This window comes from Providencia hangzhouensis (assembly GCF_029193595.2).
Lineage (GTDB): Bacteria > Pseudomonadota > Gammaproteobacteria > Enterobacterales > Enterobacteriaceae > Providencia > Providencia hangzhouensis.
The window spans coordinates 3,575,631-3,690,973 of the sequence record NZ_CP135052.1; the positions used below are offsets into that span (position 1 = coordinate 3,575,631).

General features: G+C 41.4%; 113 protein-coding genes and 1 tRNA gene (2 of these 114 cut by a window edge). 49 read left to right on the forward strand and 65 right to left on the reverse strand.

Going from position 1 to position 115,343, the window contains the following annotated elements:
- From PZ638_RS16245 to PZ638_RS16260, 4 genes are all read right to left on the reverse strand, one after another.
- Positions 1 to 225 carry the 5' portion of a type II toxin-antitoxin system HicB family antitoxin gene (locus PZ638_RS16245; protein WP_004257748.1) on the reverse strand. The gene continues 129 nt to the left of window position 1, outside the view, so the window shows 225 of its 354 coding nt (coding positions 1-225); the start codon lies at positions 223 to 225; its stop codon lies beyond the left edge, outside the window.
- Between the two features lie 170 nt (positions 226 to 395).
- Positions 396 to 1,823, reverse strand: coding sequence for a bifunctional D-glycero-beta-D-manno-heptose-7-phosphate kinase/D-glycero-beta-D-manno-heptose 1-phosphate adenylyltransferase HldE (gene hldE, locus PZ638_RS16250; RefSeq protein ID WP_096864068.1), 1,428 nt, complete (start codon positions 1,821 to 1,823; stop codon positions 396 to 398).
- A 92-nt stretch (positions 1,824 to 1,915) separates the two neighbouring features.
- Entirely contained in the window at positions 1,916 to 4,762 is a 2,847-nt protein-coding gene (gene glnE, locus PZ638_RS16255; RefSeq protein ID WP_272674631.1) for a bifunctional [glutamate--ammonia ligase]-adenylyl-L-tyrosine phosphorylase/[glutamate--ammonia-ligase] adenylyltransferase, read from the reverse strand.
- Positions 4,763 to 4,774: 12 nt separating this feature from the next.
- Complete coding sequence (locus tag PZ638_RS16260) at positions 4,775 to 5,737, reverse strand: CYTH domain-containing protein (RefSeq protein ID WP_096864067.1); 963 nt, start codon at positions 5,735 to 5,737, stop codon at positions 4,775 to 4,777.
- Positions 5,738 to 6,017: 280 nt separating this feature from the next.
- Between PZ638_RS16260 and PZ638_RS16265 the strand changes: the two genes are divergently transcribed.
- Together PZ638_RS16265 and PZ638_RS16270 are read left to right on the forward strand one after the other, a co-directional pair.
- Positions 6,018 to 6,632 carry a TIGR04211 family SH3 domain-containing protein gene (locus tag PZ638_RS16265; RefSeq protein ID WP_272674629.1) on the forward strand — a complete coding sequence of 205 codons (615 nt, stop codon included), beginning with the start codon at positions 6,018 to 6,020 and terminating at the stop codon, positions 6,630 to 6,632.
- Between the two features lie 14 nt (positions 6,633 to 6,646).
- A complete protein-coding gene (locus tag PZ638_RS16270) occupies positions 6,647 to 7,876 on the forward strand; it encodes a multifunctional CCA addition/repair protein (protein WP_096864066.1) in 1,230 nt (409 codons plus the stop codon).
- Between the two features lie 39 nt (positions 7,877 to 7,915).
- Here the strand turns inward: PZ638_RS16270 and folB are convergent, their stop codons facing one another.
- Positions 7,916 to 8,275, reverse strand: a complete 360-nt coding sequence (gene folB / locus PZ638_RS16275; protein WP_004257772.1) for a bifunctional dihydroneopterin aldolase/7,8-dihydroneopterin epimerase — start codon at positions 8,273 to 8,275, stop codon at positions 7,916 to 7,918.
- A gap of 108 nt (positions 8,276 to 8,383) precedes the next feature.
- Here folB and plsY point away from each other — a divergent pair, with 108 nt between their 5' ends.
- Positions 8,384 to 9,040, forward strand: coding sequence for a glycerol-3-phosphate 1-O-acyltransferase PlsY (plsY, locus tag PZ638_RS16280; protein WP_004257775.1), 657 nt, complete (start codon positions 8,384 to 8,386; stop codon positions 9,038 to 9,040).
- Positions 9,041 to 9,322: 282 nt separating this feature from the next.
- Positions 9,323 to 10,855, forward strand: coding sequence for a methyl-accepting chemotaxis protein (locus tag PZ638_RS16285; RefSeq protein ID WP_094961092.1), 1,533 nt, complete (start codon positions 9,323 to 9,325; stop codon positions 10,853 to 10,855).
- A gap of 70 nt (positions 10,856 to 10,925) precedes the next feature.
- On the opposite strand, the gene tsaD is transcribed toward PZ638_RS16285, so the two are convergent.
- On the reverse strand, positions 10,926 to 11,945 hold the full coding sequence (gene tsaD, locus PZ638_RS16290; protein ID WP_094961091.1) for a tRNA (adenosine(37)-N6)-threonylcarbamoyltransferase complex transferase subunit TsaD: 1,020 nt from the start codon (positions 11,943 to 11,945) through the stop codon (positions 10,926 to 10,928).
- A gap of 330 nt (positions 11,946 to 12,275) precedes the next feature.
- Here tsaD and rpsU point away from each other — a divergent pair, with 330 nt between their 5' ends.
- The 3 genes from rpsU (at position 12,276) to rpoD (ending at position 16,448) form a co-directional block, all read left to right on the forward strand.
- Positions 12,276 to 12,491, forward strand: a complete 216-nt coding sequence (gene rpsU, locus PZ638_RS16295) for a 30S ribosomal protein S21 (RefSeq protein WP_001144069.1) — start codon at positions 12,276 to 12,278, stop codon at positions 12,489 to 12,491.
- Between the two features lie 170 nt (positions 12,492 to 12,661).
- Complete coding sequence (gene dnaG, locus PZ638_RS16300; RefSeq protein ID WP_110591259.1) at positions 12,662 to 14,407, forward strand: DNA primase; 1,746 nt, start codon at positions 12,662 to 12,664, stop codon at positions 14,405 to 14,407.
- A 187-nt stretch (positions 14,408 to 14,594) separates the two neighbouring features.
- Complete coding sequence (gene rpoD, locus PZ638_RS16305; protein WP_004257799.1) at positions 14,595 to 16,448, forward strand: RNA polymerase sigma factor RpoD; 1,854 nt, start codon at positions 14,595 to 14,597, stop codon at positions 16,446 to 16,448.
- Positions 16,449 to 16,518: 70 nt separating this feature from the next.
- On the opposite strand, the gene PZ638_RS16310 is transcribed toward rpoD, so the two are convergent.
- Positions 16,519 to 16,911 (reverse strand): hypothetical protein, encoded by a 393-nt coding sequence (locus PZ638_RS16310; protein ID WP_110591258.1) that lies wholly within the window; start codon positions 16,909 to 16,911, stop codon positions 16,519 to 16,521.
- Positions 16,912 to 18,243 carry an MFS transporter gene (locus PZ638_RS16315; protein WP_180312109.1) on the reverse strand — a complete coding sequence of 444 codons (1,332 nt, stop codon included), beginning with the start codon at positions 18,241 to 18,243 and terminating at the stop codon, positions 16,912 to 16,914.
- A gap of 99 nt (positions 18,244 to 18,342) precedes the next feature.
- Here PZ638_RS16315 and PZ638_RS16320 point away from each other — a divergent pair, with 99 nt between their 5' ends.
- A complete protein-coding gene (locus tag PZ638_RS16320) occupies positions 18,343 to 19,242 on the forward strand; it encodes a LysR family transcriptional regulator (protein WP_206277508.1) in 900 nt (299 codons plus the stop codon).
- 112 nt (positions 19,243 to 19,354) lie between these two features.
- On the opposite strand, the gene PZ638_RS16325 is transcribed toward PZ638_RS16320, so the two are convergent.
- From PZ638_RS16325 to PZ638_RS16385, 13 genes are all read right to left on the reverse strand, one after another.
- Positions 19,355 to 19,654, reverse strand: a complete 300-nt coding sequence (locus PZ638_RS16325) for an HdeA/HdeB family chaperone (protein WP_036958008.1) — start codon at positions 19,652 to 19,654, stop codon at positions 19,355 to 19,357.
- Positions 19,655 to 19,886: 232 nt separating this feature from the next.
- The gene (locus PZ638_RS16330; RefSeq protein WP_112307502.1) at positions 19,887 to 21,182 is read right to left on the reverse strand and encodes an MFS transporter; all 1,296 of its coding nucleotides are present in this window, start codon (positions 21,180 to 21,182) and stop codon (positions 19,887 to 19,889) included.
- Positions 21,183 to 21,275: 93 nt separating this feature from the next.
- Complete coding sequence (locus tag PZ638_RS16335; protein ID WP_094961087.1) at positions 21,276 to 21,737, reverse strand: RidA family protein; 462 nt, start codon at positions 21,735 to 21,737, stop codon at positions 21,276 to 21,278.
- 9 nt (positions 21,738 to 21,746) lie between these two features.
- On the reverse strand, positions 21,747 to 22,907 hold the full coding sequence (locus PZ638_RS16340; protein WP_004257824.1) for a M20 family metallopeptidase: 1,161 nt from the start codon (positions 22,905 to 22,907) through the stop codon (positions 21,747 to 21,749).
- A 15-nt stretch (positions 22,908 to 22,922) separates the two neighbouring features.
- The gene (locus PZ638_RS16345; protein ID WP_144139858.1) at positions 22,923 to 23,990 is read right to left on the reverse strand and encodes an alanine racemase; all 1,068 of its coding nucleotides are present in this window, start codon (positions 23,988 to 23,990) and stop codon (positions 22,923 to 22,925) included.
- An 11-nt stretch (positions 23,991 to 24,001) separates the two neighbouring features.
- The gene (locus PZ638_RS16350; RefSeq protein WP_004257829.1) at positions 24,002 to 24,661 is read right to left on the reverse strand and encodes a helix-turn-helix transcriptional regulator; all 660 of its coding nucleotides are present in this window, start codon (positions 24,659 to 24,661) and stop codon (positions 24,002 to 24,004) included.
- Between the two features lie 284 nt (positions 24,662 to 24,945).
- Entirely contained in the window at positions 24,946 to 26,046 is a 1,101-nt protein-coding gene (locus PZ638_RS16355; RefSeq protein WP_004257836.1) for an ABC transporter substrate-binding protein, read from the reverse strand.
- An 83-nt stretch (positions 26,047 to 26,129) separates the two neighbouring features.
- On the reverse strand, positions 26,130 to 28,331 hold the full coding sequence (locus PZ638_RS16360; protein WP_094961082.1) for a TonB-dependent siderophore receptor: 2,202 nt from the start codon (positions 28,329 to 28,331) through the stop codon (positions 26,130 to 26,132).
- Between the two features lie 214 nt (positions 28,332 to 28,545).
- Positions 28,546 to 29,316, reverse strand: a complete 771-nt coding sequence (locus PZ638_RS16365) for a class I SAM-dependent methyltransferase (RefSeq protein WP_136134338.1) — start codon at positions 29,314 to 29,316, stop codon at positions 28,546 to 28,548.
- Between the two features lie 13 nt (positions 29,317 to 29,329).
- On the reverse strand, positions 29,330 to 29,680 hold the full coding sequence (locus PZ638_RS16370; RefSeq protein WP_004257847.1) for a cupin domain-containing protein: 351 nt from the start codon (positions 29,678 to 29,680) through the stop codon (positions 29,330 to 29,332).
- A gap of 36 nt (positions 29,681 to 29,716) precedes the next feature.
- On the reverse strand, positions 29,717 to 30,457 hold the full coding sequence (locus PZ638_RS16375; protein ID WP_206277478.1) for an ABC transporter ATP-binding protein: 741 nt from the start codon (positions 30,455 to 30,457) through the stop codon (positions 29,717 to 29,719).
- Positions 30,454 to 31,473 (reverse strand): FecCD family ABC transporter permease, encoded by a 1,020-nt coding sequence (locus tag PZ638_RS16380; protein WP_004257854.1) that lies wholly within the window; start codon positions 31,471 to 31,473, stop codon positions 30,454 to 30,456. Before PZ638_RS16380 ends, PZ638_RS16375 begins: the two co-directional genes overlap by 4 nt.
- Positions 31,466 to 32,554 (reverse strand): ABC transporter substrate-binding protein, encoded by a 1,089-nt coding sequence (locus tag PZ638_RS16385; protein ID WP_094961081.1) that lies wholly within the window; start codon positions 32,552 to 32,554, stop codon positions 31,466 to 31,468. The genes PZ638_RS16380 and PZ638_RS16385 overlap by 8 nt, the downstream gene beginning before the upstream one ends.
- Before the next feature lie 95 nt (positions 32,555 to 32,649).
- On the opposite strand from PZ638_RS16385, the gene PZ638_RS16390 reads away from it, so the two are divergent.
- Positions 32,650 to 33,366 (forward strand): Crp/Fnr family transcriptional regulator, encoded by a 717-nt coding sequence (locus PZ638_RS16390; RefSeq protein WP_004257865.1) that lies wholly within the window; start codon positions 32,650 to 32,652, stop codon positions 33,364 to 33,366.
- Positions 33,367 to 33,405: 39 nt separating this feature from the next.
- Here the strand turns inward: PZ638_RS16390 and PZ638_RS16395 are convergent, their stop codons facing one another.
- The 10 genes from PZ638_RS16395 to PZ638_RS16440 all read right to left on the reverse strand — a co-directional run bounded on the left by PZ638_RS16395 (position 33,406) and on the right by PZ638_RS16440 (position 43,708).
- A complete protein-coding gene (locus PZ638_RS16395) occupies positions 33,406 to 35,463 on the reverse strand; it encodes a TonB-dependent receptor family protein (protein WP_144139864.1) in 2,058 nt (685 codons plus the stop codon).
- Between the two features lie 169 nt (positions 35,464 to 35,632).
- Positions 35,633 to 36,364, reverse strand: coding sequence for a PP2C family serine/threonine-protein phosphatase (locus PZ638_RS16400; RefSeq protein WP_072503036.1), 732 nt, complete (start codon positions 36,362 to 36,364; stop codon positions 35,633 to 35,635).
- Positions 36,349 to 37,044, reverse strand: a complete 696-nt coding sequence (locus PZ638_RS16405; RefSeq protein WP_241098212.1) for a hypothetical protein — start codon at positions 37,042 to 37,044, stop codon at positions 36,349 to 36,351. The genes PZ638_RS16400 and PZ638_RS16405 overlap by 16 nt, the downstream gene beginning before the upstream one ends.
- Positions 37,041 to 37,781, reverse strand: a complete 741-nt coding sequence (locus PZ638_RS16410) for a hypothetical protein (protein ID WP_206277477.1) — start codon at positions 37,779 to 37,781, stop codon at positions 37,041 to 37,043. The genes PZ638_RS16405 and PZ638_RS16410 overlap by 4 nt, the downstream gene beginning before the upstream one ends.
- An 84-nt stretch (positions 37,782 to 37,865) precedes the next feature.
- Positions 37,866 to 38,462: an ATP-binding cassette domain-containing protein gene (locus tag PZ638_RS16415; protein WP_162493684.1), complete on the reverse strand. Its 597-nt coding sequence runs from the start codon at positions 38,460 to 38,462 to the stop codon at positions 37,866 to 37,868.
- 14 nt (positions 38,463 to 38,476) lie between these two features.
- The gene (locus PZ638_RS16420; RefSeq protein WP_004257884.1) at positions 38,477 to 39,253 is read right to left on the reverse strand and encodes an ATP-binding cassette domain-containing protein; all 777 of its coding nucleotides are present in this window, start codon (positions 39,251 to 39,253) and stop codon (positions 38,477 to 38,479) included.
- A complete protein-coding gene (locus tag PZ638_RS16425) occupies positions 39,247 to 40,059 on the reverse strand; it encodes an ABC transporter permease (RefSeq protein WP_004257889.1) in 813 nt (270 codons plus the stop codon). The genes PZ638_RS16420 and PZ638_RS16425 overlap by 7 nt, the downstream gene beginning before the upstream one ends.
- Positions 40,056 to 41,024: an ABC transporter permease gene (locus PZ638_RS16430; RefSeq protein ID WP_072503031.1), complete on the reverse strand. Its 969-nt coding sequence runs from the start codon at positions 41,022 to 41,024 to the stop codon at positions 40,056 to 40,058. The genes PZ638_RS16425 and PZ638_RS16430 overlap by 4 nt, the downstream gene beginning before the upstream one ends.
- Complete coding sequence (locus PZ638_RS16435; RefSeq protein ID WP_241098213.1) at positions 41,024 to 42,577, reverse strand: ABC transporter substrate-binding protein; 1,554 nt, start codon at positions 42,575 to 42,577, stop codon at positions 41,024 to 41,026. Before PZ638_RS16435 ends, PZ638_RS16430 begins: the two co-directional genes overlap by 1 nt.
- A 240-nt stretch (positions 42,578 to 42,817) precedes the next feature.
- A complete protein-coding gene (locus tag PZ638_RS16440; protein ID WP_004257901.1) occupies positions 42,818 to 43,708 on the reverse strand; it encodes an AraC family transcriptional regulator in 891 nt (296 codons plus the stop codon).
- A 414-nt stretch (positions 43,709 to 44,122) separates the two neighbouring features.
- Between PZ638_RS16440 and PZ638_RS16445 the strand changes: the two genes are divergently transcribed.
- Genes PZ638_RS16445 through ureG form a run of 7 tightly spaced genes read left to right on the forward strand, consistent with a single transcriptional unit; the run spans position 44,123 to position 49,134 of the window.
- The gene (locus PZ638_RS16445; RefSeq protein ID WP_144139872.1) at positions 44,123 to 44,959 is read left to right on the forward strand and encodes an urease accessory protein UreD; all 837 of its coding nucleotides are present in this window, start codon (positions 44,123 to 44,125) and stop codon (positions 44,957 to 44,959) included.
- 20 nt (positions 44,960 to 44,979) lie between these two features.
- Positions 44,980 to 45,282, forward strand: coding sequence for an urease subunit gamma (locus PZ638_RS16450; protein ID WP_136135464.1), 303 nt, complete (start codon positions 44,980 to 44,982; stop codon positions 45,280 to 45,282).
- An 8-nt stretch (positions 45,283 to 45,290) separates the two neighbouring features.
- Positions 45,291 to 45,614, forward strand: a complete 324-nt coding sequence (locus PZ638_RS16455; RefSeq protein ID WP_004257906.1) for an urease subunit beta — start codon at positions 45,291 to 45,293, stop codon at positions 45,612 to 45,614.
- A gap of 2 nt (positions 45,615 to 45,616) precedes the next feature.
- Positions 45,617 to 47,320 (forward strand): urease subunit alpha, encoded by a 1,704-nt coding sequence (ureC, locus tag PZ638_RS16460; protein WP_072503028.1) that lies wholly within the window; start codon positions 45,617 to 45,619, stop codon positions 47,318 to 47,320.
- A 23-nt stretch (positions 47,321 to 47,343) separates the two neighbouring features.
- Positions 47,344 to 47,820, forward strand: a complete 477-nt coding sequence (ureE, locus tag PZ638_RS16465; RefSeq protein ID WP_094961070.1) for an urease accessory protein UreE — start codon at positions 47,344 to 47,346, stop codon at positions 47,818 to 47,820.
- Between the two features lie 21 nt (positions 47,821 to 47,841).
- The gene (locus PZ638_RS16470) at positions 47,842 to 48,507 is read left to right on the forward strand and encodes an urease accessory protein UreF (RefSeq protein ID WP_094961069.1); all 666 of its coding nucleotides are present in this window, start codon (positions 47,842 to 47,844) and stop codon (positions 48,505 to 48,507) included.
- A 9-nt stretch (positions 48,508 to 48,516) separates the two neighbouring features.
- A complete protein-coding gene (gene ureG, locus PZ638_RS16475) occupies positions 48,517 to 49,134 on the forward strand; it encodes an urease accessory protein UreG (RefSeq protein WP_004257918.1) in 618 nt (205 codons plus the stop codon).
- Positions 49,135 to 49,178: 44 nt separating this feature from the next.
- Here the strand turns inward: ureG and hypE are convergent, their stop codons facing one another.
- The 12 genes from hypE to hypF form a co-directional block, all read right to left on the reverse strand.
- Positions 49,179 to 50,204 carry a hydrogenase expression/formation protein HypE gene (gene hypE, locus PZ638_RS16480; protein WP_094961068.1) on the reverse strand — a complete coding sequence of 342 codons (1,026 nt, stop codon included), beginning with the start codon at positions 50,202 to 50,204 and terminating at the stop codon, positions 49,179 to 49,181.
- Positions 50,205 to 51,317 carry a hydrogenase formation protein HypD gene (gene hypD, locus PZ638_RS16485; protein WP_094961067.1) on the reverse strand — a complete coding sequence of 371 codons (1,113 nt, stop codon included), beginning with the start codon at positions 51,315 to 51,317 and terminating at the stop codon, positions 50,205 to 50,207.
- Entirely contained in the window at positions 51,301 to 51,597 is a 297-nt protein-coding gene (gene hybG, locus PZ638_RS16490; RefSeq protein WP_004257928.1) for a hydrogenase maturation factor HybG, read from the reverse strand. The genes hypD and hybG overlap by 17 nt, the downstream gene beginning before the upstream one ends.
- Entirely contained in the window at positions 51,588 to 52,622 is a 1,035-nt protein-coding gene (gene hypB / locus PZ638_RS16495) for a hydrogenase nickel incorporation protein HypB (RefSeq protein ID WP_094961066.1), read from the reverse strand. Before hypB ends, hybG begins: the two co-directional genes overlap by 10 nt.
- Before the next feature lie 90 nt (positions 52,623 to 52,712).
- Positions 52,713 to 53,054 (reverse strand): hydrogenase maturation nickel metallochaperone HypA, encoded by a 342-nt coding sequence (gene hypA / locus PZ638_RS16500; RefSeq protein ID WP_004257935.1) that lies wholly within the window; start codon positions 53,052 to 53,054, stop codon positions 52,713 to 52,715.
- A complete protein-coding gene (gene hybE, locus PZ638_RS16505) occupies positions 53,047 to 53,538 on the reverse strand; it encodes a hydrogenase-2 assembly chaperone (protein WP_144139878.1) in 492 nt (163 codons plus the stop codon). Before hybE ends, hypA begins: the two co-directional genes overlap by 8 nt.
- Entirely contained in the window at positions 53,528 to 54,025 is a 498-nt protein-coding gene (locus tag PZ638_RS16510; protein ID WP_004257940.1) for a HyaD/HybD family hydrogenase maturation endopeptidase, read from the reverse strand. The genes hybE and PZ638_RS16510 overlap by 11 nt, the downstream gene beginning before the upstream one ends.
- A complete protein-coding gene (hybC, locus tag PZ638_RS16515) occupies positions 54,025 to 55,728 on the reverse strand; it encodes a hydrogenase 2 large subunit (RefSeq protein WP_004257943.1) in 1,704 nt (567 codons plus the stop codon). The genes PZ638_RS16510 and hybC overlap by 1 nt, the downstream gene beginning before the upstream one ends.
- Positions 55,725 to 56,912 (reverse strand): Ni/Fe-hydrogenase cytochrome b subunit, encoded by a 1,188-nt coding sequence (gene hybB, locus PZ638_RS16520; RefSeq protein ID WP_004257947.1) that lies wholly within the window; start codon positions 56,910 to 56,912, stop codon positions 55,725 to 55,727. Before hybB ends, hybC begins: the two co-directional genes overlap by 4 nt.
- Positions 56,896 to 57,882, reverse strand: coding sequence for a hydrogenase 2 operon protein HybA (hybA, locus tag PZ638_RS16525; RefSeq protein ID WP_094961065.1), 987 nt, complete (start codon positions 57,880 to 57,882; stop codon positions 56,896 to 56,898). The genes hybB and hybA overlap by 17 nt, the downstream gene beginning before the upstream one ends.
- A gap of 2 nt (positions 57,883 to 57,884) precedes the next feature.
- On the reverse strand, positions 57,885 to 59,003 hold the full coding sequence (gene hybO, locus PZ638_RS16530; protein WP_004257951.1) for a hydrogenase 2 small subunit: 1,119 nt from the start codon (positions 59,001 to 59,003) through the stop codon (positions 57,885 to 57,887).
- Between the two features lie 608 nt (positions 59,004 to 59,611).
- Positions 59,612 to 61,888, reverse strand: a complete 2,277-nt coding sequence (gene hypF, locus PZ638_RS16535) for a carbamoyltransferase HypF (protein WP_206277979.1) — start codon at positions 61,886 to 61,888, stop codon at positions 59,612 to 59,614.
- 487 nt (positions 61,889 to 62,375) lie between these two features.
- Between hypF and PZ638_RS16540 the strand changes: the two genes are divergently transcribed.
- The 15 genes from PZ638_RS16540 (at position 62,376) to PZ638_RS16610 (ending at position 76,660) form a co-directional block, all read left to right on the forward strand.
- Complete coding sequence (locus PZ638_RS16540; protein ID WP_110591240.1) at positions 62,376 to 63,305, forward strand: MBL fold metallo-hydrolase; 930 nt, start codon at positions 62,376 to 62,378, stop codon at positions 63,303 to 63,305.
- A gap of 353 nt (positions 63,306 to 63,658) precedes the next feature.
- Positions 63,659 to 63,973 carry a nitrite reductase small subunit NirD gene (nirD, locus tag PZ638_RS16545; protein ID WP_094961062.1) on the forward strand — a complete coding sequence of 105 codons (315 nt, stop codon included), beginning with the start codon at positions 63,659 to 63,661 and terminating at the stop codon, positions 63,971 to 63,973.
- A gap of 2 nt (positions 63,974 to 63,975) precedes the next feature.
- On the forward strand, positions 63,976 to 64,284 hold the full coding sequence (locus PZ638_RS16550) for a recombinase-like helix-turn-helix domain-containing protein (RefSeq protein WP_004257971.1): 309 nt from the start codon (positions 63,976 to 63,978) through the stop codon (positions 64,282 to 64,284).
- Between the two features lie 57 nt (positions 64,285 to 64,341).
- The gene (locus PZ638_RS16555; protein WP_094961061.1) at positions 64,342 to 65,382 is read left to right on the forward strand and encodes an aromatic ring-hydroxylating oxygenase subunit alpha; all 1,041 of its coding nucleotides are present in this window, start codon (positions 64,342 to 64,344) and stop codon (positions 65,380 to 65,382) included.
- Positions 65,375 to 66,130: an SDR family oxidoreductase gene (locus PZ638_RS16560; RefSeq protein WP_004257977.1), complete on the forward strand. Its 756-nt coding sequence runs from the start codon at positions 65,375 to 65,377 to the stop codon at positions 66,128 to 66,130. Before PZ638_RS16555 ends, PZ638_RS16560 begins: the two co-directional genes overlap by 8 nt.
- Positions 66,131 to 66,163: 33 nt before the next feature.
- Positions 66,164 to 66,940 carry an IclR family transcriptional regulator gene (locus tag PZ638_RS16565; protein ID WP_004257979.1) on the forward strand — a complete coding sequence of 259 codons (777 nt, stop codon included), beginning with the start codon at positions 66,164 to 66,166 and terminating at the stop codon, positions 66,938 to 66,940.
- A gap of 109 nt (positions 66,941 to 67,049) precedes the next feature.
- A complete protein-coding gene (locus tag PZ638_RS16570; protein WP_112307770.1) occupies positions 67,050 to 67,967 on the forward strand; it encodes a VOC family protein in 918 nt (305 codons plus the stop codon).
- A 4-nt stretch (positions 67,968 to 67,971) separates the two neighbouring features.
- A complete protein-coding gene (locus PZ638_RS16575) occupies positions 67,972 to 69,189 on the forward strand; it encodes an NAD(P)/FAD-dependent oxidoreductase (protein ID WP_112307769.1) in 1,218 nt (405 codons plus the stop codon).
- Between the two features lie 21 nt (positions 69,190 to 69,210).
- Positions 69,211 to 70,491, forward strand: coding sequence for an MFS transporter (locus tag PZ638_RS16580; protein WP_112307768.1), 1,281 nt, complete (start codon positions 69,211 to 69,213; stop codon positions 70,489 to 70,491).
- 25 nt (positions 70,492 to 70,516) lie between these two features.
- The gene (locus PZ638_RS16585) at positions 70,517 to 71,029 is read left to right on the forward strand and encodes a cupin domain-containing protein (protein WP_004257990.1); all 513 of its coding nucleotides are present in this window, start codon (positions 70,517 to 70,519) and stop codon (positions 71,027 to 71,029) included.
- Between the two features lie 15 nt (positions 71,030 to 71,044).
- Positions 71,045 to 71,884, forward strand: coding sequence for an alpha/beta fold hydrolase (locus PZ638_RS16590; protein ID WP_272674648.1), 840 nt, complete (start codon positions 71,045 to 71,047; stop codon positions 71,882 to 71,884).
- 10 nt (positions 71,885 to 71,894) lie between these two features.
- On the forward strand, positions 71,895 to 72,689 hold the full coding sequence (locus tag PZ638_RS16595; protein WP_004257995.1) for an SDR family oxidoreductase: 795 nt from the start codon (positions 71,895 to 71,897) through the stop codon (positions 72,687 to 72,689).
- A gap of 11 nt (positions 72,690 to 72,700) precedes the next feature.
- Complete coding sequence (locus PZ638_RS16600; protein ID WP_112307766.1) at positions 72,701 to 73,492, forward strand: aspartate dehydrogenase; 792 nt, start codon at positions 72,701 to 72,703, stop codon at positions 73,490 to 73,492.
- 13 nt (positions 73,493 to 73,505) lie between these two features.
- Complete coding sequence (locus tag PZ638_RS16605; RefSeq protein WP_112307765.1) at positions 73,506 to 74,975, forward strand: aldehyde dehydrogenase; 1,470 nt, start codon at positions 73,506 to 73,508, stop codon at positions 74,973 to 74,975.
- A 41-nt stretch (positions 74,976 to 75,016) separates the two neighbouring features.
- A complete protein-coding gene (locus PZ638_RS16610) occupies positions 75,017 to 76,660 on the forward strand; it encodes a thiamine pyrophosphate-binding protein (protein ID WP_164455985.1) in 1,644 nt (547 codons plus the stop codon).
- A 65-nt stretch (positions 76,661 to 76,725) separates the two neighbouring features.
- Here the strand turns inward: PZ638_RS16610 and PZ638_RS16615 are convergent, their stop codons facing one another.
- The 18 genes from PZ638_RS16615 to PZ638_RS16700 all read right to left on the reverse strand — a co-directional run bounded on the left by PZ638_RS16615 (position 76,726) and on the right by PZ638_RS16700 (position 94,085).
- On the reverse strand, positions 76,726 to 77,220 hold the full coding sequence (locus tag PZ638_RS16615) for a nucleoside deaminase (RefSeq protein WP_050763755.1): 495 nt from the start codon (positions 77,218 to 77,220) through the stop codon (positions 76,726 to 76,728).
- A 215-nt stretch (positions 77,221 to 77,435) separates the two neighbouring features.
- Positions 77,436 to 78,488: a fimbrial protein gene (locus tag PZ638_RS16620; protein WP_094961051.1), complete on the reverse strand. Its 1,053-nt coding sequence runs from the start codon at positions 78,486 to 78,488 to the stop codon at positions 77,436 to 77,438.
- 8 nt (positions 78,489 to 78,496) lie between these two features.
- Positions 78,497 to 79,129 carry a fimbrial biogenesis chaperone gene (locus tag PZ638_RS16625; protein WP_242439583.1) on the reverse strand — a complete coding sequence of 211 codons (633 nt, stop codon included), beginning with the start codon at positions 79,127 to 79,129 and terminating at the stop codon, positions 78,497 to 78,499.
- Between the two features lie 10 nt (positions 79,130 to 79,139).
- Positions 79,140 to 79,658 carry a fimbrial protein gene (locus tag PZ638_RS16630; protein ID WP_094961049.1) on the reverse strand — a complete coding sequence of 173 codons (519 nt, stop codon included), beginning with the start codon at positions 79,656 to 79,658 and terminating at the stop codon, positions 79,140 to 79,142.
- Positions 79,651 to 80,178 carry a fimbrial protein gene (locus PZ638_RS16635; protein WP_036958016.1) on the reverse strand — a complete coding sequence of 176 codons (528 nt, stop codon included), beginning with the start codon at positions 80,176 to 80,178 and terminating at the stop codon, positions 79,651 to 79,653. Before PZ638_RS16635 ends, PZ638_RS16630 begins: the two co-directional genes overlap by 8 nt.
- A 13-nt stretch (positions 80,179 to 80,191) precedes the next feature.
- The gene (locus PZ638_RS16640) at positions 80,192 to 82,675 is read right to left on the reverse strand and encodes a fimbria/pilus outer membrane usher protein (RefSeq protein WP_172412222.1); all 2,484 of its coding nucleotides are present in this window, start codon (positions 82,673 to 82,675) and stop codon (positions 80,192 to 80,194) included.
- A gap of 16 nt (positions 82,676 to 82,691) precedes the next feature.
- Positions 82,692 to 83,378 carry a fimbrial biogenesis chaperone gene (locus PZ638_RS16645; RefSeq protein ID WP_164455991.1) on the reverse strand — a complete coding sequence of 229 codons (687 nt, stop codon included), beginning with the start codon at positions 83,376 to 83,378 and terminating at the stop codon, positions 82,692 to 82,694.
- A 54-nt stretch (positions 83,379 to 83,432) separates the two neighbouring features.
- The gene (locus PZ638_RS16650; protein ID WP_004258027.1) at positions 83,433 to 83,993 is read right to left on the reverse strand and encodes a fimbrial protein; all 561 of its coding nucleotides are present in this window, start codon (positions 83,991 to 83,993) and stop codon (positions 83,433 to 83,435) included.
- Between the two features lie 105 nt (positions 83,994 to 84,098).
- Positions 84,099 to 84,353, reverse strand: a complete 255-nt coding sequence (locus tag PZ638_RS16655) for a helix-turn-helix domain-containing protein (RefSeq protein WP_004258030.1) — start codon at positions 84,351 to 84,353, stop codon at positions 84,099 to 84,101.
- Positions 84,354 to 85,750: 1,397 nt separating this feature from the next.
- Positions 85,751 to 85,960, reverse strand: coding sequence for a hypothetical protein (locus PZ638_RS16660; protein WP_094961046.1), 210 nt, complete (start codon positions 85,958 to 85,960; stop codon positions 85,751 to 85,753).
- Between the two features lie 210 nt (positions 85,961 to 86,170).
- Entirely contained in the window at positions 86,171 to 86,440 is a 270-nt protein-coding gene (locus tag PZ638_RS16665) for a PAAR domain-containing protein (RefSeq protein WP_094961045.1), read from the reverse strand.
- A 184-nt stretch (positions 86,441 to 86,624) separates the two neighbouring features.
- Positions 86,625 to 87,062, reverse strand: coding sequence for an SMI1/KNR4 family protein (locus PZ638_RS16670; protein ID WP_094961044.1), 438 nt, complete (start codon positions 87,060 to 87,062; stop codon positions 86,625 to 86,627).
- A 12-nt stretch (positions 87,063 to 87,074) separates the two neighbouring features.
- Positions 87,075 to 88,997 (reverse strand): HNH endonuclease, encoded by a 1,923-nt coding sequence (locus PZ638_RS16675; RefSeq protein ID WP_164455993.1) that lies wholly within the window; start codon positions 88,995 to 88,997, stop codon positions 87,075 to 87,077.
- Entirely contained in the window at positions 88,994 to 89,800 is an 807-nt protein-coding gene (locus PZ638_RS16680; RefSeq protein ID WP_164455506.1) for a DUF4123 domain-containing protein, read from the reverse strand. Before PZ638_RS16680 ends, PZ638_RS16675 begins: the two co-directional genes overlap by 4 nt.
- Positions 89,797 to 91,926, reverse strand: coding sequence for a type VI secretion system Vgr family protein (locus tag PZ638_RS16685; protein ID WP_164455995.1), 2,130 nt, complete (start codon positions 91,924 to 91,926; stop codon positions 89,797 to 89,799). The genes PZ638_RS16680 and PZ638_RS16685 overlap by 4 nt, the downstream gene beginning before the upstream one ends.
- A 69-nt stretch (positions 91,927 to 91,995) precedes the next feature.
- Positions 91,996 to 92,514 (reverse strand): Hcp family type VI secretion system effector, encoded by a 519-nt coding sequence (locus PZ638_RS16690; RefSeq protein WP_004246976.1) that lies wholly within the window; start codon positions 92,512 to 92,514, stop codon positions 91,996 to 91,998.
- A gap of 848 nt (positions 92,515 to 93,362) precedes the next feature.
- Positions 93,363 to 93,857, reverse strand: coding sequence for an IS200/IS605 family transposase (gene tnpA / locus PZ638_RS16695; protein ID WP_180312677.1), 495 nt, complete (start codon positions 93,855 to 93,857; stop codon positions 93,363 to 93,365).
- Between the two features lie 151 nt (positions 93,858 to 94,008).
- Positions 94,009 to 94,085: transfer RNA gene (locus tag PZ638_RS16700), tRNA-Ile, on the reverse strand.
- Positions 94,086 to 94,444: 359 nt separating this feature from the next.
- Between PZ638_RS16700 and PZ638_RS16705 the strand changes: the two genes are divergently transcribed.
- Positions 94,445 to 95,518 carry an NAD(P)H-dependent amine dehydrogenase family protein gene (locus tag PZ638_RS16705; RefSeq protein WP_272674650.1) on the forward strand — a complete coding sequence of 358 codons (1,074 nt, stop codon included), beginning with the start codon at positions 94,445 to 94,447 and terminating at the stop codon, positions 95,516 to 95,518.
- 45 nt (positions 95,519 to 95,563) lie between these two features.
- Here PZ638_RS16705 and PZ638_RS16710 read toward each other — a convergent pair whose 3' ends face one another.
- Entirely contained in the window at positions 95,564 to 96,139 is a 576-nt protein-coding gene (locus PZ638_RS16710) for a GNAT family N-acetyltransferase (protein ID WP_226617075.1), read from the reverse strand.
- 245 nt (positions 96,140 to 96,384) lie between these two features.
- Between PZ638_RS16710 and PZ638_RS16715 the strand changes: the two genes are divergently transcribed.
- The 3 genes from PZ638_RS16715 to PZ638_RS16725 all read left to right on the forward strand — a co-directional run bounded on the left by PZ638_RS16715 (position 96,385) and on the right by PZ638_RS16725 (position 100,025).
- On the forward strand, positions 96,385 to 98,406 hold the full coding sequence (locus tag PZ638_RS16715) for an NADPH-dependent 2,4-dienoyl-CoA reductase (RefSeq protein ID WP_094961530.1): 2,022 nt from the start codon (positions 96,385 to 96,387) through the stop codon (positions 98,404 to 98,406).
- 151 nt (positions 98,407 to 98,557) lie between these two features.
- Positions 98,558 to 99,475, forward strand: coding sequence for a GTP cyclohydrolase FolE2 (folE2, locus tag PZ638_RS16720; RefSeq protein WP_094961529.1), 918 nt, complete (start codon positions 98,558 to 98,560; stop codon positions 99,473 to 99,475).
- Entirely contained in the window at positions 99,465 to 100,025 is a 561-nt protein-coding gene (locus tag PZ638_RS16725; RefSeq protein WP_004258097.1) for an LbetaH domain-containing protein, read from the forward strand. Before folE2 ends, PZ638_RS16725 begins: the two co-directional genes overlap by 11 nt.
- 75 nt (positions 100,026 to 100,100) lie before the next feature.
- On the opposite strand, the gene sstT is transcribed toward PZ638_RS16725, so the two are convergent.
- Entirely contained in the window at positions 100,101 to 101,354 is a 1,254-nt protein-coding gene (gene sstT / locus PZ638_RS16730; RefSeq protein ID WP_181489394.1) for a serine/threonine transporter SstT, read from the reverse strand.
- A 263-nt stretch (positions 101,355 to 101,617) separates the two neighbouring features.
- Positions 101,618 to 102,577, reverse strand: coding sequence for a TerC family protein (locus tag PZ638_RS16735; protein ID WP_004258103.1), 960 nt, complete (start codon positions 102,575 to 102,577; stop codon positions 101,618 to 101,620).
- Between the two features lie 614 nt (positions 102,578 to 103,191).
- On the opposite strand from PZ638_RS16735, the gene PZ638_RS16740 reads away from it, so the two are divergent.
- The 5 genes from PZ638_RS16740 to PZ638_RS16760 all read left to right on the forward strand — a co-directional run bounded on the left by PZ638_RS16740 (position 103,192) and on the right by PZ638_RS16760 (position 105,735).
- Positions 103,192 to 103,860 (forward strand): DedA family protein, encoded by a 669-nt coding sequence (locus tag PZ638_RS16740; RefSeq protein ID WP_004258110.1) that lies wholly within the window; start codon positions 103,192 to 103,194, stop codon positions 103,858 to 103,860.
- Between the two features lie 236 nt (positions 103,861 to 104,096).
- A complete protein-coding gene (locus PZ638_RS16745) occupies positions 104,097 to 104,402 on the forward strand; it encodes an ElaB/YgaM/YqjD family protein (RefSeq protein WP_004258145.1) in 306 nt (101 codons plus the stop codon).
- Between the two features lie 6 nt (positions 104,403 to 104,408).
- Complete coding sequence (locus tag PZ638_RS16750; protein ID WP_004258148.1) at positions 104,409 to 104,816, forward strand: phage holin family protein; 408 nt, start codon at positions 104,409 to 104,411, stop codon at positions 104,814 to 104,816.
- On the forward strand, positions 104,803 to 105,102 hold the full coding sequence (locus PZ638_RS16755) for a YqjK-like family protein (RefSeq protein ID WP_004258151.1): 300 nt from the start codon (positions 104,803 to 104,805) through the stop codon (positions 105,100 to 105,102). Before PZ638_RS16750 ends, PZ638_RS16755 begins: the two co-directional genes overlap by 14 nt.
- A 237-nt stretch (positions 105,103 to 105,339) precedes the next feature.
- Complete coding sequence (locus tag PZ638_RS16760) at positions 105,340 to 105,735, forward strand: DoxX family protein (protein WP_004258158.1); 396 nt, start codon at positions 105,340 to 105,342, stop codon at positions 105,733 to 105,735.
- 399 nt (positions 105,736 to 106,134) lie between these two features.
- On the opposite strand, the gene PZ638_RS16765 is transcribed toward PZ638_RS16760, so the two are convergent.
- On the reverse strand, positions 106,135 to 107,028 hold the full coding sequence (locus tag PZ638_RS16765) for a LysR family transcriptional regulator (RefSeq protein WP_004258161.1): 894 nt from the start codon (positions 107,026 to 107,028) through the stop codon (positions 106,135 to 106,137).
- Between the two features lie 123 nt (positions 107,029 to 107,151).
- On the opposite strand from PZ638_RS16765, the gene PZ638_RS16770 reads away from it, so the two are divergent.
- The 9 genes from PZ638_RS16770 to PZ638_RS16810 form a co-directional block, all read left to right on the forward strand.
- On the forward strand, positions 107,152 to 107,859 hold the full coding sequence (locus tag PZ638_RS16770; RefSeq protein WP_094961527.1) for a pirin family protein: 708 nt from the start codon (positions 107,152 to 107,154) through the stop codon (positions 107,857 to 107,859).
- A gap of 135 nt (positions 107,860 to 107,994) precedes the next feature.
- Positions 107,995 to 109,965 (forward strand): BglG family transcription antiterminator, encoded by a 1,971-nt coding sequence (locus PZ638_RS16775; protein WP_004258168.1) that lies wholly within the window; start codon positions 107,995 to 107,997, stop codon positions 109,963 to 109,965.
- Between the two features lie 482 nt (positions 109,966 to 110,447).
- Positions 110,448 to 110,786, forward strand: coding sequence for a transcriptional antiterminator (locus PZ638_RS16780; RefSeq protein WP_004258172.1), 339 nt, complete (start codon positions 110,448 to 110,450; stop codon positions 110,784 to 110,786).
- Positions 110,787 to 110,818: 32 nt separating this feature from the next.
- Entirely contained in the window at positions 110,819 to 111,184 is a 366-nt protein-coding gene (locus tag PZ638_RS16785; protein WP_004258177.1) for an SFCGS family glycine-rich protein, read from the forward strand.
- Positions 111,184 to 111,480, forward strand: coding sequence for a DUF4312 family protein (locus tag PZ638_RS16790; RefSeq protein WP_004258180.1), 297 nt, complete (start codon positions 111,184 to 111,186; stop codon positions 111,478 to 111,480). The genes PZ638_RS16785 and PZ638_RS16790 overlap by 1 nt, the downstream gene beginning before the upstream one ends.
- A gap of 26 nt (positions 111,481 to 111,506) precedes the next feature.
- The gene (locus tag PZ638_RS16795) at positions 111,507 to 112,298 is read left to right on the forward strand and encodes a DUF4311 domain-containing protein (RefSeq protein WP_004258184.1); all 792 of its coding nucleotides are present in this window, start codon (positions 111,507 to 111,509) and stop codon (positions 112,296 to 112,298) included.
- Between the two features lie 2 nt (positions 112,299 to 112,300).
- Positions 112,301 to 112,951, forward strand: a complete 651-nt coding sequence (locus tag PZ638_RS16800) for a DUF4310 family protein (protein ID WP_004258187.1) — start codon at positions 112,301 to 112,303, stop codon at positions 112,949 to 112,951.
- 407 nt (positions 112,952 to 113,358) lie between these two features.
- Positions 113,359 to 114,498 (forward strand): amidohydrolase/deacetylase family metallohydrolase, encoded by a 1,140-nt coding sequence (locus tag PZ638_RS16805; RefSeq protein WP_112307577.1) that lies wholly within the window; start codon positions 113,359 to 113,361, stop codon positions 114,496 to 114,498.
- Positions 114,482 to 115,343, forward strand: partial view of a DgaE family pyridoxal phosphate-dependent ammonia lyase gene (locus PZ638_RS16810; protein WP_180312125.1) — the 5' portion only. It continues 251 nt past the right edge of the window; 862 of the gene's 1,113 nt are visible here — the first part of the coding sequence; it begins with the start codon at positions 114,482 to 114,484; its stop codon lies off the right edge, out of view. Before PZ638_RS16805 ends, PZ638_RS16810 begins: the two co-directional genes overlap by 17 nt.

Genomic DNA, 115,343 nt, shown 5'->3' on the forward strand with positions numbered 1-115,343 from the left:
CGTTTCTTGTTCTTTGAACGGGTTAATCCCTTCTTCTTGGCAGCCTTCGATGTATTCTGCTAAAGAAATTCGCGCTTCTTTTTTTAACCCTTCAATGCTATCAGAAACAAAATCACAGTAACCACTTACATCTAAAAACTTACCACGAAACGCTTTAATTTCAGCTTCATAGATAACAGATGCAGGATGGCCGTCTATCGTCATCACATTACTGCTTTTAATCATATTCCACCCCTATCGTATTTTCCATGACGTCATATTGTGATATCAAAATCTAAAGCAAAAAAAATATGACGTCAACATTTGACGCCATATTGATTTTAAATAAATAAAAACCTCACGGCGTTTTTACATACCCACGTGAGGTTATTAACTTGCTAATTAATAATGATAAATTAACTGGTTTTCATGATATTTTTGATGATATTGGTTGTAGAAATACCATCTTCAAAGTTAAGTACTTTAACTTCGCCTCCCGCGGCCCATACCTCCGCACTGCCCGCGATCTCTTCAGGGCGGTAATCCCCCCCTTTAACTAAGATATCAGGCAAAACTTCTGCGATTAGACGCTGTGGAGTGTCCTCTTCAAAAGCCACGACCCAATCTACTGCCCCTAAAGCCCCTAGAACGGTCATACGCTGTTCTAATGGGTTAACTGGACGTGTTTCACCTTTTAAGCGGCGTGTCGAAGCATCGCTATTTACAGCCACAATTAGGCGGTCACCCAATTTACGCGCGTTAGCTAAATAAGACACATGCCCAGCATGGAGAATATCAAAACAGCCATTAGTCATCACCACACGTTCACCGCGCAGTCTTGCATTCTCAACCGCTTGTTTTAATTCACTTTCAGTCATAACACCAAAACCAGTGTCAGCACGGCCACGAATAGCGTTTTCTAATTCAATAGGCGAAACTGTTGAAGTCCCTAATTTGCCCACCACCACACCTGCCGCGGCATTAGCTAGTGCGCAGGCTTCATGTAATGGGCGGCCAGATGCAATAGAGGCAGCGAGAACCCCAATAACCGTATCCCCTGCCCCCGTCACGTCAAACACTTCTTGTGCTTGAGTCGGTAAATGCAATGGGGCTTCATCACGGCGAATTAAGCTCATACCTTGTTCTGAGCGCGTAATTAGCAGCGCTTTAAGCTCCAATGACTGAAGCAGCTTCATGCCTTTTTCTTCAACGTCTTGGTTGTTTTTACATGGCCCAACAATCGCTTCAAACTCAGACATATTTGGCGTCAATAAAGTTGCCCCACGGTAACGTTCGAAATTGTTTCCTTTCGGGTCAATCAAGACTGGAACATTGGCCTTGTTGGCGAGCGCTATCATCTTCTCAACATGAGTTAACGCCCCTTTTGCATAGTCAGACAGTACTAGTGCGCCAATGTGTGGCAGTGCTTGTTCTATGCGCTCCAGTACAGGGGCAACATCCACGTTTTCAAAACCTTCTTCAAAATCGAGGCGAATAAGTTGCTGATTACGTGAAAGTACGCGTAATTTAGTAATGGTTGGATGGGTGGGGATAGCCACAAAATCACAACGAACCTGTACGGCATTTAAATTTTTAGTGAGTGCTTTTGCCGCGTCATCAATTCCAGTTAACCCCACAAGGCGTGAATTTGCACCCAATGACGCAATATTCATCGCGACGTTAGCCGCACCACCGGGACGCTCTTCGACCATTGTGACTTTAACAACCGGGACAGGGGCTTCTGGCGAGATACGGTTTGCAGGACCATGCCAATAACGGTCTAACATAACATCACCAACCACCAGCACACCGGCTTGTTTATAATCCGGAAGAGTTACTTTCATCCTGCACTCCAGTCTTAAAAAGGAAATCTGATAATAATTAGCAACAATACTAGCATATTGCGCTGTTTAGCTAAATAAAATGCGTTTGTTCTTTATTCTTCAAGCCATTTTTGCCAACTTGCTAAAACTTGTTCACGTTGCTGAGAAAATTGGCTTATCTCTACACGGCTTGGTAGTGATTGTAATGCTAAGTGATGGAGCTCATTACGCATTGTGACATACGCTAGAGTTAAAGCATTCGCTTCATCTTCTGGCATAAAACCATACTGCGCCATCAACTCGAAAATACGCACATTATCAGACCAACGTGTTAGCGCATTATTTTCTGCGGCAAAACGCAAAACTAAGTATTGTGCGATAAATTCAATATCAGTAATCCCACCAGGATCCGCTTTTAAGTCGAATTCATTGACTTGATGACTTCCTAGGTGCTGATGCATTTTCAACCGCATATCACGCACTTGCTGTTGCAAAGTTTTAGGGTCTCTTGGCATACACAGAGTTTCGTGGCGAGTCTGTATAAATTGCCGTTGTAAATCCTCATCACCAAACACCATTCGAGCTCGAATTAACGCTTGATGTTCCCATGTCCAAGCATCATTTTTTTGGTAATCATCAAATGATTGTATGGTACTGACCAACATTCCTGATTCACCAGAAGGCCTGAGTCGCGCATCAACTTCATACAACACACCAGAAGGGGTTCGAGTACTAAACAAATGGATAATACGCTGAGCAACACGCAAGTAAAATTGGCGAGCGTCAATGGAACGTTCACCATTGGTGACCACATCTAAAGGGCAATCGAAGAGAAAAACAAGGTCTAAGTCAGAGCCATAGCCCAGTTCCCAGCCACCTAGCTTTCCATAACCTAATACCGCAAACCCATATTGTTTTTTGTCACTTTGCTCTAGATGCGCTGGCTCACCATAGCGTTTTACCATTTTTTGCCACGCTTGGTGTACCACCGCATCAATAATTGCTTCCGCAAGGTAAGTCAGATGATCACTGACTTTCATTACCGGCAAAACACCTGAAATATCTTCAGCAGCGATACGCAATAATTGAGCTTGTTTGAATTGACGTAATGCTTCAAGTTGTTGTTCTTCGTCATCTTCTGGAACGCGCATTAAATATTGGCGCAGCTCATCACGATATGCCGTTAGCGGTAAGGGTTGGTATAACGATTGAGGGTCGAGTAACTCATCAAGTAACAATGGGTGGCGAGCTAATTGTTCCGCTATCATAGGTGAAGCCGCACATAAACGAATAACGTGCGTCAAAACCTCATCAAATTCAAGCATTAACTCTAGGTAAGTAGTGCGGCTAACAATGCTCAGTAACAGTGGTGTGATGCGCTCAATGACTTGCCCTGCATCATCACGCTCACCGACTTTAGCCAATAATTTAGGCATTAATTCATCAAGAACATCTCGCCCCCGAGGACCAATGGTGCGTTTATTGAGATCATGACGGAACATCACTATACCGTGAATGATACGTTGTGCAATCTCTTCACTTTTAGACGGCAAATAGCTGGCTAATTCTTCTTTTGATAATTCACTTTGCCATAATGTGATATAAATTTCATCGAATACATCAATGTTCTCAGAGTCATCCTCCTGGCCTATTTGCTCGGTGAATATTTGATGCACAGCAGCCATTTTCTGACTCAAAACCTGATAAAATGCAGGCCAATCAGCAAAGCCCATCCCCCACGCTAAACGCGCCTGATTTAAAGCCTCTTCGGGGAGTGTTTGTGTCTGTTGGTCATCAATACATTGCAGTAAATTTTCGACTCTACGCAAGAAAAGGTAGCCATCTTGCAGAATATTAACCTGATCTTCGGTTAACAATGCGAGTTCACGGATCCCTTGTAACGTTGAAAATAAAGATTGCGACTGTAAAACAGGTTCTCGTCCCCCTCGAATGAGTTGGAAAACCTGTGAAACAAATTCAACTTCGCGGATCCCTCCAGCGCCTAATTTGATGTTATTGACCAAACCACGACGCCGAACCTCTCGCTCAATCATATTTTTCATATTGCGTAAGGATTGGATCACGCTAAAGTCGATATAGCGACGATAAACGAAAGGACGCAAAAGCTTTCGCAAACACTCCTCATAATGGAGGCTATCAGCGCCCATAATACGGGCTTTAACCATCGCGTAGCGTTCCCAGTCTCGCCCTTGTTCTTGGTAATAATCCTCAAGCGCAGAAAAGCTAAAAACCAGCGGGCCGCTATCTCCAAATGGCCGTAAACGCATATCTACCCGATAGACAAAACCATACTCCGTCACTTGATCGAGTACGCGGATCAATTTTTGTCCTAAACGCGTAAAAAATTGTGCGTTATCTAACTCTTTTCGGCCACCTTGGGTCACCCCATTTTCTGGATAAGCAAAAATCAGGTCAATATCAGAAGAAAAATTGAGCTCTCGGCCCCCTAATTTTCCCATCCCTAAAACCAACAGCGGCTGCGGTTTTCCTTCTGCATTACAAGGTGTTCCCCATGACTGACGATATTCTTGATACAACCAGTCTCGCGCTGCAACAACCAAGGTTTCCGCCAATATACTGAGCTGATACATCGTTTCTTTTTGCGTGCTTATTTCTAGCACTTGCATCCATGCGCAGCGCACTAACATATGATGACGAAATGAGCGCAACACTCGCATCAAGTGGTCTTCGTCGCTAACAGATGACAAATCTTGAGCTAACCATGATGCATAACTTTTCCATTCATCGGCTTGTGGTGGTCGAGAGCGAATTTCAAGTAAAAACCGCGGATGTGCTAATACTTGCTTTAACACAAAATCACTGAATGCAAGCACTTGAATTTCTTGTTCATTTAACGGTAATAATTCATTCGTTTGTTCCGCTAACTGGCTTAAAACGCGTTCACCTTGGCTTTGTAATAACTCAGGAAAAGCATGCATATTATCAATACCTTAATGGGCTTCTTGATAGGTTAAAGCACTTAACCACTGGATAAAGGCTAATTTACACTTTAACCACTGGCTGCTATAGCAAAAATCCTCAGCACTAATTGCTTCATCGGCAATATCTGAACGTAATTGTTCCAGTGGAGTGTCATGAATAAAGTGAGGTACAGAATTTTGGTAATGCACTAAAAATGCCTGAACAAAACGTAAAAACTCACTGAAGCCTTGGCGTGCATTGCTGCCATTTGCTAACCAGTAGTCTTCATGCTGCTGGCAAAGTAATTGCATATGCGTTAATGATTTTTCGAGGGGGTACTCTTCATAGTCAAACACCGAATTTGGAGGAGTTAATGGCGCTTTTGTCGGCGATAACAATGAATAACCACGTGCAGCTTTGCTAAGTGATGACAAATGTAAGCCGTCGATATCTGCAAATTTCTTCGCTAAATTGAGTACATCAGCAATAAAGCCTTTTTTTAGTTCTAGTTCAAACTCTTGAATAGGCAAATCCTTTGCGCCAGAGGAAATTTCACCTTGGTCAAAAACCACTTCTATTTCGCTATCTTCAAAAGTCACTAACCACTTTTCACGGGTAAAATTGGTGCTAAAGAGGATATTTAATTCAGACTGAAGCTGTGAAACATCAGTGCCTTCAGGCCAAATTTCAGCCGGTAATGCGGCTAAATCAAGCTCAGGTGAATCAATGTCAACATTATATTCAGGCCGTTGGTGTAAGCCGCCTATCGCCTGCCCAGCCGTTTTCATTGTCATTTCATAACGACCATCACAACCGCGGATACGTAAGCCCATATCCCACTGACGTAACTGCTTATTTGCCGTATCAAAGTAGATATTGGTTAACTTCGTCGGCTCACTGTATTGGTGAGACAATGTCGATAGACACTGTCGTACAGCCTCTATTGCGGAACTCTTAGCGGCAAGTTTGAGTTCAACCTCTACGTGGCTCATACATATCCTTATTTAATTATTTCACTTCACTCATATTACCCCAATCAAGCTAAGCTGAGAAAAGAAACTGTATGATAAACAAAAATTCTACCTGTCATATTTCTTTCAGTGAGTTATATTGAAATTAAAGTAAAAATAAGGGTAATTTAGACAGTTAGGATAGTTCTCATTCTCCTTTAGACTGTAGAGACATCTGCGTTTAGGATTTGCACCCTCGCGTTTTACTCATTAGTATTCAATTAATATAAAACTCATTCACCATCAAAAGACTGTAAATACCATGCGAAAAATTCCATTATTATTAATTTCAATCATGGGGCTAGGCCTTTCCTTAAATTCACATGCAGCAGAAAAACGTTATGTGTCAGATGATTTATCCACATACGTTCATAGTGGACCTGGCACAAAATATCGTATTGTAGGTACGCTCAATGCCGGGGAAGCGGTTGAACTGCTTTCCACAGATAACAAATTTGCACAAGTTCGCGATGAAAAAGGTAGAACGGTCTGGTTACCTGTTAACCAACTCAGCAATACTCCAAGCATGAAAACGCGCATTCCAGAACTTGAAGCTGAGAATCAAAAGCTACGTCAACAACTCGACAATATCGACAGTACGTGGAATACACGAACTGCAGATATGCAGCAAAAAGTGGCTGATAATGACAATATCGTCAGCCAGCTAAAAGCCGAAAATGAAAAATTAAAAAATGAGTTGATCAAATCCGGTAAAAAGCTAGAGATTGCAGAGGTCAACTTAGATGATCGCCGTCGCGAATTAATCTTACAATGGTTTATGTATGGCGGTGGTGTTGCCGGTGTTGGCTTAATTTTAGGTTTGATTTTACCGCACATTATTCCGCGTCGTAAAAAACGTAATGATGGTTGGATGTAATTGAGGCCATTCAAATGAAAGTCTATCTCGTGGGTGGCGCAGTGCGTGACCAACTTCTTGGACTACCTATTTCAGATAGAGACTACGTGGTGGTTGGTACAACCCCCGAGGCAATGCTATCTCAAGGTTTTCAACAAGTAGGAAAGGATTTTCCGGTTTTCTTGCACCCAAAGACCCATGAAGAATACGCTTTAGCCCGAACAGAGCGTAAAATTGGTGCGGGCTATACTGGTTTTAGCTGCTATAGCGCACCTGATGTGACCATTGAAGATGATTTGCTACGTCGCGATCTGACAATTAACGCGATAGCACAAAGTGAATCAGGTGAAATTGTTGACCCATACCAAGGCGTGAAAGACCTCAAGAGCCGTGTTTTACGCCATGTTTCTGATGCATTTTCTGAAGACCCTTTACGGGTCTTGCGGGTTGCTCGTTTTGCTGCTCGCTACTTTGAGCATGGTTTTACTATCGCACCAGAAACATTAACCTTGATGCAAACAATGGCCGCTACAGGGGAATTATCTCACCTCACCGCTGAGCGCGTTTGGACGGAAACAGAAAAAGCGCTGAAATCAAATTCCCCACAGGTGTATTTTGATGTTTTACGCCAATGTGGTGCTTTAGCTGTACTTTTTCCTGAAGTTGATGCGTTATTTGGTGTTCCTGCCCCTGAAAAATGGCACCCTGAAATTGATACGGGTATCCACACTCTAATGGTAATGAAAGTGATTGCCGAGCTATCTAATAATGTGGATATTCGCTTTGCTGCCTTATGCCATGATTTAGGTAAAGCGCTGACACCGCCTGATATTTGGCCGAGTCATCCAAACCACGGTGAGGCAGGTATTCCATTAATAGAAACTCTCTGCGCAAGATTAAAAGTACCCACTACGGCTCGTGACTTAGCCCGTCTAGCGGCACGCTATCATGATAAAATTCATGTTATCAATAAATTACCTGCTAATGAGCTAATTGCGATTTTTGATGGGCTTGATAGCTGGCGTAAACCAGAACGTATTGAACAACTGAGTTTAATCAGTGAAGCGGATGCAAGAGGCCGGTTAGGGCTCGAACAGCAAACGTACCCACAAGGGATATATTTCAAGCAGGCTTTTACTATCGCACAAGCGGTTGATGTCAAACCTATCGTTGAACAGGGATTTAAAGGCCCTGAAATTCGCCAAGAACTTACAAAACAACGCATTGAAGCGGTAACAGATTGGCAGCAGCAACAAATCATCTAACGACCATAAAACTGGCGGCTAAACACCGCCAGTCATCATTTAAGCGGTTTTCATGCCTCTTTCTATAATAACCCCAACCTGCTTGGCTCGCGCCACGGCTCCCGGCTTAGCCACCTTAATACGAACCCATGGGCTAGCAAACTGTGTCATCAATAACTGTGCAACTTCTTCAGCAACACGTTCTACTAACCCAAACTTGTTATTCCCTACATGAGCTAGGATAGCCTGACTAACTTTGGCATAATCTAGGCAATATTCTACATTATCGCTCATAGACGCGCGTTTGTTATCCCATCCCATTTCGATATCGAGCACGAGTTTCTGTTCAATATCTTGTTCCCAGTCATATACACCAATCGTGGTGATGACTGATAATTGCTCAATAAATACGATATCCATCACGTCATTTTCTCATTTATGTACTGAATTGATACCACTTCAGCAAAAATATGCGTATTATCCAAGACTGAAGTGAATTTATGGCCTTAACCGTTTTTGGAGTTAGCTATGAGTGCAACCGCGCTTGGCATGATAATCTTCGCCTATCTTTGTGGCTCAGTTTCGAGTGCGATACTGATCTGCCGTTTGGCGAGACTACCCGACCCCCGTCAACACGGCTCTGGTAACCCTGGTGCAACTAACGTATTACGTGTAGGCGGTAAAGCAGCCGCTGCCGGAGTACTCATTTGTGACGTATTAAAAGGGATGATACCAGTTTGGCTTGCTTATTATTTAAATGTGCAGCCATTCTATCTTGGCTTTGTTGCAATTGCAGCCTGTCTTGGGCATATATATCCCATTTTCTTTCGTTTCAAAGGCGGAAAAGGGGTAGCAACCGCATTTGGTTCAATTGCTGCTATTGGTTGGGATCTTTCTGGTTTAGTCGCAGGGACATGGTTACTTACGGTATTGCTTAGTGGTTACTCATCACTCGGCGCGATTGTCAGCGCCTTACTTGCCCCCTTCTATGTTTGGTGGTTTAAACCTGAATTTACCTTCCCTGTCGCCATGCTGTCTTGTTTAGTGTTAGTTCGCCATCACGGTAATATACAACGCCTTTGGCGCGGTCAAGAAAGCCGTATTTGGCAAAAACTAAAAAACAAAAAGCAAAAAACCAATAAAGAAATAGCCCAAGAAACCAAAGAACAAGAACTAGATGACTAATCGTTAATATCGTTAATATGATTTTTCCTAAGAAGAGCTGATTTCAGCTCTTTTTTTATGCTATTTGCCTTGTTTAAAATTTCCAAAAACTCCCCCAATAACAACCGTTCGATATCTCTCCTTAAAACTGTACTGATAGCAATTTGTGCTACGTTACATTTTTGCCATAACCAGCGCACACTTTTAAAAAAAAGTTAAATAATTGCAAATTTATTACTAAGGAATATTTAAAAGCTGTCGACTATATAAAAGGAAAATTAAACAATAATAATGGTATTTATAATGAGCAGAACCCCTTATATCACTCAAAACGAATATGTATTAGATGAAAATATCACCTTGATGACAACCAGCGATTTGCAAGGAAATATTGTCCACGCTAATGATTTCTTTGTACAGGTTAGTGGTTATGAATTAGATGAGTTATTAACACGTCCACACAATATTATCCGCCATCCGGATATGCCCAAGGAAGCTTTTGCCGACATGTGGGCAACACTTAAAAAAGGAGAACCTTGGACTGGTATTGTGAAAAATCGTCGCAAAAATGGCGACCATTACTGGGTTCGAGCCAATATCATTCCAATGGAACGAAAAGGGGCTATTACAGGCTATATGTCTATTCGGACACGCGCAACACGTGAAGAAATTGCTACGGTAGAACCCATCTATGACGCAATGAATGAAAATAAAAGCCAACGAAAAATTTTTAAGGGAATTGTGCTTTCTAAAAAAATGCCATTTCACTTTTCAACATATTCAACGCGTTCGCGTATCCGGCTAATCATGAGTTTGTTATTTATTCTTTGGCTCATCATGGCAAGCTTCATTCCCCAGCCAATCGCACCTCTTATGATGATGAGTGCCTGTACATTTATCACGTTACTGATCGGTAATGTGGTATTTGAAAAAATGCTAGCAGCGCCATTGGAAGACATCACCAAACAAGCACTTGGTATTGCACGAGGAAATCGACATAGCGTTAACCATATGCAGCGCACAGATGAAATTGGCTTAGTATTACGTTCTATTGGGCAACTGGGGTTAATCTGCCGCTGGTTAATCAAAGATGTCTCCGAACAAGTTGATAACGTTCGCAAAGGCAGTGAATCTTTGGTTTCTGACTGTCATGAATTAGAAACACATACTCAGAGAACCGTCGGATACATGCAACAAACCGTTGCGACAATGAACCAAATGTCCGTTTCTGTAAAAATGAATGCCGATAATACTATTCAAGTTGATCAACTTTCCAATACCACCAGCGAAACCGCAGTCAGTGGGGGCGCAATGATGGAAGCTGTTGTTGATACCATGAATGAAATTGTCAGTAGTACCAGCAAAATCAATTCCATCACTGATGTGATTAAAGACATCGCATTTCAAACTAATATACTCGCGTTAAATGCGGCGGTAGAAGCCGCGCGTGCAGGTGAACAAGGGAAAGGCTTTGCTGTGGTTGCCAATGAGGTCCGTAGCCTTGCAAGCCGCAGTGCAAGCGCAGTGAATGATATTCGCGAATTAATTAATGATTGTGAAAAGAAAGTCAATTCAGGAAAAAATCAAGTCCATACGGCAGGAGATACCATGAAGGAAATTGTTGACCAAATACAAAACGTCACTCAATTGATCACCCATATTAGCCAAGCGACCTCTGAACAAGCGGCTGGTATCGCCGACATTACCCAAGCAGTCAGTGAGCTCGAAACCATCACACAACAAAGTACATTACTGGTAGAGCAAAGCACAGAGACATCAACGATGGTAAAAGCACGCTCAAGCCGACTTGAAGATGCTGTTGTTGTTTTACATTAATATCTAATTGAATAGCAAAAGGGCTGTCATCCAGCCCTTTTTACAAAAAATATGAATTCATTAACAATGATTATTTTTCTAAGGGTGGTAATTCAGCCAAAGGCCAGCGCGGGCGAACTGTTACACCAAGCCCTGCCGTTGTTCCACCTTTAAGACGAATAAGCCCCGCTAACGCAATCATCGCACCGTTATCTGTACAAAACTCAGGGCGCGCATAAAAAACTTCACCACCGCGCTGTTTGAGAACGTCTTCCATTTTAGCTCTGAGAGCTCGATTAGCACTAACGCCGCCGGCCATCACCAAGCGTTTAAAACCAGTTTGCTCCAATGCACGTTTGCATTTAATCGCAAGCGTATCTACCACCGCATCTTCAAAGGCTCTCGCAATATCTGCACGGGTTTGGTCGTCATCCGCATTTTCACGAATAGTATTGGCTGCAAAGGTTTTTAACCCTGAGAAGCTGAAATCCAGCCCTGGTCTGTCGGTCATTGGACGAGGAAAAACAAAACGACCTGCTGTGCCTTGCTCTGCCATTCGAGATAACACAGGGCCTCCAGGGTAGTCTAAGCCTAATAATTTAGCTGTCTTATCAAACGCTTCACCTGCCGCGTCATCGATGGACTCGCCAAGTAGCTCATACTCACCAATTCCCGTCACACTGATAAGCTGGGTATGCCCACCTGAAACCAGTAACGCAACAAAAGGGAATTCAGGGCTTTTCTCTTCTAACATCGGTGCCAATAAATGGCCTTCCATATGGTGAACGGCCACGGCAGGAACATTCCATGCAAAAGCTAATGAACGCCCAACAGTTGCACCAACCATTAAAGCCCCCACCAAACCAGGGCCCGCAGTGTAAGCTACAGCGTCGATGTCTTCACTGGTTAAATTGGCTTCTTTCAACGCCGCTTGAATTAACGGCACTGTTTTACGAATATGATCACGTGAAGCCAATTCAGGCACGACACCACCATAGTCTGCATGAACTTTAATTTGGCTGTATAATTGATTGGCTAATAAGCCACGCTCATCATCATAGATTGCGATACCAGTTTCATCGCAAGAGGTTTCGATACCTAAAACACGCATTGCACTACCCTTGTTTATTGCATAACCGCAAGTCTATCACTATTTTCGTTCAATCGCGTAATTAATGTTGTCAAAAGGCTGACTTTCCTGACTGTATAGTCTATAATCAGTCCCCTGTAATAAAAAATTTCGTGTGGCTAATTCTCATTATTATCTGGTTTTGTTTGCTTTTTCATCAAATGAACTGCTAATCAGGTAATCTTGTGTGATTCAATTTTATACGGCACTTTACAAACCCGTACTCATTGAAGTAAAATTCCGCACCATTTTAAATGAAGGCTGGTGAATCAGTACCAGCAACAAACCGATTTCTATTGAGGTGAGAGGCACATGCCGGTAATTAAAGTACGTGAAAACGAGCCATTCGACGTTGCACTGCGTCGTTTCAAACGTTCCTGTGAAAAAGCAGGTGTTTTAGCTGAAGTTCGTCGTCGTGAATTCTATGAAAAACCAACGACTGAACGTAAACGCGCTAAAGCATCAGCTGTAAAGCGTCACGCTAAGAAACTGGCTCGCGAAAACGCACGCCGTACTCGTCTGTACTAATTGTTTGCGGTGAAAGCCGCATTCATTGCAGACGATAGCTAATACAAAACTTTAGTTTCTCTCGTAGTCACTCAGTTTTTGTAGTAGTAAATAGCTAAGCAGTTAAAGGCCGTGCTTTCCACAAGGAAGCGCGGCTTATTATCGTTCATCAACAGGCGAAAAAGAGGCTTATGGCTGGACGAATTCCGCGTTCATTTATCAATGACTTGTTAGCAAGAACCGACATCATTGATTTAGTCGATGCAAAAGTCCCGTTAAAAAAACAGGGTAAAAACCATCACGCTTGTTGTCCGTTCCATAATGAAAAAACGCCTTCTTTTACTGTAAATGGTGAAAGGCAATTTTATTACTGTTTTGGTTGTGGTGCGCATGGCAATGCCATCGATTTTTTGATGAATTATGACAAACTCGATTTTGTCGAAGCTATCGAAGAATTATCTGCACTACACGGCCTTGATGTCCCATATGAAAAAGGAACGGGTTCAAGCCAAATAGAACTTCATCAACGGCAAAATTTATATCAGTTGATGGAAAAAATTAATCAATTTTACTGTGCTGCCTTAAGTCATCCTTCTGCTAATAAAGCGAAAGATTATTTAAGCCAACGTGGTTTAAGCACTGAAATTATAGAGCATTTTTCGATTGGCTTCGCCCCTGCGGGCTGGGACAACTTGCTCAAAAAGTTTGCTGTAAACCCAGAAAGTCGCAAACAGCTTGATGATGCTGGCATGTTAGTGACAAATGATAATGGCCGAGTCTATGACCGCTTTAGAGAGCGTGTCATGTTCCCAATTCGGGATAGGCGCGGTCGTGTGATTGCCTTCGGTGGACGCGTATTAGGAGATGCTCTTCCTAAATACTTGAACTCCCCTGAAACCGATATTTTCCATAAAGGTCGCCAGTTATTTGGCCTTTATGAAGCAACACAAAACAGTAATGAATTATCAAAATTACTGGTAGTTGAAGGTTATATGGACGTTGTTGCACTTGCTCAGTACGATATCCGCTATGCGGTTGCTTCACTGGGTACATCAACAACCTCAGAACATATTCAGTTACTTTATCGTTCAACAGATACGGTTATTTGTTGCTATGATGGTGACCGCGCTGGCCGAGAAGCGGCATGGCGAGCACTTGAAACAGCCCTACCTTATCTGACGGACGGCCGTCAATTGCGTTTTATGTTTTTACCAGACGGCGAAGACCCTGATTCATTAGTACGTAAAGAAGGCAAAGACGCTTTTGAGCAACGCATGAAGGATGCTCAAACCCTTTCTGCTTTTTTATTTGATTCACTTGTGCCACAGGTAGATTTAAAAACGCAAGAAGGGAAAGCAAAATTTAGTAAACTGGCTATCCCTTTGATTAAGCAAATACCTGGTGAAACGCTGCGCCTTTATATGGCACAAGAGCTAGGAAATTTTATTGGTATACCGGATATTTCTCAAGTTCTTGCTATGATTGATAGAGAGAGCACAGAACAAGTTAACTATCAGGCTCCCAAATTAAAACCAACCACAATGCGAATACTTATCGCGCTGTTGGTACAGAATCCGAACTTTTCGGAGCTTGTTCCCTCATTAGAGGGAATTGCCCATATTCAAATGCCGGGGCTTTCTCTATTTCAGGAATTGGTCGATGTCTGCCGTTCCACCCCCGGAATGTCAACTGGGCAGTTGCTAGAGCGTTATCGTGATAATAAATTTGCGAAACAGCTTGAAAAACTGGCAACGTGGAACGATATAGAAATAGAGGAGATAGCGGAAAATACTTTTATAGATGCCTTAAACCATCTATTTAATAGCGCACTCGACGAACGTTTCGACTATTTGATAGCAAAAGAACGAACTGAAGGGCTGACCCCAGAAGAGCGCGAAGAAGTCCGCTTAATCACTCTTTCCAGAGTGAAAACATAATCTAACCCAAAACAGAATTAATATTTTAAACGGCTTAAGTGCCGATAAACACAAGGCAAATGCCTGTAAAATGCTACGAAAATAAAGGGCGTAGCGAATAATAAATATTCCCTTTGTATGTTCTTGTTGGCCGAATGTTTCGCCGACCGACACCAATCTAAATACTCAGAAGTGTGGATACCGTCTTATGGAGCAAAACCCGCAGTCGCAGCTTAAGCTACTCGTAACCAAGGGTAAAGAGCAAGGTTACTTAACCTATGCTGAGGTCAACGACCATCTGCCGGAAGATATCGTCGATTCAGATCAAATCGAAGATATCATTCAGATGATTAATGACATGGGCATCCAGGTCATGGAAGAAGCACCTGATGCCGATGATTTAATTTTGGCTGAAAATACTTCCGATACTGATGAAGATGCAGCAGAAGCCGCTGCACAAGTGCTGTCCAGTGTTGAAAGTGAAATCGGCCGTACAACCGATCCTGTTCGCATGTATATGCGTGAAATGGGAACCGTCGAGCTTCTCACTCGAGAAGGCGAAATCGACATTGCAAAACGTATCGAGGATGGTATTAATCAGGTTCAGTGCTCTGTTGCTGAATATCCTGAGGCTATCACTTATCTTCTTGAGCAATATGACCGTGTTGAAGCAGGAGAAAGCCGTTTATCTGATTTAATTACTGGCTTTGTTGACCCTAACGCGGAAGAAGATCTTGCACCAACAGCGACTCACGTTGGCTCTGAATTACCACAAGAAGAGCTTGATAAAGACGATGACGAAGACGAAGAAGATGAAGACGGTGATGACAGCGATAGCGATGACGATAACAGCATCGATCCTGAATTAGCACGTCAAAAATTCTCTGATCTTCGTGAGCAATATGAAAAAACGCGTCAACATATTAAACAATATGGCCGTAGTGATGCAAAAACGGCTGCCGCTATTGAGCAGCTTTCCGAAGTATTTAAAGAATTCCGTTTAGTTCCTAAGCAATTTGACTATCTGGTCAATAACATGCGTGAAATGATGGACAGAGTTCGCTTACAAGAGCGTACCATCATGAAACTATGTGTTGAGCAGTGCAAGATGCCGAAGAAAAACTTCATTACTTTATTCAGTGGTAATGAGACCAGTGAAACTTGGTTAACTGCTGCAAAAGCAATGAACAAGCCTTGGTCAGAAAAACTACTTGAAGTTGAAGAAGAAATTCTGCGTTGCCTACAAAGACTGCGTCAAATTGAAGAAGAAACGGGTCTGACTATCGAACAAGTTAAAGATATCAACCGTCGTATGTCTATCGGTGAAGCGAAAGCACGCCGTGCGAAGAAAGAGATGGTTGAAGCAAACTTACGTCTGGTAATTTCTATCGCTAAGAAATACACCAACCGTGGCTTGCAGTTCCTTGACCTGATTCAAGAAGGTAACATCGGTCTGATGAAAGCCGTTGATAAGTTTGAATATCGCCGTGGTTATAAGTTCTCAACTTATGCAACTTGGTGGATCCGTCAAGCTATCACGCGTTCAATTGCAGACCAAGCACGTACTATTCGTATCCCGGTTCACATGATTGAAACTATCAACAAACTGAACCGTATCTCTCGCCAAATGCTGCAAGAAATGGGCCGTGAGCCATCGCCAGAAGAACTGGCAGAACGCATGCTAATGCCGGAAGATAAAATTCGTAAAGTACTGAAGATTGCTAAAGAACCTATCTCTATGGAAACCCCTATCGGTGATGATGAAGATTCACATTTAGGTGATTTTATTGAAGATACAACTTTAGAGCTGCCTTTAGACTCAGCAACGTCAGAAAGCTTACGCTCTGCAACTCACGAAGTGTTAGCAGGCTTAACCGCCCGTGAAGCAAAAGTGCTACGCATGCGTTTTGGTATCGACATGAATACTGACCACACCCTTGAGGAAGTTGGTAAACAGTTTGATGTTACCCGTGAGCGTATCCGTCAGATCGAAGCGAAAGCGTTACGTAAATTACGTCACCCAAGCCGCTCAGAAGTTCTGCGCAGCTTCCTTGACGAATAATTGATTTATTTATATCTAAAAACACCTGCTCCGGCAGGTGTTTTTTTATGGTCACTAAAACCATGGAAAGCTACACTACCGGTGTTTCATGCAAATAAACCCAAACACACTTTTCGGGTTCGACCCTGATACATGCAGTCGAAATTCTTAACGACTCAATACCATTTATTTGCTGTTTTTCTTGATACTGAACCCAGCAATAGCCATTGTCTTCGCGCAATGGAATCAGATTAATACACTCTGTAGAAAATGATGTTCTAGCCCCTACATTCTGACTAAATAACTGAGTCACTGCATTTAATCCAATACAATGGCCTTGTGTGGTAACCATTTTGAAGTTGTCATCGAAGCTGGCTAATAACGGCGCCAAACTTTTATTACCACGACGCCCTGTAAAAATATCCTCAATAAGAATATGTAAATCCACCACGCTTTGCTGCGCTCTTTCCATTGTTTCACTCATTTATTTTTCCTTGATCACTGAAATTAATGAAAGTAACCCGAGTATTGATGCAATAAGAAACGTAAGTTGATAACGTAATAAATCACTCGAGAAAGTCATTAAGCTAAATATAGAAATAAATACGACTGCACCAACACTAAATGCGACTTGTCGATTAATATTCCATAACACGCTACCTTGAAGTAAATCTTTGTCTTTGAAATCCATCAACGAGCTAATTTGTGCAGTATTGGCGCTCAACCCTCCACCCATCCCCATCAATAAATAAGCAATTATCAATAAACTGAGCTGGCTGGAAGATGAGACCCAATAAAGCAGAAAAATACCAAGGCTATGTAATGTAATACCAATAATAAATAATCGTTTTTTTCCTATCTGTAAGTAAAGACGTCCACCAGTTAACATTGATATTACCGCCCCCAATGCATATAGCACCATAAATAGCCCGGTTTTTGCTGCACTGAACCCCATGTTCTCTTGTAGATTAAAAATATTGAGTAAATTAACTCCCGTAAAAATACCGGGAACAGCATAGTAAACAATAAAAGCATTACGCAGATTGCTATTTTTCAATAACTGAAAATTTAAAATAGGTTCTCGACATTTTTGGGCATATTTAAGGTAAACAATAAATACGAATACAGAAGTAAAAAAGCTCGCCAAAGCCAATAGTAAATTGTGATAATCATTATAAAAAGAAAATGATAATAATAGGCTTAACAAACTTAAACTCACCATTATTAGCCCCAAAATATCTGGCTTTTCTCTTATTTTTTTCCCATCATTTTTTATCCATATCCAAGCGAGTACTGCCGTTAGTAATGAGAAAGGTAAATTAGAATAAAAGACCCAATGCCAAGACAAAGAATCAATAATTAGGCCGCCAATTGTAGGTGAAAATGCGGGAGCAATTAACGCGACTGTCATAATCAATGTTGATATACGCTGACGATCATTATTTGGAAATAATGCAAAAACTAACGCCTGACCTACCGGAATTAATAACCCTCCCGCAGCCCCTTGGATAAAGCGCCAAAAAATTAAGCTATATATTGAATCACTGCTTCCACTGAGCCAAGCTGCAATAGAAAAAAGTAGCATGGAATAACACAGTAATTTTTGGTTACCTAACCTACCTGCTAACCATAAGCTGATTGGCATCACCAGAACTAAACCTAAAATATAGGCATTGGCAACCCAAGCCACTTGAGATTGGCTTGCTGAAAATGATGCAGCAATGTCAGGCAATGCTATCGCTGACATAAAAATATTAATACAATCAATAAAGAAACCGAGTAAAAATACTGTGGCAATTTTGTATCGATAAGTCATGGGCTTCCTCCGGTGGCAAAGAATAGGTTTAAGTACTTTCTTTGTCGATACAAGGGAGGTAACATGATTGTTTAATAAAAAAGAACAATCTTTATCATTATGCAAAGAAACCTTAAAAAGATTATCAGTTTTCTACAGGTTGTTGATTCGGGTTCATTCACTAAAGCCGCAGATATTTTAGGGCTAAGTCGCTCTATGGTTAGTGTCGATATCAAACAATTAGAAGGTCAGCTTAATGTAAGCTTGCTAACACGAAACACGCGAAATATTGCATTAACAGAGGTAGGAAAACATTTTTATGACGACTTTAAACGTATTCAAAATCAAATAAATGAAGCATTCGAAAAAAGCCAAAATTTAGGAACGAATATTGCTGGTTTGCTACGTTTTTCATCAACGAGTGAATTTGGCCAACGTTTTATTTTGCCGCTACTCCCTGAATTTTGCCGCCTTTATCCTAAGTTAAGGTTACAATATTCATTTAACTCATCATTAGATGACCTGATCACAGAAAAACTCGATTTATCTATTCGATTAGGTAATTTAAAAAATTCATCTCTTAAAATGAAAAAACTGGGTGAATATGAGATTTACTTAGTCTCCACTCCTGAATTTCTAAAAAAATACCCAATCAAACAACTCACTGATTTAGCAAATGTCCCATGGATTAACCATGCGCTATTAAACTGGCAAGATCCTCAATATTTTTTACAGAATTCAAAAAATGAAAAATATTACTTACCTTTAATTAAAAGCCAATATGAGTCTAATTCTGCGGCCGTTATTCACCATATGGTGCTAGCCTCTTTAGGTATTGCTATCTGCCCTGCTTGGATGGTTGACGACGACTTGCAGCATGAGCGTTTAGTTCATGTGTTACCCGAATACCGTTTACCGAAACAAAATATTCAATTACTTTATCCAAATACTTTTGTTTTACCGGCTAAGACACGTGCATTTATCGATTTTTTAGTCGATAAATTAGCTGTAAATAAATAAAGATATATCGATTCAATGTTTCTAAAGTGTAGTTTCTAATCTACCACAGTATAAAAACTCATTTTTCTCATTGTTAATGGCTATTATGCCCTCCATGGCATAATAGTTAGCATTATTTCTTAGATGCTAAATAATCTTGCAGAGTGCCTTCCGGTTTTTTCTTACAAAACTCAACAATCTGAGGGACCTCAGCAACACTTTGCTCTGTTAGCGCAACATAATCTCCACCTTTAAATTGCGTTTCTTGGTTTGTTACCCATAACGCAACAGGTGCCCAGCTTTGAGGATCTAAATTAATAAATTGCTGGCAAGTCATATTCTCAGGTGTAACCGTATTTTTGTCAGCTGCCATTGAGTTAAATGAAATTGTAGATACAGCAAATAATACACTAGATATAATAACCTTTCTCATTTTAAACTCCTTTGGAAAATTAAAAACATATAATCATGTGGCTGGTTATTATTAGCATATTATTTATGAGAATTACATATTCCAATTTTGATGATTAAATTTATACTGAATTAAAAAATCGAATAACAGACAATAAAAACAATCAATTACAAACAATGACCTAATTAGAGCATCAATATAAGATTTGTTTTTTATAGAAAAGCCACTTATAAAAAGTGGCCATAAAATTTAACTATACTACTTTTACTTCCATCTCTGCAGGGTCTTTAATTGGTTCATTAACAAAGAAGAAATAAACCAATGATGCAAGGAATGCGACCGTTGCACAAACAACAAGGGCTAAGGTAAATGAATGTGTTTGGTCAATAATAATACCGGTAATAATCGGAGCAAATGACCCTCCAATAAAACCACCGAAATTTTGAATACCACTCACTGAGGTAATTAAACGAGAAGGCACTGAAACTAAAATCAATCCCCAAGCAGAAGTCCCTGCAAAGTGAATAGAAAACAAGGCCATACTAATACAAGCAACAGCTGAAAATGTGCTGTCAGTATAAGCAGCAGGTAGTGTAAATATGGCAGCAAATAATAAGCCTAAGCAAATCATCCATTTACGGCTTTTCATTTTGTCAGCACCACGTTTCACCACATAGTCTGCAACAACACCATTTACGAGCATTCCAAGCGCACCAAATAAAAAGGGTATTGCGGCAACCCAGCCAGTTTTTTCTAGACTTAAACCTCTGGAGTTTTCAAGATAAGCGGGCAACCATGTTAGATATAGCCAAACCATATAACCCACACCATTAAACCCAATAATCATTCCCCATAAAGAACGTTGTTTAAATAATGATGCCCATTCTTTGAAAGAAACTTTATTCGTTGAAGATGGTGGAGCTCCGTCATTTAAATAGTTTAATTCATCATCTGTTAATTCTAATTGTTCACGATTACGATAGAAAATAAACCAAAGTATAGACAGAATAATCCCACTAATACCGATAATAATAAACATTGTACGCCAGCCAAAAGCTAACATTAATGCAATGAGCAAAGGTGGAGCCAGCGCTTGAGCTAACGTAGAGGACATATTAACAATCCCCATAGGTAACCCTCGTTCACGAATATTATACCAATCATTAACGACTTTAACGCCTGTAGGTAAATGTGGGGCTTCACCAATACCTAAAATAACTCGCGCAATAATTAAATGGGTAAATGAAGATAATAGCCCTGTAACCGTTTGTGCTAACGACCATAAGAACAAACCAAAGCCATAAATCTTTTTAACTCCAAAGCGCTCCATTACCATACCTATAGGTAATTGGCATAACGCATAACCAAATGAAAATACTGATAACAGTAATCCCATTTGGGTTGCACTAAATCCTAATTCTTTACTTATTGTAGAGTTAGCAATAGAGAGTGATGCTCTATCTAAAAAGTTAATGATACCTGCTATCAACAAAAATGTAAGCGCAATAAGCTGCCAGCGCTTTAGTCTTTTACTCGCATGTAGTGACATAATTAAGTACCTTTAAGACGTAACAGGACCCTGCGGAATAATATTTACTCCGCAGATTTATTTTATTAATAATCTTTAGTTGTTATCTATTATTTACGACTTTAGCTTTAATATTAATTCTATTTCCACTGGCGTATCAAAAGGCAATGTATTCGTACCTATTGCTGAACGTGCATGCTTACCTTTATCACCGAGTATTTCAATTAAAAAATCTGAAGCTCCATTCATGACTTGTGGCTGGTTTTTAAAATCATCAGTGCTTTGTACAAAGCCCAATAATTTTATACATTCATCAATTTTATCTAAATCTCCTAAATAGGCTTTTAACGAGGAAAATATATTAACAATACACTGTTTTGCTGCTTCTTGGCCTTGCTCGACTGTTAATTCTTTACCTAATGTACCACTATAAATTAATACTCCATCTTTTTGACAATCATGGCCTGATGTATAAAGTAAATCACCATACTGCTTAATAGATACATATGAAAACTTTGGTGCCTCTGGTGTGGCAAGTTTAATTCCTTTTTCTTCTAATTTCTTCTCAATATTCATTCAATTTTCCTATTTATTCAGCAATGTATTTGCCATGTCATAATAAATTTCAGCCGCAAGATATAACTCTTTTATTTCAACAAACTCATCTTTAACATGAGCTTGAGCTAGTCCCCCAGGCCCCATAATAAGTGTAGGGATCTGGCTGGTAACCGAGAAAAAAGGCGCCTCACATGTCGCTTCAAATATTTCAGGTAGCGCTGTTTTTTCTGTGAAACGGCTCACTGTATCTAATGCAACTTTAGTTAATTCGTGATCCGCTGGGATATCTGAAGCGGGAATAAATAAGTAATTGTCTAAGTGATAATCTATCTCTTCACCTTTATTATATTGCGCGATAGCTTGATGTAATCTCGCTTCTATTTCTTGTTTTTCTTCCCCTGGAACGAGTCTTCTATCTATTTCAATATCACAATGCTGAGGAACAATATTCGGAGCTGTGCCACCATTAATAGTGGTTATAATCATTGAAGCACTACCTAATAGTGGATGACTAATTTCCTCAACAGAAGCGCGATGTTGTTCTATAGCAGGTAGTATTTTAGACATCTTAGAAATTGCACTATCAGGATAACGAGTTTTTGCTGCATGGCCTGCAGTGCCTTTAGTACTTAAATTATAGCGGCTAACGCCTTTATGTGCGATGCATACACCAAGAGAAGTTGGCTCACCAATAATGGCATAATCTGCAGAAATTCCATCTTTAATATAATGCAGCATGCCAAGATTAATTCTCTCCTCATCCACATTAAATACTAAAGTTAAATTACCTGAAAATGTATCTTGATTACGTTTTAATAATGTTGCCGTATACATCATTGCAGCAACACCAGATTTCATATCTGCAGCCCCTCTCCCAAAAACCTTTCCATCTTTAATCACAGGGTCGAATGGCTCGGTACTCCAACCACAGCCACAAGGCACAACATCTATATGACCGTTAAATAATAAATGTTTACCTTTTCCTGAACCTTTTAAATGTGCAATAACATTTGGACGACCAGGAGCTACCTCTTGCATTTCAACATCAATATTTTCTTGTTTAAAATAATGATATATAAATTCAGCAACTTGTTGTTCTTCCCCTGGCGGGTTTTCGGATTTATGCCGAATTAAGGCACAAAGAAGCTCTAGCAACTCATGTTGTTGCTGTTCATTTAATTTATACATTTTATTCTCCGATATTTAATATCGTGCGTCTGGTGTAATAATATGGCCTATTTCATTATTATTTAATGCATATATTTTGTTTGTTAAATTAGGAATGACACAACTGTGATTCGGTATAATATTTAATACATCACCAATATTTAATTTAATTTGTTTTGGGTCATAGCGAAGATAGCCATGTTCTTCATTTAATTTAACTAGTTTTATATTTGGGTCTTCCACTATATAACCAAAGCCTGGTTCTGCAGATTGGTCAGAAGTTAATGTTTTTGTCCCTGCATCTACTGTTGCATACCCCTCAATAGGAATACTCACAACAGTTGTTCTTATTGTTAAAGCGCAATCTTCAGGCGTATAAATACCACCATAGATAGCATTCATATCTCCAAAAATAAAGTTCCCAGCCCGTGACTCTGTAATCCCTTTTAATTCATCAGCATAGAATGAAGATAGTGTTGACCCGCCAGATGTCCGAGGCGCTGTAATACCCAATTTTTCTAACCGTTCTTGGCAAGATAATAAAAGATCTGCTTCTGCTTTTGCCGCTTTACGTATTTCAGGCTCGGTTCGGTATTGGTATATTGTTCCTGCATAAGTAAATACACCAATAATTTTCAAATTAGGTAATTTTTGTATTGCCAGTGCAAATGGCTCTAAGTCATCTAATTGAATACCTTCCCGGTGAGCACCATAATCAACAGCAATATAGACCTCAATAATTTGGTTTTCTTGCTTTGCTGCTGCTGATAATTGTTCAGCTCCTTGTAGGCTATCAATAATCGTTCTTAATTTTATTTTTTTAGCTAACTCAATAAATTGCTGACATTTTTGTTCACCAATCATTGGGTAAGCAAGCAGAATATGATCAATTCCGCCTTTCGCCATAACCGTCGCTTCTTGCAATGTGGCACATGTAATTCCTTTTGCACCACAGGCGATCTCAAATTTCGCTAATTCTACTGATTTATGTGTTTTTATATGCGGCCAGTGTTCAATACCTTGCTGTGTTAGCTTGCCTGTCATGCCTCTGACATTTTTTTCAAGTTGCTGTAAGTCTAAAGCAACGTAAGGCGTTATTGGCATAAAAACCTCTCTTATTCTTCATTATTGTCTTCCCCTTTTAATTCCGCTAAATAGGTATAAAGGGTATATTTGGAAATATTTAAAAACTCACAGATTTTCTCACCTGCTTTTTTGATTAAGAAAGCACCTCTATCATCAAAGAATTTAATTGCATCCATTTTTTCTTTTTTACCCATATTGATGACAGGGACTTTGATAACCTGCATGCATTCTTGAATAAGGTGATCTAAAATTTCATTGACGTCCGTGACAAAAACTTCCTTAACCGTATCTTGCTCAATACTATTACGTTGTGTAATACCTTGAATGGCTTTTTCTGCGGCAATAAATTCTGAGATATCTTGATTAATACAAAGCGCCCCAGAAACTTTGCCAGTTTCATCACGTAAATAAATTGAAGTTGAACGCAACATTTTCCCATCTTTGGTTTGGGTAAAATAATTGTATTTGTCGCCATCAACATCTGTCCCACGCAGTACCTCAAGCCCTAAATTACTACTTGGGTCTCCCACCTTTCGTTTCGTAACATGGCCATTAATAATTGCAACAATACTACTTTCTAACCCTTTGCTATGGTCATGTAATACCACTTCACAATTGTCGCCAAATTGGCCCGCAATTCCTTTCATAACTGCCAATAACATTTCAAAGTTGTCTTGAATAATTTTCATCTTCTACCAAACTTATTTTAAGCCTAACTAAATATTAGTTAGATAATAATGGAGACTCAATCAAGATTTGAGCAATTTGTGATCTATCTCTTGATTCTAGCTAACAAATTTTTAGTTGCCATGACTAACATAGCAATACTCCCAGTTTATAAAAAAACTGGGAGATATGATAGAACAAAGGGTTTCAGAGAGTTTATTGATAAATGGGAAGCTATGCAGAGACAAATTAGCGACCTAACTTTTTGTTAGTTTCTATTACCAACAAAAAGTTAGCAGCCCTATTTTTATAAACTCACCCAAAACACGCCAGTTTCTCGGATCTCTGTAAATTGATTTTGGAATTCGACTAAGTTTTGTTCTGGATTTAATGCGCTAAATCGTTCTGGATGCATAAATTTAGCCATAGCTTCAATGGCAAATATATTCATCGGATTGTTGTAAAAATTATGGTAAATCGCCATAACGCGCTTTTCTTTAACTGCCGTTAATGATGAGATCCCTTGTCTATCCATTAATACTGATAACTGCTTCTGCACGTTAGCTTTATTTGCATTATATCCTAAGCTTACTGCGAGCGAACGACGATTAAAGTTGTGCCAATCGGCGCCTGTCAGTAAATAATATTCTGGGTTTAATGTAATAATATTCTCAATGGAACTTTCAGCCCCTTTTGCAGGAAAGCTATCTGCAACTAGATTATTTCCACCTGCCAGGGCCGCTAAAGAACCGTAACCTGAACGACCATAAAGTTGACAACAATTATCGCTAAATAACCCTGCATTCGCTTCAATCAAAACAGTTGGAAATGGCTGAGCTAATTGGCTTTCAATCGCATCTAATTTTTCTTGATACAGTTTCGCAAACTGTTCAGCTCTTTCTTGTGTTCCTAATAATTTCCCTAATAATAAAATACTTTTCGGCGTGTTTTTCGCGATATCCATTCGAAAATCAATAAAAATAACTTGAATACCGGCGGCTTCAAGTTGCGGTAAAATTTGGCTATCACGCATCGCACCATAATTAGCCTTATGCATAATTACCACATCAGGCATTAATTCGATCAATTTTTCAACTTGAAGACCCGCTTCACGAGTTTTCTTTAAGGTTGGAATTTTGTCTAATTCAGGCAACACACTGAAATAAGCTTGTTTTAAATCTGGCGCGTACTGCGTAAGCGAATCACTCCAACCCGCAATACGAGATATCCCACTTTTACCCGCAGCAATATCCACTGGCAAAATATCACGACTATCCACCAAAAATAATTTTTCAACGGGAAGATTAACTGTGACTTCACGACCTTGTAAGTCGGTAATCACCGTTGGCGTTTTTGCCTGCCCCCAAAAGCTTAGTAAGCACAATAATCCTGTGAGAAATAATTTCATGGAAAATCTTTTACCTTAAATTTAAATAGGTTGGTATGAATAAAGCCACTGTACAGTGGCTTATCATTAGTTAAAATATCAAATTAGAAAGTCACACTGTAATTAAGGGCAAAAGTTCGGCCACGGCCTTTATAATCGTACAGGTTTGCAGCGCCATATTTAGGGCTATATAAGCTTTGTGCCCGCTGTCCCCAAATTGTGGAGTAATTTTTATCCAGCAGGTTTTCGACAGCAAAGCTAACTTTACCCACTGGTAGCATATAACTTCCTAATAAATCAACGGTATTATAACCATCGAGTTTCTTACCAGCCGCATCCGTTAAATTGAACGTTTGCTGGCTTTGTAAGCGTAGCGCCCAGTCATTCGGCTCCCAACCAATATAGGCATTCACTTTTGATGGGCTCGCGAAATCAACGCTCCATTTTTCCCAACTACCATCCACTTTAGTTTCTGATTTTTGTAGATTGAAGTTACTTCCAACACTCCAATCTGAGTCAGCAAAGAAGTAATCCACCGCACCTTCTACCCCATAGATACGGCGTTTATCGGTTTTCATATAGATGGTCATGTCATCTTTATTAATGCCATAGCTTCTATCAGACAAAGAATAATAGGTAGCAACTTGTGTGCGTAAGTTTTCCCCTGTGTAACGCCATCCTAACTCGAAAGAGTTAACCTTAATTCCTTTTACCTTGGTATCATTAATGTTAACACTTTTATTGAGATGATAGTGGCCATTGGCATCTGGGGTCTTCGCATAATCACCTGTTCCGTAATACTTAGCAATATCAGGAATTTCAAAGCCTTGAGAGAAATTAAACCATGTTTGTTGCTCTTCGGTTAAGTTAACCAGCAGCCCTGCGTTAAACAGTAAGTTGTTGTAATCCGTTTTCCCACCCGGTACTGCATCTGCTGATTTACCTTTTCCGTTAGCAATCGCTTCTTGCTGTGCATAACCAATAAAATCATCGACTTTATTTTCTGTGTACTGATAACGTACACCACCGCTTAACGTGAACATTGGCGTAATGTCATAACTACTTTGTAAAAATGTCGCCATATTCGTCGTGGTATAGCTTGGATAGCGGCCAATTTGGAAAGCTTTAGTTAAGTCCATTCCCCCGGATTCTTTCGCTTTATCTAAATCAAAAAACATTTGGTTCGCACGAAATTGCTCATGCTCTGCATCCACACCATAAGTTAACGTTAATTCATCGATAGGTTGGCTATTGAACGTCAGCTTAGTTCCATAAAAATTGGTTTTTTGATCCGATGAGCTGATACTTGTAACATCTTTGCCTGTAAGGGTTGGGAAAGGATAAAACTTTTGTGATTCATCACGATAATAAACTTGTGCAACAAAATCCTGCCCAAATACATCTGCATTTGAATATTGTAAATTGAGCAAATTACGCTCAGTTCCCGGCAAACGGTCAGAACTTAATTTGCTGCTGTTATAAGCTTCACCTTGCCCTTTAACCGCGGAAAAATTTTTTCCTAAATAGAGGCCGTGTTTACCATCAGACTCACTTTTATAATGCTGATAAACAGCTTGAACCTGTTGTTTTTCATCGATTTTGATAGTACCTGACGCCATCACATCCAAACGATCAGAAAATTGCAGCCCTGTTTGGGTATTATCAATATTAATCGCATTACCTTTGCCATCATACCAACCGCCATAGCGTTGATAAGCAACAGAAACACGTCCGTGAGCGTTCTCATTACCACCACTTACTGCTGCAGCAATATTTTCATCGTGATCTTTACCACTGTTAAAGCCTGTTTTTCCACCTAATTGCAGGGAAACTTGTTTTTCTTCTTGGCCTTTTTTCGTCACAATATTAATCAAGCCACCACTGCTACCACCACCGTACATCGCCGTTGCGCCTGAAATAACTTCGATATGATTAATATTAAAAGGATCGATAGAATCTAATTGGCGACTATCACTACGAGAAGAGTTAAGGCGTACTCCATCCACCATCACAATCATTGAACGGCCACGCATATTCATGCCATAGTTTGTCCGCCCTTGGCCACTGACACTCATTCCTGGAATAAGCTGCGCTAAAATATCTTTTAATTCTTTTCCACCTTCAGCTTGCTGCTCAATTTCAGCATTATCAATCACCCATGTGGTTTGTGCCATTTCTGAAACGGTTTTATAACCACGTGTAGCAGATACGGTTATGGACTCTTCTTTTTTATCGGCGCCAAATACGGAGGGGGAAATAAAAGGGAGAAAGCAAGGAGAGATAATAAAAAAATGCTTTATTTTCATTAAATTAAACCTTTACATTATTAGAATTGCTGTTATTGAATCTAAAAAATAAATCACAATGCATAACTAAATTACTGTTTATTATTTTATCAAATAATTATTATCAACAGTAACTAAGAATCAAGATAAATATAAGAATTATTATTATTAACAACAGATAATGAAAGGTTATTCAGTACTAGTCACGCATCCTTGCGCAAGATCTTCCTATTAATTACTTCACGCTAACGACTGCAATATAATTCAACTTTCCACGATTTTGCCGAAAATGACGGAACATACGCAAAAATTGGGGACGATTTTCTTTCTTCAATGCATTACGGATAATCTTTAGGGCACCCAAAATACCTTCATCGTAAATCAACCCTTTTGGTGATAGCAACGTCATTGGCCCAGTGTGAGATAACACTTGCTGGAAGCCCGCTTGTTGAAATAATTCTATCCATTGCGCTTCAGGTAATGGCTGTGCTTTAACATTAATCGCTTGCTGCATTTGGGAAACCACACTTTGAACAGCTTGGGCATCCTTAAATGCAATATCATGGGTTAATAAACAGCCACTCGGTTTTAGTACTCGATAATACTCCTGCAATAGCTTCGCTTTCGCTTTATCGCCGTACATGGTTAGCATGGCTTCATTAATAACCACATCAAAACTGTTGTCCTCAAACGGTAGTTTTGATGCATCCGCCATTTGGATTGTCACTAAATCTGTTAGCCCTTTATTCGCAACATTCTTTTGTGCTTGTACGAGCGCCTGCTTGTCCATATCAATACCCGTAATATGACAATGGAATTGGGAGGCAATTTCAATGGCAGTGGTTCCCATATTACACGCGACTTCAAGAACTTGGCTGTTCTTGTGTAACCCTGATTGGCTAAGTAACCATTCGGTTGCTTCTTTTCCCCCTGGGCGTAAACGTTTTTTCCCCAAGCGTGCTAGAAATTTGTGCCCTGCTTCGTGGGCGGTAAATGATTGGTCCATTTTCACCTCCAAGTTAATGTGTACAAGCCGTTTCAGGCTCACGTAACATAACTAACAGCATTTTTGCGGGCTCAAGCGCATCTACCGCATGAGGAATATTAGCAGGCATTCTGACAACTTCCCCCGGTTTAGCCATTACTGGCTTTCCTTCGATGGTAAGTTGTAAGCTCCCTTCAACAACCATCACAATCGCATCAAAAGGGGCGCTGTGTTCAGACAGCGCTTGGCCTTTATCAAAAGCAAATAAGGTGATATTTCCCCCGCCATTTTTCGCTAATACGCGGCTTGCAATACCTTGTTCAGTATAATTAATTAACTGATTGATAATCAGCGCTTCTGAAGGTGTTATTGTGTTATTGCTCATCGTTTAATATTCCTTAATTCAATCGTTTTCATTCAGTTATCTAAATAGCGGAATGACCCCTTGGGTCTGCCGGCCTTGATAATCCATTGGCGTAATTGCGACGGGTAATTGGTACAGTTGTGTCAGGTTTTCTTCCGTTAAAATTTGTTCAGTTTCACCAAATAAACAACCGCTGCCGTTAAATAACAACAGTGAATAATCAGCGATATGCAGCGCATGCTGTGGATAATGACTCGTGAATAAGATAGTCATTCCGCGATGTATGGCTAAGTCACGTAAGACGCTGAGCACACTGTCTTGGTTGGCAAGGTCCAATGCGGATGTCGGTTCGTCAAGAATCAGAATTTCTGGTTCGCTGGCTAATGCCCTCGCAATCATGACCATTTGTTTTTCCCCTCCACTGAGGCAGTTAAAGGGTTGGTCAGCAAATTTGCTTATGCCTAAGTACGCTAAACACTGCTCTACAATTTGGTTATCTTTTTCATTGGGTGAGGCATACCAAGGTAAATGACGAATACGCCCGAGACTCACCATAGTGCGAACAGAGTAATGAAACAGTGAACCACTAAGCTGTGGAACATAAGCAACGGGGGCATTTAGGGAAATATTGCCTGTTGATCCTTTTTGTACGCCGAGTAGTAGTTTTAATAAAGTTGTTTTTCCGCGGCCATTTGGCCCTAAAATCGCGCCAATACTGCCCTTTGGTTGCCGAAAACTAACATTCGTAAATAATTGGCGTTGGGCTATTTTGAAATTAAGGTGTTCAACTTGGATCATAAATCGGCCACCTTTTTATTCAATGTGTGGATCAGTAGTGCAAAAATAGGGGCACCGATCAGTGCGGTGATCACACTTAATGGAATTTCTGCATTCGTCATACTGCGTGCAAAGGTGTCGACAGCTACCATATAAATCCCACCAATGACCGCACTGGCAGGCAGTAATATCCGGTGATCATGCCCTACCATTAGCCGAGCAATATGTGGAACAATCAGCCCTACCCAGCCGATGGTACCGGATACCGCCACTGTCGCACTGGTGATCAAGGTTACGCTGAGTAACACAGCCCAGCGGGTTCTATTAATTTTCATCCCTAAAGCTTGTGCATTTTCTTCCCCAAGGGACAGCACATTGATACGAAAACGCAACGCAAAAATGACCAAGACACAGACCAGCACAACCGGAAAAACAATATTGAGTTTGAGGTAAGACGCACTGGCAAAGCTGCCCATAAGCCAAAAAACAATGGTTTGTAACGTGTTATTTGGGTCTGCAAAATAGGTAATTAACGAAATTAATGCAGCAAAAAAAGCATTAATAATCACCCCCGCAAGGATTAACATTAATAGCTGGCTGCCTTGGCGATTCAAACCCAATAAGAAAACCAGCACGATAGCTAGCAACCCACCGATGAAAGCCAATGAAATGGTGACCAACAAAGAAGAAAATAATAAAATAGCTAGCGCGCCACCCAATGCAGCCCCTGATGAAACACCAATAATTTGCGGCCCAACTAATGGGTTGCGGAAAATACCTTGCAAAGCAGCCCCCGCAACCGCCAGCCCAGCCCCTGCCGTTCCTGCTATCAGAACACGCGGTAAGCGCACATTCAGCACCACATTTTGTTCCGTTCGGCTATAGTTCCCCATCATTTCATTACCAAAAATAGTGTCATAGAGAATATGCCAAACCGCGGAAAACGAAACTGGGTAACGCCCACAGCTTAGGGCCAAAACAAAAGTCAACAATAAGCAAATGGCAAAAACGAACCAAAGATATTGGGGCTTACGCATGCGGTTCCCCCATTAAAGAAAGGTAGTGTTGGCTACTTTTGTTCATCTCTATTTGCAAAATTCCGTCAATTTGCTCATCTGACACGTCATAGCCATAAAGTTGCTGATATCTAAGGCGAATTTCCTCACGCAATGGCACTTTCATCGTTTCTGGGTGAAAAATCATCGATAACCATTGCCAGTACAGTGGTGTTTCTTGGTTTGGTGCATCCCAGATAAAACCACCAATAGGGAGCTTATACACACGCTGGTTTTTCACGGCGGTGACTTCACTTAGCATAGGGTTGCGGTAAACATCAGCTGGCGATAACCCTTCTTCGAAATTACCTAATAGAATAATGTCAGGGTCCCAAACCAGAATTTGCTCAATATTGAGGGTTCTTGGCCCAGTGAGGTCACGGTTTAAGCTCACCCCACCCGCCAGTGCAAAATCTGCATTGTTGTGTGATGTTGAGCCAAATGTTTGAATACTCTGGTTAAAATGGGATAAATACAGGACTCGGGGCTGCTGCGCTTCTGGTATTTCAGCGGTAGTTGCTGAGAGTGTATCGACAACTTCTTGGCGCCACTGGATCATCTTCTGTGCTTTATCATTGTGGCCAAGTGTTTGTCCCATTAGGCGAACCCACTCTTGCGTATAGCGTTCTTGCCCATAATCTAACGTAGCAACAGTCAGCCCTGCATCACGCATAGGGGAAATAATATCATCCCCTCGATGACCCCATTGCCACACTAAATCGGGCTCCACATTAAGTAATGCTTCAATGTTTGGCGTAAAATTGTTACCCACCACATTTGAATTCACTTGTAGAACAGGAGAAAACATTTGGCTTAGCATGCCATCTCGCGCAGCAACCTTTGCAAAAGGATGCATTCCGACTAATTTTTCACTGCTTTCATCCATGCCAACTAACATCGAAGCGGCAGGGATTGGGATCACGACAATACGTTTTGCAGGGGCTGATAAATGAATTTTATCACCTGACATATCTGTGAAATCAACAGCTTGTGATGCATATACATTGGCTATTCCACCAAAAGTTAGAAAAACGGCGGCGAGTCTAAAAGCATTGTTTATCATAGGGTTATTCAGCTCTCTGCTAACATCTCAATTGATAATGTGTATGATTATCATTTATACTTAAGCCATTCTAAGACGGCGTAAGAGGATGACCTATGACATTTGTCAAAAACGTTTTCCCCCATGCACAATCACTCAATGCCCTTAAATCGTGCTTACTGTTTAATGGGGTAGAAGATGAGAAACTGGCATTACTGCTGGAAAATTGTGGCCATATTCGCTTTAAAAGTGGTGAAATTCTGAACCATGAAGGGGAACCATTTAAGCATTGCCCCTTGATGATCAGCGGGCAAATGGAAGTGTATCGCCACACCTATTTGGGTGAAGAAAAAATTTTTGGTTTGTTTTGTACGGGGGAAATTGTTGCCATCGCAGCCGTTTTTATGCCTCACAACCGTTATCCCATGAGTTTACGGGCAAAAACCGACGGTGAAGCTTTGCTACTTGATAAACGCGATATTTTACGACTATGCCATGCCTGCCCGCAAATTATGGAGAAACTGCTAAGGCGTTTTAGTAGCAAACTATATGAGAACATTAACCATATCGACTGGCTAACTTCGAGTTCTGCTGAACAACGGCTAGCGGCCTATATTCTCGATTTAAAGCATAAGCAACTGACTTCAAATATTGTTTTGCCTTTATCTCGGGGCCAGCTCGCGGCTAAATTAGGCATACGTTACGAAACACTCAGTCGGTTAGTTTCTGGGTGGCGGCAAAAAGGGTTTATTGATATCGAGAAAGACACTGTGCATATCCATAATGAAAACTACTTAACGAAATTATCTATTTCTGCACAGCGCCCATTTTAAGAATAACGCATTAACGAGTATTAATGCGTTTATTCATTATTAGAAGTTATAGGTTACACCACCATTCACATTAAAGCCCATACCGGGGAACAAGGTGCTATCTTTTGCTGTGACGGTCTGATTAGCAACTGATGTTGTCGCATAACGTTCATCCGTTAAATTATCCATCGATAAATACACAGACCACTGCTCTGTTGGTTTATAGCTACCTTTAAGCCCTAATACGGCGTAATGTTTACGTTTTTGAATATCAAGATTGTTTTGGTGATCAACAGCCATATCCGTTGGCGCCCAATGAATGTTTGGCCCGAAGCTCCAATCCCCAATTTCATATAACACCTCGGCAGCGACAATATTGCGAGGAATACCTGCGATATAGTTGCCGTTATACTCTCCCCCCATAAAACGGAAATCATTATAAGTCCATGAAACTCGGTAATTGATATCCCCCGGCCCTGCGCCAACACGTCCTGTCAGCCCAGCTTCTAAGCCTTGATGACGGGTTTTCGCGGCATAATTAAACACGCCAACAACCGTCCCTGCACTGTCATAAGTGGTAATATACTCATCTTTAATTTGACTGCGGTACAGCGCAAGGTTCCATTTCAACCCATCAGTGACATCCCCTTCTCCACCAATTTCATAAGTAATGGCTTTTTGTGGTGAGAGTTTCGTCAGTTTTCCATTGCTAGAGTTAATAATTTCCCAAAATGTTGCAGGTTCTTCACTCGCACTGATATTAGCAAAGTAGCGCTGGCTTTCCGTTGGGCGCCAAATAACCCCCGCTTTTGGTGTCCAAAATGTCCAACTTTGGTCTAACGACAAATGACTTTGCCGTTTTTCTACGTCACGGCGTGCATGCGTACCTTTGACATCTAAGTTAACTGTCACTGTTGGTGTAATATGTAAGTCTACCCCCACACTGCCATAGAGGTTTTCAGCTCGGCCATCATATTTGCCTATTCTTGTTTTGTCTGCCGGTGTCCCTTTACGGTTTTGCATTAATTCAGTCTGCAAGGTCATTTGGTCCCATGCAAGTGCCGTACGGTATGTCACGGGTTCAGTTTCAATATTATAGGTGAATTGTAGCCCTTCACTGTGGCTGCGGCTAAAACGGTAGTAAGCGGGAGTAGTAAAATTATCATGAGTACGAATGTGCCAAACTCCAGCGCCAATCGCTTGGTTATCCACTTGCCAGTCTGAGCGGTTAGCCACTCGGAATTGCTCAACATTACGGTGTGGGTCACGTAGCCACACCATCGGGTACACATCTGTAGGGTTATTATTGAGTACCTCTTCAGAAACAGGCCCCGCAACGTCAAAGCGCAAATCTGTCCAACTCAACCAAGTTCGGTTTTCAAAGTTATTAGTCACATAACCAAAGTTGCTGCGTAACGTTTTACGTTGAGAAGCAGAGTGTTTGCGATAGCCATCAAAATGGTCATAAGTGAAATTAACACGACCATCAAATACCCCATCGTCAGAAACGCCACCAAATGCCGTTTGTAACCCTTCGCGACCATGGGAGCCGTACTCATAACGTAGGCGGCCTTGCTCGTTTCGACCCGTGTAAGAGAGCACATCCAATTCACCTCCCAAACTATTACTTTGTGGGTTAAGGCTATTTGCGCCGCGGCGTACACTCACCATCCGCGCATCACGCATTTCTAAGGTGCTGATGTGAAAACTGCCGTCAGCATCCGTCGCGGGTAAGCCATCTTGGAGCAGCAATACACCACGAGCAAGCGGTGCGCTTTGTACTCCAGACCCACGAATATTCAAACGCGGCTGATCAATACCACCAAAGAAATTTTGAATCACAAGCCCAGGCTGATAATCAAGAGCATCTTGTAAGGTCGCAAGGCGAGTCTCTTTTTCGATAACAACTAAATTTGTTCCGCCAGCCACTTTTTCAAGCTTGCCTTTTTCTTGCTGTTCACTCGGTGACAAACGGCTTTGACTTGTTGAAGACGTGACGATCAGTTTGTCCGATGTCATTGCTGGTGCAGCGAACCCAATTGGTGTCGCCAAAGTTCCTATACCTAAAGTGAGTGCAATACAATGCGCCAATTGGTGCCGTTTTAAACGATAAGACATATATTCACCCCAATAACAGTAATGGTTATCATTTTCATTTAAGGGGTTTAAAATAGAGGATGGGTTTAGATATCCCTATGACATTTGTCAAAAATGCCTAGAGTGAACTTCGTTTTCAGGCTAATCACACATGTAATTAGCCAAGTGGCACTTTAAGTTACTGTGGGTATCAAAGTATCAATAGCCCATTTTGATTACATGGCAATTTATCATCACGATCCCACGTTAAAACCAATACAGATAAGTCATCTTGAACTGAAAATTCACTTCCTTCAATAATGGCTTGTTGCTTTTCATTATCACATTCAGCCCAAAAACCATCTGTTGCAATAATTAGCCGACAATCCACCTCAGTGACTTCTTTATAATCAAGTAAAAATGCTTTTTGTAAATTAAAACATCGAGTGACTATTTTTCTATTTTCATCCTTCAACATACTTTGTACAAAAGGTTCGCCGAGTGGATTAGCACCAGTATGAACATTAGTAAGCCAATTTATCGATTTATCTTTTTTCCAGTTACCTAAACGAATATCTCCCGTATGAAAACAAAAAACAGATTCCCCCGAATTAAAAGTTCCAATAACTAATAAGCTCGCCTTCCCAATTTTATATTTAGCTTTAGTTCCTTTAAATCCAAGCTGTAAAATATGATCAACGATATTTTCAGTTAAGTGGCTCTGCTCTATTGAATTTAATTCTTGAATAACTATCTCAAAGAAGAATTTAGCCATTTCAGTAGTAGCTGGAGATGACGTTGAAACGTCAAAAGCAATCACCAAATTAAAATTACCTCGGTCAATTAACGCATATAAATCTTTATTTTGTTTTCTATCAGCACCCATTTGAGTTGCAAATAACCATGAGAGCTCTTTAGCTGTTCGCGTTAATGTTTGATGCATTGGGTTAATCTTTCAAAAATAATATCTTCTCGTGAACGAACTCCTTGGCTAGTGCTCTGTACTGCCATTTCAAAATCATATTCATGAATCAATAAAGCTAAATTATTTGAAATATATTCTTTTAATGCTGTATTTGACTGAGAGATCTCTTCAACAATACTTTCTCTTCCATCGAAAATATTTAAAATATCTTCAATATCTCGACTACTTAATAAATCACCATTCCCTCTACCTAGATACGCCTCTAATTTTGTGGCAATAAAATATTCAGGCCGAATTAAATTTATAGTGACATTCTGAGTTAATTGATATTGGCATGCCATTTCTACAGCTTCTTTGTACCAGCGATTACTAAAACCTAATACATTTTGGTCTACAGGCATAAAGTCAACTTTGAATTCACCAATTAACATTCGGCAGATAACATCATCAAAAGGATCTTCCCTGAACCCTCGTTCTCTCAACTTTTCTTGTAATTGGCTCCACTTAGCATAACCAACTATATCGACCACCAAGTCAACATCATCAGTATATCTAATTTGCTCTTTGGTATATTCATCAGTGACTAACAAGCCTGTAGTACAACCGCCAACAAAAACAACTTGAGCTAATAGCTCTTCACCTAATGCATCTGCAACCACCAGTAACATACTTTTTTGTAAGTTAACCTTCTCGCTCATTTAACTTCCTCAAAAATGATTTTTAGTTTTTCTAAGGATAGATTGTGCTCTCTCGGTCTGCCAATCCTAACCGCATCAACTAAAGCTAACATTGCATACAGCCTACTATCTAATTGAACTGCACGAATAATATTAGAATGTAATGGCTCAATAGCAAATCCTTTTGTCTTTCCTCTTGGATCTGGCCATACAAGAGGAAATTCTCCTGATGTCATTAGTTTTCCTTTTAATACAGGAGCTGCTATTGACGTTGCAATCCCCCTCGTCAGCTCACCTTCCTTTGCAGGAAAAACATACTTGATTCCAAAAGCAATAAAATCAAATAAAGCCTTAGTATTCACCTTGGGAATCGCTAATCTTCTATCTGGCTTCGCTAGACCAACATCGTACATACGATTTAAGCCTAAACTGATTTGTGACTTACTAATTCCTGTCAAAAACTCAAGATTTCTGACAGAAAAACGGCTTTTAATCGCGCTTTCCTCATTATAACTAGGCTTTAGCCCTTTTTCTGTCCATTCATCCTCATCCTCTACGACGACTAAAACATCATCATCAACATAAGCTAAAGAAAAATCCGCGGATGACTCTCCCGAAGCATCCTGCCTCTCAAACATATCCCCCCAATCAACTTTACTTTCATATAAATGAAAAGTATCACTATCGAAATTCTGACGATTCAAATCGATATGCATCGAAATTATTTTTAAAAGAATCAGTATATCTTGACTTTTCATATTCTAAATTCCGCCTCGTCTCACGTCCTAGGACACGGGACAATTATTAATAAAAAAATATTTTTGTCAATACACGAACTTCATCTAGGTTTTGCTAACTCCCCAAATACGGCTACACACTTTCTCTAATAACGCTTTGTTATGGCTAAAAATAACCATTGCGAGTGGTCGCTCTTCGGATAATTTCACTAACAACTGCCAAATTTCTTTTTGCAAATTGGCGTCTAACTGTGCGGTGATTTCATCGGCAATTAAAATTTTCGTTCGCGGGTCAAGGGCTCGCAGTAACGCAATACGAGCAAGTTCACCACCCGATAACTCACTGGGAAGCCTTTCAAGCCAAGCAGGTTTAATCGAAAAGCGCTCTAACCAATGGGTTTCTGGCTGCCAAGCATCAAATAAACTCGCCCCCACCTTGCGATAGGGGTTAAAGCTTTTTTCGGGATGTTGGGGGACTAATTGAATTGGGCAATAACCTTGTTGAGGTAACGGTTGCCCTTCAAACAAAATGGTTCCTTGGGATGCCTTTTGCCACTGAGCTAATACTCGGCCCAACGTGGTTTTCCCAAAACCACTGGGCGCAGATATCCCAAGACGTTCACCGCTAGTCAGTGATAAGCTAAAGCCATCCCACAGCCGCTGCCCACCTTGTTCAATGCATAAATTATTTACTTGTAAAATAGGTTCAGTGATACTCATTTACTTGCCATAAATTGATGTTCCGGTAACGCATTCCACAACGATTGCAGCCATTTTCCACCGCCGCCTTGTTGTAGCTTTTGGCTGCTTAACACTTCTTCCAACGCTCCGTTACGCAATAAGGCAATACGGTCAGCAAAACGCACAGCCATGGATAAATCATGGGTGACCCATAAAACACCTCGGCCATCGTGGCAAAGCGATTTAATGTTTTCGAGCAGTTGTGTAGCATGGTCATCATCCAGCCATGATGAAATTTCATCCGCTAAAATATATTGCGCGCAAGAGAGTGTCGCACTGCTGGCGAGTACCCGCTTTGCCATTCCACCGGATAACTGGTTTGGGTAGCTATCCACTAGTGAGCTTTGCAAATTATATTGCTGTAAGTGCCGCGCAACATCGTGCATTTTAATATGCTGCCCACTTAACACTGCGGCACGTTCTAATTGTGGGCCGATACGAATTAATGGATTAAGTGCGCTAACCCCTTGAGGTATATAGCATAATACATTACCACGGTGCTGCGCTTTGTTTTGTTCGGTCAGTTTTTTACCATTAAGGTGAATACCGCCACGACAGCGCATATTATGGGGAAGTAACCCCAAAACACTCTGTAATAACAAGCTCTTGCCTTCCCCGCTCCCACCCACCAGTGCAACCATCTCACCGGGCCGAATATCCAATGAAATCCCTTGTAGTAACGGAGCCCAACGCTTGCGCCCTAACCAACGAAATTGCGCGACATCCACGGTGAGATTATCAAGACTCAACATACGGCCCCCTTCAACCAAAGCTGCTGCAAGGCTTTAGCAAATTGGTCAAATAATAACACTAGCCCAACTAAGGCAATGCCTGGGAAAACCACCAGCCACCAAGCTCCTGTGCTGAGATAACGCAATGCATCGGACAATAAAATACCCAGTGAGGGCTCATGGGGCGATAAACCAAAGCCTAAGAAACTTAACGCCGCACTGTGTAAAACCGCATGGGGAAACATTAACAACGTTCCTACCATCCATTGAGGCAAAATCATCGGTAAATAGTGATAACGCCAGCGGTAAAACGCACTGTTACCAATACGTTGAGATAACATAATATAATCTGACTGGCTAACTCGTTGTAACTCCGAACGTAAAATTAAGGCTAATTTTGGCCAATGCGTCAGTGCAACGGCCCAAATCACCCCCATTTTTCCGCCACCCAGCGTAAAACAAATCAATACCAGTAATAAAAGATGTGGCAATGCCAACATGGCATCAATAACGCCACGCACTACATAGTCCATCACTTTGCTTATTGAAGATAAACCGGCCATGACAAGTGCAATAAAACCACTGGTAACCGCTGCCATAAGGCCGATTTGCAAGCTAGTTGCCACACCTTGAAAGGTTCTGGCAAATAAATCACGCCCTAAATTATCTGTACCAAATAGATGCGCCCACGAAGGTGGCAAACGCCTATCGAGTAAATTCATTTCAATATCATTGAGGGAGAGACCAAACGCATAGATACTGACAACAACCAGCAAAAGCAACGAAAAAGCTAACTTAAATAAAGCGCGATTAGGGTTATATGTCATGACGCTCTCATCACTCCCTTATTCACTTTTTTTAGTAGGCTGTCAGCTACCGTATTGCTAAAAAATATTATCGCGGCACATAACATGACAATCCCCATCAATAACGGAATATCTCCACGCAACCCTGCATCAATCGTCGCCTGACCTAAGCCTGGATAGGCAAATACTTTTTCTGCTAATAATGCCCCACTTAGTAATTCACCAATAGAAGCAAACTGTAAACAAATTGCCGGGGTAATAGCATGTTTTAGTACATGAAACCCAATCATCGACCAACCATTATCCCCTTGAGCCTGTGCGTAATGAATAAATTCACTGCTCATCACTTCAACAACTTTGGCACGTGTATGCAATGCGATATTACCCACGCCTAACATACCCAACGCAATGACAGGTAAAACTAGGTGATGAAGTTTCTGTGAAAATGTTGCCGTTTGCTCATCCAAGCCTATCGGCCAAGCACAGCATATCGGAGCCCACTGTAATGTCACCGCAAACAAAGACAACAACAGCAAACCTACCCAAAAAACAGGAATTGAAGCCAGTAAATAGCATAATGTTGAGATGAGTTTGTCTGGCCAGCGGTTTAAATAACGCCCAGCCACTAAACCCAACGCAAAACCAACAACTCCAGAGAACAGCCAAGAACTAATAAGTAGAGCTAAAGAAGGCGCAAGGCGGTCAGCAATCACTTGAATTACTGGGGTGTTATAGAGCATGGAATAACCAAAATCCCCCTGTAACACTTGTGAAAACCAACGCCAGAACTGTACCCATAATGGCTGATCAAGCCCCCATCGCGCGGCAATTAGCGCATATTGCTCAGGGGGAACATGCAGTAAGTCATTGCCAATATAGGCTTTTATTGGGTCGATAGGCGAGTAACTCAGCAGGATAAAAATTCCCGCTGCCGTTACGGTTAATAAACAAATAAATCGCAATAAAAGCCCGAGTGCGGTTCGCATTACTGACAGGTCCACGCCCATTCATCGACATTATTTAATACTGACCAAGAACCATGAATTTCAGGGGCACTAGTCCCTAAATCAACACAATTATTCAGTAAATAAATATGTTGCAGGTTCATCAACCAAGCCCATGGGGCATCGCCTTTAATACCAACACCCGTGTTACCATTCCAATCCACTTGTTGCCATAATGGAATCGCTGCGTCTTGGTCAGCTTGTGCTAACGCTTTTTCGATTAGTTCATCAACTGCCGCATTTTTATAATAACCGGGGTTATAAAAACCAACACCAGCTGCTTTGCTGCTGTAATTATGGACAATTTCCATCGGGTCTAAGCTTCCCCAACCAAACAATGTTGGGTTAGCATGCATCTGTAGCTCAACGGTTTCCCAACTTCCCGATTTTAAATCCATTTCGATACCAATCGGTTTTAAGCTTGAACGGATTGCCTGAGCAAGGTCACGACGTGTGGTATCACCACTGGCATACCATAATGTCAGTTTCGCCACTTTACCATTTTTCTCACGTAGACCTTCTTTATTCAGCTTCCACCCTGCCTCTTCTAAAATAGATTTGGCTTTCTCAAGGTCACCATCTTTAAAAGCGGAGTCTGGGTTATTCCATGGCAGCCCTGCGACGCCAGTATAAGCCGGTATGGCAAAGCCTTCCAATACGGATTCTGCCAATAGTTTACGGTCAAGTGCATAGTTAATCGCTTTACGAACAGCAACATCAGAAGTGATGTCGTTACCGATAGGGTTACCTTGAGCATCTTTCTCACCCGCGGGTGGAATCGGGAAAGAGATACCGCGGTTTTCCACGCTATAGCGCTCAACCAATTTCATGTTTTTCTCATCATTAACATTCGCTGCTACTGCGGCAGGGATACGAACGATTTCCAGTTGATTGCTTTGTGCCGCAGCAAAGGCCGCATCTTCATCAAGGAAGACAAAGACCATTTTACCAAAGTCATTTTTTGGCCCTGCATAATACGGATTTTGCTCGACAATCAATTGCTGCCCCGGCTGGAATGCGACTAAGCGATAAGGGCCTGCGCCAATCGGGTTATGTGCATAGGTTTTCGCATCATATTTATCTGCACAAACAATCCCTAGCGAACCTAGTACATTAACAAAGGTACTTTGTGGGGAAGATAACGTGATCTTCACGGTTAGCGGGTCAACTTCTTCTGCTTTGGCAAAGTTGCCCATGTCCACCTTACCGCCACTTGCCGCGGCATTGTTATAAGTAAAAACCACATCTTTGGCGGTCAATGGTGAGCCATCGGAAAATTTTAAGCCTTTTTTCAGCTTAAGTGTCCACTGTTTACCATCGGCATTATGTTGATAACTTTCAAGCATATAGCTATGCCATGAGAGGTCAGCCTTTTGTTTCAATAATGGGCTATGCAACAGTAGATAGCTGCCATGGCTCCACCCAAGCATAGGGTCAAATCCTTCAGTGGGCTCTGAACCAATAGCTAAACGTAAGGTTTGTGATTGAGTAGGTTCCACGGCTTGAGCTTGCAGTGTGAGCCCCATCAGGCACATTGCTGCAACGATATTTTTAATCATACATCCCTCTATAGATAGGTTTTATTTTTTATTTCAAACCACCAATGCCGTTATTTTCATTGGTGTCGCTATCGGTGAGATATTCGCTATGTGTAGAGTAACCAATATGAGTTATATTAAATTTAATGCCCTGATTGCTAGGCGCTACATCAATAGAACAGCGAATTTATTAGAGAAACCGTCAAAATTAAGTCGTTATTTGACCTATCTTAACAACTACTCATCAATTTCTTTGTCAAATTCAATTGGGTTAGATCGCAAGGACAAATTAGTAATAAAATTAGGGTCGTTCGACTGCCTTGATTGCAACCGAAACTGAGAAGGCGTCATATTATATTTTCGCTTAAAGACATCACAAAAATAAGCATTGCTACCAAAACCGCAGCGATGACTAATTTGAAAAACAGAATAATTCGAAAACGTTAAATAATTCAATGCCATCCCCATGCGAACATCTAACAATAATTGGCGAAAAGACACCCCTTCGCGGTTCAAATGGCGGCGCAACGTTGAAGGGGTCGTAAATAACGCTTTCGCAACATCGTCTAAATGCCATTTTTTTTGCGGTTCTTGGGTTATCAAATGGGTGATCGCTTGGTTTTTCGGTTCATCGTAATTGAAACGAAAAAGATTCAGAATATCGATACCTTCTTGATATATCGCCATTAAAATAAAATATAGGCTCTGTTTCATTAACAATGCTTCTTGGGATGCACTCTGTTTTTTTAATGGTAAGCATTGTTTTAGCAAACTAAAGTTATCTCTCACAGTTTCTGGGGGAGAAATATGGTAGATGGGTTGGTGGCTAGTCAGAGGCGCACCGGACTTCATCAATGTTTTCAGTAATAAAAATACCGCTTGTAATTCTTCTGCTGACATCGACAGCGTGTGCAACTCAAGCGGCTGCTTCACGGTATTACACACAATATTGCAGGAAACTTGGCTGTATTTAGGAATAATTAAGGTGACATCGCTTTCAATTTCAATGGATTGGCCATTGATCACGATATTTCCTTTCGCGCCAGTTAGCATGGCTATCATCGCGCTTTCAATATAAAACGCTTTTAACACCATCTGGCTTTCTGAAAGAAAGAATTTATATTCCATAATCTCTATAAACTGCTGTTAATGTCAGAATGACTTCCCAAGAAAAGGGATTGTTGAATAGATATAAAGTAATGAAACAAAACATATCAGCTCTATATCAGTGCGGCTGAGAATATAGTCCGGTTGCGTTGAAATCGCAATATAGATATACGCTCATTTTTTACTGTTATTTTGATGGTTGTTATATTTTCTAAATAAAATGCTGTTTAATTGAAAGGCAATTTTCGATATAAGGTGTAGAATCGCGCGGCATACACATGCAGCCTACGACACTGCATAATAATAATGATTTTTGGCGTTCATTCACATCCTACCCTACTTGCATTAGCTTTTACATCACAAATACCCAATTTTGGCTGGGGTATAGCTAAACATGTTCGCGTATTTTTAGTTGACTGAGTTGCAGGAGAAAGTATGTCTGATTTTTCAGGATCAGGCTGGTTAGCTGAAATCTTCTTACGATATGAACTAAAACGTGGCGTCACCCGCTTAACGGATAAACAACATATCGGCCCTTTAATGGTTCAGCGGCCATTCTACCCCGAGCAAGGAATTGCACACACCTATTTACTTCATCCACCCGGTGGCGTTGTCGGGGGGGATAAACTCCTTATTAATATTGATGTTCAACCACACGCCCATGCGTTATTGACCACACCCGGCGCGACAAAATTTTATCGCAGTGCGGGCGGTGTTGCGCGACAAGTACAAACATTAACTGTTGCGCCCAATGGGTTCTTAGAATGGCTACCTCAAGAAAATATTTTTTTCCCTGAGGCTCAAGTTCGCTTAGAAACCCACGTTCGAATCGCTAGTTCATCAAAATTTGTCGGCTGGGAAATCCAATGTTTAGGGCGCCCAGTATTAAACGAACAATTCGACAACGGTGATATTCGGGGCCGCTTTCAGTTTTATATTGATGACAAACTCACCTTGGCGGAATCCATATTTATCGAAGGTTCGCAAAAACAATCAGCCGTCATGCGTGAATTTCCTATGGTCGGCTCCTTGTATATCTACCCCGCCAGCGATGAGTTAAAAGCTGAACTTCACGAGAGTTTGGCCGTGTTTTTCTCTACGGAAGTGAGACCGCTTGAATATGGGCTAACTGATGTAGACGGCATTTTAGTATTACGGTTATTAGGTTCTCAAACCGAGCCGATGATGGCTTGCTTTGCCCATATTTGGCAGGCAACAAGACAATATTGGTTAGGTTATTGCCCAGAACCACCGCGTATTTGGGCAACTTAAACGTTTTTTAGGAGCAAAAAATGGAATTAACCCCAAGAGAAAAAGATAAATTATTGCTTTTTACAGCAGGCCTCGTTGCTGAAAGGCGTTTAGCCCGTGGGCTAAAGCTCAATTACCCTGAAGCCGTCGCGCTGATCAGTTGTTCGATTATGGAAGGCGCACGTGATGGTAAAACTGTCGCCCAATTAATGAGCGAAGGCCGAACCCTGTTAACCGCAGAGCAGGTAATGGAAGGCGTGCCAGAAATGATCAAAGACATCCAAGTGGAATGTACATTTCCTGATGGCACAAAACTGGTTTCTATTCACGACCCGATTGTATAGGTAACAAAATGATCCCCGGTGAAATTAAAGTCAACCACGCTTTGGGTGATATCGAACTAAATGCAGGCCGAGAAACCCAAACGATACAAGTTGCCAACCATGGTGACCGCCCGATTCAAATTGGCTCTCACTATCATTTTTATGAAGTCAACGACGCCCTAAAATTTGAACGCGAAAATACACTCGGTTTTCGTTTGAATATCCCTGCGGGCATGGCAGTACGTTTTGAACCAGGACAAAGCCGCACAGTTGAACTCGTGGCTTTTAGCGGCAAGCGAGAAATATATGGTTTCCATGGCAAAGTCATGGGTAAATTAGAGAGTGAGAATTAATAATGAAAACAATCTCTCGTCAAGCGTATGCAGATATGTTTGGTCCAACAACAGGTGACCGTTTACGCTTAGCTGATACAGAATTATTTCTAGAGATCGAAAAAGATTTCACCACGTATGGTGAAGAGGTCAAATTTGGTGGCGGTAAAGTTATTCGTGACGGCATGGGCCAAAGCCAAGTCACCAGTGACCTGTGTGTCGATGTGCTAATCACCAACGCCATTATTTTAGACCATTGGGGCATTGTTAAAGCGGATATCGGGATCAAAAATGGCCGTATTGCGGGGATTGGTAAAGCAGGTAACCCTGATGTTCAACCCAATGTCGATATCGTTATCGGCCCCGGTACCGAAGTGGTTGCAGGCGAAGGTAAAATTATCACCGCGGGTGGCGTTGATACCCACATCCATTTTATTTGCCCACAGCAAGCAGAAGAAGGTCTTGTTTCCGGTGTTACCACCTTTATAGGCGGTGGAACTGGCCCTGTGGCTGGCACTAATGCCACTACCGTCACCCCCGGTATTTGGAATATGTACCGCATGTTAGAAGCTGTTGATGAACTGCCTATCAACGTCGGGCTATTTGGTAAAGGCTGCGTCAGTAGGCCCGAAGCGATTCGCGAACAAATTGAAGCGGGTGCCATTGGCTTAAAAATTCACGAGGACTGGGGCGCTACCCCAATGGCTATTCACAACTGTTTGAATGTGGCTGATGAAATGGATGTGCAAGTGGCTATCCATTCAGATACGTTAAATGAAGGCGGTTTTTATGAAGAAACCGTGAAGGCCATTGCAGGACGAGTGATCCACGTATTCCATACAGAAGGTGCTGGCGGTGGCCATGCCCCTGACGTCATCAAATCCGTCGGAGAACCGAATATTCTGCCTGCATCGACCAACCCAACGATGCCATACACCATCAATACCGTTGATGAGCACTTGGATATGTTAATGGTTTGCCACCATCTCGACCCATCAATTCCTGAAGATGTGGCTTTTGCGGAATCTCGTATTCGCCGTGAAACCATTGCTGCGGAAGATATTTTGCACGATATGGGCGCAATTTCTGTGATGTCTTCAGACTCACAAGCCATGGGTCGCGTTGGTGAAGTTATCACTCGCACTTGGCAGTGCGCCCATAAAATGAAATTACAGCGCGGAACTTTAGAAGGTGACACACCAGAAAGCGATAATAACCGTATCAAACGTTATGTGGCGAAATACACCATTAACCCCGCTATCGCTCACGGTATCGCCCATGAAGTCGGTTCGATAGAAATAGGCAAGTTAGCTGATATCGTATTATGGGACCCTGCATTTTTTGGCATCAAACCCGCCCTAATTATGAAAGGGGGAATGGTCGCCTATGCGCCAATGGGAGATATTAACGCCGCAATCCCAACACCACAGCCTGTACATTACCGCCCGATGTTTGGAGCGTTAGGTAAAGCGAAATACCATACCTCAATGATTTTTATGTCAAAAGCAGGTATTGAAGCAGGTGTTCCTGAAAAATTAGGCTTACAGAGCCAAATAGGCCGAGTTGAAGGCTGCCGAAATATTAGCAAAGCCTCTATGGTGCACAACAGTTATGTGCCACATATCGAACTTGACCCGCAAACTTATATCGTCAAAGCCGATGGTATCCCACTGGTATGCGAACCTGCGACTGAGTTACCGATGGCACAACGTTACTTTTTATTCTGACCCCTAATTAAAAGAGCCAGAAAATGAAAAAATTTATTAAAGTGGTTGCCCCAAAACCCCATTCACCAAGCGCATTAACCCTGTGCTTAACCATGGATGAGCGCACCAAAAGCCGTTTAAAAGTTACCTTAAGTGATGGGCAAGAAGCGGGGCTATTTTTGCCGCGTGGAACCATCCTGAAAGAAGGCGACGTTTTATCCACTGAAGACGGTGAGTTAGTCACAATCGAAGCCGCGAAAGAGCAAGTTTCTACCGTTTACAGCGATGACGCTCTGTTGCTCGCCCGCGTTTGCTATCACTTAGGCAACCGCCATGTTCCTTTGCAAATTGAAGCGGGTTGGTGCCGTTATTTTCATGACCATGTGTTAGATGATATGGCGCGTGGGTTAGGTGCTACGGTTAGTGTCGGTTTAGAAAAATACCAACCGGAACCGGGGGCTTATGGCGGCTCATCCAGTGGTCATAACCACCATCACGGCCACGATGATCACCATCACTAATCAGGTTCAGGGAGTGTGCCTATGTTAGCAGATCTGCGCTTATACCAGTTAGTTAGTCCTTCTTTACCTGTTGGCTCGTTTACCTATTCACAAGGCTTAGAATGGGCGATTGAAAGAGGTTGGGTAACAACACCAGATACCCTTGCAGGCTGGCTAACCGCACAAATGACGCATGCCATTGCAACATTAGAGCTTCCCGTTTTACGGCAAATTCAGACTTCCCTTTCCCTTGGTGATATTGAAGCGGTGAAATATTGGTGTGAATTTATGATTGCCAGCCGTGAAACCAAAGAACTACGCCAAGAAGAGCGACAACGAGGAATTGCTTTTGCACGGTTGCTGCCTCAACTAGGCATTGAACTGGATGCTAACCTGCAAACCTGCGTGAAACAAACCCAGCTAATGGCCTTCGCCCTCGCCGCGGTAAATTGGCAAATTGACGTTGAAAAATTGTGCACCGCGTATGCATGGGGTTGGCTAGAAAACACGGTGATGTCAGGTGTTAAGCTTATCCCTTTAGGGCAAAGCGCGGGGCAAAATATTTTATTTACCCTTGCTGAGCGCATACCCGAGGTGGTTGCGCAATCGGCAATCTGGCCAATAGACGATATTGGTAGTTTTACACCTGCACAAATTATTGCCAGTAGTCGGCATGAAACCCAATACACACGACTTTTTCGTTCATGAGAAAATGCTATGCAAGAATATAATCAACCCTTAAGAATTGGTGTCGGTGGGCCGGTCGGCTCAGGAAAAACCGCATTATTAGAAGTGTTATGCAAAGCCATGCGCGACACTTACCAAATTGCCGTTGTCACCAATGATATTTACACCCAAGAAGATGCCAAAATTTTAACCCGTGCCGAAGCACTAGATGCAGACCGCATTATTGGTGTTGAAACTGGCGGCTGCCCTCATACCGCTATTCGTGAAGATGCATCAATGAATTTAGCGGCAGTTGAAGAGTTAGCCATCCGCCATAAAAATCTTGATATCGTATTTGTGGAAAGCGGCGGCGATAACCTCAGCGCGACGTTTAGCCCAGAGCTGGCAGACTTAACCATTTATGTTATTGATGTTGCTGAAGGCGAAAAAATTCCACGTAAAGGTGGGCCAGGGATCACCCATTCCGATTTACTGGTGATAAACAAAATTGACCTTGCTCCGTATGTCGGCGCTTCATTAGAAGTGATGGAAGCCGATACCGCAAGAATGCGACCAGTAAAGCCCTATGTGTTTACTAACTTAAAGAAAAAAGTCGGCTTAGAGACCATTATCGAATTTATCATCGATAAAGGCATGTTAAGACGTTAATAAATTTGGACGCCCTATAGGTTTTATCTATAGGGCGTTTTCAATTAACAAATACGGGGTAAAGGCTCGCTGTGAGGCAAATCTAATAACCTTGATGTACCGAAGATCCCAACTAATTTGACTTGTTTTTGCTCAGTCACACAGCCAATCGTGGCTGCATCTTTCCCTAATGGGTGTTGGTGTAGTGCAGCAAGCACTGCATTTTCCGCTTCAGGTTTCACCACAATCACTAGTTTACCTTCATTGGCAAAGTTTAACGGCTCTAAACCCAATAGCTCGCACACGCCCCTAACTGCAGAAGAAACTGGTAAATCCCCCTCATTTACGGCAATTCCATAACCACTGGCTTGGGCAAATTCATGTAAGATTGCCGTTACGCCACCACGAGTTGCGTCTCGTAATGCCCGAATGCCGTCAATTTCACGCAGCGGAGCTATCAATGGCGTTAATACCGCACAATCACTGCAAAGCTCCGCTTCTAACCCGAGTTGTTCGCGCAGGTTTAAGATAGTCGCGCCGTGATCACCCAACGTACCGCTAACAATCACTTTATCCCCCGCTTGAATATGCTGAGCTCCCCACTGGATATTGGACGGGATCACGCCAATACCTGCCGTATTGATAAAGATTTTATCTGCAGCCCCGCGCTGCACTACCTTGGTATCGCCTGTCACAATATCCACACCGGCCGCTTTTGCCGTTGCCGCCATAGATTCGACAATGACCTGCAATTCAGTCAGGGAAAAACCTTCTTCCAAGATAAAACCGCAAGAAAGGTATTTTGGGGTAGCCCCACTAACTGCAACGTCATTCACTGTGCCGCAAACGGCTATTTTACCAATATTGCCTCCCGGGAAAAAAATCGGGTCGATGACATAGCTATCGGTACTGAATGCCAAACGGTCACCCAATGCTGTCATTTCGGACAATGCTAGCCGAGCTTGGTCTTCTCGCTCATTCAACGCTGGGTTTGCAAACGCCTGCAAAAACAACTGTTCAATCAATTGCTGCATCGCCTGCCCACCACTTCCGTGGGCCATCGTCACCACATTGTTAGCATCACGACTCATTTATGCCTCCCGACGATATTGGTAATAAGCTGCACAGGCACCTTCAGAAGAAACCATTAATGCGCCAAAAGCCGTTTGTGGCGTACAACGGCGCCCAAACAACATACATTCGTTCGGTTTACAGCGCCCTGTTAACACCTCACCGCAACGTGCTTGCGGGTCATCCGCCACTTTATGGGGTTGTACCTGAAAACGCTTCTCAGCATCAAAAAATTGGTAAGCTTGAGTTAATTGAACCCCTGAACCTGCAATTTCCCCCAACCCGCGCCATTCACTGGCTTGTTTAAGTTCAAAAACTTCCTCTAACGCTTTAAGTGCCAACAGGTTACCTTCATCGGCCACAACGCGTTTATATTGGTTTTCTACCTCACAACGACCATCAGCGATTTGGTCAACTAGCATGGCTAACGACTGCAAAATATCTAAGGGTTCGAACCCTGTGACCACCAAGGGTTTATGGAAGTCTTCGCTAATAAACTGGTAGGGATGCGCCCCGATTACCATACTCACGTGTCCTGGTGCTAAAAAGCCGTCAATACGGACATCCGGTTGCTCAAGTAAGCTGCGCAAGGTGGGAATAATCGTAATGTGTTGGCAAAATACACTAAAGTTTGTCAACTGGCGGTGCTTTGCTTGCTGCAAGGTGATTGCCGTGCTTGGCATAGTGGTTTCAAAGCCTAAGCCAAAGAAAACCACTTGGCGATGGGGATGCTGCTCTGCCAATGCCAAAGCATCTAGCGGTGAATAAACGATACGGACATCCGCCCCATTACGTTTAGCGTCAAGTAAAGAGCCCCTTTCCCCCGGAACGCGCATTGCATCGCCATAAGTACAAAAGATAACCTCAGGGTGCTGTGCAATTTCAATACAACTATCAATTCGTCCCATTGGCAAAACGCACACAGGGCAACCGGGCCCATGAACAAATTCAATGTCAGTGGGTAATAACTGGTCAATACCAAATTTAAAAATCGCGTGGGTGTGGCCACCACAGACTTCCATGAGTTGTAATGGGCGTCGTTTCGCTTGGGGTATTTCATTCACCCGTTGATGAATATGCGCCAACAGCGCTTTTGCAAGAACAGGGTCGCGAAATTCATCGACGTACTGCATCTGCCGCTCCTGCATTTAAACCACTAAAATCGCTGACCTCGTGGTCTAGCTGGCTCATCGCGGTTAACGCATCCAAGGTAGATTGCGCTTCTTCTTCATTGATGATACTCATGGCAAACCCGACGTGTACCAATACCCATTGGCCTAATAAATCGGCGGTTTCCCCTTCACAAATGAGGCCAATATTCACATCGCGTTTTACACCACAAACATCCACTTGAGCGAGTTGGTGAATGTCTTCACCAACTGCCACTATTTTGCCCGGAATGCCTAAGCACATAGCTGTGTCTCCAACCATGCCAGCCATGCATCCATCCCTTCGCCGCGTGTCGCAGAAACTTGGATAACTTGGATATTGGGGTTCACTTGCTTAGCATTGGCGATACAAGCATCAACATCAAAATTCAGGTATGGCAGTAAGTCGATTTTGTTCAATAACATGATATCTGCTGCCGCAAACATATGTGGATATTTGAGAGGTTTATCTTCCCCTTCCGTGACTGACAGTACCGCTACTTTATGGCGTTCCCCTAAGTCAAAACTGGCAGGGCACACGAGATTCCCGACATTTTCAATAAATAACAAACTGTTATCGGCTAACTCTAAACGTGCTGTTGCATCGTGGACCATTTGTGCATCTAAGTGACAGCCTTTTCCTGTGTTCACTTGAATCGCAGGCACACCCGTTTCGCGGATCCGTTGTGCATCATTAGTGGTTTGTTGGTCACCTTCAATCACTGCGCAATTAATTCTGTCACGCAGTCTTAACAACGTTTCTGTCAACAAGGTGGTTTTTCCTGAACCGGGGCTAGAAACGAGGTTTAGCGCTAAAATATTCTTCTGGCAAAAATCCTTACGGTTATGTTCCGCCAGATGGTTATTTTTATCTAACACATCCATCTCAATTTGTAGCATGCGTTTTTGGCTAATCCCCGGTGCATGGGTACCTGCTTCACCGTGGCCATAATCAAGGTCATGGTGTTCCCCAGCTGGTTTAAAACTTGCCTCAGCCGTTTGATAAATATGTTTATGTTTATGCTTATGTTTGTGTTTATGCTTTTTAGACTTGCTTTCAGCAGGTGCGGGTTCATATTGGTGATAATGGTTGTGGACATCACCTTGATGATAATAATGGTGATGAATGATCACCGTTTGCCCATTAGGTTCATGATCATGGTGATGGTCGTGATCATGATTGTTGTGACCTTGGTGGTGATCATGGCCGTGATGGTGGTCATGGTGATGATCGTGGTCATCCCCCTCAATTTTGCGCTCTCCCGACGCACATCCACAAGTACTACACATAAGTTTCACTCCCAACCGCTAAATTGTTAAATTAGATTAATACATAGTCCATTGAGTCTAGTTGATACACCTCAAGCTCAGCTCAAAAAGCTACTCCACTTCCAACTCTTTGATGCGCAAACTATCCCCACTTTCCACTTTCAGGTTCAACCCCTGACAGCATGGACAAACCGATTGGTGGCTGTCTATTTCCACTATTTCACTGCAATCCCAACACCATGCTTGTGCAGGCTGGTAAATAATGTGGAGCTGGCAGCCTTCTGCAACCGTACCTCGGCAAACGACATCAAAACTGAAGCGAAACGCACTCTCTTCAACACAAGAGAGTGCGCCGATTTCAAGCCAAACACCGGTGACTCGGTTAACTGCATTTTTTTTCGCCTGCTGTTCAATAATTTCTATCGTACTTTGGCATAACGAAACCTCATGCATCCTGCCCCCTTAAGTGGCGGGCAAACAATGCTCTACGTTCAGGTGCTTGAGGAATATTCGGGTCACTAACTGGGAGCGATAACAATATTCGCTGGCAATCATCCGTTAGGTGAATACCTTGTTCTGGTGTCAGTTTTTTTTCTAATGGCGACATTAATGAGCAAGCAAAATATTGAGTTAAGCCGTCTAATTCACCTACGGTATAAGTCATTTCACCATAGGGGAGGATTAACCCAACCTTGTCACCGACCACGCGGCGAGGCCAATATTGCTCAGGCCCCGGTAGAATAATCGCGCTGAGCATCCATGGCGTAATCACCGCACCCACCCATTGCCCTTCAAACAGGACAAACTCACTGGCGTGCACAGGCATCGTTGGATGCAAAAATGACAAATCATGCATCGATTGTTCAGCAACGCGCGTAAATGCGGCCTCAACCTGAGGCCGAGGGTTAGTTTCATAACCTAATATGTCATCCGGCATGCAAACTCTCTTCTTTCGCTATGATTTCCAAGCCTTCGCTTCGCAAAACCTCAATAACCTTTTGTAAAGCTGGCTCTAAAGCGGCCAGCCCTGTTGCCGTCAAACCGATATGCGGCTCGAGGGATTCAGGCACAACGCCAACTAATGTTAGCCGCTGTGGGAATTCATCGGTTAAATGCAAAGCGGATAGCACATCTGATAAACCGAGTTGATGTGGGGAAATTTTACGTGTAAACAGCGCAGGGACTTCGTCATCACGCAAGACTAAAATCGAGCCAGCCTTCTGGCTCGATAACACAACATCGGCAATGATCAAATGGTCTCTATCTGCCATTGGGCCAATTAACTCCATTCCAGCAGTTCCACCATCAAGCACTTCTACGCATTCAGGTAGGTGATAGCGCTGTTCTAAAGCCTCAACGATGCGTACCCCAATCCCTTCATCGCTCAACAGTATATTGCCAACACCTAAGACTAAAATACGCATTACAGCACCTTAACCTTAGTGACTTCGCCACCTTCAGGGTCAACAATGTGCACTGCACAAGACATACAAGGGTCAAATGAGTGAATGGTCCGCACCACTTCAAGGGGTTTAGATGGGTCAGCGACAGGAGTTCCTACCAATGCTTGCTCATAAGGGCCTGGCTCATCATTGAAATTACGTGGGCCTGAATTCCAAGTAGAAGGCACTACCGCTTGGTAATTTTCAATTTTACCGTCTTTGATCACGACCCAGTGAGATAATAAACCTCGAGGTACTTCACCAAAACCGACACCTTTAATGGTGGCATTTTCTGGGAATACGGGTTTTACAAAGGTGGTGTGATCCCCTTTTGCGATGTTGTCCACCAGCGCTTGCCATTGAATTGACAAGGTTTCATTCAATACACAACAACGAACACTACGTCCGATAATCCGCCCCAATGTGGAATGCAGTTGGTCCACACTAATATTGTTACCTGTCAGTGTTTGATACAGGTTCACCACATCATTAAAGTGTTTTTCTGTCGGTTCATGTTTTGCCGCTAATTTACACAACAAATCAGCGAGCGGCCCGACCTCAACGGTTTTATCATAGAAAGTTGGTGCTTTTACCCATGAATATTTACCGTCATCATCCCAGCCGGTGTAATCCGGGTTCGTGGTGCCTTCCCACGGTGCTTGTGGCTCATTTTCTTTGTACCATGCATGTTTGCTACTTTCTTTGATACCGTTGATCAAATACTCATCTGTATGGCTAGTAATGGGGCGATAAGTACTAAAGTCACTGTTCTCTAGATACCCGCCAGGTAATAGAAAATTCCCATTTTTACCGTCCATTGGCATTTCAGGCATACACATGTAATGTTTCGCACCTTGACCGACTTCGAGCCATTCAGGGTAGCCTGCTGCAATCACCGCTGCGTCAATCTTATACACTTGCTCGATAAAATCCCCTAAACGGTCAATAAAGGATTTTACATACATCAAGCGTTCAAGGTTCAGAACCCCAACACCATCAAGGTTGATAGGGTTTGCGACACCACCAACAGCAAGGTTTTGAATATGCGGCGTTTTACCTCCTAATAATGCCACAATACGGTTAGCATCACGCTGACATTCGAGGGCTTGTAAGTAGTGAGCTACAGCAATTAAGTTCACCTCAGGCGATAGTTTCATCGCTGGGTGCCCCCAATATCCATTAGCAAAAATACCCAATTGCCCACTGGCAACCAGTTTTTTAATTTTATCTTGAACTCGCGTGAACTCTTCTGGGCTATTCAGTGGCCACGTCGAAACGCCTCTCAAAATTTCTGCTGCTTTATTTGGGTCTGCATTCAGCGCAGAGGTGATATCTACCCAATCTAACGCCGATAATTGATAAAAATGGACAATATGGTCTTGAATAGTATGCGCGGCTAAAATCATATTACGGATATACTGCGCATTCACTGGCACATCAATATTTAAGGCGCTCTCAATCGTGCGTACCGACACAATACCGTGCACTGTGGTACAAACCCCACAAATACGCTGCATGATCATCCATGCATCACGAGGGTCTTTTCCTTTGACTATCTCTTCCATACCACGCCACATCGTGCCTGAAGCCCAAGCCTTGGTGACTTTTCCATCTTCAATTTCACAATCAATGCGTAAGTGACCTTCGATACGAGTGACTGGGTCTATTGTTATACGTTGGCTCATGCTTTACCTCGGGCCTCTGAATGGCTCATCGTTGTTTTTTTCAATGCTGGAATAACAGGTAATAAGCGGATCAATAAGATATAAGCGCATACCTCTATTGCCACGAAACCTATTGAAATTAAAAGTTCTTCTGTTGTTGGGAAGTAGTCGTATCCGCCCCCTGGGTTGAATGCAACGAGGGAATAGCTCATCCGCCACATGGCAGCACCAATCAACATGCTTAAACCGCTTGCATATAACCACCGAGAATCATTCCTCAGTGATGGCATACGGAAAATAACCAATGGGAAAACCATTAATGCGGTTTCTATCCAAAACATCATGGCGTAGAAATCGGTATTGAAGATATGGTGCAACTTATCTCGATAAATCAGCTCACCAAAACGACAGACCAGAAACAGCACTAACAGTACCTGCAAGATCCGAGTGATACGAACAAACAATGGCCGTTCATCAGCACCCTGCCCACGTAATGCGGCTTGAAGTAATGATCCTTCAAAAATAACGATGGAAAAGCCCATAATAAATGCGGTCAACAATGAGAGTAGTGGTAGCATTTCATAGCTTTGCCAAATAGGATGGACTTTATATCCTGCTGAAATCATCAATGACCCCATTGATGACTGGTGCATCATCGGCAATAACGCCCCTAGCGCAATGATAAAAAACATCACTTTATTTAAGCGTTTTAATGAAACCTTCCAACCAAAACGTTCACACAGTGCAGGAGCAAACTCCAGTGCCATCACACCGATATAAATCGTCATACACACTGCCGTTTCAAATAGCACCGAATTGGTGTTAAAGAAACCGGGGATGTAAAAGTAAGGCAAGTTCCAGTAACGACCTACGTCAATGGTAATGGATAAACCACCGAGGGAGTAACCGAACAAACTGGCTAATAACGCAGGGCGCACTAACGGGTGATATTCACCGCGATTAAATACATACACCGCCCAAGCCAGCGCCCAACCGCCACAAGCAAAACCGGTACCAATTAGTAAGTCAAAAGCAATCCAGATCCCCCAAGGATAGCCACCATTTAGGTCAGAAACTGAGCCTAAGCCGAAGACCAAACGTTTAACAATCAAGATGACACAAATCAGCACTAATGGCCCAAATACCATAATTGGCCAACTGACTAAACGCCCGCCTAACGGCTGCTCTTTATGATGCGTCGTCATTTGAGTCGTCTCCTTCGTGTTTATCATTCTTGGTATTGCGATACACCAAGAAACTCAACCCTGCCAACGCCGCGAGCGGCAATACCATCCCTTTATAAAGGGTGTGCTGGACATATTCAGAACGAGCCCCAGTAGACAACTGCTCCAATTCAGGCAACCCAAGATTTTGATAGGGCACACCTGAAAGAACAATAACTTGTGTACCACCACCTTCAAGTTCCCCATAAACATGAGACTCATATTTCGGCACTTTAATCACATTCGGGTCATTGCTGTGTAAGGTTTGTCTTGGGTAACCGTACTCATCCCCCACTTTGAGTGTTAAGCGTTTTTTGGCTTCCGCGAGCAATTCTTCCCGCGTCCCGAAAATTACCGCTCCCGTTGGGCAAACTTCGACACAACCGGGCAAGCCACCCTTGTCTAAACGTTCGACACCTTTTTGGTTACATAACTCGCATTTATGAATTGCGCCAAATTTGTCATCGTAGGCATATTTCGGAATATTAAATGGACACGCTACCATGCAATAACGGCAACCAGTACATACGCTGGCGTCGTAATGAACAATGCCGGTTTTTGGGTCTTTCTTCAGGGCTTGAACTGGACAAACCGACACGCAATTAGGGTCAACACAGTGCATACACTGCTTTTTAATGTAGGCATAGCCATCTTTTTCTTGGTCTTTATGAACGCCTGTTCCACTGCTCCAAACCTGAATAATATTGTTGGTATAAGGGGTGAGTTTGTCATTATTTGACCAAGTTTGCTCCCCGACCGGGTTACGTTCTGGGTGGTTAATATCTTGGCATTTTGTCACACACGCCTGACACCCAATACACAGGGTCGAGTCATATAGCATCCCCAAAGAATTAGGAATTGGCGGGCGGTTTTCAGGCCCCGCCAAGCTGGGTGAACTTCCCGCAAGTAATGCTCCCCCTGCGGAGAGTTTAAGAAAATTTCGTCTATTCACGGTTATTCTCCCCGTGAGTCAGTATCTTGTTGGCGTTTTTGACGACCTAATTCACGTACCGCCATCACGCTAACTCCAGCTACTAACCCGACAACACCACCAATTAACCCCACAGCTGTAGATGAAATTTGGCCACCTTCGCGATTATTGACATCCGGTTTATCCACCCGTGGTGTTGGGTTTTCCACGCTCGCCAACTGATGTATCGCTTTGTGAAAGCCGACATTTTCCTCGTTACAGCCATAACAAGGGTGACCAATCGCCACAGGCCAGACGCCACCGACATCACAGAATTGCAATGTGGAACAGTTCCCGTAAGTTTCAGGCCCCTTACAGCCTAAATGGTATAAACACCAACCTTCACGATGACCATCATCACCGAACTCTTTTGCGAAACGGCCCGCATCAAAATGAGGGCGACGTTCGCAGTGTTCATGAATTAATCGACCGTACGCGAACATTGGGCGATTTTTGCTATCCAGTTTTGGTGGACGATTAAACGTAATTAAGTGCGCGACCGTCGCAAGGAAGTTATGTGGATTAGGCGGGCAACCTGGAATATTGATAACGGTTTTATCTTTAATGACTTGATCTAAACCCACGGCTCCTGTTGGGTTATCTCCTGCCGCAGCAACACCGCCCCACGAAGCACAAGAACCAATCGCAATCACGGCCGCGGCGTGTTCAGCCACTTCACGAATATGTTCAACAATCGGTTTCCCCGCCACCATACAATAAATACCGTTATCTTTTAGCGGGATAGAACCATCGACGACTAAAACATATTTTCCTTTGTACTTTTCAATTGCATCATGTTTATTTTGCTCAACTTGCTCACCAAAGGCGGCAGACAACACCTCGTGGTATTCCAATGAAATAGTATCGAGAATTAAATTTTCCAAAGTTGGATGGGTTGAACACAGCAAAGATTCCGTACACCCCGTACACTCTTGGGCACCAATCCAAATGACAGGAGGTCGAGCTGGGTCACTAATAGATTCAGCTATTTGGGCAGCAGCCTTCCCGCTTAATCCCATTGTCGCTGCTAATGCTGTACATAACTTCATAAAATCACGGCGGTTAATGCCATGCGAAGAAATAATAGAGTTATCTCCTATCATTCTTTTTTCCTATTATTATGGGTGGCTTAAAACCTATTCATTAGAAGGAAATTTTTGTTTATTATCTTAAGGTTATAAATACCACAAGGCCCTATACACAAATGATGCATACGCTTTTTGTTTGTATTTATCTATTTAAGAAGCAAACAAAACCAACTCTAATGAAATAAATTCTTATTTAAGTAACCTGATGCATAAATATAAAATAAGATCCTATTCCTACCGCTCCTAAATCATTTGATCTTCATCAATAGGCAATAAGAAATTTTATTTTTTTTATATATTTGCTAGAAAAATCGATTCAGTAACCTGTGTTAAAACAAGAGGGAAAATATAAAAAAATAGATTTGATTTTCAATACTGCGTTATACATCACATCATTTAAAATAAAAAACCATTTATTTTTCATTATGATACTTAGATTCATTATCGTAATATAATTAATTAAGCAGAATAGGTGTATTAATAACAATCCAACTATTAATATAAAAACAAATATGTTAAATAAGAATCAATATCAAAAAGACAATATATTCTATTAAAATGAAAAGCTGAAAAATAGGTAGATATACAATCCTATAAATATAATACTGCCCATCAGTAATAGATTAATTTTTCAACATCGCAGAAGCGATAGCGACTTGCCCCAATGATAGCCCACCATCTCCCATAGGAAATTGTTTTGCATATAACACATCGAACTCAGATAGGTTATTCACTAATAGTTCTCGCAATAGTTGGTTATGAATCACACCACCTGACAAAACAATTTTCTTAGTACCATATTGGTTCGCTGATTTCCTTGCTAGCTCAGCAAAACCTTCCGCTAACGCTACATGAAATGCATGTGCGCGTTGTGGTTTAGGCGCACAGTACGCCATCCATTGCTGCCAAAATGTATGTAAATCTAATTGTTGACCAACTAACGGCATAGTGACCGGATGTACGCTCACGGGAGATTTCATTGCAATCGCTTCCAGTTGACAAGCGGCCTCCCCTTCCCAACTAGTTTGTGCCGTACAAATACCTAACGCCGCAGCAACCGCATCAAAAAGCCGCCCAGTAGATGAAGCCGTTGGGCTATTAATTCCTTTATCAATCGCCTTTTGTAAGCCTTGCCAAGGAAATGACATTAAATAAGCAACGCTCTCTTGCTTTTGCCACTGGGGGACAAATTGTAAACAATGCGCAAGGAAATTACGCCATGGCTGCCGAGAAGCTAATTCCCCTCCCGGCAGTGCAACTGGGGGCAAGCCTCCCAGGTATTGACTGGATTTATAATCCACTAGTAAGCATTCACCTCCCCATAGCCGGTGGTCATCACCATACCCCAAACCATCCAAAGCTAACCCAATGACTTTACTTCCATTTAGTGGCAAACCATGCTCAGCCATTACCGCAGCAATATGTGCATGATGATGCTGCACTTTTATCAATGGAATTTGTAATCTCTGTGATAACTGTTCGCCGTAGCGCGTACTCACATAATTAGGATGCATATCAGAAACTATAGCGGTTGGCGTAAAACGATAAATAGATTCAAATAATGCAATCGCAGACTGGTATTGTTCAAAAATATCCATGTCATCAAGGTCGCCTAGGTGTTGGCTCATTACTGCACTTTTGTCTCGCAATAAACAAAAGGTATTTTTAAGATCAGCCCCTAAAGCCAGTATTGGTGGGGAATTTTCAAACCCTTTAGGTAAATCAATCGAATCAGGGACATAGCCCCGCGCACGACGGAGCATTTCCGCTTGCCCATGATGATAACGCACCAGTGAGTCATCTGCACGTTGGACAATATCGCGGTTATGAGTGAGGAAAAAATCAGCAATATCCGTTAAATCAGCCAGAGCAGGTTGCTCACTCAATACAGGGGGCTTTCCTGATACATTTCCTGATGTCATCACTAATGGGCAATTAACTTGTGCCATCAATAGGTGTTGCAACGGATTAGAAGGTAACATAACACCTATTTCCGCTAGCTTTGGCGCAATATATTGGCTTAATACATGATTTTTCCAATTTTTAATCAACACAATCGGTGCGGCAGGGCTTTTTAATAATGCACATAGGCCATCACTAAGCGGCATATTGTGCAACTCTAACCAATTCAGTGATGGAACCATTACCGCAAGTGGCTTAGTTGGGCGGCATTTACGTACGCGCAAAGCTTCTACCGCCTGATCCTTACTCGCATCACAAGCAAGGTGAAAACCCCCAATCCCCTTAATGGCAACAATTTTACCTGCCAATAACTGCTGAGCTGCCAAGACTAATGCGTTCTCTTTATTTGCAATCGTTTTTCCTGATGGGTCGCACAATTTAATTTCAGGGCCACACACCGCGCACGCATTAGGTTGCGCATGAAATCGTCTATCTGCGGGGGATTGATATTCCTCTAAGCAATTAGGACACAAAGGAAAATCGGCCATTGCGGTATTGGGTCTATCATAAGGCATATGACGAATAATAGTGAAACGGGGGCCGCAATGCGTACAGTTTGTAAACGGGTAATGAAAACGCCGATTTGATAGGGCAAAAAGCTCTTGTTGGCACGCATCACAAGTGGCAGCATCTGGAATTACTTGCGTGTCCATTTTACCTTCACCACTACGGCGAATAGTAAAGGTATCAGGTAATTTATCCCATTGAAAAGGTTGCGATTCAATACTTTCTATATGGGCTAATGGCGGACAATGTTGGTACAATAACTGGGTAAATTCAGTGATATCCGAATCAAGACATAAGCGCACTAGCACCCCTTCGCCATCATTACAGACATCACCTAATAGTTTGCATTGGTGGGCTAATTGCCAAACATAGGGGCGAAACCCTACCCCCTGAACTTTCCCTTTGATGCGTAACTGTATACCACTTTTCACTGAGATATCCTCTTACCACTGTAAGGATATTTTCGCGCTAAAACATAAAAAAAACTTCACTTGAGATCAAAAAAAATCGTGTAAATACAATTGGCAGGTTCGTTTTTTAAAAAAAACCGATTCAGTTATTTAGTAATACAATAATGATTCCATTTAAAAAATAGAACATATCATTTACTCATTAATAATTCTAAATAGTCTTAAATATAAACTTAAAATCCAATTTAACTTGAATGTGTAAACAATATAACTTTCTCTATTAAATAATATTAGAATTATAGCTAGTTTGATTAATTATTTTCAGAATTATTCTCTATAAATCAACATAAATAACCTTTCTAAATCATTCACCTAGTCCATAAGAACGATAGTATCCCACCACACATAAACGTAGAGTTATTCATATGTTAACAATATACCAATACCCTGCAATGAATAAATATTATTCATAAAACTCAATCTATTAATAATATAAAGAGGTGATATTTTGAAACTAAAACAACTCTTCGTTTCTCTTTCTATCGGTGCTGCGCTATTTGGTGTTAGCCATCTTACTAGTGCAGATGAAATTATTACGCTTGGAACAAAAGGCGGTCCTTCCTTATTAAATGAAAAACGCTTGCCGCAATCGACGGCATTTATCAAGAACGATAAAATATACTTATTTGATGCGGGATACGGAGCAAGTTTGCGATTAGTTCAATCAAAAGCCCCATTAAAAAATCTTGATTCTATCTTTATTACCCACCTCCACAGTGATCATGTTGCCGATTACCCAGCCCTACTGTTAAATGCATGGAACAGTGGTTTAAATCATAATATCGCTGTTTATGGCCCTGTTGGAACGGAAAGTATGACAAAAGGTGTTTGGGATACTTTTAGTCGCGATATTGATTTACGCGTTAAAGATGAAGGTAAACCTGATTTGCGCCAAATAGTTACAGCAAAAGATATTCAAGAAGGCCCTGTACTCAAAAATGATGATGTCGAAATTAGTGCCTTATTTGTTCCACACCCACCTTTTAACTCAGACGAAGCTCTCGCTTATAAAATACAATCTGGCGGAAAAACTATCGTTATTACTGGTGATATGATTGATAATAGCCAAATTATTGAATTTGCTAAAGATGCTGATTACTTAATTAGTGAAGTCGTCTTAGTCTCTGGTGTGGAAAATTTAGCCAACCGTATCGGCAACGGTTCAACGCTGGCAAAAGCGATTATTTCTCACCATACAACAGCAGAAGATGTCGGAAAAATAGCCAAGCAAGCTAATGTAAAACACCTTGTCCTAACCCACTTAGTCCCCGCGGATGACCCATCGATTACTGATGACGTGTGGATTAATGAAGTCAGAAAACAATACTCAGGCCCTGTGACGGTCAGTAAAGACTTGCAACGCTTTGAGGTGAAATAAGTTATTTGAATATACCATCAATAGGATATTAAGAGCTTATATGCAATATCCTATTGATATTAATTTATATATTGAGCTTATTATTCTATAGACTATTTTTCACATTTCTCCATGACTTCCTTCCCAAACACCATAAACGAGTAGTCCTATTTGAATGAACCTATCGAAAGTTTCTCATATGAAACCAAACTCCATCATAACCTCGACACACCCCACATTTTGAAACGAATATTTTACATATAGTCAACATTTGATTGACTAATAATCACCCATACAATTAATCTGGTTTTAAATAAAAAACAATGTTTCGCATATGAAACAAAATGTTACAACACATTCAAAAGGAGAAAACCATGAGCTGGATTGCTGTCTGCGATGTCTCACAAGTTCAAGAAGAATTTCCTTTTTCAGCCAAAGTTGATGATGCCGAAATTGGGATCTTCTTAGTTGAAGACCAATATTATGCCTTAGAAGATGTTTGCCCACATGCCTATGCCCTGTTAAGCCAAGGTTTTGTTGAAGATGGCAAAGTGGAATGCCCATTACATGAAGCCGTTTTCGATATTAAAACGGGTAAATGTTTACGCGAACCTGGTGGGCGAGATCTCAAAACCTACCAGACACGCATTCACGATAACCGAATCGAAATCAGTTTGATTGAGGAGTAGAAATGGAACCTATTCAAAATATTAATCCGTATTTACCAGCAAATAATCAAATTATCCCAGCACGAGAAGGTGGTAAAGGCAGTATCCAAGCGCCAGGAAGTGCACCGAATATCGTTTGGCAAACACGTTCACGTATGCCTGATGAGTATGAAAACAAACTCATTTTTGCACTGGAAACGCTATTCGCTGCTGGCACTGAATCACTTGAAGAATTAGTTAGTGCATTAAATCAACAGCAATTATATGACCGACAAGGGCAACCTTGGTCCACAAGCAGTTTCCGCGAATTTCTTCTCGTCAATGGTTACTAGCACATTGTCATACTAAGAAAAGAAAACAAAAACACCTTTGATAAACGGAAGCAAATGATGATGACAAATACACAACTTCAAAACTACCAAGATTATCTGGATGTCGGATTACGCGGGCAATGGTACCCCGTATTATCCAGCTGGGAAGTCAGTAGTAACCCTATCGGTATTACTCGCTTAGAAGAACAAATCGTGCTTTGGCGTGATGATAAAGGCCAAATTCATGCTTTAGAAGATAGATGCCCTCACCGTGGTGCCCGTTTATCAATGGGTTGGAACTTAGGTGAACGCATTGCCTGCTGGTATCACGGTGTCGAAGTCGGTGGAGATGGCATCGTTAAAGATGTTCCAGCGGTCAGTCAATGCCCTCTTGAAGGTCAAAAATGTTTAAAAACCTATCCCGTTCAAGAAGTCCATGGTGCCATTTTCCTCTATTTTGCGGTAATTGACGGTGAAACGCCTCCCACCCTCGAATTTCCTGAAGAATTAGCTGATGACGAAAACCACAGCAATTTCCTCTGTACCGCATCGTGGAAGTGCAATTACCAATATGCACTCGAAAACGTGATGGACCCAATGCATGGCACCTATCTCCATTCATCATCACACTCAATGGCAGAAGGTGACAAACAATCAGAAATGATCCTAGAAGCAACAAAAAATGGCTTTATTTTCCGTAAAAATGACCAAATAGGTGTCAACTTTGACTGGGTGGAATTCGCGAGCACGGGTGCAAATTGGCTGCGTTTATCTATCCCATATCAAAAACGCTTCGGCCCTGGTGGGCACTTTTGGATTATCGGTATGGTCGTACCTGAAGACCGTCACCACACTCGTGTTTTCTTTTGGCGTATTCGCAAAGTGAAAGACTGGCAACGTGATTTATGGCGCTTTATGTACCGCAACCGCCTAGAAGGACTGCATTGGGATGTTTTAGAACAAGATCGCATTATTTTAGAAAACCTCACACCAAATGCACGTGATAAAGAATTTCTTTATCAACACGATGTGGGGTTATCTCGCTTACGCCGCATTATGCAACGCGAAGCGAAGAAGCAGTTTGACTTAATCAACAATAAGGAAACTGAAAATGCATGATATCTTGGCAGGAAAACGCATTGTAATCACAGGAGCTGCAAGAGGGCTTGGCTTGAGTTTTGCGCAAGCTGCTGCCGAACAAGGTGCTCAAGTTATCTTGTGTGACATCCTAGAACAACGATTACAAGAAAGTGTCGAGTCCTTACAACAACAAGGGTTTGAAGCCCAAGGTGTTTCTCTCGACTTAGCGGATCCTGACTCAATCACTCATGCATTCAACAGTATTGGTCAACAAGGCGCAATTGATGGGCTGATTAATAATGCAGCTCTGGCAACCGGAGTGGGTGGGAAGCTGCTCGACGAATATGACTTGGCGCTATGGGATAAGGTCATGACAGTGAACGTCAGAGGAACTTGGTTAGCCACCAAAGCCGCTCTCCCCTTTTTAAAGCAGAGTTCCCGCGGCAAAATTATCAATATTGCCTCTGATACCGCACTTTGGGGAGCCCCTAAGCTCATGGCTTATGTCGCCAGTAAAGGCGCAATCATCAGTATGACCCGCTCAATGGCACGTGAACTCGGCGTTCACCGTATTTGCGTCAACGCGATTGCCCCTGGGCTCACTAAAGTCGAAGCGACCGAATACGTTCCCGCTGAGCGCCACCAGCTATATGAAAATGGCAGAGCATTACAAGGAGAGCAGATGCCCGAAGACGTTACGGGAACCGCTTTGTATTTGCTTTCGCCCATGGCCGATTTTGTCACAGGCCAGCTAATCCCAGTTAATGGTGGCTTTATTTTTAACTAATTTCGCCATTCAGTCAGTAAAGAGGTGAGGACCATGAATTCAACGTGTAAATATCTAGTACCCGGTTTGGAAAAAGGGCTACAGCTTCTTCTGTTACTCGCTCAACAGCATCGCGAATTGACATTTGCAGAGATCCTCCGCTTAGTCGATATGCCCAAAGCAACGGCTTACCGTGCGATCCAAACCTTAGTGCACTTGGATTTCCTCGTCCAACATCCACGTACTGGAGCATTTTCATTAGGCCGCAAAGTACTCAGCCTTGGTCTTGGCTATATTGCATCACTCGATTTAACCCAGTTAGGCCAGCCCATTATCGAGCAACTCAGAGACCGAAGCCAATGTAACAGCCATTTAGTCATTCGAGATGGCCGGGACATTATTTATATCGCTAGAGTCAGTGGTGCAGAATCAAAGATTAACCATGTTAGCGTAGGCACGCGTTTATCAGCGCACCGAACCTCACTGGGTCGAATGCTACTCAGCGGGTTAACTCGCGCTGAATTTGATGCGCTTTACCCTGATGATGAACTCCCCGATAACGCAGGCTGTAAGCAGGAATTTTGGCAAATGATCCAAGCTGACAAACTGCGAGGCTATGTGATTGGCGAATCATTTTACCGTCGGGGGATTTCATCCATTGTTTACCCTGTTTATAACCAAACGAATGGCGTAGAAGCGGTAATTAGCATCATGGTGCCAATGAGTAGCATCCCTGCACAAGAGTGCCGGCGATTACAAAATGAAGTGAGCTATGCAGCCCAAAAACTCACTGAATTTATTGGTGGCATGAGCCAAGCAAAAGCCGTTTAGCGTTAACCAAATATCATCCACACATTTTTAGGTTTATTGCCATAAGCCTCAGGTTCTTTTTGTCCAAAAAAACCTTTGGCAATAACACCAATCGATAGAGGACTTTACAATGTCAGTGATTGGAATAGAAAAATTAGAATTTGGTGTTGAAGATATCCCTAGCTGCCAGAAATTTTTACATGATTTTGGCCTCAAAGCGGCCTCTGATAACGCCTCGTTATTCACGACCTTATCTGGTGCAGAAATACAGTTATTTTCACACCAAGACCCAAATCTGCCAGCCCCTTTTGAAGCGGGTTCAACACTGCGCCGCATTACATGGGGTGTTGAAAACTCGGATAAACTCCAAGAGATCATTGAGAAAATTAGGCTCTGTGATGGCTTTCAACTGACGACAGATGGCGCACAATGCCGTGACCCAAATGGCATGACTGTCGCTTTCACCATCAGCAAACAAAAAACGGTTGAATTAGAGATCACCGCTATCAACCAATGGGGAGATATTCGCCGCATTGATAAACCCAGCCCGGTTTACGAAAAAGCCACTCCCATTAACGTCGGCCACGTGGTGTTCTTTGTTGATGACTTACCTTCTACAGAAGCGTTCTATTGCCAAAAACTGGGTTTTCAAGTTTCTGACCGTTATATCGACCGTGCCGTCTTTTTACGGACACAAATAAACGGTTGCCACCATAACCTGTTTTTGCTGAAGCTTCCTCATCGTGGCAGCGGCCTCAACCATGTCGCTTTTACGGTTCGTGATATCCATGAAGTGATTGGCGGCGGCCTAGCAATGAACCGTCATCAATGGAGCACCTTTATTGGTCCAGGCCGCCACCCTATCTCATCCGCTTACTTTTGGTATGTCAACAGCCCAACAGGTGGTGCTTTCGAATATTACACCAATGATGATTACCTTACCGATAAGTGGCACCCGCGCGAACTGGAACATTCCTTAGTGTCATTTACGGAATGGGCTGTAGAAGGCGGTCTCGATTATGAAACTCGCCGCCAAGTTAAGGAGTAACACCATGAGCTCATTAATCCAAGGCGGTATTGTCATTATCGGCGGGGGCCAGGCTGGTGGCTGGGCGGCAAAAACCCTACGAGATGAAGGCTATCAAGGTATTATTTCGGTGATCAGCGATGAAAACCATGATTTTTATGAGCGCCCACCGCTGTCTAAAGCGGCACTGACGCAGGAGAGTTTATCGTTATCACGTTTATTCAGCGAACAAGAAACTCACGCCTTAAATTTACAATGGTTTCGCCCACTACGTGCCACCAAAATTGATGGCCAAAACCAATACGTTCATTTAAGTGATGGCCGTGTCATTACGTTTGACAAATTACTGCTCGCGACAGGCGGCCGGCCTCGCTATCTGTCAAGCCGCTGGCAGCAACACCCGAAAGTCTTTGCCTTACGTTCGTGGGATGACGCGCTGCAATTGCGCAGCGCCCTGCTATTGGCTCGAAAAATTGCCATTATTGGGGGTGGTTGGATTGGCTTAGAAGTCGCTGCTTCCGCACGAAAAATGGGTATTGATGTCACAATTTTTGAGCGGCAAAGCCGATTGTGCGAACGCAGTGTGCCGCAAAATGTTTCAGAGGCTCTGGCACTACGTCATACACAAGCGGGCGTTCATGTCATAACCGATTGTGGAAATATCGAACTTGGCGAGCCGACAACAACTGGATTACAAATTAGTTGCCAAAAGCAGCCTTCGCAAAACTTCGATCTCGCTGTTATGGGGATTGGTGTTGAATTAAATCTCGAACTAGCCAAAGAAGCAGGGCTTGATGTCACCCACGGTATTGTGATTAATCACCAAGGGCAAACTTCTCACCCCAATATTTATGCTGCGGGAGACGTCGCTTGCCATCCCACACTGTCTTTATGTTTACAGTCATGGGCTTATGCGCAAAACCAAGCTATCACCACAGCAAAAGCCATGCTTAACCCACAATCTGAAGGGTTTAATGAACTCGCTTGGTTATGGTCAGATCAATACCAAGACAACATCCAAATTTTAGGTGTCCCAACCTCACAAAAATTAAATCATATTCAACGGCATACTCCTGATTCAGAGGTTCATTTTGCTTTAAATGAAAGCAATGAATTGGTGCAAATGATTGCATTTAATGATGCTCGTGCCATCAAGCTAGGTAAACGTTGGATACAAGGCCACCGCAAATTGGACCCTTCACAACTTGCTGATCCCACATTTTCACTAATGTCACTGAAATAGTGTTCAGCAAGGAGAAATCTCATGGCTAACCAGACTATAACCTTACGAAATTCAGAACCTGATCAAATCGAGCAAGATGTTCCTGAAAAGATCAATTGGTTGATCCCAATCGGCCTGTTTTCCTGTGTGTTACTAGCTTTCTTCGACAAAATTAGCATTGCGGCTCTATTTTCTGACGAAAAATTTCAGCAAGCGCTGGGAATTGATTTTGACCCAACCCGTTTGGGATTACTGATGAGCGCATTTTTATTCGCTTATGGTGTTTCTTCCATGTTACTAAGCGGCATTGGTGATAAATTTCACCCCACTAAAATGCTGTTATTTATGATCAGTAGCTGGTGTTTCCTCATGATTTTTATGGGATTCACACACCACTATGGCACGATGGTTTTCTTACGCGTGTTACTGGGAATTGCCGAAGGGCCTTTGCTGGCAATCGCTTACGCCATTGTGCGCCGTACCTTTCCGCCCAAAATGCAAGCTCGTGCCACCATGATGTGGTTATTAGGCACTCCGTTAGGCGCGGCATTAGGTTTTCCTATCTCACTGTATTTGCTTAATAACTATGGCTGGCAAAGTACATTTTTTGTCATGGCCGCCTTTACTGTCCCCGTTTGGTGGCTTGTGGTGATTGGTATTCGCCATCCCAACTTAGTCAATCGCCAAGCACAAAATAAAAATACAGCGGGTGAAGCACTGCCTGCCGAGCAACTGGCCGCGATGCGAGCCCATAAAAAACGCTTATTCCAAAATAGCCATTTTTGGATTATCTGCATGTTTAATATTGCTTTTCTTATCTACCTTTGGGGGATGAATGGTTGGTTACCTAGCTATTTAATTAAAGGTAAGTCTATCCACTTGGAACATGCAGGGATCCTGTCATCCCTTCCCTTTATCGCCATGTTATTTGGTGAGGCTATCGGAGCATGGTTATCAGATCGCTACGATCGCCGCGCACTCGTTTGTTTTATTTCATTACTTGGTGCCGTCCTAGGTCTTGCTGGCGTGTTATTTCTCACTGGCACCTACAGCATCATTCTTATGATGGCGTTTAGCATGTTTATGTGGGGGGCAGGCGCACCAAATATCTTTGCCCTACTCGCAAAAGCCACACAAAAACAAGTCAGTGCATTAGCAGGCGGTATTTTCAATGGGTTAGGAAACCTGGCCGGCGCTGCTGCACCGCTGGCAATGGGGGTTCTTATTACTGTCACTCACACTATGGATAGCGGGTTGTTATTTATCGTCGTCATAGGTTTATTCGGCAGCTTGTTACTAGTGCCTTTACTGAAAAAATATTAACTCATTTTTTATTGGAGATAACACCATGTCACAACCGCAAATCAAACCACAAGATATTCCAATGGCTCAATGGATTGAATCGCGCATCGCTCGCCTTGAAGGGCGCAAATATGATTGGAATGCCCTGAAATTCCAAGCGGATTACGACCCTAAATATCGCCGCGCACAAATGCGCTATATCGGCACTGGTGCGACTGGCGTTGCTAATGATGTCAACACCGTTCCCGCAGAGAACTTTACCTTCTCTACCATGGTTCTTCCTGCCAAGTGCGAAGGCCCATTACACCTGCACCCCGATGTTGAAGAAGTGTTCTTTATGTTGAAAGGCACCATCACGTTGTTTGTAAAAGATGGCAATGAGGAATATGAAACGGTTCTCAAAGAGCGTGACCTGATCTCAGTTCCTGCGGGCATTTATCGTGGCTTATTTAACCACGGGGAAGAAGAAGCCTTAATGTGCGTCATGATCGGCACACCAAAACCGGCGATCCCGACATATCCCGAAGATCACCCTTTATCAAAAGTTAAACGTAACTAACAGGAGTCGTCAGTGATGAATTTGCTCAATAAAAAACTCCCAGAACCACAGGTGGCAGACTTTGGGCCATATCGCCTAAGTTGGCGGGAAGCCGGCCAAGGACACCCTGTCGTATTACTGCATGGTATCAGCTCTGGTTCTGCTTCATGGGTAAGCCAACTGATGAGCCCATCACTGACAGACCATTACCATCTCTATAGCTGGGATGCCCCCGGCTATTTAGAAAGCCATGATCTAGAGACGACAACACCTACCGCAATTGATTACGCAAATGCATTAAATGCTTTTATTGATAAATTAGTCTTATCACCCATCGTGTTAGTGGGGCACTCCCTTGGCGCCATAATGGCAAGCGCTTTTGCAGCGCAATATCCCAATAAAGTGAAAGGCTTAATATTAGCGAACCCCGCGCAAGGTTATGCCACAAAATGCCCTGACCAACAAAAGCAAGTTTACCAACAGCGGCAAGATATTGTTTTTAGTTCCGGTATTGAGGCATATGCGCAAAACCGTGCCGCTGCTTTGTTATCCGCCAACGCAACTACTGAAAAAGTCAATTGGGTTCAACAGAACATGAAGAAGCTCAACCCCACAGGTTTCTTAGCTGCTGCGTGGATGCTAGCTCATGATGACATCAGCCAATATTTAAATCGCTATGATGGCCCATTGGAAATACTGGTTGGCACAGAAGATACCATTACGCCACCAGCACAAGTAGAACGACTCGCACGACAAAAAAACTGCCCTTACTTTCTGATAAACCAAGCGGGACACGCCAGTTATTTAGATGCGCCAGACGCCTTTAACCACCACTTACAACAATTTTTAGAGACGTTCTATTGCCAAGCCGAATAAAGGAAGACTCATGAATTTACAGTTAAATAACCGTGTTGCTGTCGTGACAGGAGGAAGCTCCGGCATCGGCTTTGCAACCGTCAAACTCTTACTGGATGAAGGCTGTAAAGTGGCATTCTGCGGCCGTGATCAAGACAAACTCCAGCAAGCACTCACAACATTACAAGAGCTCTACCCCCAAGGGCATTTTATCGCACACTCTTGTGATGTTCTTGATAAAACACAAACCGAAGCCTTCGCAAAACAGGTTCATCAGCAATATGGCCAAGTCGATATATTGATTAATAACGCAGGGCAAGGCTATGTCGCAAGCTATAGCGATACCCCCGAAGAAGCGTGGTTACATGAAGCCCAACTCAAACTATTTGGTGTGATTAACCCCGTGAATGCTTTTTTGCCATTCTTAGAACTATCAAATATTGCTTCTATTACCTGTGTCAATTCACTGCTGGCCTTACAACCTGAACCGCATATGGTCGCCACCTCGGCAGCTCGAGCAGCACTATTAAACATGACACTAAACTTGTCGAAAACACTGTTACCTAAAGGGATCCGCGTGAACTCTATTTTACTTGGCATGGTAGAGTCCGACCAATGGCGACGTCGCTTCGAAAATCGCACTGACAAAAATCTCGATTGGGAACAATGGATTGGCGATATCGCTAAAAAACGAGGCATACCAATGCAACGTTTAGGAAAACCCGAAGAGCCCGCGCGTGCCTTAGTCTTTCTAGCCTCCCCCATGGCGTCGTTTACCTCGGGTGCCGCTTTAGATGTTTCAGGTGGCTTTAGCCATCATATTTAAAGGATTTAATGATGAAAACACTCATGTTGATTGGTTATGGTGCAATGGCGCAAGAAGTGATTACTCGCTTACCTGATGAGATAGCCCTACGTTACATTGTTGCCCGGCCCCATCACCATCAAGCCATTTTGGAACGCTTTAAAGGGGCCGTTACACCTATCGATAGCCTTGATAATAATATCGTTCCCCCTGATTTAGTGTTGGAGTGTGCGGGGCACCAAGCCGTTAAGCAATATGCACCAACGGTACTAGAAAGAGGCTGGACACTGGCCATTATCTCTACAGGTGCACTTGCAGACACGGACTTTGAACAACACTTGGTCGCCTTAACCCAACGCCACCACAGCCAATTGATCCCACTGACTGGCGCTGTTGCAGGGCTTGATGGCTTACGTGCGGCAAAAGAAGCCAATATCACTCAGGTGACCTACCAGTCACGTAAAAGCCCCGCAAGTTGGCGCAATGGTGCGGCTGAGCGTTATGTCGATTTGTCACAAGTGACACAGCCTACGGTGTTCTTTAGTGGCAGTGCTCGTGAAGCGGCTCTGAATTTTCCCGCAAATGCCAATGTCGCTGCCACTGTCGCGCTGTATGGCATTGGGATGGATGCCACACAAGTTCAATTAGTTGTTGACCCGAACACCACACACAATTCACATCGCATTGATGTTATGGGTGATTTTGGTCATTTCTGTATTGAACTCAATGGAAATCCTCTCCCCTCCAACCCGAAAACATCGATGTTAGCCGCCTTAAGTGCTGTTGAAATTTGTCGTCGTATCGCTGGGCAGCAAGCTATTTAATAGGAGCCAAATAATGAACAACATGGATATTTTTGTTGGTGGTCAATGGCAGCAAGGTCGCGGACCTGAAATGCAGTCGCGTTTTCCGGGAAATAACCAAGTGGTTGCCACCCTCAACAGTGCAAGTTTGGAAGATGTCGAAGACGCCGTGATTGCAGCTGATATGGCCTGGAGGATGCCTTCTTGGCGCAACCTTCCCGCTCACCAACGGGCGGCTATCTTATACAAGGTTAGTCGCTTAATTGATGAAAACTGCGAAGCATTAACCCAATTACAAACCTTGGATAACGGCAAGCCTTGGGCAGAAGCGCGTGGCTTAGTAATGAGCGCAGCAGCAACTGCTCGCTACTTTGCCGCGGTTTGTGAAGTCTCAGGTGGTGAGCTTCCGCCTCGCCGCCAGCCAGAACTGATGACCATAAGTACTTACCAACCCATTGGCGTGATCGCCGCAATCACGCCATGGAACTCCCCAATTGCCAGTGATATGCAAAAAATTGCCCCAGCAATTGCTGCCGGTAACGCAGTCATCTTAAAACCTGCGGAAGCCACACCTCTAATTTCATTAAAATTAGCTGAGCTATTTGAGCAAGCGGGTTTACCCAGCGGCCTATTGAGCGTGCTCCCGGGTAAAGGTTCGATTGTCGGTGATGCACTGGTTCGCCACCCTCTGGTGAAAAAAATCTCCTTTACGGGTGGCACCAATACGGGACGACAACTGGCTCACATTGCGGCAGATAAACTTATCACCACGTCACTCGAACTTGGGGGTAAATCCCCAACTATCGTGTTGTCAGACGCTGACCTTGATATTGCTGCACACGGTGTTTGCTACGGTATCTTTAGTTCGATGGGGCAAGCCTGCATCGCGGGTTCGCGCCTGTTTGTGGCTAAAGATATCTACTCATCTTTTATGGAAAAATTAACGCAACTGACCCGCAACCTGATTATTGGTGACCCAAGGCAAGAGCGCGTTCATTTGGGGCCATTAATCTCCCCTTCGCACCGAGACAGCGTCAGAAACTATGTCGAACAAGCCGTACAACAAGGCGGGAAGATCCGTATTGGTGGAACTGCACCGGCTGACCCTGTACTCCAAGATGGCAACTATTTTTTACCGACGATTATTGAAGGCTTAAATAACCAATCTACTGTTTGCCAAGAAGAAATTTTCGGTCCCGTACTCGTCGTTATGCCATTTGATGATGAAGACGATTTAATTCAACAAGCTAATGATTCTGTTTATGGGCTTGCAGCAGGTATTTGGACAAAAGATTACACCCGGGCGTTTAAGCTCGCCGATGCGCTTGATGTCGGTACCGTTTGGGTTAATACCTATAAAGTTTTTTCTATTTCAACGCCATTTGGCGGCTTTAAAGAAAGTGGCATTGGCCGTGAAAAAGGCCTTGAAAGCCTCAAAGCCTATATGCAACAAAAAAGCCTATTTCTGGCACTTAACCCACAACCAAACCGTTGGTGTGAATAGCAAATCCGTCACCGGATTATGGCAGCATTGAGGAGAATAAAATGTCTGAAATGATTACAGTTGGCGAAGCTATCGCCAGAACACTCGAACAATACCAAGTCACAACGGTTTATGGGGTTATTTCAATTCATAATTTACCCATAGCAGATGCTATCGGGCGCCGAAAAGTGATTGATTTTACGCCAAGTCGTGGGGAGGCAGGAGCCGTTACCATGGCGGATGCACATAGCCGTTTTACTGGATTAGGGGTGGCGTTAACCAGTACGGGAGCAGGAGCTGGGAATGCTGTTGGCTCAATGATTGAAGCCATGAATGCATGCTCCCCCATGATCCATATTACTGGGCAAGTTGAAAAAGCTTATCTGGATATGGACGCAGGGTTTATTCATGAAACCCATGACCAACTCGGCTTTTTACGTTCGAGTTCTAAGCTAGCTTTTCGTGTTCATACCCCCGAACAAGCCGTTGCCACTCTACATAAAGCCATTCAGGTTGCTCAAACGATACCTTGCGGCCCTGTCTCTATCGAAATTCCAATTGATATTCAAAGTGCGCAAGTGCCATTATCTGTGCTCAGTGTGCCACTTCCCCCTTCTACGCTGCCTGACTGTTGTACATCGCTAGTCAATGCAATTTGGGATAAACTTCAACACGCTACACAGCCTCTATTATGGGTTGGCGCAGGTGCTCTACAAGCAAAAGATGCTGTCAAACGCCTTGCTGATGCGGGGATTGCCGTCATCAGCAGCACCCATGGGCGAGGTATTTTATCGGATGACCACCCATTCAGCTTACGTGCTTTTCATAATGCAGATTCCATTGATGCATTACTGCGTTCATGTGATTTAACCATCGTCGCTGGCTCGCGTTTACGCAGTAATGAAACCAAAACATGGTCATTACCTTTGCCACATCCCATCATACAAATCGATATAAACCCACTCGCAGCCAATCGCAACTATTTAGCCGACTTAACCGTAACTGGGGATTGCAAAAGTTTACTTGAAGCACTTGCCGATAAAATTGAACAAGCCAAGCGCCCTATCTCTACTCAGTGGAAAAAACAAGTGCAAGAGGCCGTACAGCAGGCAGAAGAGCAACTCAGGCAACAATGTGGCCCTTATAGCCAACTCAGTGATGCCGTGGAGCAAGTCTTACCGAGTAACGGTATTTTTGTCCGAGACATTACGGTATCAGGGAGTTTATGGGGAAGCCGTTTACTCAAAGCGACCCAACCAATGCACAACATTCACTCATTAGCCGGTGCGATTGGTCTAGGACTCGCTATGGCAATTGGCAGTGCCAAAGCAAATCCGAATGTGCCTGTTATTGGCTTAGTGGGTGATGGCGGGTTAATGTTAGGCATAGGTGAATTGGCCACCATGGCACAAGAGCAGCTCCCCATTGTTCTGATTATTATGAATGACCAAGGTTATGGCGTAATGCGAGGTATTCAGGAAAAATATTTTTCAGACCGCCAATACTATAATGAGTTACTCACGCCTTCATTTAGCCAACTCGCTCAATCGATGGGGATTCAGGCATTTACGATAGATAAAGCTACAGATTTCGAATCAACACTACGCCAAGCCGTCGATTTGAAGCAACCTGTTGTCGTTGAAGTGTTAATGAATAGCATTGGCAAAATGAATTTCTCAGGCCCACCACAGAAAAAATTATTTTAACTTTCAAACTAATACGGGTGGCACAAGCCACCCTACTTCATTGATAGATAATGATGCAGTCAAGGCTATAAATTTGGCTTAAAATATTGCGTATAAATAGAAATAGCTTGCTCTTTTAAGACGCCTTTAACCACTTCAGGTTTAAAGGGGCTTTTGGCAAAAATCTCATCGCTACCTAACATAATATTAAAACCTGCAATCTCTGCGAGTTCATCATGAGAAAGGCTATAAACCATCCGACCTAATTGGCTCCATACCATTGCACCGGAACACATACAACATGGCTCACAGCTGGTATACAGCGTATAATCTGATAAATCCATGACTTTATGTTCAGAGCAATACTGGCGTATGAGACCTAACTCCGCATGATAGGTCGGGTCACTTTCAGTATGGATATGATTTTCACCAGTCATAACGACTTGGTTATTTTTAACCAATACCGCACCAAAGGGTTCATTACCATTTTTCGCCGCATCCGTAGCCAAAGCTAAAGCCTGAGTCATAAACTGAATATCCAATTCAAACTGTTGCGCATTGTTTTTCGATTTATTTTCCATATACACTACCTTCATGTGTGGATTTATATAATTTACAAATGGTTTAAATAGATATATCAAGTTTACTGGGCTAGTAAAACATAAAAAATGGCCATTCTCATTAATGCTAAAAAAACTGAGCTATTAGAGAGTCACCGCTAAAGAATGTACCTACTCTAATTTTCAAGTCAGATATTTAGTTTATCACTAACTGCAACTTTATATAAAACAGCTAATTATTGGTAAGAATATGTTAAGCCAATCATTGCATTTGCTGTTCCCGTTTTGAATTCTTCTTCTGGCTTACGTACATAGCCAAAACCCAAGCTAAAACTAATTGGGTTATTTTTTTCAGCGGTACCAGAACGCTGAATATAATATTTCTGTTGGCCTGGAATATTTGGAGCAGAGCCATCTGGGCCAAATTGTAATCGTTGTCCGCTTAAACCTATTACAGCATATCCAACACCTGATGCAGAAGAATCAGCTGTTAGCGTTGAAACCGTAGTTTTATTTGTTGTATCAGATAAATCAACAATTGATACATATACATTTATATTAGGGTCACATTGTAGTGAAAATGATTGTCTTTTTAGGCTTATATTTTCTGATGCGTCTGCCTTTTCAATAATACTTGCTGGAATTTTTTCCATTTCAACAGAGACAATTTTATTTGTTGGTGCACAGCTAGAAACAGTAGCATTAACAGTTATTGGGTTATATTGTACATTAACTATCTCTTGCAGATTTCCAACATCATCATAACACGCATATCGATACATTTTTTGACTTGGAATCACCACACTTCCAATAATTCTATCCGGTCCTTTGTAGATAAAAACACCTATAGTGACTTTAATAGGAGATGCTATTCGTGAATTATTACTTAAACTACCTTCCCAAACGACTGTATTTTTAACCGGTAACGGGACAAAACTTTCGTTAAATCCCCCAATAGGGGAAAATGAAAATCCAGAAATACCAGTTTCAAATAAATAAATCATCGGGTGAGAAGGTGATGCTTGATAAGATTGCCCATTCCAATGAGCTATTGGTTGGTACTCTATTCGACCAAGTGTATAGTTTATACTATTACTATTACATATGCTTATTCCTCTCCGAGAACCAGAGTTTTTAATAATCTCACCAAATGGTATTTGGTCGGCAGGCCCAGTGATCTCTATGTTAGTCATAGAATTAGTATTATACGTGTACTCAGGGATACCAAAAGCTTGACCCGATTGAAATAAAAAAGCAATAAAAAAAAACGTTGTACTACATTGTTTCATATTAATTCCTAATTTTTACTATATGATAAATCCAGTGATTTAATTACGTCATTACTCTCATCATAAAAATTAACCCATATATGGCATGTATTACCTTTACAAATATCGTTTAATTTCACCTTTTCCTCTGGAACTATATTTACTATCCGTTCATTATTATATTGCTTATCTTTTGAAACTGAAATTGTAAAAATAAACTTTGATTTATTAATCAAATAAAACTCTTTATTAAAATTGATTAAACTTATTTTATCATAATCACTTTCTCGTATTTTACGATGTCGATAAATAACTTTAAAATGTGAGCGAATCGCTAGAGAAATAGAATTTTCACCACTATTTAAATCTGACTTTGGAATTGATGTAACAGTTAAGTTAATTAATTCATCTGATATATTATCAATTGCTGTTATTGGTAATATTGTTATAATACTATTACTGTTTCTAGGAAGTAAAAAAAGTGGTGGTGATATGATAAATCTTTTATCACTTAATTCACTTTTTATTAAATAATCACTATTTTCATCATTCATTATTTTTATATTTAATGATTTATTTTCGTTATTAATTAAAAACCGTGTACCAACAAGTGTTGTACCAGAAAATGCATTGGTAATAAAGAAAACAAAAAATATAGCCATTAATATTCTATTAATCATAAGACAACTCGAAATTTGCAATACAGAGCACTTTACCTGCAGAAGAAGTATTTCCTGTTTTAATGTAAGAAGCGTAAAAATTAAAAATATTATTCACTAAGTTATGGTCAATTTTTAAAGTTGTTTTATTATTACTTATATCTATAATTTTTTTATTGTTATCATAAATTCCTATTGCAATATTACTTGCACCAGCATCTGTTTCATCTAAATTTTTTAATAAATTAGTCATTATAGTATCATTTACACCTGTAAATATAATATGAGCAGAATTAATATTTTTAGGGCAATTTTCTAAAACAATTGAAAATGGTGTTTCAGTGAAAGGAATACCGACCTGCTTTCCATTCAAATCGTTAGGATTAAGTCCGACTAGTAAACTAGCTGTATCATTAGAAACAGTGCAGCTACGCTCCATAACATTTGCATTAATGTTAATTTTTATTTGTTCGCTAAAAACAACTCTAGGAAGAAGTAGGAATATTATTAAAAACCCAATAATTTTATTCATAATAAATATCCAAAAAAAGTAAAGATGACGCATCACCTGATCCTATATTTATTTGAGTTGACTTATATCTTAAATAGAAATTCAAATCATAACTTGGGGTTGTGATAACTTCATTCAAAGCATACTTTGTATTTAATGAAATTTTTTTCCGGTATTTATCTAATATTTCAATAGCAAGTCCGGTAGCTATATCACCTTCAAGACTGTTTGCCTTTCCTAATATTTTCAATAAAGTTGGGTCGTTATCATCTTCCTCCCCAGAAAATTTATATGACATATTATTAACTTTACCAGAACAATTCTCGAGATGTATTGAAATAGGTTGCGTAGCACTAGTCGAGCCAATTTGATTAAAATCACTTGGATTTAAATCTAAAAAATTGATATTTTTAATTAAATCCTTACCCGTCACATTGCAGCTTTGTGTTAATATTTCACCATTAACATTAACTGTGACATCGACTGCGTACGCAAAAAAACCGATGAAGTATATAACTAAAAAAATAATATTTATTTTCATTATATAGTTCCTATTATTGGCACGCCATATTAACTTTGTTAATATTTTTCATTTTATCATTTTCATCATATTTAATAGAAAACTTACAAAGTTTATCTTTATCTATATTTACTGTATAGCTTGAATTAGGTTTAACACCAGTTAAATAAACTGTACTATCATCATTTACAATAGATATATTTTTTCCAGAATCATTAACTACTACTGTTCCAAATTTAATTGGTTTTTCTTGATACTGAAGTGAAACTAAAAAATTATACCCTTTACGTACATCGAAAATAACTTTACTGATAGCTCCTCGTGTCGGAGCTACTTTTATAACATTACCATCAATATCATAACCTGCCCCTAATGATTCAGGTGATAGACCTATATCATTATAGTGATATGCCGTTGCATAAGGAATTAAAGCGTAACCACTATTATTGATAGTAATATTTTCACCTGTTTTATCCACTTTAGCTCCAGCAGCCCCTTTGGCTTCAACTAAAATTGCAGTATCATTTGCCTCTCTAGCAAAAAGTAAACCACCAGAATGAACAAGGACAGAACCAGTGACTCCATAATCAAGCTCTTTTGAATTATTTGAAAATGATGTTCCTGCACTAAGTTCTGTTACATCTGCTTTATAACGTAGATTTAAATTTGATTTATTATCATTATTATTATTTATAGTTTGATAAATATTATAATTTAATTTTTCATTTAATGCAGTACCATATAGACTTGTCATAGTGTTATACTTTGAGTCATTGAAAGTGGTACTATTTGTAATATACATTCTATTTTTGTCCATCGCATTTGACAATGGGATAGATAATGATAAGTAAAATATATTGTCTGTATTATGGCTATACGTATTTTTATTATAGCTAGCTGATAGTATAATATTATTATACTGAGACAATGTCTTATTCCAGCCTATTTGAATATTTTTAGATTTTAAGTCGCTCCCCCAGTATGAATTAACATTTCCCCATGCATATAATTGTCCATAGTCACCTAAACTTTGAGAAATATTTACTTGAAAGCTGTTCTTTTTCCTTTCATTACTTGAATAAAATAAGTAATCATTTATTTCACCTTTGTAACTATTTCTGTAATTAGCTTCACTAAAAGTATAATAGTCAGATGTTGAGTATCTATATCCTGTCAACTGAATATTTGTACCAATATCACTAAATGATTTCGCATACAATATTCTATATGACCCCCCACTATATTTTTTATCATGTATTTTAGCTTGTGCTTGTATTGTATCAATAGATAAAGCTCCAAATGCACCAATATCTTTACTTAAACCGATTCCAGTAGCTAGATAGCCACTCGCAATTTGATATCCCGTATAAAGAGTTGAATCTAGTGGTAAGCCAATTCCAATTGTCCCTTGAGCAAACTTATCTTTTTTGGCTGATGTTATATCTAGCTGCCCAAAAGTAAGTGAGTAATTATAACTACCTTTTCGTAGTAAATTCGGTAAAGAAGAATATGGAACGATATACTTTGTTACTACGCCTTCACCTGATGTTAGCTCAACTTCATAGTCACCACTTGTACCAACAGAGTTTAAATTATCAATATTATATGGACCTGGGTTAATATACTCTTGGTACAATATATTTCCATTTTGTTTAATTGTTATCTTTGATCTAGACTCTGCTATACCTTTAATTGTTGGGCTATATCCTTTTTCGCTATCTGGTAGCATTTCATTTGCAGTAGATAATGTGATACCTATATACGGATTTGAGTCAAAAATCATTGAACCTAAAACAGTTTGGCCTGCAATAAGTGTACTTTTAATTGAATTTATATTTCTTAAGATTGAAATATTATTTGACTTCCATTCATGATTTGATTTTGACCCCATTTTATTCTGATTATAGTATAAGTTTGAACTGATGCGCCAAGCACCTAGGTTCAACCTATTATTTAAATTCAAAAACAGAGAAGAATAGTTACTCATTCTATTATTTCTTGAATATGACCCATTTAAATTGTAATTTGTCATTAGTGCAGAAATACCATCATCCCAATCATTCTCGCTTGCCAAGGTTGATCTAATGGAATTAAGATATATTTGTGGTATTGAGAGTGTTAGTGTTAACTTTGACAAGTCAACATTATAGCTAAAATTATTTATGTATTTATCAATATCAATACACTCATTATCATTTATTTTTGATAGATTAATTTTTTCTTGAGTATCCTTATTAAAGGGAATCAAACTCACAATTTCTTTTGTAAAACAAGCTATAACTTTCTTATCATTACTTTGCTTGAACTCAATACTAACATTTCTAATAAATCCATCACCAACATTCAGGTTTAAAAAATATTTCCCAGGTGTAACATTATTGCCTGCCGAAAGATAAGACAAATCATCGATAGAAGAAACATCAGAACCTAAAAATAAAGGATTGAAGTAATCTTGCGAATGTAAGTCATTAGAATGTAAAAATAGACTAATTAAAAAAAATTTTCTTATTATTCGCATAGATATACTTCCAGAATTAAACAAAGTTACACTGTATATTTTTTATCTGAACACCATAGTCATTAATGAAATTGAAAAATAATTTTTTACTCTTATCATTATTGTTAATATGGATGAATGTTTTTGGTGCTATCGTTTCTGCTTTTGATACTTCAATACCATTTATAGTCAAAGATACTAAATTCATATAAAATGGAGTTGGGTTATCAATTCTTAATTTATTATTTTCATAACTACATTTTAAATCTTTGTATGACTCAAATGAATTTCCTTTAATTTCACTAGGTCTAACAATAAGCTTTATTTTAGTTGTCGTTGATATTAATAATGCATTATCTATCTTCTGTTCTTGTTCTGTTAAAGATGGAATAACTTTTGAGTTTAGATAATATAACTTCTCTCTGTCTTTAGGTAACTGTTCTTTATCCCCAGTAAAAACAATATTCAATAAGCTATCTGAATTTGATTTAATTACAAATAAAGGCGGTGTTATTACAAAATCAGTACTTTTTTTTTCATGATCATCCGATACCCATGATTGAACAAGGTAATTTCCATCTTTATCACTATTATATATTTTTAATGTTATTTGATTTTTTTCAGTTGGATAAATTAATCGAGTTGCTCCTAGTGAGACTCCGCCAGCATAGACCGATTGGCAAAAGAAAAATAAAGATAATATAACGAATATTTTTTTTAGCATATAAACAAGCTCCATGATTAATGATTGGCCATCACTGGCCAATCATTAATAAAATTAATTGTAGGTAAGCATAAAGTTAGCTACAGATTGAACTTTACCAGCAGTTACTACGGCCCCTATTGATTTATAATCAACAGATAATGGAATAGTAGTTGTATCAGTTAAATCAACTTTTGAACTTAATGCGCCAATTTCTAATGGACTACCATCTGGATTAAACAATTGTAGACCTACGTTTTCCGCAGAGCCTGCACCAGCAGTATTTGCTAATAAACCAGGCTTACCATCAACAGTTTGCCCATTGAATGAAATTTGAACTGATTTACGAGTTGCAGTATCACACTCAACCAAATTAATATTGAATGGCTTAGCTCGCATTGCAAGTTGGTCTGCAGCAGTAAAAGTTGTTGTTTTAACTGTATCTAAAGTAACAATTTTGTCAGTATCTGATCCAGAAATTGCACAAGCTCCAGATGTAATCTCACCATTAAATGTTACTTTACCACCATTAACTGTTAATGCAGGGAGAGGATCATTTTCTGCAGCAAATGTTGAACTACAAATAATTGAAGAAACAACTACAGATAATACAGCAAGTTTATTTTTAATATTCATATATATTCCTAATTTATTTAGTTTGTTTTTATTACCGACAGATAATAATTAAAATATAATTATCGCCTATCTTATTTAATAGCATTAAATTTTAATAGAAAACAATTAAATGCCATTTAATCTTTTAGCATTTTTAATTACTTCATTAGTAAAGTAATTCCAGTCCAAGCCAAATATCTCAAGATATTGATTTACCCGTCCTATGGTCAATTGTGTTTTTCCATTTTCATACCTTGAGACTTGTTGTTGGCTTATTTTTAATAATATGGCTAATTCACCTTCTGTGATACCATTTTGTTTTCTTAATTTTTTTAAAAATGAAGACGCCGCACTATTTAATATGTCATTTTCAACTCTCATTTTTATCACCAGAAAATATAATATTAGAGTAGACAATTTAATATTAGAGATAAAATTTAATTATTTTCCTATATCAAGTATCAAGCTATGGACCTGAATTTAATTTATATTTTTCAAATACACAAATATGAATTATTTTCCATTTACTCTTTACACGTGTTGCACCCCGTTTTGTTCATATTTCTCCATTGAAAAACTTGTTTTTACCAACCTTTAATCATGTTACAAACACATAAAATGAAACAATTAATCACAGACTGAAACACAATACTCAGAGCTTAAGTTAACGTTAACAGTTAGCCGTCTATAGGTTAAATTCTCATCACTCATCCTTATACAGCAGATGATAACGTTAACATTATCATCTGAAAATAAAAAAATAAAATAAACATAGTGACTATACCTATGTATATTACTTTATAACTCTAAAAAAGTTAGACAATTTGCTTACAAATTTTACTTTAAAAACACATTAAAACTTACAAAATGATACTGGTAAACATATCTTATCCTATTTGGATAATTTATATTCATACTGAATTGATAAAAAACAAATATAACATTTACACTAAATTACAATACTAATTCCTTATCGTGGAATTTACACATTTATTTTAATACCTAATTGTATGAACTCTACCTAACCCATTAACTGATTTGATATAAATAATATATGTATCTTATTTAATTGGTTATAATTAAATATACGTCCTTTAAAATCTAAAATATTATCCTACTACTCTTAGCACCAAAATTCGCAGAGAGGTACTAGATGCATTAGTATCAAAATGCAATCCTCAGGGAAAAATATTCTACTTACGCGACTATATAAAGAAAAACAAAAAAGATAAGTTTATTCAAATTTGACTACGGGACTACGGACTGAAATGAAAATACCAGCTCTACATGAAATGACTAAAATATATAATTTATGGTTAAACAAGGATAAAGATCCAACCAATGGACTAGATATTATTAAAAAAGAAGAGCAATAACTAACTCAACTTAATAATAACAGATTTTACTTGAGCAATTAATATATGGCTATGTGAATACTTCCAGTGCCTTTTTCCCATAAGAATATTATCTAAAATATTTTTTGTTAGACATTCAGGTAGTAAAGGACATGATAAAAAACCACTGCTAATTAAATTATTTAGCACCAAAAATAATTATATCTTTAGCGAATAAATGAGCCTAAGAATAATAAGCTAATTGAAATACTATACAACATCACGATACTACAACATGATGCAAGAGCAAACCTGATGAATACAGTTGAAAGACTCGAACTTCGAATTCCTTTAAAACAGCAAAAAATTAAATATATCAAAATAAGATCAATAATGACCGTTGTTATAAGCCCAATTATCGGTATCAACACATTTAATCCTAAGTCATTTAAAAGGATTGTTTAATTTTCTTGTTTTACCCATAAACCGCCAGATTTCTGGGGAGTACAACACTAAAGCGATAGAAAAGAACCCAATGACAAAATAGTCATTAAATCCGCTAATTAGCACAGCGACACCTGCAACAATCATTACTGCAGTACGCCACTTGAACGAGGAGAGGAAATCAATAATTACATCCAGTAAATCCTGCATACAATTCCTTTTAACAGCCTTGAGTGAATAGTAACCATATCTACTTTAGGTAGATACTCATAGGGATAAACTAATTATTGATGGTTTTTAATGGATTCAATTCTTGCCATTTAAACGGTTAGTTTTATCTCACTAACGAGTAACCAAAGTAAAGCAGCAACACGTGACAATGATATGCGACCTATATGAGAAGTTAAAACACATTAACATTTAGCCTACAGCAACAAGCACACAGCCCCCAGAACATCCACAAGCGACTTTGTGACCTTCTAGCGCAACAGGGATACCATTAATTTTCATTAAGCTATCACCTTCAACGATAGTCCCTGTTTTTTTACATGAAGGACAATAAACAGAGTCGCCCACACAGGCGACACCTTGGGTTTGCTTGGCGAGAGAAGAAGCTGTCAGCACCGTACCACCAGTATTTGTCGTATCATTTTTTAAGATAATTTTTCTGCCGTTCACAAGACTACGCATTGCGTTTTTTCTCCTGATCAAGCTTTGCTAAAATCTGTTCGACCTTTTACTAAAAAATCAACGAAAAATATTTGTTATCAAATGATAAAATATTTTACGAGATTGATAAACTACAGAAGAACCATATCTGAGTTAGTCATTTATAAAATTAAAATTCTATGGCTCTAGTTTATTTTTATATATCCTAATGATCATTTCCAAATACATCATTTAAAAAAGATTCAAAATTACTATATTCCTTTTGGAATAAACCATCATAAGAATGAAAGTAAACTTCGCCATAACTATCCTTCTTAAGGGATAAAAGCAAGGTATTTCCCCCATTATCATAACCAAAGGGTATAAAACTTCCCTGCTCATAGTGTACTGATTTATTATTCAGTATTACATCCAAATCCCCGATGTCCTCAATAAGCTTTTCAATAGGTAATTTTCCATATTTTATAGGATTAAACCCTCCAAAATAAGAATTTACATTGGAGTTTTCACCAATAAAGCCACCATTAATGGTAAGATAGTGTTGCTTAAATGCTTCTGGCAATTTAGCTATAAACAACAATTCAAATTGATTTAACTCATCATTAGATAAGCTTTTTTCAGGAAACACTAATTCTATTGTCATATAATTGGCTCCTTATTTATTTGGTAATCTAAATGGATATTCACTAACATTATTTGTGTCCTTGAATTGACTCACTCCACCTTTATGCTGAATCCCATTATGTGAATCCGAAACAACTAGCTGCATAGTACCTTCGTTAGTAATTGGATCATAATCATCTAGGTGGTGCCAAAGATAACGTTCCCCATCTAACATAGGTGTTGATTTTTGTCCAAATCCAGCCATATTTGCAGCTTCAAAATCATCAGGATAATTCCCTGTATACTTAATTTTAACTATAGGCTCAACTGGTGTACCATCTGGCTTCAATCTATCAGGGTTATGATATAATGCCTTGCTTTTAGAATAGTCTAACCCGCCATTCTCATTAATAATAACATCATCATATCCACGAGCCTTGAGTTTTTCTTCAACTGATTTACCGCGTAAGCTTACATACGTAGGTTTAACATCCTTCCTGTCTACCGTCAGAATATAATCCCGAAAATCCACCGGTTCAACATCGTGCCCCGTATGGCGCCAAATAATCCCATCATCCGCAATCGGCAATGTTTCAGGCCGAGTATCAGACTCATGGATAGCAAAACCTTCCGGTTTCTCGACTCTTTGAGGCTGAGGCGAGGGGCCCGCATGAATGATGGGTTCATTTGGAATATCATCAATCCGCGCAGAGATATTAATTATCTCCCCTGATGCCGCTACGCCCATGTAAAGAGTTGTGCCGCCTGCATCAAAACGGTAAATTTCAGCTTGGGTATTGGCATTTGGCAATCCATTTGGGGATTGATATATCGGTAAGCTCAACACTTCTCGCGCTTCAGCTTCGGAAGCCAATTCACCTTTAATCACCGGCACTTGGTCATAGCCACTGTCTCGCTCAGTATGGTACGCAATCAGTTGAGATGCACTTGCCATCGCTGCCGCTGTGGTTCCCGTTGAGGCAAATCCCACTCGAATACGTGTTGGTGCAGTTCCACCTATTTCCGCGATTTCCAGCAAGTCTGGGTGTGTTAAACTATCCCCATCATAGATATTCGGTATCATACCAACCAATACGCGTGCACTGTCAAACCAAGTCGACGAACCGAATCCTTTCGATACCCCTTTGGCTATTGCATAGTCATTTTCAGACTGGAAAGCAAATCGCCTTGAGTCTTGATTGATATCCGGTGGATTAATTGCTTGTTGACCCATAGCGCCACCTGCCGCTGCCCCACCGAATCCGCCTATAGGACTCGGAGGCATAGGCGCTACGAAGGCATTGGCAGTACCAATCCCTAACAAGCTCAAAAATGAGGAAGAACGTTGGCTAGGTTGTTTCGTTGCGGCATCAATACCACAGGTATACGCGTTGTAATCACATAGCCCAAAGTTCGCCAAGTCTTCGACGGTGTCCCCCGCATCCGTATTGCCCTCACCACGCAACACCGATTTGGCAAACACCGGCTCTGCAATGCGTTTAATCGCTATCACACGGCGATGGTCATAGGGGAACAATAGGGGATAGCCCTTATCGCATTGTTGATAGTGGGTAGAACGGCTAATTTGCCCCGCCGTCATGCGGTGGACGGTAGTGGGTACATTGAGGTTAAACGCCCCTGCGCGGTTATTTTCACTCAGGAGATACCCTTGCTCACGGCAATAATCACTCAGTGACTTATCGTTGCCTTGAATCGCTGCCGGAGGCGACAGCGTTGTCAGGGCATCGGCTAAGGGTTGCGGTTCAAGGCTCAGTGTATACGGACGAGCCGTTAAGCCTTCCGCTTTAATCAGGCCTTGTGGGTCACTGCTGCCTTGCATCGTACGGCCTGTGCCTCGCTCGGCGAGCGTATACGGCACGTTGGCTAAGGGTTGTCCTTTATCATCGACCAATTGCAGTTCTAACCAAAATCGGTAGTTTTCACAGATAATGCACGATTCAACCTTCTGACTCATGACGGCTCCGTTGTCGTGGTTAGCCAGCCTTGTTGCTGGGCATAGTCCGTAAACTGTGTGGCGGTACGGGTATGGATATCCCCCGCGAGTGAGGGATGCAGGTGTAACCAATCCACTAAACGTCGGTGAAGTTGGCCTTCCGGTGTGTCGAGGGATAGAGCGACCTCTGCGTGGTTTTCCCACAGTTCACACGCGAGGTTTTCCGCTAACAGCTCGATAAACTGTGCGGAGTTTTCCCACGCAGCCTGTAAGTGTTCCCCCATGATGAACGGACGGGCTTGCAGTTCTGGAATAGGCAAAGGGTCGTGCCGGGTAGGTGATTCAAAAAAAGCAGGGTCACTGGGTGTCTCCAACATCACCTCATGAACAGGGGTCATCAACACAGACCAATCTACCTCACGCATTTTGGGAATAAGCACATTCGCAATACGTGTGTCCATTAAACGCAGCACCACGAGCTCTTCATTCAGCTCCACCAATTGGCGGTTTTGCCAATGACGTAACTGGTATTGCCAATCCAGCGAGCTGCGATACGCCCAGCCCCATGTGTTATCACTTAAGCCTTTACGGTCAAGCAGTTGCCCCAATGGGGCATACGCACTCGGTTTTAACTTCACAAGCCACGGGCTCTGACCGATTAAATGGGCCAGTGCAGTGCCATTGTAAATAGGAAATGCCTGTTCAACCCAATCGTTGGCAAACAATAAGTCTGTCGGGTTGGGTGTGGCTAACGTATTAAGCAGTAAATAGATAGGGTCCGTATTGGATGCCGTTAACCATGTTGTCCAAGGGGTGAGTCTCATTGATTTCCCCCATTAGGCTTAATCACCCAACTGCCCGTCGCTTGGGCTTGCATCGCGCAATAGGGTTTAATCGGATAAGGCGGTGTCGCAAACGGGTCAACGCCATCCGGCAATTGAATGCCTACCGCTTGCCCTGAGCCTCCGGCACTGTCGCCAATCGCCACATTGCCGGAGGTAAACACATTGCCCGGTGTCACCCGCACAAAACTGCCGCCCACTTTTAAAGTAATTTCCGTCGCCGCATCAATCACCACTTTCCCTTGGCTGGTGATGTGGGTCTCTTGACCACTTTCACTCACCAGTGCACCGTTAATTTGTTGGTGATAGCTGCCAAGCACCTGTTCAGAGATATCACCTTCTATTTGGGCTTTGTGCGTCCCTTTAATGTGAAGGTGGTCATCCCCTTGAATGTCAGTAAAACGGTGTTGGTCAATACGCTGTTTGACATCCTGTTGAACATGGGTGTGGCTATCATGTTGAATATGCACATTCATGTCACGCTGGGCATGAATATATACTTCTTCTTGTCCTGCTTGGTCTTCGAAACGTAATTCGTTAAAACCTTCCCCTTTATGAGTGCACGTTTTAAAGGTGGTGCGTGTTTTTTGGGTCGGTAAATCTAACGGAGGGGCATTGCGACCGTTGTACATGCATCCCGTAATGACGGGGCGGTCAATGTCGCCATTCAGATAACTGATTAAAACCTGCTGCCCAATATGGGGAATACTCATAAACCCATAGCCATTTCCGCTCCAGCCATGCATTACAGGTACCCAGCAAGACGCACTGTGGTCAGGAATACCACGCCTGTCCCAATGAAAATAGACGGTCACTTCCCCTTTGCTGTTCGTGTAAATTTCTTCCCCTTTTGGGCCTACGACTGTCGCAACTTCATCCCCATCGGCAAGCGGCTTATATCGGTAAGGCGGTCGCCACTCTTGAGTGCTAGGCACAAAGGACAGCTGGTTACTCAGTTGGGTGCCTTCACCACCACTGTTATCCGCTAATGGCTGCACACCGTGATGGGAGACACTCACCACCTGCCATGTCGTATTCATTCGAGGGCTAGGATGGTTAGATAAGATAAAAATACGTCCCGGTGCTAACTCAATGCAGTTAGTGGTGGCTGAACCCACTTGCCGCTGGTTTTGTGATTGCTCGTAGCGGATTTGGTTGAAGGGCTGCCCCTCGGCATCTTCTTGAAAGCGACCATAGCTTTCAAACACCTCATGTTGTTGATGGACTTCGCCCGTGACTTGGTGGCTCAGTGGGTAAGAGGGGCGAAGTTGGTTGTAATCTTTATCCACACGAATATCGCTGCACAACTGCTCAGCATAGCGCCATGTGGTGGCCGTACTGTCAGTAATGTCGGTCTCTGATTGCGGATTATAGGTGAGCGAAATACCCGCTTTCATGCCTAAATGACGGTCACTGTAAAACAGTTGCGGGCCTTCTTCGAACCAGTAATTAATCCCTTCTTCAGCAGCAAGGCGACACCAGAACTCATACATCGTTTCGCGCTTTTGGGTGATATAGGAGCGTTCAAGATGCTCTTCCGAATGGTAGAATTGCATATCGTGTTTCACACGCGCTTCATCCAGTAACACCTTAAGAACTTGGGGCACCGTCATATTTTGGAAAATGCGGCTATCTTGCTTAAGCGTCATCACCCACATTTCAGGGCGTATCACAAAGTGATACCAGGTTTTGACCCCATCGGTATTCCCTTGCTCTGCCCCGGCTAAAATGCCTTGTACCGTGCGAAGAATTTTTCCATCTCGCTTTACAGTCAACGAAGAGGCCACACCCAGTACCGTTTGAAAATCAATCTCGGGTAGCGGGCTGACCGCCTGAATCGACAGTGAAAAGAGCTGGGAAAGCCCTTCTTGTAAATCAAACTGCGTGACTTGAAAGGTATTTTCAGGTAACCCACCAATTGTGCAAGTGAATACCAATCCTGCCCCCATTTCACCATTCATAATACGCTCTAGCAGTTGACCATGGGCTTCTTGCAAGGCTTGGTCCTGTGCATAAGTTCTGCCGCCCGCATACCCACCACCGTGAATAAGCGGGTTATTTTCGGGGCTGCCAAGTCGTTTGTTTTTATTGGGGTCTGTCCAAGACATGGGGGTTTCCTCTACAGGAGAAAAAGCTAAAAACGCAAACGAGCCTCTAAAGGCTCGCTAAATTCGAACTTACGCTTCGAGCGGCGCGCGCCAGTCATCGGCACCGGATGTGCCTGCAACGGTGTGTTCCCAATCGATTTTACGGTAAGACAGAGAGACTTCGATTAACTGCGTGAAATCCGCTTTCGCTGGGTCTTGGCAGTGTGGCATTTGGCAATCGATATTCACGATAGTCGCATCCGTTAATGTGGTGGTGAAGAAATGCTCTTGCTTCCCTTCAACCGATGTGCGGTACCATTTCAGTTCCACTTTCGGCAGCATTTCGCCAGACGCTAAGGCGTTATACAGCAGTGGAACGGCTTTATTTAACGCCACGGTGAAACGGAACGGCTTGTGCGCACGTTGGCCTGAAGGCTGGCCGGATTGAGGGTCAGTCGGTACAGTCACAACATGAGAAAATTCTTGCACTAACATTTGGTCTTCATGACCTTGTACATAGATGTTACCCACAGAATCCGCCGTAAATGCACCGGCAGTGATGTTACCTTGGGTTTTTCCTTCAATGGAAATATAACATGGAGTTGGCATAGCGATATCCTTTATCCAGAATGACAAATTGGGTTAGGTCAACATAATTATCGATTAATTTCGGTCATCTCAGCCAGTGCGCACGGTAAGATTTGAGTTAAGGATAATAAAAGCTGATGAATGGACTGTAAACCGGAGGGCCAGTTTGTATCTCTCTAGGATAAGTGACTTAGCGTAAACGAGTTGAAATATCGCTATATAACTCCAGAAAAACACCAAAAATGAATCATTACCGAATAATCATCGAGTAAAAAATAGACCAAACTGCGATAAGCCCAGTAAGTTCTAATGTACATAGAAATAAACTATGTAACCAAATATTTCACACAGAAAAAATGAAACAACTCATTGATTAATAAAAATAAAAACACACTATTAGATTAACATTTAATTCCACAGGGATTAACCACTTTGACGGTGTAGTTTAATATTCTTTAAATGCGCATTTAAAGAATATTTTACTCCAACGCTTAGTAATTTATCGAATCAACATATAAAAAACATTTTTTTATGTCCGTTTTCCATTTTTTCAGAATTTTTGTCGCCATTTACGTTATACACTCTTTATTCTTTCCTATTGCGGATAAAATAGGATGGATAAAGGCAGAACACGTTGAACGGCAAAAACAATTTCACTGTTTTCCTAACGATAAGTGTTGAAATTGATTTTTAAAATGTTAAAACCGAAGGCTCACAGCCAGTTAGATTGTGAGTTAAACACTCACGATAATGAGGTGAAAATAAATATCCTCCGGCATAGCCGGAGGTTTTTAATATGCGCCTATAAGGCTTTGTTACCAGCCGCGCCCTAACAGGCGCATAACGGCCCTGACATTTGCATCTATGGATTACTTACGGCCCGTAAACGGGCTGCCCGGATAGGGGATCGACAATTGCTCTCCCAATTTATCCTGTTCTAACTGATGTTTTATATATTCTTGTATTCGTTTCGTATTCTTTCCTACCGTATCAACATAGTACCCTCTGCACCAAAACTCTCTATTTCGATATTTAAACTTTAAATCCCCAAATTGCTCATAAAGCATTAGGCTACTTTTTCCTTTTAAATACCCCATAAAGCTCGAAACACTCATCTTGGGTGGGATTTCTAGAAGCATGTGTATATGGTCAACACAACATTCTGCCTCCACTATCCTGACATTTTTCCACTCACACAATTTCCTTAAAATACTACCTATCGCCCTACGTTTTTCACCGTAGAAAACTTGCCTTCTATACTTTGGGGCAAAAACAATGTGATATTTACAATTCCATCGTGTATGCGCTAAGCTCTTTTCGTCCCCATTGGGACCCCCTTTTGATTTTTTGTTTGACTCTTGCAGTTGCCAGACCGCAAGGTGTTTTAACAAATCAAAAGGGGTTTTAATATCTTATTCAAAGCTGAAAGCTTTACGGAACCCCCAGCCTAGCTGGGGGTTTTCTATGCACAACAAAAAGGAGTTAGATGATTAACATCTAACTCCTTGATAAATTTGGTGGCCCCTGCTGGACTTGAACCAGCGACCAATCGATTATGAGTCGACTGCTCTAACCAACTGAGCTAAGGGGCCAAAGTGGGAAGGATTATACGTGTAGTTTTCGCTTAGGTCTAGTGTTTCGAAACCGTATGCTGAAATTGTGTTCAACTCAATCACTCTTCTTATAATTCAATGCGATAGCATAAGCAATTGCTATCATTTGAAAGTCGTTTTCTGCAATTTTAATGAGCCCTACTATTTTTTATTTAAATCAGTTTCTCACACCTTATCTATATTTAACTTTTACCAATATCAAATTAATAATAAAAACAACATCATAATGACAACTAAATTTATTAAAAATTCCTTGTTCAACCAATTGATATAAAACAATATTTTTTACATTCAGATCTCACAATATGATCTATAGATAATTCGCATATAGGACAAAAATGATGAAAAAAGTACATGCAGTTCAATATGGTTGCGGAAAAATGGGTAAATTTTTGATCCGTTACTTGCAAGAACATGGTGCTGAAATTGTGGCGGCTTTTGATATCAATGAAGCCGTTATTGGCAAAGGTATAGGTGAAATTGCAGGAACGACGCCATCAGGGGTAAAAGTACAGCCGCTACATGAAGCGGATAAAACCCTCGAAATCTTAAAACCTGATGTTGGCATCATCGCAACATTGAGTACCATGGCTGATTTAGAAGATGCATTCTCCTTATTTGCACGTCATGGTGTAAACGCTATTTCAACCGGAGAAGAAGCCCTTTATCCATGGAATTCATCACCTGAAATTACACAAAAGCTTGATGCATTAGCCAAAGAAAATAATTGTACCCTTGCAGGAAGTGGCTACCCAGATATGTTTTGGGGGGTGCTCATTGACACTTTAGCAGGCTCCATGCACAAATTGGTGAAAATTAAAGGTTCTAGCTGCTATAACGTTGAAGATTACGGTATCGCTCCCGCTGTCGGCCACGGCGTGGGTTTAACCGTTGACGAGTTCGACAAACAAATTGGTAACTATAACGACTTACCTCACGATGTTATTTCACAGAAAATCGAAAGCGGTGAATATGCACCACCGTATATGTGGACACAAAATGGTTGGTTATGCAGCCGACTTGGGTTAACGATCACCAGCCAAACTCAGCGCTGTGTACCGCAAATTGCCCAACAAGATATTTACTCCGACACCCTCAAAATGACCGTGAAAAAAGGGGATGTATTAGGCTTATCTGCAGTGGTAATCACCGAAACCGCAGAAGGTATTACCCTCGAAACAGAGTGTATTGGGAAAATCTTAACAGCGGATGAGTGCGATAAAAATAGCTGGCAGTTAATTGGAGAACCTGACACCTCAATTGAGGTGAAAAACCCAGCAACCGTAGAATTAACCTGTGCAAATTTAGTGAACCGTATTCCTGCACTGATTAATAGCCCTGCTGGCTATACCACCACAGAAAAAATGCCAAATAATGTGTTTATGACCAAACCCATGCATGAATATTTATAGCTAATATCGCCCACCTTTCGGTGGGCGACTTACCTACAGCTAACCTTAGCGCGGTTTCACCATCTGCCATTCTAAGTGGTGTTTTACTGACGGCCACTCTGACTCGATAATGCTATATACACAGCTATCACGCAGTTCACCCGTTTTAGTTTTCATATGATTACGCAAGATACCATCGAGCTTAGCCCCTAACCGTTCAATGGCTCGACGACTTTGGCTATTTAAAAAATGTGTACGAAACTCCACTGCAACGCAATTTAATTCCTCAAAAGCATGCTTTAAGAGCAAATATTTAGCTTCTGTATTTAATGCGGTGCGTTGTACTTCTATTCCATACCAAGTGGCTCCGATTTCAACCCGCCTTACTGCATGGTCCACACGATTGTAAGAAGTAATACCAACTGGTTTACCGCTTCGTTTATCGATCACCACAAAAGGTAAGCATTCCTTTTTCTGGAAATTTTCCAGGCGCTTTTCCACATCTTGAGAGAAATGCTCAGGCTCAGGAACTAAGGCATACCACAAATTATTCAACCCATCTCGTCGAATGATATCTGCCAATTCGACATCATATTGGTGGGATAGAGGTTCAAGGCGAACGTATTCACCTTCTAAAGTAATAGCTTAGCAAATCTCTTTCATCATGGTTTCCCCTATATCGTTCTTTATGCTGTGTGTCTCTTTTTTTAATCTCTGTTTATGACATAAAAATAAAAAAACACCTATTTTTTTATGACACTCAGCTATTTAACCGAAAACATATGATAAAAATCACAAAATTTTAACATCTTTACCAAATTGCAGCTTCATTACGCTACAGTTAACTCATCTGACCTGTTAATGAAATCCCGAATGGGAGTATAATAATGAGCAATTTTCCACACCTTTTTACCCCGCTTGATTTAGGCCATACCGTCCTAAAAAACCGTATTTTGATGGGTTCAATGCATACTGGGCTTGAAGAGCACCCACAAGGCAGCGAGCGACTAGCGCATTTTTACCGCCTACGCGCTGAAAATGGTGTCAGTCTGATCATTACCGGTGGTATCGCCCCCAATCCAGAAGGAGCACTTACCGCTCATGGCGCGGTATTAAACGATAAAAACCAGCTTTCATTTCATCAACAAATGACGGATGCCGTCCACCAAGCTGACGGTAAAATCGCCTTACAAATCTTACATGCAGGGCGTTATGGCCTGCATCCTAAATTAGTTGCACCAAGCCCTATTCAAGCAGAGATTATTCCATTCGCCCCCCGAGAACTCTCAACTGATGAAGTTGAAAAAACGATTGATGACTTCGTGACAACAGCCAAGCTAGCTCAACAAGCTGGCTATGATGGTGTCGAAATTATGGGATCTGAAGGTTATTTAATTAACCAATTTATCACCAAACGTACCAACCATAGAACCGATGAATGGGGTGGAAGTTACACAAACCGAATTCGTTTTCCCATTAAAATCGTACGGCGAATACGGGAAGCCGTTGGCGCTAACTTTATTATTATTTACCGGCTTTCCATGCTGGATTTAGTTGAAGATGGCTCAACGTGGGAAGAGGTTGAATTACTTGCCAAACAAATTGAAAACGCGGGTGCGAGTATGATCAACACCGGTATTGGTTGGCACGAAGCTCGAGTACCGACGATAGCAACGCAAGTTCCTCGCAGTGCATTTAGTTGGGTTACGCAAAAATTAATGGGGAAAGTGAATATTCCACTGATAACCACTAACCGCATCAATGACCCTTTTGTTGCAGAACATATTATTGCCAATCACCAAGCGGATATGGTTTCAATGGCTCGGCCGTTTCTGGCTGATGAAGCATTTGTTCGTAAAGCCGCAGAAAATCGAGCAGATGAAATTAACACTTGCATTGGTTGCAACCAAGCCTGTCTCGACCTGATTTTTAGTGGAAAACTGGCCAGTTGTTTAGTTAACCCACAAGCTGTTAGGGAAATGGATTATCCCAACGAAAAAGCCGCACTGAGTAAATCCGTTGCGATTGTTGGTGCTGGGCCCGCTGGGTTATCTTGTGCAATTTACGCGGCAAAGCGTGGGCATCGTGTCACTTTGTTTGAAAAATCTAACCATATAGGTGGCCAATTTAACCTCGCTAAACTGATACCTGGCAAAGAAGAATTCCATGAAACCATCCGTTACTTTTGCCGCCAGTTACAATTATTGAATGTTGATGTACGCCTTGAACAACAAGCCGATGTTGACTGTTTATCGGGGTTTGATGAAGTCATTATTGCAACGGGTGTCATCCCACGAAAAATCCAGCTCGAAGGGGTTGAGCACCATAAAGTCATTTCCTATATCGATGTCATCACCAAACAACGCTCTGTTGGAAAAAGTGTCGCTATTATTGGCGCTGGAGGGATTGGCTTTGATGTTGCTGAATTGCTAACCCAAGAAGGGAAAAGCAGCAGTTTAGATAATTCACTCTTTAATAAAGAGTGGAATATTGATACCACAATTCATTCTAAAGGTGGTGTATTACCCCCACAAAAAGTCCCTATGGCATCAGCTCGTCAATTGTATTTATTACAGCGGAAAAACAGTAAAGTGGGAGCAGGCCTCGGTAAAACAACCGGTTGGGTACATCGTTTATCACTAATGAAACGCGGTGTTCAAATGCTAAATGGCGTGGAATACATGCGAGTTGATGACGAAGGGCTCCATATTCGCTATCAAGATAAAACACAGTGCCTGCCTGTTGATAATGTCATTTTGTGTGCAGGGCAAGAGCCTTACCGCCCATTAAAAACACAACTAGCAGAACACGGGATCAACGCCCATGTGATTGGCGGTGCGGATGTTGCTGCAGAACTGGATGCCCGCCGAGCAATTGAGCAAGGGATGAAAACCGCATATCAGATTTAGCCTCTTCATATCCCCCTAAGGTGAGCCTTTTATCTGAGGGGGAACTGCACTCCTTAACCTAACTGATATTTATACCTCTTTTTCTTCACCCCAAACAATTGTTATGTTATAACATAACCACTATTTGTAAATTAAGAATGGCTGAGGGGTTATGACAGTATCAACTGAATTACGTTGTTCATCTTTACCGGATGCGCAAAAGGAAAATGATATTTATAGCAATATCAAGCTAGACTGGGTCGGTATGACAGGGATTGCTTTACCTATTGAGATAGCGGGTCGTCCAATCAACGCACTTGTTGATGTCGGTACTGATTTACAAGGACAGAAAGGAATACACATGTCCCGGCTGTATCAGACCTTAGATGGACTCACACAGCATGAACTAACCCCCAATTTGATTCAACAGGCTCTAGAGCAGATTTTAATATCCCATAGCCATGTATCATCGAAGTCATCTCTTCGACTTTATGGCGATATTTTATTATCTCGCCCTTCTTTAGTTTCTCACCAGCATGGATGGAAAGCATATCCATTTGAAATAAATGCAAATTTCAACAAATCATTTATTATCTGTTTAAAAGTTGGGGTTCCTTATTCATCGACATGTCCTAGTGCCACGGCACTCAGTACCCAAGTGATTCAACAACAATTTGCTATTGAATTTGAGGACGAGACACAACCATTATATCCCACTCAAGTTTTCAACTGGCTAGCTAAAAATGGGTTACCCGCTACACCACATAGCCAACGCAGCTGGGCATGGGTAACCATAGCGTTGAAAGCTAGTCATAAAATATTTCCCATCATTGAATTAATTAATCAAATTGAAAACGTGCTTTCAACACCTGTACAAACTGTTGTTAAACGTAATGATGAACAAGCTTTCGCTATCGCAAATGCCCAAAACCTGATGTTTTGTGAAGATGCAGCGAGAAAACTAGTCATGGCTTTTCGTCATCAATGTCACTATGACGAAGTGAACATTAATATAGAGCATCAAGAAAGTTTACATGCACATAATGCAGTTGTTCACACGCACTGGAAACGGAGTACTCATGCTGCGTAAAAATCCATCAGGACACTCCCCTGTTATTTCAGAAAAAGCCTATATCGACCCTACCGCAATTATTTGTGGCAAAGTCATTGTTGAAGATTACGTGTATATCGGCCCATATGCAGTCATCCGAGCTGATGAACTCAATGAAGAGGGGGATATGTCACCGATAGTAATAGGCCCACATTCAAATATTCAAGATGGTGTTGTTATCCATTCTAAAAGTGGGGCTGGAGTACAAATTGGCTCACATACTTCAATAGCACATCGTGCCATTGTCCATGGCCCTTGTAATATTGCTACACGAGTATTTATTGGTTTTAATAGCGTTCTATTTAATTGCAAAATTGGGGAAAACTGTGTTGTTCGTTATAACGCTGTTGTTGATGGTTTAACGCTACCCCCTGCTTTATATATTCCATCCTGCGTACATGTAAATGCCCACAGTGATTTATCTCAGTTTAAGCAAGTTGACCGCGCCTCTTTGCAATTTTCAGAAGAAGTTGCCGCAACTAATGTGCAGTTAGTCGAAGGTTATCGCCGCTTACGTAATGAGTTTTAACTCAATAACCCACTAAAATAAGGGCAGAGTTCACTTTCGCTGTCTCTGCCCTTTCAAAATATATTTAATTAACAATTAATCACGATGAGATAGCCGCGCTTCAGCGTTAGCCAGTTTCTCATCTTCCGCTAAGCACACCGCTGCAGTAAATAACACGTCAGTTGAAGAGTTAAGCGCCGTTTCTGCTGAATCCTGTAATACGCCAATCATCACACCAACCGCGACCACTTGCATCGCAATTTCATTTGAAATACCGAACATGTTACAAGCTAATGGGATCAGTAATAGTGAACCGCCGGCAACGCCTGATGCGCCACATGCACACACCGCAGCAACCACACTTAATAACAGTGCCGTTGGGATATCAACTGGAATACCTAGAGTATGTACGGCGGCTAACGTCAGTACTGTAATCGTTACCGCTGCACCAGCCATATTAATGGTTGCACCTAATGGGATAGAAACAGAGTAAGTATCTTCATGTAGATTCATGCGACGACACATCCCCATATTCACAGGGATATTTGCTGCTGAACTACGTGTAAAGAATGCTGTTACCCCGCTTTCACGTAAGCAAGCGAGAACTAATGGGTATGGGTTACGTTTCATTTTCCAGTAAACAATCAATGGGTTAACAATGAAAGCAACAATCAGCATACAGCCAATCAATACTGCGAGAACGTGAATATAGCCTTTTAAGGTTGCAAAGCCTGTCGTTGCGATAGTGGAAGCAACCAAGCCAAAAATCCCTAAAGGCGCTAAACGGATCACAACCCGTACCAGTTGTGTTACTGCATTAGAAAAGTCATGAACTAAAGTTTTTGTGGTTTCATTTGCATGGCGCAGTGCAATACCCAGCCCGACCGCCCACGCTAAAATACCAATATAATTGCCCTTAATCAGTGCGTCGATAGGGTTCGCAAATATATTGATTAGCAAGCCTTTTAACACTTCAGCAATATTACCCGGTGGATTTAGCTGTGTATCACCTACCGCTAAGACTAAATTTGACGGGAACAGGAAAGAACCAATAACGGCGACAACCGCGGCAAAAAATGTTCCTAAAATATACAACACCAGTATAGGTTTGATATTGGTTTTTTGCCCTTGGCGGTGGTTAGCAATGGATGACATTACTAACACCCAAACCAGTACAGGAGCAACAGCTTTTAACGCACTAACGAATAAATCCCCTAACAACCCGACATTTTTTGCAGCAGATGGCCATAACCATGCAAGCAAAATACCCGCTATCAAGCCAACCAGTATCTGTTTGACTAGACTACCTTGGCTAATAACTCGCCATAACCCTGTTTTATTTGTATCCATAATAGACCTATATTATTTATCTTTATTAGGAATTAAATGTGTTTGCACAGCAAGTATAAGGAATAATAGTCGCCTGAAAAGGCAATTATTCAAAATATACACAATGATTGACTTTGTTTAACAAACATTTTACATAACTGTGATCTCAATAGAGTTTTGTTTCTTATAGTAGAATGGGATAAACAAAATGGTTGAGTGTTTTCAGGGGGTTAAAAAAAATCCCCTGCTTTTACAGCAGAGGATTTAAAAATAAAAAAGATAAATTAACTTTTTGCTTCGTTGCGTTTATTAACAATTGCATTAATGATTAACGTCACGACTAAAATTGACGCAATCACACCCAACGAAATCGGTGTTGGGATATGGAAAATATCAATCAATAGCATTTTTATACCGATAAAGCTTAAAATTACCGCTAAACCGTATTTTAGCATTGAGAACTTTTCAGCAACCCCTGACAGCAAGAAGTACATGGCACGTAGGCCTAAAATTGCAAATAAATTCGATGTTAAAACAATGAATGGGTCAGTCGTCACCGCAAAAATAGCGGGTATACTGTCCACCGCAAATATCACGTCACTAATTTCAACTAAAATCAGCACTAAAATAAGTGGGGTCGCAAATAGGACGCCATTACGTTTAATAAAGAATTTTTCACCATGTAATTCATCCGTCATACGTAAATGAGAACGAACCCATTTTACTAGCGGTTTATCCGTTATTGGCGAGTCATCTTCTTTGGCAAAAGCCATTTTCAAACCAGTAAATAGCAAGAACAAGCCAAATACATACAAAATCCAGCTAAATTGTGTGACTAACCAACTACCTGCAAAAATCATAATCGTACGAAGTACGATAGCGCCTAATACTCCATAAACCAACACACGACGCTGTAAAGTTGCAGGAATGGCAAAATAACTAAATAACATCAACCAAACGAATACGTTATCAACAGCTAATGCTTTTTCTAATAAATAACCCGTTAAGAACGCCATGGTTTGGCTATCAGCAAACTCACGCCCTACGTTCTCATTAAGATACCACCAAAAACCCGCTGCAAAGAGAAGCGAAAGCGTTACCCACACGATACTCCAAGCCGCAGCTTGTTTCATCGACATTGCTTGGCCTTTGTGTTTCCCTTGCCAGAACAAATCAATGAGTAACATAAGTAAAATAATAACGGCAAAACTACCCCATAAAATCGGGTTACCAACTGAGTGCATTTTCCTTTCCCTTAAAAAACAAAAAACGGCTGATATCCAGAAGACATCAGCCGCTTAAAATTCGTTAACCACAAGCTATTTCTTTTGGTTGTAAATTATGAGCAAACCCCGCCTTCTGGCAAGGTCTCACTTACAACACAAATAACCTAAAAATAGGGAACTGTGGTGCTCGGCTACCGGGTGTAATGTGTACACCGTAATGACGATAAACCGACAAGAAGAAGTTACTCCCCTTTGCTATGGCGATAAGATACGGTAAATAGTCTTAAAATGCAATAATTAGCCTTTATTGTTTTATCGTTATTTTTTTACATTAAAAGATAAATTAACAAGTATATTTCGCATACTCTCGGTAAAAAGCGGGTTAAACGCCATTTTTAAGCACTTTACATCGTTCCATGCCGCGCAATAAATCGTAAAAATCGGCCAAAACTTAAATGAATTCTAAAAATAAGCTTAAAATTTACTGTTTAGTTATTTTCTGTTTTGTTAAAGTGAGCGTGCTTTACACTAACAGCCTGAGGAAACACTACTTTCACTTTGGCATTCACTTAATCCATTTCTCCCTGCCCAACAACAAGTTTGTTGCTGTTATTGCCGTTTAGGAAACATTAATGGAATTAGTTAAAGAACTTTTTTTCGCCCTTTGGCACCAAGATTATGTCACCCTATCTAACCCATCGTTAGTGTGGTCGATTTACTTCATGCTGTTCGCTATCTTGTTTCTTGAAAACGGGGTGTTGCCTGCAGCGTTTTTACCTGGCGATAGCTTATTGATTTTAGTTGGTGTTCTCATCGCTAAAGGCACATTAAGTTATCCGCTCACTATTGTAATTTTAACCGCTGGCGCCAGTTTAGGCTGTTGGGTTGGTTATATACAAGGGCGATGGCTGGGGAACACACGAATAGTTAAAGGCTGGCTTGAGCACTTACCTGAACACTACCACCAACGCGCTTATGGCTTGTTCCACCGTCATGGCCTCGCTGCCTTGTTAATTGGTCGTTTTTTAGCTTTTGTCAGAACACTACTTCCAACAATAGCAGGGCTAGCTGGCTTGCAAAACGGTCGTTTCCAAGTATTCAATTGGTTAAGTGGCCTACTGTGGGTGTTAATTTTGACTGCAATTGGTTATGGCTTTGGTAAAAGCCCGATTTTCCTACAATATGAACATCATATTATGAACATTTTGATGTTGATCCCTGTAGGGCTACTGATCCTTGGCTTAATTGGTAGCATTGCTGTTGTCGTTAAGAAAAAATTCTCAAATAAAAAAGCGAATTAATTCTCCATGCGGGAACTCTCAGTTCTCGCATTTTCATTTTTACTTAATTTTACGTCTTAGTATCCCCACTCCCCGCAATTAAATTAACTAACAGATATTTATGGCATTTCTATAAATACTGTTTTTTACATTTTTTCTTAACCCCTAATTTTTTATTGAATAACTCATTGCACTTAATGCAAAAACAGTTATTGTTAATACAGTGAAGTTTCTTTTCTATTGATAGGAGGTTCTATATGTCATCAAATCATTCATCAGAAGACCTACGCGCAGAACTAAAAGCGTTAGCAGATTCTCTTGAAGCCGTATTGAATGATACAGGCGAGAAGTCGAAAGAAGAGATTGAAAGCTTGAAATCCAAAGCGAAAGATGTACTTTACTCATCTCGCGCTAAACTCGGTCAAACCACCGAAAGGATCACTGAGCAAACTAAAGAAATTGCGGGCCGTGCAGACAACTATGTCAAAGAAAACCCATGGACTGGTATCGGTATCGGTGCTGCTGTTGGTGTGGTTCTTGGCGTACTTCTCGCGAAACGTTAATTGCTTATGGAACAAAATCAACAACGTCAGGGCCCCGGTAAAGGGGTCCTTGAAATACTGCAACGCATTGCCAGTATTACCGTTAATATTGTTGAAACTCGCCTTCAACTCATTGCCGTTGAGCTCGAAGAAGAGAAAGTTAATTTTATCCAGTTGTTATTGTTAGTTGGACTAGCGCTTCTTTTTACTGCTTTTGGCCTAATGTGTTTAATTGGTCTTATTTTTTGGTCTGTTGACCCTGTTTATCGTTATCAAGCACTTGCTATAACAACAGGGTGCTTAGTCCTACTCGCCATTACCTTTGCTATTTGGGCTCTTAAAAAAGCAAAGCAGTCTACCTTATTGAGCTCCACACGGGAGCAATTAAGCCAAGACGCGAATGCATTAGCAGGTAAAGATAATGACCAGAAATAAACGCCAATTACTTGCCGCAAAAAAACAACGGTTACTCAACAGAATTGAGCAGCAACGGAGCGACCTTGCTGCAAGTTCTGAAGATTGGCTACGAGTGACCGCTCCTTATGACCGTACATGGAAAACCTTCGTTACCTTCCGTCCTTTATTTATTGCGGCAACAGGCCTGCTTTCGATTTATTCACTGAAAAAACCCAAACGCATACTTCAATTAGGGAAAAAAGCCTTCACAATGTGGGGTATAGCAAGGACAATTCAAAGTACGATCAATGCAGGAAAGAAGTAATTTCAATTAAAATCAATATGCTAAATTAAGCCTCTTCACTTTAGCTAGCTCCCCTTCATCACCATTCAATTTTTTTGACTATCTTTGTTAATAAGCTTTGCTTTTTATTGAATAAGCAAATGACTATTATAAGCCCATCAAATGTTTTCTTACCTATTTGTGCTGAAAACAACATTACAAAGCGACACATATCGCAAATACTTTATATTTAATGGCTTATTAGTCTGGAGAATCTTAATGAAAAATTTAGAAAATGGTGCGGTATTGTTAGCTCGTATTATGATGCCAATTCTGTTCATTGTTGCTGGGTATGGAAAACTGGGAGATGCATACGCAGGAACACAACAATACATGCAAGCAATGGGTGTTCCAGGCTTTTTATTACCTTTAACCATTTTATTAGAACTTGGTGGCGGTTTAGCCATTCTATTTGGTTTCTTAACACGAACTGTAGCCCTATTTACTGCAGGCTTTACCGTATTAACGGCGCTACTGTTCCATATCGACTTTAGCGTTGCACCAAATAGTTTAATGTTTATGAAGAACTTTACTATCGCAGGCGGTTTCTTACTATTAGCAGTAACCGGCCCAGGGAAATTTAGTATTGACCATTTATTAAATAAAAAATGGTAACTCCGATTTCATTATCACCCTTATTACCTTATTGACTTTATTTGTTTGTCCAACTTATACCTCCCTCGGGAGGTATTTTTTTATTTAAATCTTTTGAATCGCTACCAGCAAACCCTACTCGTAAACTCTAAATAGTTTGAGTTGTAGGTAGGCGACAAATTAGTCGAGCGGTTTTATCTTTTCAGCCACGGTTAACTTCTAAATAATTCGTGCTACAACTGAGCTATGACTGAGATAGTTTTACTCTTTTGAATCGCTACCAGCAAACCTTACTCGTAAACTCTAAATAGTTTGAGTTGTAGGTAGGCGGCAAATTGAGTCATCCCGTGAGCATACATAAGTATGTGACTCGGGTGACTCAATGAAGCCAACACCCCTACGGCTCAAAATATAACGAGTTTACACTCTAAATAATTTGGGGATTTCTCGGAGACACCACGACTTAGCCTCCCCCATACTATCCCGCCGCCACGCCATAATAATATTCGTCTCATGGCTAAACTCTGCGCCAACCACCTTTAAACGCCCTTCGCGAATATCTTGTTCAACCATTGGGTACGGCATCGTCGCAACACCAAGGCCGGCCAACAAGGCTCTGTGTTTATCCTCAATCGTTGACACCGTCAATCGTTGTTGTTTATCCAACAGCTGCACCGTGATCACAGGCCGCTCACGAGCGGTATCAGCCACTGCAATTCCACGGTATTTCACTCGAGTCGCATCAGATAACGGCTCAGGTTCTTGGTGAATGGGATGATCCGGGCTCGCTACATAAATATGATTAACGGTATATAACGATTTAGAGTTAATTTCTGAAGAGGATCGAAAATGCATATCAGGAGCAATGACTATATCCGCTTTACCGCTTTCAAGACGTTCCCATGCTCCCGCCAATACTTCAGTAATTAACGATAACTGTGTTTCTGATTTTTCCGCCAATCGTTCCACCAGCGGAAAAAGTGAATGAACAGGAACTAAAGCCTCACACACGATGGTTAAATGCGTTTCCCATCCTTTTGCAAGCGCTTCCGCATCAGATGTTAGCTTATCAGCGGCTTCAAGTAGGATCCTTCCTCTATCAAGTAGCATCCTACCGACATTGGTAAACTTAGTTCTATGCCCTGAACGGTCAAATAAAATGACATCGAGCTCTTCTTCTAATTTTTGCATGGTATAACTCAGCGCAGATGGGACTCGCCCCAACTCTTCAGCGGCTGCAGCAAAACTACCACGGCGGTCGATTGCATCCATAACCCTTAATGACTCAAGCGTTAATGCTCTCTCTTTACTCATGAAGTTTCTCTTTCAGGAAATTTGAACAAAGGAAACAGATTAACTGGCTAACAATTCAACGTCCAGCTATTTATTATAACAATAGATTATTAACTTATTTATTTTCAATGAGGGTTAACCATTATGATGACATTAAGACCCGCTAACCATTGCGGAAAAGCTGATTATGGTTGGCTACAAGCGCGTTATTCCTTTTCATTCGGCCATTATTTTGACCCAGACTTTATGGGTTTTAAAACTCTCAGAGTGCTGAACCAAGAAGTTATCGCGCCACAAAATGCACTACAGCCAAGAACCTATCCACATGTCGATATCTTAAATATCATCCTAAAAGGGCATGCAGAATATCGAGATAGCCTAGGTAACACCATCCAAGCGGATGAAGGTGAGTGTGTGCGTTTTTCACCGCGCCCAGACCTGAGCTACAGCGAACAAAATGTGTGCCCAAAAACACCGTTGACACGTTTACAGCTCTGGCTAAATGCTTGCCCACAGCAAGAATCTTTGCCTTTGCAAAAAATAGCCATTAGTGAAAATGAGAACAAACTTATCGCATCTCCTGACGGGGAAAGTCAAAGCATTCAGTTACGTCAACAAATTTGGATCACCCAAATTCATTTGGCAACTAATGAGTCAACAGCGATCACGCTAAAAGGAAAAAACTCATTCCTTCAGTCTATACATGGTGGAGCGACATTGCGTACACCAAAAGGCGAGCAGTTAGAAATGAATTGCAATGATGGGGCTTTTATCCAAGACGACAATCAAGTCATCATTAGTGTAAATAAACCGTTTAGAGGGCTATTAATCGATCTTGGAGAGCAAAGCTAGCCCTTTTCCTGCTATAGCAGAGTGAATTTTGCGAACGGATTCGCAAATTTTATGATTTACATATCCTACATATTGACATGCTTGTGTTAGAGTCCTGCCATTAGCGAGCAAAAAACAAGTCATTTTCTTGCTCAAATGCTTTTTCGTTTTGATTTTAAAGGTGTTTCCGTGGCTCTATTCACTCAACAGCGACATAATCAAATTTTTGCTCAAATTCTCAATGAGGTAGTGCCTCAAGACGAGTTAGCCAAAAATTTCTCCGTTTCTACTCGAACTATTCGTTCTGATATCAATGAAATCAATGAATTGATACAGCCATATAGTGCTCATATTGTATATGAGCGAGGTCGCGGTTACCGACTAAAAATTGAAGACGAAGCCCTATTTGCTACCTTTACTCAACAAAGTGATGAAGACAATCAGATTCCTCGCACTAGCAAAGAGCGCATTGATGCCCTGCTATTAAAACTCTTGATGTTATCACTCCCCGTAAAACTTGATGATATCGCTGAAGAGTGGTTTATCAGCCGTGGCACTTTACAGCAAGATATGGGCGCGGTGAGAGAACAGCTTCATAAATACCAAATTGCATTAGAAAGTATCCCTCATCAAGGCATTCGTTTGAACGGTAGCGAGTGGGCAGTTCGAGCTTGTATGACCGAAACTTTATGGCGCCGCTATTCCGCACAGATAACCCCTGATTTAACCACTTTCCGCCCTGATTGCCTTGATAATTTAGACCTGACATATATCGATAAAGTTTTACATAACAGTATGAATCGCTTTGATATTCGGATTAGCAACGAAGGGCATTTATACCTGGTTTTTAATTGTGCGGTGACTATTTTGCGTATCACTCGTGGTCATGAACTCACCACCTCCGTCAAAAATGATGACAGTGAAGAAGTGATCCGCAAAGCCTGTGATGAAATATCCAAAGGTTTAATCTACTTTCTTGGCAATGACCTTTCAGGGGCAGAACTTAGCTATTTACATGACCAAATTGTTGCCCAACGCATTAGTAACCAAGACTCTAGCACGCAAAAAAGTGGTACTCATAATGAGCTGTGTGAATATATTTTAAATTATATTAATGAGTTATATAATTATGACTTACGGAGCGATGAAAAACTCAAAAAAGATCTCAATACTCATCTTGCATCGCTGATCACCCGTTTGCAGTATCATATTTCCACACCAAACCCGCTATTATCTGATATCAAACAATATTACCCGTTCGCCTATGATGTCACACTGAGCGCGTTAACCAGTGCAAGTAAGCAATTACTCCCCCACCCAATCAGTGAAGATGAACTAGGTTACCTTGCGGTTCATATTGGAGTCAGCCTCGAACGTAACTATGGCGCTGGCTCCATTCGCCAAACAGAAGTACTGGTAGTTACTGATGCAGGGAACTCCACGTTTCGCGTGGTTGAATCTAAAATCATGCGTGAATTTCCACAGCTCAAATTTAGCCGAGGGTTAACGTTACAAGAGTATGAATCCTTGGATGAAGTCTCTGAAGATTTCGTGATTACCACTGTACGAATTTCAGAGAAAAATAAGCCTGTTATTAAAATTGCGCCGTTCCCAACACCCTATCAACTAGAGCAAGTTGGCCGCCTCGCCATGGTTGATCAAACTCGCCCTTATATTATCGAGCGCTTTTTTGATGAACGGTTCTTCATGGTAATTAATGAAAAAATTAGCCAAGAAGAGCTCTTTCAAATGGTTTGCAATAAATTGCAGCAAGAAGGCTACGTCACACCTGATTTCTACCCTTCACTACAAGAGCGTGAATCAATTGTTTCCACCTTGCTCGGGGAAGGTATCGCATTGCCTCACTCTTTAGGTCTACTTGCCAATAAAACAGTGGTTGCAACCGTTGTCGCCCCGAAAGGCATTGAGTGGAATAAGGAAACCAAAGAAAATGCTTATGTCATTTTCTTATTAGCTATCAGTAAAACAGACTATGAAGAAGCAATGGCTATTTATGACCTTTTCGTTACCTTTGTAAAAGAAAAGACAACACGTCGCTTAGTGAGTGTCAAAAATTTCAATGAGTTCCAAGTAATAGCTAAAGATAGCTTAGCGCGTATCCTCTAACTTGATAGCAATTTCCACTTTGTAGTGGAAAAGTGGAAGTTGCTGACTTTTACGTGATCCTAACCACAACTCTTATAAATACTTTCCTATCCTAAACTGTCTATTTTACGGCCAAAGTGACTAAATGGAAGCGAGTACAACCCACGCAACATCATTTCCATTTATAGCTTCCACTTCCCTTTCCAGTTCCTTTTTTTGTTTCCATTTTTTAATTAAAAAAATAATTAATTGATAAATAACACATTTTATTCAAAGTATTGTTATTTACATCTTATTTAGATAGTTGACTGATGTCAATTTTTCCACTTAATTTCCAAATAGAGCAAAAAACATACCAAAGATACATTTATTAATTTCCAAACAATTTCCACTTATAAGTGGAAATTTCCTGCCTGCAAAAATGAACAAGAACAGACTAAGGTATTAAGCATGAAGGAACAGAGTAGTCTAACTTGCAATATTACTTTGGATTTTAAATAGTTATGAGTGAATCAGTTGTCGTTTTTAAAATGTTAGAACATAACCTTGATATTGATGAGGTGACACAAAAACTGCTAGCAGTGATTACTGACTGGCTCAAGCAGGAGGACTGCTACACCACAGATGTACAACAACAGATGTTGGAGTCTCATTTACGTGCCATGGTCGGTAGAGCAAAAACGGGTGAAGCCTTACCAGAAGTCGATATCAGCTTATTCGATGAAATTTCTGAACATTCGATAGTGCTCGCACAACGGGTTGTTGACACACTTCCTGGATTAGCACCTGAAGAGACTTATTTACTCTCTGTTCACTTTGAAGTCGCACGTTCAAATGATTAATTACTAATTTGGTAGGATTTGGAGAATATTTTATGAAACAGATAGTTGTTGTTATCGGTGACCGTTTAGGTAAAGGCCAAAAAGTAGCTGCCGGTGTTGAAGCTGCGGGTGGTAAAGCGGTTGTTGTTCCGGGGGTCGCTGCTGATATGAAACTCGGTGATGTCATGAACGCAGAACAAGCCGATTTAGGCATCTCATTTTGTGGTAGTGGTGGCGCTGGCGCAATTACCGCTCAAACTAAATATGGCTATAAAGCTCGCTATGGGATGCGCTCTATTGAAGAGGGAGAAACCGCGATTGCAGACGGTTGCAATGTATTAGGTTTCGGTTTTATGGACAAGGAAGAGTTAGGCGAGCGCTTGGTAAAAGCATTCAATAAAAAATACGGCAACGCTTAATGAAAAAATCTATCGAAACGGTTGTACGGGTTACAGGGCAAGGCGACACTAAGCAAAAAGCAATAGCTGACGCCTTAAATTCAATTCAAAAAACCGTACTGAAGAACAGCACAGATATCATCCTACGGATAGAACCAAAGGATGTTGAAGTGATTAGTGCTCACTCTCATTCGCGGACAGAAAAATTTCTTTTTCTCTTTTTGCCACGCAAACGTGAACATTTTCGTGTTGTACTCGACGTTTCGCTGGATGTCACTTTACTTTCTGTCAACGAAATACCATTTACAGAACAATAATAGCAATCAGGTCTGGAGTTAATTCCATGAGTGAAACTGCATCTTTTTTAGAAATATTGGGCATGTCCCTGATCATCGGTGGGCTCTGCGGCTTTGGCTTAGGCGCAGGGGCTGCGCGTATGTTCCACGCACCAACCGTACAAGGTATGGGGGCATTCCGTACATTGGGTGAGCTGAACGCTTGTGAAGGCGACCCAGCGTCTCATTTTTCTTTCGGCTTAGGGTTCTTCTTTAACGCATGGGCATCGTCAGTTGCTGCTGGGGCATTTACACAAGATGTTGACCACCGCATCATCCCAAACTGGGGCGCGGCTGCACTATTAACCAAAAACCGTAGTGTCGCTGACACACTGCATAACCCGAAAAAAATGGCTATCGCTTGTGCCATCATTGGGGCATTAGTTGTCGCCTTCTTAAACACAACCGCTTCCGCAGTTCCTGCTGCACTACAAACGACAGCCATTAACGTACTAGTGCCTGCCGCAAACTTGTTAGTTAATACCGTGATGCCAGTCATCTTCTGGTTAGCCGCCATGGATGCAGGGCGTCGTTCAGGTTTCTGGGCAACATTATTTGGTGGTTGTGCTCAGCTAATCATGGGGAATGCTATCCCTGGTTTAGTTTTAGGTATCTTGATTGGTAAAGGCGTTGATGACAACGGCTGGAACCGTATCACTCGTACAATGATGATAACAGTGGTTCTCCTGTTCGTTCTCAGCGGCTTCTTCCGTGAATTCGACCTAAAGATGATCACCTCTTTCAACCTAGATAAACCATTGTGGCTTGAATACGTCCACGGTCTGCTGAGCGGGAAATAATCATGACAACAGAAATTAACAAACAAGATTTTTGGTACGCAGAATGGTCCTTCCCGATTTTTGTTGGGTTGCTTTCCGCAGGGATCTTCGCAGGTACCCACATGTATGTCGTCTACGGTTTTGGGGCATTTAACGAAGTGGCGTTCGTCGCCATGTTACGTGCAGGGTTAGATACCGGGGTTTACGGCGCAGTCGCAGCATTTGGTGCAAGTTTCTTATTTGCTAGGATCATCGAAGGTTCATTGGTCGGTATTTTAGATATCGGTGGTGCACTGCAAACCGGTATTGGCCTCGGTGTTCCCGCCTTATTTTTAGCCGCTGGTTGGGATTTTTTAGTCACTAACTTCTGGATGTCGTTACTAACTGGCTTATTCCTTGGCGTATTAATCGGCTTACTGATTGTATTTGCACGTAAATTCACGATTGCTCAGGCTAACTCAACCTTTGGTGCTGACGTCATGATGGGTGCGGGTAATACCTCTGGCCGTTTCTTAGGTCCATTAATTATTTTAGCTGCGATGGCCGCATCCATTCCAATCGGAATTGGCTCTTTAATTGGCGCATTGATTTTCTATGTATGGCAAAAACCCGTTGCCGGTGGCGCCATTTTAGGTGCAATGTTGTTCGGTTATTTCTTCCCAATCGTCGCTTAACCAACACTCTCCCGGGGCATATGCTCCGGGTTACTGAATAACATAAGTTAAAAACAGACTCGAAATAGTTCAAAGAGTAGCGAAAGTGCTGCCAACAACGCTGCGGTTGACATCATTTAGAATACGCACTTAGGCATACTCTAAATAATTCAAATTGCAGCTAGGCGGCAAACGACGATATCCCTAGGAGCATACAAAAGTATGTGACTAGGTGCTGCCAACAACGCTGTGGTTGACATCATTTAGAATACGCACTTAGGCATACTCTAAATAATTCAAATTGCAGCTAGGCGGCAAACGACGATATCCCTAGGAGCATACAAAAGTATGTGACTAGGGTAGCGGAAGTGCTGCCAACAACGCTGCGGTTTGAAGTATGACGAGTATCGAGTATAGAGAGGACAACTATGTACACTTTAATCATCAAACAAGGTAAGCGTATCGATGGCTCGATTATCGACATTCTTATTAAAGATGGAAAAATCGAAGCGGCAGGCCCTGAATTAGCGAATAATCAGCAAGCCGAAAAAGTCATTGACCTACAAGGAAAAACTTATGTCAGTGCTGGGTGGATTGACTCTCATGCTCATTGCTTTGTTGAGTCACCTATTTACTTCGATGACCCTGATTTAGCAGGAGCCGCTGGCGGAGTTACCTCACTGGTTGATGCAGGTAGTGTCGGTGCTGATGATATTGATAAATTTTATCAGCTCACCCAGAAATCAAAAACGAATGTCTTTTCTCTGTTAAATATTTCACGTATTGGCATCATTGCGCAAAATGAATTGTCGGATATGAACAACATCAATGAAGCCTGCTTTCAAGACGCTATCGAGCGCCACTCCGGCTTTGTTGTTGGTATGAAAGCCCGTATGAGTAAAAGCGTGGTTGGTGAAAATGGCATTACCCCACTGGTTAAAGCTAAAGAAATGCAGAAAAAACACCATCTTCCACTCATGGTGCATATTGGCAACAACCCGCCGGATATTGATGAAGTCGCTGATTTACTGACGCGCGGCGATATCATCACTCACTGCTTTAATGGCAAACCCAATAAGATTTTAGGCGAAGATGGCTACCTAAAACCATCAATTGCTCGCGCACTCGCACGGGGTGTCATATTAGATGTTGGACATGGCGGTGAAAGCTTTAGCTTTAAAGTTGCAGAGCAAGCGATGCGCATTGGTACTTACCCTGACATCATCAGTTCCGATATTTACCACCGCAACCGCGTTAATGGCCCTGTTTATAGCCTCGCTTTTGTGATGACCAAATTTCTGTGTATGGGCTTTAGTGCGGAACAAGTGCTTCGCTGCGTTACCGAAAAAGCCGCCAACTTCTTATCGTTACCCGCAAAAGGCTATTTAAGGCCGGGCTTTGACGCCGACATAACCCTTTTTGACCTTAAAGAAGAGCAAACAGAGCTCACGGATGCAGAAGGCGAACACCGTATAGGCACTCACCGCTTCGTACCATTGGCTGCTATCGTCGGTGGAAAACACATTATTCATGCACAAGGTGAATCAGAACATGCAATCGATTTATGATAAATATCAGTTAAAACACGTTATTAATGCCTCTGGCCGCATGACAATTCTGGGTGTTTCAACGCCAACTCCAGAAGTTGTTGAACGTGTTGCTTATGGATTAAATAATTATTTTGAAATTAAAGACTTAGTTAATAAAACTGGCGAATATATTGCTAATCTATTAAATGTTGAAGCTGCGGTAGTTGTATCTTGTGCCTCTGCTGGTATTGCACAAGCTGTTGCAGCGGTGATTGTACAAGATGATGATGATTTGCTACTCAATTTGCATTCATCAGACAAAGTGGTTCCACGCGAAATAATTTTACCTAAAGGTCATAACGTTAACTTTGGTGCTCCTGTGGACACAATGGTAAGCTTAGGTGGCGGTAAAGTAGTCGAAGCGGGTTTTGCTAATGAGTGCAGTGCCGCCCAGTTAGCAGCAAAAATCACCCCCAATACAGCCGCTATTTTGTACATCAAATCACACCATACCGTACAAAAAAGCATGTTAACCGTGGAACAAGCCGCCAAAGTGGCTCATGACCACCAGCTCCCCCTGATCGTTGATGCCGCAGCAGAAGAAGAACTTACCGCTTACTACCAAGCCGGTGGCGATATTGTGATTTACAGCGGAGCAAAAGCAATCGAAGGCCCAACAAGCGGTCTGGTTATCGGTAAAAAACAATATATTGAGTGGGTAAAACGCCAAAGCCAAGGTATTGGCCGTGCGATGAAAGTAGGTAAAGAAGGTATTTTGGGGCTCACACTCGCTATCGAACAGTACCTGACTGCGACCAAAGAAACAGGCGCAGAGATGGTTAATCGAATGAGTCAATTCATCAGTGATTTAAATGCCATTAAAG

Coding starts and splice junctions, on each gene's coding strand:
- hldE (WP_096864068.1), bottom strand. CDS start 1,823: ATGAAAGTAACTCTTCCGGATTATAAACAAGCCGGTGTGCTGGTGGTT.
- glnE (WP_272674631.1), bottom strand. CDS start 4,762: ATGCATGCTTTTCCTGAGTTATTACAAAGCCAAGGTGAACGCGTTTTA.
- PZ638_RS16260 (WP_096864067.1), bottom strand. CDS start 5,737: ATGAGCCACGTAGAGGTTGAACTCAAACTTGCCGCTAAGAGTTCCGCA.
- PZ638_RS16265 (WP_272674629.1), top strand. CDS start 6,018: ATGCGAAAAATTCCATTATTATTAATTTCAATCATGGGGCTAGGCCTT.
- PZ638_RS16270 (WP_096864066.1), top strand. CDS start 6,647: ATGAAAGTCTATCTCGTGGGTGGCGCAGTGCGTGACCAACTTCTTGGA.
- folB (WP_004257772.1), bottom strand. CDS start 8,275: ATGGATATCGTATTTATTGAGCAATTATCAGTCATCACCACGATTGGT.
- plsY (WP_004257775.1), top strand. CDS start 8,384: ATGAGTGCAACCGCGCTTGGCATGATAATCTTCGCCTATCTTTGTGGC.
- PZ638_RS16285 (WP_094961092.1), top strand. CDS start 9,323: ATGAGCAGAACCCCTTATATCACTCAAAACGAATATGTATTAGATGAA.
- tsaD (WP_094961091.1), bottom strand. CDS start 11,945: ATGCGTGTTTTAGGTATCGAAACCTCTTGCGATGAAACTGGTATCGCA.
- rpsU (WP_001144069.1), top strand. CDS start 12,276: ATGCCGGTAATTAAAGTACGTGAAAACGAGCCATTCGACGTTGCACTG.
- dnaG (WP_110591259.1), top strand. CDS start 12,662: ATGGCTGGACGAATTCCGCGTTCATTTATCAATGACTTGTTAGCAAGA.
- rpoD (WP_004257799.1), top strand. CDS start 14,595: ATGGAGCAAAACCCGCAGTCGCAGCTTAAGCTACTCGTAACCAAGGGT.
- PZ638_RS16310 (WP_110591258.1), bottom strand. CDS start 16,911: ATGAGTGAAACAATGGAAAGAGCGCAGCAAAGCGTGGTGGATTTACAT.
- PZ638_RS16315 (WP_180312109.1), bottom strand. CDS start 18,243: ATGACTTATCGATACAAAATTGCCACAGTATTTTTACTCGGTTTCTTT.
- PZ638_RS16320 (WP_206277508.1), top strand. CDS start 18,343: ATGCAAAGAAACCTTAAAAAGATTATCAGTTTTCTACAGGTTGTTGAT.
- PZ638_RS16325 (WP_036958008.1), bottom strand. CDS start 19,654: ATGAGAAAGGTTATTATATCTAGTGTATTATTTGCTGTATCTACAATT.
- PZ638_RS16330 (WP_112307502.1), bottom strand. CDS start 21,182: ATGTCACTACATGCGAGTAAAAGACTAAAGCGCTGGCAGCTTATTGCG.
- PZ638_RS16335 (WP_094961087.1), bottom strand. CDS start 21,737: ATGAATATTGAGAAGAAATTAGAAGAAAAAGGAATTAAACTTGCCACA.
- PZ638_RS16340 (WP_004257824.1), bottom strand. CDS start 22,907: ATGTATAAATTAAATGAACAGCAACAACATGAGTTGCTAGAGCTTCTT.
- PZ638_RS16345 (WP_144139858.1), bottom strand. CDS start 23,990: ATGCCAATAACGCCTTACGTTGCTTTAGACTTACAGCAACTTGAAAAA.
- PZ638_RS16350 (WP_004257829.1), bottom strand. CDS start 24,661: ATGAAAATTATTCAAGACAACTTTGAAATGTTATTGGCAGTTATGAAA.
- PZ638_RS16355 (WP_004257836.1), bottom strand. CDS start 26,046: ATGAAATTATTTCTCACAGGATTATTGTGCTTACTAAGCTTTTGGGGG.
- PZ638_RS16360 (WP_094961082.1), bottom strand. CDS start 28,331: ATGAAAATAAAGCATTTTTTTATTATCTCTCCTTGCTTTCTCCCTTTT.
- PZ638_RS16365 (WP_136134338.1), bottom strand. CDS start 29,316: ATGGACCAATCATTTACCGCCCACGAAGCAGGGCACAAATTTCTAGCA.
- PZ638_RS16370 (WP_004257847.1), bottom strand. CDS start 29,680: ATGAGCAATAACACAATAACACCTTCAGAAGCGCTGATTATCAATCAG.
- PZ638_RS16375 (WP_206277478.1), bottom strand. CDS start 30,457: ATGATCCAAGTTGAACACCTTAATTTCAAAATAGCCCAACGCCAATTA.
- PZ638_RS16380 (WP_004257854.1), bottom strand. CDS start 31,473: ATGCGTAAGCCCCAATATCTTTGGTTCGTTTTTGCCATTTGCTTATTG.
- PZ638_RS16385 (WP_094961081.1), bottom strand. CDS start 32,554: ATGATAAACAATGCTTTTAGACTCGCCGCCGTTTTTCTAACTTTTGGT.
- PZ638_RS16390 (WP_004257865.1), top strand. CDS start 32,650: ATGACATTTGTCAAAAACGTTTTCCCCCATGCACAATCACTCAATGCC.
- PZ638_RS16395 (WP_144139864.1), bottom strand. CDS start 35,463: ATGTCTTATCGTTTAAAACGGCACCAATTGGCGCATTGTATTGCACTC.
- PZ638_RS16400 (WP_072503036.1), bottom strand. CDS start 36,364: ATGCATCAAACATTAACGCGAACAGCTAAAGAGCTCTCATGGTTATTT.
- PZ638_RS16405 (WP_241098212.1), bottom strand. CDS start 37,044: ATGAGCGAGAAGGTTAACTTACAAAAAAGTATGTTACTGGTGGTTGCA.
- PZ638_RS16410 (WP_206277477.1), bottom strand. CDS start 37,781: ATGAAAAGTCAAGATATACTGATTCTTTTAAAAATAATTTCGATGCAT.
- PZ638_RS16420 (WP_004257884.1), bottom strand. CDS start 39,253: ATGTTGAGTCTTGATAATCTCACCGTGGATGTCGCGCAATTTCGTTGG.
- PZ638_RS16425 (WP_004257889.1), bottom strand. CDS start 40,059: ATGACATATAACCCTAATCGCGCTTTATTTAAGTTAGCTTTTTCGTTG.
- PZ638_RS16430 (WP_072503031.1), bottom strand. CDS start 41,024: ATGCGAACCGCACTCGGGCTTTTATTGCGATTTATTTGTTTATTAACC.
- PZ638_RS16435 (WP_241098213.1), bottom strand. CDS start 42,577: ATGTGCCTGATGGGGCTCACACTGCAAGCTCAAGCCGTGGAACCTACT.
- PZ638_RS16440 (WP_004257901.1), bottom strand. CDS start 43,708: ATGGAATATAAATTCTTTCTTTCAGAAAGCCAGATGGTGTTAAAAGCG.
- PZ638_RS16445 (WP_144139872.1), top strand. CDS start 44,123: ATGTCTGATTTTTCAGGATCAGGCTGGTTAGCTGAAATCTTCTTACGA.
- PZ638_RS16450 (WP_136135464.1), top strand. CDS start 44,980: ATGGAATTAACCCCAAGAGAAAAAGATAAATTATTGCTTTTTACAGCA.
- PZ638_RS16455 (WP_004257906.1), top strand. CDS start 45,291: ATGATCCCCGGTGAAATTAAAGTCAACCACGCTTTGGGTGATATCGAA.
- ureC (WP_072503028.1), top strand. CDS start 45,617: ATGAAAACAATCTCTCGTCAAGCGTATGCAGATATGTTTGGTCCAACA.
- ureE (WP_094961070.1), top strand. CDS start 47,344: ATGAAAAAATTTATTAAAGTGGTTGCCCCAAAACCCCATTCACCAAGC.
- PZ638_RS16470 (WP_094961069.1), top strand. CDS start 47,842: ATGTTAGCAGATCTGCGCTTATACCAGTTAGTTAGTCCTTCTTTACCT.
- ureG (WP_004257918.1), top strand. CDS start 48,517: ATGCAAGAATATAATCAACCCTTAAGAATTGGTGTCGGTGGGCCGGTC.
- hypE (WP_094961068.1), bottom strand. CDS start 50,204: ATGAGTCGTGATGCTAACAATGTGGTGACGATGGCCCACGGAAGTGGT.
- hypD (WP_094961067.1), bottom strand. CDS start 51,317: ATGCAGTACGTCGATGAATTTCGCGACCCTGTTCTTGCAAAAGCGCTG.
- hybG (WP_004257928.1), bottom strand. CDS start 51,597: ATGTGCTTAGGCATTCCGGGCAAAATAGTGGCAGTTGGTGAAGACATT.
- hypB (WP_094961066.1), bottom strand. CDS start 52,622: ATGTGTAGTACTTGTGGATGTGCGTCGGGAGAGCGCAAAATTGAGGGG.
- hypA (WP_004257935.1), bottom strand. CDS start 53,054: ATGCATGAGGTTTCGTTATGCCAAAGTACGATAGAAATTATTGAACAG.
- hybE (WP_144139878.1), bottom strand. CDS start 53,538: ATGCCGGATGACATATTAGGTTATGAAACTAACCCTCGGCCTCAGGTT.
- PZ638_RS16510 (WP_004257940.1), bottom strand. CDS start 54,025: ATGCGTATTTTAGTCTTAGGTGTTGGCAATATACTGTTGAGCGATGAA.
- hybC (WP_004257943.1), bottom strand. CDS start 55,728: ATGAGCCAACGTATAACAATAGACCCAGTCACTCGTATCGAAGGTCAC.
- hybB (WP_004257947.1), bottom strand. CDS start 56,912: ATGACGACGCATCATAAAGAGCAGCCGTTAGGCGGGCGTTTAGTCAGT.
- hybO (WP_004257951.1), bottom strand. CDS start 59,003: ATGATAGGAGATAACTCTATTATTTCTTCGCATGGCATTAACCGCCGT.
- nirD (WP_094961062.1), top strand. CDS start 63,659: ATGAGCTGGATTGCTGTCTGCGATGTCTCACAAGTTCAAGAAGAATTT.
- PZ638_RS16550 (WP_004257971.1), top strand. CDS start 63,976: ATGGAACCTATTCAAAATATTAATCCGTATTTACCAGCAAATAATCAA.
- PZ638_RS16555 (WP_094961061.1), top strand. CDS start 64,342: ATGATGACAAATACACAACTTCAAAACTACCAAGATTATCTGGATGTC.
- PZ638_RS16560 (WP_004257977.1), top strand. CDS start 65,375: ATGCATGATATCTTGGCAGGAAAACGCATTGTAATCACAGGAGCTGCA.
- PZ638_RS16565 (WP_004257979.1), top strand. CDS start 66,164: ATGAATTCAACGTGTAAATATCTAGTACCCGGTTTGGAAAAAGGGCTA.
- PZ638_RS16570 (WP_112307770.1), top strand. CDS start 67,050: ATGTCAGTGATTGGAATAGAAAAATTAGAATTTGGTGTTGAAGATATC.
- PZ638_RS16575 (WP_112307769.1), top strand. CDS start 67,972: ATGAGCTCATTAATCCAAGGCGGTATTGTCATTATCGGCGGGGGCCAG.
- PZ638_RS16580 (WP_112307768.1), top strand. CDS start 69,211: ATGGCTAACCAGACTATAACCTTACGAAATTCAGAACCTGATCAAATC.
- PZ638_RS16585 (WP_004257990.1), top strand. CDS start 70,517: ATGTCACAACCGCAAATCAAACCACAAGATATTCCAATGGCTCAATGG.
- PZ638_RS16590 (WP_272674648.1), top strand. CDS start 71,045: ATGAATTTGCTCAATAAAAAACTCCCAGAACCACAGGTGGCAGACTTT.
- PZ638_RS16595 (WP_004257995.1), top strand. CDS start 71,895: ATGAATTTACAGTTAAATAACCGTGTTGCTGTCGTGACAGGAGGAAGC.
- PZ638_RS16600 (WP_112307766.1), top strand. CDS start 72,701: ATGAAAACACTCATGTTGATTGGTTATGGTGCAATGGCGCAAGAAGTG.
- PZ638_RS16605 (WP_112307765.1), top strand. CDS start 73,506: ATGAACAACATGGATATTTTTGTTGGTGGTCAATGGCAGCAAGGTCGC.
- PZ638_RS16610 (WP_164455985.1), top strand. CDS start 75,017: ATGTCTGAAATGATTACAGTTGGCGAAGCTATCGCCAGAACACTCGAA.
- PZ638_RS16615 (WP_050763755.1), bottom strand. CDS start 77,220: ATGGAAAATAAATCGAAAAACAATGCGCAACAGTTTGAATTGGATATT.
- PZ638_RS16620 (WP_094961051.1), bottom strand. CDS start 78,488: ATGAAACAATGTAGTACAACGTTTTTTTTTATTGCTTTTTTATTTCAA.
- PZ638_RS16625 (WP_242439583.1), bottom strand. CDS start 79,129: ATGGCTATATTTTTTGTTTTCTTTATTACCAATGCATTTTCTGGTACA.
- PZ638_RS16630 (WP_094961049.1), bottom strand. CDS start 79,658: ATGAATAAAATTATTGGGTTTTTAATAATATTCCTACTTCTTCCTAGA.
- PZ638_RS16635 (WP_036958016.1), bottom strand. CDS start 80,178: ATGAAAATAAATATTATTTTTTTAGTTATATACTTCATCGGTTTTTTT.
- PZ638_RS16640 (WP_172412222.1), bottom strand. CDS start 82,675: ATGCGAATAATAAGAAAATTTTTTTTAATTAGTCTATTTTTACATTCT.
- PZ638_RS16645 (WP_164455991.1), bottom strand. CDS start 83,378: ATGCTAAAAAAAATATTCGTTATATTATCTTTATTTTTCTTTTGCCAA.
- PZ638_RS16650 (WP_004258027.1), bottom strand. CDS start 83,993: ATGAATATTAAAAATAAACTTGCTGTATTATCTGTAGTTGTTTCTTCA.
- PZ638_RS16655 (WP_004258030.1), bottom strand. CDS start 84,353: ATGAGAGTTGAAAATGACATATTAAATAGTGCGGCGTCTTCATTTTTA.
- PZ638_RS16660 (WP_094961046.1), bottom strand. CDS start 85,960: ATGCAGGATTTACTGGATGTAATTATTGATTTCCTCTCCTCGTTCAAG.
- PZ638_RS16665 (WP_094961045.1), bottom strand. CDS start 86,440: ATGCGTAGTCTTGTGAACGGCAGAAAAATTATCTTAAAAAATGATACG.
- PZ638_RS16670 (WP_094961044.1), bottom strand. CDS start 87,062: ATGACAATAGAATTAGTGTTTCCTGAAAAAAGCTTATCTAATGATGAG.
- PZ638_RS16675 (WP_164455993.1), bottom strand. CDS start 88,997: ATGAGTCAGAAGGTTGAATCGTGCATTATCTGTGAAAACTACCGATTT.
- PZ638_RS16680 (WP_164455506.1), bottom strand. CDS start 89,800: ATGAGACTCACCCCTTGGACAACATGGTTAACGGCATCCAATACGGAC.
- PZ638_RS16685 (WP_164455995.1), bottom strand. CDS start 91,926: ATGTCTTGGACAGACCCCAATAAAAACAAACGACTTGGCAGCCCCGAA.
- PZ638_RS16690 (WP_004246976.1), bottom strand. CDS start 92,514: ATGCCAACTCCATGTTATATTTCCATTGAAGGAAAAACCCAAGGTAAC.
- PZ638_RS16705 (WP_272674650.1), top strand. CDS start 94,445: ATGATGAAAAAAGTACATGCAGTTCAATATGGTTGCGGAAAAATGGGT.
- PZ638_RS16715 (WP_094961530.1), top strand. CDS start 96,385: ATGAGCAATTTTCCACACCTTTTTACCCCGCTTGATTTAGGCCATACC.
- folE2 (WP_094961529.1), top strand. CDS start 98,558: ATGACAGTATCAACTGAATTACGTTGTTCATCTTTACCGGATGCGCAA.
- PZ638_RS16725 (WP_004258097.1), top strand. CDS start 99,465: ATGCTGCGTAAAAATCCATCAGGACACTCCCCTGTTATTTCAGAAAAA.
- sstT (WP_181489394.1), bottom strand. CDS start 101,354: ATGGATACAAATAAAACAGGGTTATGGCGAGTTATTAGCCAAGGTAGT.
- PZ638_RS16735 (WP_004258103.1), bottom strand. CDS start 102,577: ATGCACTCAGTTGGTAACCCGATTTTATGGGGTAGTTTTGCCGTTATT.
- PZ638_RS16740 (WP_004258110.1), top strand. CDS start 103,192: ATGGAATTAGTTAAAGAACTTTTTTTCGCCCTTTGGCACCAAGATTAT.
- PZ638_RS16745 (WP_004258145.1), top strand. CDS start 104,097: ATGTCATCAAATCATTCATCAGAAGACCTACGCGCAGAACTAAAAGCG.
- PZ638_RS16750 (WP_004258148.1), top strand. CDS start 104,409: ATGGAACAAAATCAACAACGTCAGGGCCCCGGTAAAGGGGTCCTTGAA.
- PZ638_RS16755 (WP_004258151.1), top strand. CDS start 104,803: ATGACCAGAAATAAACGCCAATTACTTGCCGCAAAAAAACAACGGTTA.
- PZ638_RS16760 (WP_004258158.1), top strand. CDS start 105,340: ATGAAAAATTTAGAAAATGGTGCGGTATTGTTAGCTCGTATTATGATG.
- PZ638_RS16765 (WP_004258161.1), bottom strand. CDS start 107,028: ATGAGTAAAGAGAGAGCATTAACGCTTGAGTCATTAAGGGTTATGGAT.
- PZ638_RS16770 (WP_094961527.1), top strand. CDS start 107,152: ATGATGACATTAAGACCCGCTAACCATTGCGGAAAAGCTGATTATGGT.
- PZ638_RS16775 (WP_004258168.1), top strand. CDS start 107,995: ATGCTTTTTCGTTTTGATTTTAAAGGTGTTTCCGTGGCTCTATTCACT.
- PZ638_RS16780 (WP_004258172.1), top strand. CDS start 110,448: ATGAGTGAATCAGTTGTCGTTTTTAAAATGTTAGAACATAACCTTGAT.
- PZ638_RS16785 (WP_004258177.1), top strand. CDS start 110,819: ATGAAACAGATAGTTGTTGTTATCGGTGACCGTTTAGGTAAAGGCCAA.
- PZ638_RS16790 (WP_004258180.1), top strand. CDS start 111,184: ATGAAAAAATCTATCGAAACGGTTGTACGGGTTACAGGGCAAGGCGAC.
- PZ638_RS16795 (WP_004258184.1), top strand. CDS start 111,507: ATGAGTGAAACTGCATCTTTTTTAGAAATATTGGGCATGTCCCTGATC.
- PZ638_RS16800 (WP_004258187.1), top strand. CDS start 112,301: ATGACAACAGAAATTAACAAACAAGATTTTTGGTACGCAGAATGGTCC.
- PZ638_RS16805 (WP_112307577.1), top strand. CDS start 113,359: ATGTACACTTTAATCATCAAACAAGGTAAGCGTATCGATGGCTCGATT.